The sequence below is a fragment of the Paenibacillus sp. FSL R7-0048 genome (assembly GCF_038004505.1).
In the GTDB taxonomy this organism is placed as follows: Bacteria; Bacillota; Bacilli; order Paenibacillales; family Paenibacillaceae; genus Paenibacillus_AQ; species Paenibacillus_AQ odorifer.
On sequence record NZ_JBBORF010000001.1, the window covers coordinates 4,202,861 to 4,318,203 of the forward strand.

Here is a 115,343-nt window from a genome sequence, read left to right on the forward strand (position 1 = left end):
AATATCGTACTTATACAGAACCGCAGCAGGATTCATATAAGTCAGACCGGAGGCTCCGGATACATTATCTACAATCACAGTTTCTATGCCCTTTTTTATTAGCCGATCAACCACATGGGATCCAATAAAGCCTAACCCCCCAGTTACCAATACCTTCAAAATAAAAAACTCCTTTCGCCCGCTAAGAGTGATCTTTGTACCGTGCATTCCCCGAAAAATTCACATAAAATACAAAATCAAAGGATAAAGGAGTGAAGTATATGGCTACTGCCCCTATTCCAGACAGCTCGGTGACTACGTCCATCCTTTCTGATGGTGCGGTCACATCTATTAAAATAGACCCTGAGACTAACGGTTATGTGAACGTCCGATCGTACGGCGCTGTAGGAAACGGTATCAAGGACGATACAGTAGCGATTCAAAATGCTATCAATGCGGGAAACGCCAAAAACAAAGTAGTAATCTTTCCTCCAGGTGTATATAAGGTATCTTCGGGACGCATGCGTAACCCCTCCATCCTCGACTGGTGGTGTCTTCGAATTCCGTCCAAAACGAATTTAAGCTTTGAAGCCGGCTCCAAACTTGTGCTTGCCCCGAACCCACCCTCAGACACTAGGGTTCTAGTAATCTTAAATGCCTCAAATATCACAATCGCGGGCACCCTTGAAATTGATGGAAGTGCATCGACTGTTAAAACAGCCGTCAACGATCAGCTTCACGGCTTGTTCATTTCTTCTTCGCAAAATATAACGATAGAGTCAGTGTACTCTCACGATTGCTATGGGGATAATATCTTCATTGGGGGGACAGAAGAAATCCCCTCCGTTAATGTGCACATCGGATATGCACGCTGTGAGACTGCTGGACGAAAGAACTTTGTGGTCCATTTTGTAGACCAGCTTCATGTCAACAGAGCGGTTCTGAATAATAGCCGCGGTGGCGCGCCTGGTTTTACTGGTGCTAACTCTCTCGATCTTGAACCCGATGTCTTTAAAGGAACGCGCAGCTTTTATCAGCGATTCGACTCCTTGACAACCATAGGTTTCGGTAACGACCTATCAGCAGGGCTTACAGATGCTATCGCTAGACTCTGGACACTCGACATCGGTTCACTAGATATGCGTGTAAGCGGATCGGTAAGTCCAGCCTTACTGTCCTATGGACTGACGCTCAAAATCAATCATTTGGCTATCCGTTCCACCGATCATAAAGCTAACTTCGGTCTACAGACGATCTATTCACAATTTATTGATATCGCTAGCGCCAAGTTCGATGGCATCGGGGGCCCTGCGATCTATGCAGCGTTTAATGCTGCCGGAGGTAAACCAAGGTTGCACATCGGTTCTTTAGGAATGTACGGTTCGGGTTCCACCTTAGCAAGTGGTGTCCGAATCGACGGAGGAGATCTTTATGTGGGGACGATAGATGCACAGGATTTAACGGGCAATACCTTGCATTTATTCACAACGGAGTCTGACGCGATGGCTACTGTCGACAATATGATCGTTCGCAATAGCGGAACCAATCAGGTAGTGCTAGTCTCTTCTTACGGTGCAGCTAAACCGTCTCTGCGCCTCAATAATGTAGCGGTGTTTGATACCCGAGCAGTGAAGGTAAAGCGAATTCTAGAATTCGAAACACTAATCGGCATGCAAGGCACATCACTAGGAACCTTGTATAATCCATATTCGCTCCCTGAATGGTTCTCGACCTACGGTAACTTCAAACGGGCCATTCGCCTCACTGGCGGGGCAGTGTTGCCCGCGGTGTTCATAGTAGAGGGTTCGCCCGAGGGAGTCGTAACCGCCCCAGTTGGCAGTCTGGCCATGCGAACGGATGGCACGGCACAAGCCACTTTGTATGTGAAGGAAAGCGGATCAGCTGCCAGCGGATGGAAGGCTAAATAAGATGAATCAACGGTATTGGTTACATGTCTCTATCGCATAAACGACACGTTCCAAATCCTCATCCGATAAAGAGCTTCCAGAAGGCAGGCAGACACCTGTTGAAAATAATTTATCCGATACACTGTATTCCTCACTGTAAGGATAGTAGTAATTGCTCTCGAACAAGGGTTGTAAATGCAGCGGTTTCCATACAGGTCTAGCTTCGATATTGTGCTGTTCCAGACATGACAGGAGTTGTTGTGAAGAGAACCCCGCCACTTCTTCATCGATGGTCAGCGCACTCAACCAGTGCGTGCTGCGACAATTGCGCGCTTCCGGCATAAAATGAAGACCCGGTATGGAACCTAAACGTTCCCTATATCGCCGGCCAATAGATCTGCGACGCTCTACTCGCTCTTCAAGCAGTTCTAATTGACCGCGTCCTATGGCTGCCAACAGGTTGCTTAACCGATAGTTGTATCCCATTTCGGAATGTTGATAATGAGGGGCAGTGTCTCGGGCTTGCGTAGACCAGAAGCGCGCTTGATCTAAGGCTTCGGTATCGTCGGATACGAGCATGCCCCCACCTGACGTCGTAATAATCTTATTTCCGTTGAAAGAATAGATTCCGAATTGGCCCCACGTTCCGCTGGCCTTGCCTTGGTAGAAAGCGCCCAGTGATTCGGCAGCATCCTCAATCAAGGTAATTCCATATCGGTTAGCTATTTCTACAATGGGCGCCATGTCTGCACTTTGTCCGTATAAATTGACGACAACAGCCGCTTTTGGCAGCAGCCCTTTGTCATTCAAAGCTTGGCAGGCCCGCTGAAAAGCTAGCGGACACATGTTCCAGGTCTCAGGCTCTGAATCGACAAATACGGGGGTGGCCCCCAAATATAAAATAGGATTGGCGCTAGCAACGAACGTGAGCGTAGAACAGATCACGTAATCTCCTTGTGTGACACCGGCTAGACGAAGTGAGAGATGAATCGCCGCCGTGCCAGAGCTTAACGCTAGTGCACCCTTTGATCCTGTGTAGGCGGCCATCTCCCGCTCGAACGCATCAACTTGCGGACCAATAGGAGCAATCCAACCAGAGTGTATCGCCTCCTCCATGTAGACCTGCTCACGTCCACTAATATGCGGCGGGGATAACAAGATTCGTGGCAGAATGCTCGTTTGACGAATGCTCATGCGAAGCTCCTTTCTCCATTTGGACCGATTTCTTCAGATGGAATACATATCATATCGAGATCTGGATGCCGATAGAGCGGAAAGTAATTTCCTGATATTCTGGTGTCACAAAAGGATATGATCCGCTCATACAACTCTGGGAAAAAAATTCGTTTACCTAAGTAATAGTCAAGGGGTTCCAGTTGTGTCGCGAATCTATGCTTGAATTGAAATAAGTCGTCATTCCCCTTATATCCCCCGCCAAGATGAAAACATTCAAAGCCATTTTCCATCCCCCACTTGGCTGCTGCGTGTATTAGCAATTTGGTAGGTGACCACTGCAGATAGGCGCGATCCCAACCACATAGGTGATAATGCATCCACGGTCGTTCATGTAACACGATGCTGGTCGCCACCGTTTTCTCCCCATCCATAGCTTCGAATAGCTCTACTCTCCCCTCAAGTAGATGACTAGTATCTTCTATAAATTTTTTGGGAAAATAATAAAAAGAATCCGCCTGTAAATCGTTTAGTGTTCCGTAATACAATTCACTGAAGGACTCAATACGATCCTTCAGATTCGAGTTTCGAATCGTAAAGGGTGCGGACTTTAATTTATGAATATTCCGTTTATGATTGCTGCCATAATGCCGGATGAGCTCTGACTCCGAACCCACAGTCAAATCAATATAAATTGTATTCCTATTCCATTCGGTGGTCAGACCACTTTGATATTCCGTAGCGTTGCCAATCAAGGGATGAAATCTTACAAACTCGGTCATGATCTTTTTCTCTCTACAGTAATCCGTGAACGTTTCACTGAATTGCCGGTACAGCTCACTTCGTTCGGCTCCCGGAGGGAGATTCGATATCGGTCCCCCGTATCCATAGGGTGTACTAATGTCGTACCAATCGCCTTCAAGCCCCAGTTGGATTACGGCAGGAAGATGGCTTATGGAGCGAAGTAAGTAAGGATAAACTATGAGCTGGTCTCCCTGCTTAAAAACAAACAGCTCTGCCTGCTGATGCTCTCCATCCTCAAACAGCCGAAAAAACGCTGAGGAGAAATAGATATCCTTCGTCTCTAACTGGTTCAAATAGGCATCCCATTCCTCTGAACTAGAGCTGCCTAACACGATGAAGTTACTCATACAACACCTCTTGATTCTCCAATATTTTGATCATACGTATACTTTCAGTGCTTAAGATTAGCCCGGGGTCTCGCTCACGCAAATAAGCATCTGAAGAAAGCAACAATAGCCTTTTCTCCCGGTCTAAATCCATTAATACGTCTGTCAAAAGATTGCAGCCACTCCACCCTCCACTTTGCAGTTGGATACGATAATACTGTTCACCTAACCGGCCCACAACTGAAGTCTCTTCCTTCGTTCTAATCTTAAGAGAAGAGAATCCATACTTTTGATGATGTGCCTCTGCCATCGGATAATCATCTATGATGTACGCCAATGCTTCTCTATCCCTATCAATCGATGGAGCCAAATCTCTTACATACCAGTAAGTCCGGCCTTCCTCTGCAAAACCAAGCCGCAAATACCAAGCATGAGCTTGCTCATTCCACGAAAATACATCAAGTGCCAGCTTCGAAATGCCATCCTTTTGGGCTAACGTCTCCCCGTACGCCATAAGCTTGCCGCCGATGCCATCTTTTCGATAAGCTGCGTCCACATTCAAGTTATTCAGAACCAGCATCTGCTCCATTCTTCGCCATTCAGCGAATCCAATAAGAAGCTCTTCAGAATAGGCACCAATCAGCAGTGTTGCTGAATGGCTTCCGCATTTACATGCTGCTTTCAAATATTCGGGATAACCGCCACAGGCGAATATGGTTTGATTGTAGACCGACTCTGGCAAGTTGCTCTGTAAGAGCCGGCATGCAAGGTGAATATCATCTTCCTGAAGCGGACTAAACCGCAAATTCATGCCGACCCCTCCTTTTGGTTCATTCTGTACTCATCGAGCGGCAGACTATGCTCACCCGGATTGGCCACAACGTCATCTTGGCGGATCACCTTCAGCACAGTTTTGCATAAGATCAACGCATCTAATCTAAAGCTCAGCTTCTCAACATAGGTAACGTCATAGGAGAGCCGCTGTTTCCACTCCGAAGTATTACGTCCAGATACCTGCGCCAATCCCGTTATTCCGGGTCTTACAGTAAATCGCAGCCGCTCCCGTTCAGAGTAATGCGGGCTGTAACGGATGAGCAAAGGTCTTGGTCCGATCAGACTCATTTCTCCCTTCACAACATTTACTAATTGCGGGAGCTCATCCAGACTCAGCTTTCGAATCAATCCGCCGAATTTGATATAACGCCGAGCATCCGATAACGGCTGGCCTTGCGCATCATACATTTCAGCCATGGTTCGGAACTTGTAGATGTAGAAGGGTCTTTCTCCCATTCCCGGCCGCTGCTGCTTGAACAAAATAGGACTTCCCAGCTTTATCCGAAGCAGCAACGCCACCACAGCCATGACCGGACTAAACACACCTAACATAATGATCGCTCCCACCAAATCGAAGCCCCGCTTCATATGGCGATACATGGTAGTCTTTCCCCCGCCTTTCTCTTATTCCGTAAAAAGACGTTCTGTAAGTGACTTTACCTCTTCCGGATTTGCACTCCAATAATACACTTTGGTTCGGACGAGCGGATCTAGAGCAGAGCTGTTATGGCCAGGAATCTGTTCGTAAGCAAAATCCGCGGAATCCATTCCCTTGAATAGCCAAGCTAAGCTCATCAAATCACTGTCACTAAAACTCGTATCAATAATGTCTTTCTTTTCACGCAGTAGCAGTCCAGCTAGATCAGGAATATGCTCCGGACTTAATAGCTTTTTGGCTACAGCCCGAACGATATTGAATTGCTCCCGTTGGCGGCTAAAGTCACCCTCCGGAGTCGAGTAGCGCTCCCTTGCTAAATAAAGCGTGTGGGCACCATCCAGATGCTGCTCACCTTTCTTGATGGTGATCTCCGGAGTGATGGTCACATCCTGATCAATTAGCATATCGATCCCGCCGATCGAATCGATGAAATCACGAACACCGGAGAAGTTCGTCTTGATGTAGTAATGAATAGGAATATTCATAAAATCACTAACGGCTTGAATCAGTGTCAGCGTACCCTGCTGATTCCCACCCTTTGTTTCACCAACGATATGTGCATGATTGATCTTGGTATAACCGACGTTCTGCACATAAACCCGCGTGTCCCGCGGCACAGATACGATATTCACCTTCCGTTGATCCGGCATCACATGGGCAACCATGATCGTATCTGCCCGCGAGCTTTCTCCGCCCCAAGTGTCTGTTCCAATTAGCACTACATTAAAGGATGAGCTTTTCTTGTCTGTTGGAGATGTCACCGCAGTTGGAGTCTGTGTAGACGTTGTAAGGGTAAGCTCATCCGTTTGAGCTTGTGGGGCTGGTGTGCTGAGCGATTGCACCATCGCTTCATTGTCCGTAACCACATTAGAGCTAGGGATCGTCAAGGGGTTAAGAATCGCCTTATTAAAACGATGCTCTGGATTCAATATCCCTCCAATCCAGATCCCCCCAACTACAACCACAACAAGAATAACAATCAGGCTGTATCGTCCCACCCGCCGCATGCGTGAATGTTTACCTGTAATTGCCTTGTCGCGATTGCACCATAATCTTGTCATCCATGAATGCTTAGTCGACTTCATAGGTCAGATTCCCGCATGAACTTCGGATTTAATGCGTTCAAGATCATGTGTGCCCACCTGCGGTTCTTCCTGAAAGCCCGAATAGCTTGGAATTAGCTGCTTTAGCAGTTTTTTGATCTGATGACTGCTTGGCATCAGTTCATACCGTTTGCACAAGTTCTCCAGAACCCCCAACACCAAATTCAGTTCAGATCTGGAGACACTTTGCGGGCGGCTAATCATAATACGGTAGTTGTTAGTGACCAATAACCCTTCTTCTTCAGTCAAAAGCTCCTCAAACAATTTTTCTCCAGGACGAATGCCAGTGACCACAATGGGAATATCTTTGTCAGGCTCGAGACCCGACAAGCGGATTAAATCCCTCGCTAGATCGTATATACGAACTGGCTTACCCATATCCAGCACAAACACTTCTCCCCCTTGTGCCAGCACACTTGCTTGAATAACCAACTGTACCGCTTCGGGTATCGTCATGAAGTAACGCACCATATCCATATGTGTAACCGTCACCGGGCCGCCGTTTTCGATTTGTCTTTTGAATAACGGAATGACACTGCCCCGACTACCCAGCACATTACCAAAACGTACAGCGGCAAAAACCGTCTTACTTAAGGAATTCTGATCATTAATGATCATTTCCGCGGCTCGTTTCGTGGCCCCCATAACACTGGTAGGATTAACCGCCTTATCCGATGAGATGAGGATGAACCGTTTAGCGCCATATTTAGCACTCGCTTCCGCTACATTCCTTGTGCCGATCACATTATTTTTAACTGCCTCTACTGGATTCATCTCCATAAGAGGAACATGCTTGTGAGCAGCGGCATGATACACAATGGAGGGGCGGAACTTTTGAAAAACGTTATCGATCCGCGATACATCCTGAATGTCCGCTATAATGGGATGAATGATCTGATCGGGATATAACTGTCGCAACTCTTGTTCAATAAGATAAATGCTATTTTCTCCATGCCCCAAAAGCAGCATTTCTTTCGGACGATACGCAGCCAATTGCCGGCATAATTCCGAACCAATTGAACCGCCTGCACCCGTGATGAGAATACACTCGCTTCCCAAATTCTCACGAATCTCTTCCGTATTAATTTCTACGGGACTTCTCCCCAGCAAATCATTTACGGATACTTCACGGATCATGTTAATGGCCATTTTCCCGTCCAAAATATCGGTCATACTAGGCATTAACTTGATCTGAGCTTTGGTAGATTTGCAGATTTCGATGATCTCCAGTAATTCCTTTTGAGGAGCCGTAGGCAAAGCGATGATAATGAACGAAATGTCCAGCTGCTCGACTGCCTGGGGAATGAAGTTACGGTTACCGACAATCGGCAACCCCATAAGCTCCAGCTTGCGCTTAGAGATATCATCATCTATGAAAGCGACTGGGTTCATGAATTTAAATCTTGAATGCTTGATATCTTTGGTAACGAGGATGCCTGCTTTTCCCGCCCCAACGATTAGCAGATTGCCTTCGGATGAACCCTTTGTTCCCAGTGTTTCGAATCTATCGTTGATGAGGCGGTTAACTAAACGTAAGCCGGCAATGCCGAGAAATACGTAACCCGCTGCAAAATAAATCGAAATCGGCAATCGATAGGAAGGGACGAATACATGCGCAGATACATTGACAGCGACCACTCCGCAGAGTGTTAAAGCACTCACTTTTAGCAGCTGCAATAACTCACCTATACCGGTGTATCGCCAGATATTGTTATACACCTTGAATCCAAATGAGAACGCTGCGTACACCATAATGTGAATGAGTATCGCCCACGGAAGCATCCACATGTACTGCTCAGGGATTTGAAAATCAAACCGAAGTAAAAACACAAGCCACACTGAAGCCGCTATAATTCCCGCATCCAACATGACTAAACGTACGATCCGCATTTTCATCACTTCTTTCTCCCTAATTAACTAATTATTCGTTTATTCGTTTATTCGTTAATTCGTTTATTCGTTTGTTGTCGTATATGTGAGAATGAATTATCTATCTGCTGTCAGACCCGGTTGTAATTCAGACGGAAAAGGCTTTATCCCTGGTTCTTTCAGCGCTTCTATATAAATCGAGTCCATTTCACGAAGCACCGCTGGCAATCCATAGCGAATAATCCTGTCCTTGTTCGCCTTACCCATTGCTGCGGTCAAAGCTGCGTCCGCTCGCAGTTGAACCAGTGCTTTTGCCGTAGCGGCAATATCATCCACTGGAACCAACATGCCCGTTGACTCATGCTCAATCAAATCGCGAATGCCCCGAATATGTGTGCCGATCACGGGTTTGCCTGCTGCCATCGCCTCCATAATCGCCCGGGGTAACCCCTCACGATAGGACACAAGTGCCGCAACATCACACGCTTGTAGCAAATCCGGTATATCTCTTCGGAACCCCAGAAAATGCACTTGATCCCTAACCTCTAACCGAGTAGCAAGTTCTATAAGGGTTTGCTCGAAAGGACCTGTACCTGCGAATGCTAGATGAATATCGCTTGCTTGATCACCCAAATGATGTAGTGCTTCGATCAACTGTTTTTGGTTCTTGTTAGCATTTAACTCAGCGACGCAGAGAACAACGAATGAAGGATTATCATTGTCACTCTTAGGTAAATCAAATAGCTGGTGACGACTTTCCCCCATCATTTTTGCAATTTCATTATCCCCCTCACCGCTACCGTATACCTGAAGATCAAGCCCGACTCCGCTCACATAAGTTACTTTTTTTCGCACAGGGAATTTCTGAGCACGCTCATAATCTTCACTATTAATGGTGATCAGTACATCCGTCCAACGTGCCATCAAATACTCCAACGGATAATAAAGCATCCAGTTCAGAAAAGGAGCACCTTTAAAAAAATGAAAACCATGAGCTGTATACAATACGCTAGGGACACCTGCTCTATGGGCTGCAATCCGTCCGAGAATCGAAGCCACTGGTGTATGTACATGGACGAACTGAAATTTTTCCGCTTGGAAGCTTTTCGTTAAGATCCGCAGAGCCGTCCAATTCTTCAACTGTAAAGGACTTCGTTGTATAGGTACGTCGTGACATACAATTCCCCGCTGTTCCAAGCGATGTCTGGCTTCGCCCGGCTGAGCGTAAGCATGGACTTCACACCCTTTTTGCAGCAATAACACCATGTAAGGTAAATGAAAACTCTCGAAATGCCCATATATGGAGGCTACAAAAGCAACCTTTGCTTGTAAGCCACCCTCAGCTGGAATACTCCCGATGTCCTTACTTGAGCTTTTATTGAGGTTGCTCTGCTCGTTGTCGAAGCTTGCGCCCAGTTGACCGTTCAACGTGTTGGGTTCGATAGGGCATCTCTCCTTTCAGGTTTTTGTCTGTTAACCGGATGCAAGCTCCGTTCATCGCCATCATGAACCACCAATACCGCTGGAATAACGCCTCAATACCCATCGATAAACCAATCATCGCCGCATGGGACAACAGCAATGCCATAATAATTGGTCTATGAATCGGATCTGCCGCACGATAAGAACGGATCCCCACAATGAAGAACCAAATCATAAATCCGCCATATACAATCAAGCCCAATAAGCCGAATTCAGTCAAAAACCATATAGGGGTGTTGTGGATAATAATGCGCAGTTCGTAATTATAGGAACCAAGCCCAATGCCTAATAACGGACTTTGTGCGATCCAATCCACCGCTTTGTCAATGATGTCAAGACGCGACTGAATCTGGGAAGGTCTGCTGGACATAGACTCCAGCACATTTAGATAAGCGGTGCCTTTATACAGCAGCAAAGCTATAAATGCCACACCAAACCCCATTCCGATCTTGATCAGTCTGGAAGGTTTGGTAATCAAAAGTGTAAGTAATACAAGGAAGAGACCAATCCATGACGAGCGCGAGAAAGTCATCATAATGCCCCCGGCTAAGCTTATCGTCGCTAGTATGCTGACCCATCCCCGCAGCAGCTTTATCTTCTCCCCACTCGTCATGATATGAATGGCAAAAGCCGTCACCAGCAATCCTCCGTATGCATTGGGATCAATTAACATGCCGGACAACCGCCCGTCTTGCACCATAAACGGAACCTTTACTCCGCTGAAAAAAGCGAATAGGGCAACACCATTTAAGAGCAGCACACTGGTCAGAAAAAATCGGAGCATCTTATATAACCGTTCCCAGCTATCTACGGCTTGCACAAGCATGATGTAGGTCAACAAAAGGAGTATGAATCCAATATCTTTTTGCAATAAGGCGTATTGGGTTATGAAGCCGTTGCGCCAAATGGATACAAAGGAAGCTAGAACAAAAATGAACAGCATGCCCCAATGCCATGAACTGAATATCCTCCGGTCCAATTTGAGATGGAATCCAGCGGCAAACAAACCTAACATTAAGAAGAGATCCGACGGGGCGATACGGAAGGCTCCACCAAAATCAATCTGTGCCGGAAGGCATATGATATACCCCATGACCGCAAACAGAAATAAATTGTGCATGGTATAGGGCTTCCCTACAACAGATACAGATGTCATACAAGTCCCTACTTTCCTACTTTCCTATAAAACAAAGAACTTATGCCGCCGCTTCGGACTGTTCCCGTTTTCTTACCTTTCCGATGACACGATACAGCACAACTACACTGCCAATCATTTGTACAAATAACGACGAACTAGCCCCCATCGCAGCACCTACTACCCCGTAATGAGGTACGAAGATCAGACAACATAAGCCATTAGTGAATGCTGTGCACAGAAACAATGGAATCTGGGCTTTGTACCTTCCGGTAGCCGTTATGGCGTACCACAGGTAGGATGAAATAAATACCAGCATGGTGGACGCCAGCAGCCAATGAAACAACCCTAACTCTCCTGCCACGTCTGAACTGAATAATAAGGTTAACAGCTTGTGTCCAAACAACCACCCAATCAAACAAGCGACCGCACTAAAACCCAAACCCATCGCTATCATTCGGCTGAGTAAAGTGACAAACTCCTTGTGTCTCCCGGCTGAATGCCACCTGGCAAGACGTGGTGTTATGGCTTCACCAAGTGCGGTGACGACAACATTACAGGCAACAATCATATATGAGAGTGAAGCATAAATACCTAAGTCATGCTCCCCTTTAAAATAGGAAATCGCGTATAATGGGATATTCGTATTTAACGACATCAACGCCAACACCACGCCTAGCGGTGAACTGACGATCAGTAAACTCCATAGGCTTCTTTTGTTGAAGAGTGGCCTGAGAGAAGTGTATATTCTTGCTTTACGAGCATCATATCCAATCGTTATCGCTAACCATCCGATAATCATGACTAACAAGGCAAGAACAAGGCTCTGTGTAGGGATAAATACGAGGATGAAGATTAGAATGGAGAATAACCCTTTTGCCATTCTGGAGATTGAGATTTGATCTAATCTCTCCTCCTTTTGAACGATGCCCAATAAAATATCACTGATTGATTCAACGATTCTATACAGACCGATGAAGAAAATAACCAATGCTGTATTCCAATCCAAACCACTCATAATGCAAAAGCCTGCGGTAATCGTAAACGCAAGGGCGGTTGTTATCAGCCGTAAGCCCAGAAAGTCTCCAAAACTGTATTTCCCCGATGAATCAACGATTAATACGGAACGAAGATGTAGATGCGACAGCATAAAGATCGGAGCAGTAACTGCAAGCCCTAGCGAATATTGCCCCACGATTGCCGATGACCCGAATTTATTCAGCAGGATCACAATCACAAACTGAGCACCAGCGTAAGTGATATTCCCGAGCAAATAACGAAGAGAAGCAAATGACATAGACGTCAGACCATTCCTGAAGAAGAGGCCCACTCGGCAAAATCTTCACCGCGAATCTTGGAACGCCTGCTCTTTTTCCGATAATTCAATACGGCTCCCAGCAAATGTGCTCCCTGCTGCTCTAACAAGTGCTTGGCAGAACTCGTGTGCTTTAAGAGTACTTTTCCGGATTTCACAACTAGCAATACCCCCTCAGTCATCGTTGCCAAAATAAGGGCATCCGAAAATGGCATTAATACAGAGGATGAGTCGATGACAATCGTATCAAAACGCACGCTCAGCTCTGTAAATAATCGCTTCATTCCTTCAGAGCCTAATAATTCAGCGGGATTTGGTGAAATCGGACCAGAGGTCAATACTGACAAACCTTCTGCATCCTCAATCGAAATAATGCAATCCTCTAAGCGGGTATGATCCACTAAGATACTGCTAAGTCCGATCCAATTAGGCAGATCAAATGCCTTATGCACCGTTGGCGTACGTAGATCCCCATCAATGAGAAGAACTGTCTTACCAGCTTCCGCCATGGCAATCGCCAGATTTATCGCTACCGTTGATTTTCCTTCATCCGGAAGCGAGCTTGTGACTAATAAAGAGCGGATCTCTCCACCAACGCGGGTATAACGAATATTGGAGCGTATGCTTCGGAATTGATCTCCGCTAGATGACTTCGGTTGTTCCAGGCAATATAATTTTGGCGTTCTCTTCTTCATAACTTGTGGCTCCTTCTGCTGATTTGGTTTTCGCTTTATTCCGCTGTTTACGTGGCTTCAATTTGCCCACGGTTCCCAGAAGCGGAAGCTGCAAATCAAGCTGAATATCTTTGGCACTTCTCACGGGTTTCTCCATCAATTCCCGGAGGATAGAGATTGCGATCCCGGTAATCAGCGCCAATCCGAAGGCAACAGCCATATTAAAGACCGGCTTAGGTGAGACAGGATCAGAAGGAACCTTGGCACGGTCGAGAAATACAACATTCTCCACTCCCATAATCGATTGAATATTCGCATTAAAGGCCTCTCCAAAGCCATTCGCAATATCTGTTGCCCGTTGAGCTTTTGAATTGGTCACAATTACCGTTGTTACGAGTGATTCACTATTGGTTCTTGTCTTCACATTTTTGAGCAACTCTTCCGCTGTCATTTTTAGCTGCAGCTTTCTGACAACCTCTTCCGCTATCCTGCTGCTTCGAATGATCTCCCCGTAAGTGGTTACCAGCTTTTGTCCGGCCATAATGTCATTAATTGCTTTCTGCTGCCTGTCCCCTTGAATAAGTATAGAAGCTGTCGCCTCGTATTTCGGCTGTAAAACGTAATAGCTAACACTACCAGCTAGCCCGACTGCAGCGATACATAATACAATAATGAACAGCAGCCTACGTTTTACTAGTTTCAAAATGCTGCCCAGTTCGAATTCCATCGATCATTTCTCCTAACTAGTTAATGTATTGTCGTCTCTTTAACAAGATTATTGTTGTATATTCATATTCTCTTTCTCTCAACATATGTCCAAGTCCGTACTTAAAATTTAAATGTCAAAATATTAAAGGGCTCATTTAGCTCACCTGTTAAAATCCAACAAAAAAAGGCATTCTTCCAGCTAAATCTACTGGTAGAATACCTTACATATAGTCTAACTAGTTCAGGAATGTACAAGTGCAGTCAACACCATCAGGAGATATCTTTACGTTTCAGAACATGATGAACATTGCTTAACATGCCGGATAGAACTCCAGCAATTGGGAATACTGCCCAATTGACGTCCCAGCGCCCATAGACAAAACCCGTGAACAGAAAAATCGCTGTCGCCAAAGGCCATAACACAGCCCCAACAATTCCAACAAATCGGTTCTCTTCCTGCTTCTCTGCAGTGATATTCGGCTCCTCCAGCAACTTCGTATAAGTACCCTGGATATTCCCGTAATAGATGAACAGAAACACCGCCACAGCCGCAATAAACAGAAAAGCAGCTACTCCATAGGGAGCATAGTCATCGTTGACATAGCTAGTGGTGAAGATAAAAGCCGGCGACAGCACACATAGGCAGACTCCTGTAATCAGAGAAAGACGGTAAGTCGGAGCATAAAGACTTTGGCTGCGTTGAAGCGCCATCTTTAGAGCATAAGGCAGCTGAAAGCCTTGCTCCAGACTCTTAAAGCGATCCAGCTTCATTCCGCTGTGTATAAACATCCCGACCGCGATAGCGACCAGCACGAACATTCCGACCAGCCCCAGCATCGAACCTTTATCACTCATAACAGCCTTATTTTCAAATATTGTATCCAGGGTGATCAAAAACGCCACTCCGCATGCGCAGAGGAAAACGCCGATACCCGTCCATAATCCAGCGCTTCGTCTGGCCGCCGCATAAGCGTAAACCTCTTCTTCCGTCAGCACCGGAATAGCCTGTTCCGGCACAACTGGATCGATGCCAAGCTCCGCTGTCAGCTCTTCAATATTGCCGAATTCCGATATGACGATACCAATCGCCTCATTCTCCGACTTGCCAGCAAGCTTCAGCTCCAGGTACTTCTCCTCCATCCCAGATAGCAGCTCTTGCTTCAGATGTTCCAGTTCCGGAGTCTTTGGCAGACCTGCAAACATATTATCCAGATATACTATGATCGTCTCCATGCTCTATCACCACTCCTTGATAAATTGGTTTACAACTTGCTGTGTAACCTTCCATTCCTCACATTTTTCTCGGTAATAGGCGAGACCCAAAGGGGTGATCCGGTAATACGTACGCCGCTTACCAAGACTCTCATCCAGATAAAAGGATTCTATATATCCGTTTTTCTCCAGTCGGGTGAAGGCAGAATATAACGTTGTCTCCTTCATGACATATTTCTCCTGCGTTAACTGCCTGATATTTTTGGAAATCTCGTACCCGTAAGATTCCCCGTCCAGCAGCATGTATAGGATCATCGTATCATTGTAGCCGCGTATAACATCACTGCTGATCAAAAATATCCCCCCATGATTACTCCATCTGTCGTAGTAGTTGCAGTATAACATAATTACTACGACAGATGAAGTAGTTAATGGAAAAATAGGCCAACATAATTTGAGGACCGAACCTTCCTTGATTAAATCACAATTGCTGTCTGCGCATGACGTAGCTTCCAATACGGGGTTAGGTATACGAAGGTGCAGGCCAGTAGTGCTTGCGGGGACGATGGTGTTTACTAGTAGGCTGTTTGCGAGGGCGGGGGTGTTTACTAGTAGGCTGTTTGCGAAGTCGATGGTGTTCACCAATTGGTTGTTTGCAGGACGATGGTGTTTACTAGTAGGCTGTTTGCGAAGTCGATGGTGTTCACCAGTTGGCTGTTTGCAGGACGATGGTGTTTACTAGTAGGCTGTGTGCATAGACGGTGACGTTTACCTACTCTTACTTTGGCGGACGAGATACTATCGGACTCAGTTGGCGTTATTCGAGGCATTTTACTACTTTTCAGGTTCTATCGGACTCCAACGCTCCTATTGGCGCACAAAACATCATATTTAGGGCCCTTTCTAGGGAATAGCTGCACTGGAGTCCGAAACTGCGCTGGAACTGCGAAAAACATACTAATAACGCCATTGGGGTCCGTTAGCCTTCCTTGCCCCATTATCTATTGAAGCAACAAACCAACGCTGGTTTGTTTTCCTTTTTATTGAACCTTAATACAATAAGGTTGACTGCAAGAACATAGGTGTTTACTTCCCCTTACTTTGGCGGACGAGCTACTATCGGACTCAGTTGACCTTATTCGCAGAAATTCCCCACTTTTCTGATCCTATCGGACTCCAATGCACCTATTGGCGCACAAATCACCATATTCGAGCCTACTTCTAGGGAATAGCTGCACTGGTGACCGAAACTACGCTGGAACTGCGAAAAACATACTAATAGCGTCATTGCGGTCCTTTAGCCTTGCTTGCCCCAATATCTATTGAAGCAACAAACCAACGCTGTTTTGTTTTCCTTTTTATTGAATCTTAATACATTAGTTAGTTAATTACCCTGGACGAGATACTATCGGACTCAGTTGACCTTATTCGCAGAAATTCCCCACTTTTCTGATCCTATCGGATCCTAATGCACCTATTGGCGTACAAATCACCATATTCGAGCCCACTTCTAGGGAATAGCTGCACTGGAGTCCGAAACTACGCTAGAACTGCGAAAAACATGCTAATAACATCATCTGGGTCCGTACCACAGTGGATGATTATGAGTCGGCGGTGTGATTGAGATTTAGATGTCGATTGTTGATGTTGATGTTGATTTTGTTGATGTAAATTCAAGCGAACGGAGTCAAAGTCAGCAAGTCAAAACACAAAACAGCGGTTCTCCCGTATTGGGGAGAACCGCTGTTTTGTTGTTTTTTTATAATCAATGAAATAGTTAATCATTGCTAACGAATACACCAACTTGAATACGTTGACCTATTAATGTCGTGTACGGAGCATACGTCCAACAAAATAAAGCATTTGTTTACGTGTAAAAAAACGTGACATTTGAGCAGAAATATAATTTGTAAATCCTGGGACAGCAAATACTTTTTTAGCCTGAAGCGACCGAAGAGCCACTTGAACGACATTTTCTGGAGTGTCTCGTTTGCCTACCGAAGCCTCATCGGCTCCCACGACATTAAAAAATTCTGTTTCCGTAGACCCCGGACATAACGCAAGAAATTGTACGCCCCGTTTCCGATTTTCCTCCCATAGCGCTTGAGTAAATGATAATACAAAAGCTTTTGTCGCTCCATATACAGCCATATTAGGGAGAGGTTGAAATGCAGCTGTTGATGCAACGTTTATGATCACTCCACTTTTTCTATTTAACATCTCTGGCAAAAACAAATGGGTCAGATCTACAACCGCCAAAACATTTAGCATCACTTCTTCATGTTGTCTCGAACCAGATAGTTGTTCAAAAAGCCCATGCGTAGCAAAACCTGCATTATTAATAAGAATATCAACGTTCAAGCCACGTTCTACACATTGTTGATAGAGCCTTTCAGGGGAACCTTCTTGAGATAAATCAGCAACTAGAACCTCCGCTTGAATTTGAAATTCTCGTTTTAATTTTTCCGCTAAAGCAATCAGTTTATCTTCAGAACGGGCGACTAAAATTAAGTGACTTCCTTTGGCTGCAAGTTCTCGAGCAAACGCTTCACCTATACCCGAAGAAGCTCCGGTAATCAACGTCCATTTATTTTGAATTGTAATCATTGTTATCCTCTCTCCCTTTAACGACCATTTAGAAACAGTGTTTCAATAAGAATCATTGTATCCAAGTGAGGTTGTGTTGTCAAATAAAGTTCTACACATTTAATTATTGGCTATTTCTCTTCTACATCAGTAAAATAAGGGTTAGAAATAACGGCTATCTAAAAAAAGCTAAAGTAAAGTTCTAAGGAAGTGAAACTACATGCAAAAATCGTCCAAAATATCTTCTATAAATGCACAATCTGTTACAACCTACCCAAAAGCAAAACAACAGCATGCGGAAACATTAAGACTCAACATTATCGAAGCCGCTGCGGCCATTATGCATGAATCTGGACCCGAAGGTGTAACCATCCGTAAGGTTGCTGAAAAAATGGAATGTCCCACAAAAATCATTTATAACTTGTTTGGAAACAAGGAAGGTTTAGCGAAGGAGCTTTTTCTGCAAGGGTGTAAATTGTTGGCTGCTGCCTTTCAAGCGGTTCCAAAACAAGACAATCTAAATTTATATCTTCGCGAGCTTGGACAAGCTTATTGGGATTTCTCACGGAATCATACTAGCTATTATATGGTTATGTTCGGAGGAGCCTTTAGCGAATTCAAACCGGAGGAGGAAAGCTTACATGCTATCTTTACGGCACTACAACAAGTGATAGCCCTTATTACAGAAGCCATCGAACAAGGATTTATTAACGAAAAAGACCCTCTGCTTGTTGTGAACCTGGTGTGGGCGTCATTGCATGGCGTCATTCATCTGCATTTAGGGGGACATATTCAAAACGAGGAAACGGCTAAAATATTGTATGATAGATCGGTTTCCAATTTAATTCATACTTTCTTTAAAAAAGATTATTAATTCTAAAAAGGCCTCTTTGCAAGTCCCTACTCAACAAATTCAAGCCGTAATCTTGGGATATCCTTAGATCACGGCTTTTTTAACATGCTAAAAAAACACAAAAAAAAACGGCATTTCTGCCGCTTCTTCATCTCTCTAATTATGTCCGGCGCATATATGCACGCACAGTGATAGGTGCAAAAACCGCAACAATCACAGCGGCTCCGATAAGTGAAATAGCGAAATCCCAGCCTACGGTTCCAGAGTTAGCAAGCTCACGGACAGCTGACACAAGATGCGAGATTGGATTGACTTTGACAAACCATTGCAGCCAGTTAGGCATCGTATCTACAGGCACGAAGGCGTTGGATAGAAACGTGAGTGGGAACAACACAATCATTGATATCCCTTGTACGCTGGAAGCGGTTCGGGCAATCACACCAAAGAAAGCGAAAATCCAGCTAATCGACCAGGAGCAGACAATAACCAAAAGCGCAGCAATTGCGACATGCTCCAGACCGCCATCAGGTCGGTAACCCATAATATAGCCCATGACAAAAGTAAGCACAGTAGCGATCGTATATCGAATCGTATCTGCCAACAAAGCTCCGGCTAATGGGGCTATACGGGCAATCGGCAATGACTTAAAGCGGTCAAACACCCCTTTATCCATGTCTTCCCGCAGTTGGACACCAGTGACGATGGAGGTCGTAATTACAGTCTGCACTAGAATACCAGGAATAATAACGGGCAAATAGCTCACTACATCTCCTGATATGGCTCCACCAAAAATATAAGTAAACATTAATGTGAAAATAATTGGCTGCAGCGTTACGTCGAACAATTGCTCGGGTGTGCGACGGATTTTCAATATCCCGCGATAAGCCATCGTTAACGAGTTACGAACAGATTGCTTGAAGCTCGTATGGTTTTTCAATTGTCGGGTCGCACCTGGACTAATAGTAGAAGTTCTCATACTCATGCTCTTGCTGCCTCCTTATTCATTGATTCTTGTGACGCTTGGGACGCCTCATCCGTAACTCCATGGCCAGTGATCGTCAAAAACACTTCATCAAGCGTCGGTTTCTGCACACTCATCTCTGCGAGTGGAATCCCCGCTTCGCGGAGTGCAATAAGCAAATCAGTGACTAAATCAGCATTCGCCATCGGTGCAGTAATTTTTCCAGCCTCATTCGGCACAATAGACTGGATATGCAGCACATGTTCCACAATCCGGCGCGCTTGAGCGATATCTTTAAGATTTTGGACTTTTAAGTGCAGCGAGGTGGTGCCCACTGAAGCTTTTAGCTCATCCACGGTGCCTTCTGCAACGACATGGCCATGATCAATAACTGCAATACGATCTGCAAGCTGATCGGCCTCTTCAAGATACTGTGTAGTTAACAGCACTGTTGATCCTGTGTTCACCAACCGACGAATGGTATCCCACATTTGCGAACGTGTCCGTGGGTCCAGACCTGTTGTTGGTTCATCCAAAAAGATAAGCGGGGGCTGGGCAATCAGACTCGCTGCAAGATCCAGACGTCGGCGCATACCGCCAGAGAAATTTCGAAGCGGCCGTTTCGCCGCCTCCGTCAGACCAAACTCTTCTAACAACTCCGCTGCCTTTCGCCGCGCCTCTGCCCGCCCTAACCCTAAAAGACGTGAAAAGATAATCAGATTCTCTGTAGCACTAAGTGACTCATCCACAGAAGCATATTGTCCCGTAACCCCTATCAATTGCCGGACAATCTGCGACTCCTTTACCACATCATGCCCGAAGATTCGCGCCGACCCCGCATCCGGACGAAGTAACGTAGCCAGCATCCGAATTACCGTCGTCTTTCCTGCCCCATTGGGACCGAGAACGCCGTAAATCGTGCCTGCCTTAACGTTCAGATTTACTCCATCAACTGCGCGATTGTCACCAAACGTTTTGACGAGCCCACGCGCTTCGACGGCCCAATCTCCAGGGTTGGGCTCAATTATTTTTTTGCGTTCATTTACCATTACAATTCCTCCAACGTTTTAGTTTGTATTGTGATGGTAACTCCCTTTTATAAACTGAATTTAAACAACACAAAAAACCGGGGAGCGCGATCTCACGCCACCCGGTTTATCACTTCTCATCTGAGTCAGCCTCAACATATTCTTTAAGCGCAAACAATTTATTAGCCCAGTAACCTTCAAAAAAGGCAAGCCAATCTTGCAGCTCCAGCAAAGGTTCTGGCTGAAGCTTATACCGGGTCTCCCGTCCGACTTTCTGACTGCTAACAAGCTGCGCATCGGACAATACCTGTAAATGCTTATTAACAGCGGTTCGGCTGATCGGGTAGCAATCCGTAATAGATGCTATAGACATTTCCTTATTAGCGAGCAGCTTTAGCAGACTGCGTCGGGTAGGATCTGCTATCGCTTGAAATACATCATGTCCTGCTTCAGCAACCGGCATATTAAGCCTCGATATAAGCAGGAAGTTTTTCTTGGACGATTTTTTCCCAGCCGCTATTCATAAAGCCGCGTACGATTGGATGTGGTTGTCCAAATTCAGTAACTTTTTCAGGGTCCCATCCAGAATGAATCAAGGTAAATTCCGTTTTCCCTTCGATTTCTTTCAGTTCAAAAGCAAGATGCCAATCCTTCCCCCAATTAAAACCAACACGATTCGGAGGATCAACTTCAGTTACTTTACAAGGAGAATCTCCGAATTGTCCAGCATGCAGGATGAATTCATGCCCAACAACAGGCTCAAATGTACTAGGCATCCACCAGGCTGCCATTCCTTCTGCCGTGGCAACAGCTTTCCAAACCTTTTCTATTGGCGCATTTAGTAAAATCGTTTGACGAATTTCTTGTAAGGGTTCTTGAGTTTGCATAATAAATAGCCTCCAGCATTCATTTAATATAACACCTTTTGGGTTCGCTTTTCATTATAACACCTATAGGTGTTATGTCAATTTACAGATTTCCCTAATTCTCCGTTCGTTATTCAACGTCTCAATCCCTCAATAGTATCCTTTAACTGCTATAAAAAAAACCCTCCCTCGTTCATCCCGAAGAAGGGGCCTTCTATTACATCAGCTCTATGGTCAGTTTCTTGGCTTGACAGTTACTGTGATTTTCTCGCTAGATGTCTCGCCTGATGCATTGACTAATACCGCGTAGTATTCATATACACCTGGTGTCTTATCTTTAAGTTTCGTAACTGTCATCTGAGCCGCAAGGGTAGCCGTGCTTAGTGTCTGTGTGTCGATTACTTCTCCATTCTCATACAAACGGTACTCAGTACCATTGGTTCCCCACCACATATTCATCACAACGTCGTAAGTTCCATCCCCACTCCAGTTGTCGTGGGATACTATAGGCTTGCCCGGCGCTGCATCTGTAACAGTAAGGATTAGCGGATCGCAGGCAGTCGAACCGAAGCTGTTGACTAGCTCGCACGTGTACGTGTAGGTTCCATTTGATTTGCCCACAATATCCGTACTCATGGCTTGTGCATTCGGTGAGCTGTCCGTCAGCATCTGGGTACTGATCAGTACATCGTTTTCATAGAGCTTAAACTCGGTACCGTTGTTCCCCCACCAAAGATTCATCGTGACGGCATAGCTGCCATCTCGAAGCCCGGTGTCGTGCCCATTATTGTCAGATAACACTGGCTTTCCAGGGGCTCCACCAGCAAGCGGAGTTGTACTCTGGAGCCATTGTGACCAACGGACTAGAACCTCTGCCTGCTCAGAAGTGAACACCTGATTGCTCTGGAGATTCACTTCACTATTAAAAGCTTCCAGCAAGCTGTGAACTTCTGCGCCAGCATGCTGCTGAGCTTTTTCTTTGGCGATCGCCAGCTGCTGCTTAAGTGAATTGGTTACGTTTTCTAAATCTGGAGCACCCGTCTCAGCTGCAAAATTTTCGGTTAATGCCGACAAGCTGTCAAATGTCGCATATACACTATACGAATGCTCTGCCAGCCCGACATTGCCCGCCGCATCCTCGGCTTTCGCAGTTACACTATGAGTTCCCGCTTCCAGCGTATACGCTTTAACATCTGCGAGCGTTGAATCACATGGCGAATAAGTGATGCCTGATACAGTATCAGCTGCACTACAGGTGATGTTTAATGTCTGCTCTATGGTATAGGAACTCTCTCCTTTAATTACTACCTGTGGTGCGGTCCGATCAATCTTCACCACAGCAGTCTTCTGCGGCTGTTCCACATTACCCTCTCTATCAACGCTCCAATAAACTAACTTATGTGTTCCTTCATTGGACAAAATAACTGAATTCCCGGTTTGCTGCTCGCCATCGTTTACTGTGAAATAGGTTGCCGCAACACCAGAGCCCGCATCTGTAGCTGTGAAGGTTACCAACGTATCCTTGTTGGTCCAACCTTGTGGCGCATCATCCGTTGTCACCGGAGCTGTTGGGTCCGCCCCTTTCACTACGCCATAAAAGCGTAATTCCGCCATGTTACCAAACCAATTACTACTATTATAGATCCGGATATAACGATAGGCTTCTGCGTTACTAATACTTAAGGTCTGCCAATCCATCGTTTTTCCTGCAGGAGAGGAGATTGTCGTCCAGCTTGTATGATCATTCGAACCCTGAACCACAGTCCCATTAATTCGTGTAAAATAATTATCTTGCCTGGAAAGCACCTCTGCCTTGGACAGCTGGACCCTATTCCCTTCTTTAAAATCAAACGTTATAAATCCTCCATATCCACTGCCATTTACCCGAAAATCCGTAATTGTGCCTGCATTTCCATCGAATAATGATCCCACAACATTCCTGAGATCGGTGGGTGTTCTCCCACTGGAATCACTAAAATTAGTAATCGCAAGCACATTACTAATCAACTCAGTCTCATCGGGAATGTACAGAGAGGAACCATCTGTAGTTGATGTTTTTTCCGGCCCCTCGATTCCCTCCTTTGACTTGTATTTAATACTAAAGTTCACAAGTCCAGGTTGTGCCTTATTGCCCATGACCGCTTCAGCCGTCCAATTGATCTTATCGACAGTAGCAACGGTTGCGACTTGATCCTGAATAATGACATTCACTTGGTTAATTGCATCGCTTGCTTTAAAAGACAATTTCACCGTGTCCCCAGTCACAATTCGTTTCTGGATACTTTGGTCGGAGCTAATGGACACCGCATCAAGCTTTGAATTGATTGTAACATCACCATACAAACGTAGTTCAGCCATGTTTCCATACCAGTTGTTTCCATTGGTGATGCGGATATAACGATAGGGTTCTGTGCTGTTAATCGTCAACGTCTGCCATTCCGGCGTATTTCCTGCTACATTAGAGATCGTAATCCACGTCACATTGTCGTTGGAGCCTTGCACCACTGTTCCATTAATTCTGCCCGTATAATTGTCTTGCCTTCCGATTACTTCTACCCTAGACAGCAATGCCTGACCGCCTTCTTTAAAGTCAAAGGTTAGATATGCACCATAACCACTGCCATTTAAACGAAAATCAGTGATGGAACCTAAATGATTATCAAATAAAACTTTTGCTGTTGCCAAAAGATCAGCCGGATTTCTTCCACTGGAATCGATTAGGTTTGCTATCTCAAGCACATTAGCGATAAGTCCCGTCTGATCTGCAATGAATAAAGTAGAACCATCTGTTGTAAAAATAGTCTCTACTGCATCCGCTCCAGCTGCCGTTTTATAATTGATCTTAAATTTCACAGTACCTGATGGAACATTTTCATTCACCACAAGCTTAGCTGTCCAGTTGATATTGTCCACAGAACTGACTGCAACAGGCTGACCCTGTATATGGGCCGTGGCATTATGGATCATTTCTGTAGACTTAAAGGATAATTGAATCGTATCCCCTGGTATAATTCGATTTCTTAAGCTTTGATCCGAGTGAATGGACACGGACTCTAATTGATTTACTGTCTCATACCGCTGGCCAAAGATTCTAAATTCAGCAATTTCCAGCATAGTACTCGAAGGCTTTATCATTTCCATTTTCAAAAATCGGAATTTTTCATGCTCCAGGCCTGCTTGAACCTCAAGTCTCTGCATCTCTTCAGTAACTGTTGTCAAGCCGGGGGTTAAGCGGGTCCAATTTTCTTTGTCATTCGATCCGAACATTGCAACGCCGCCAATTCTCTCCGGAAAACTAGCTCTTACCTGAAGCTCAAAGCTTTCTGCTGATATTTGAAAATCCGGTCCTAAATCCATGTAATGCGCCCGATCCTGCGCTGTATAATACCCCACAAAACTATCATTTGTGTTGTCCAGCAGGTTCGGGACAGCGTTACCAAAGGTTGAGCTAACAAACATATTCGTAAAATTAACACTTCCATCTTTCATTAATGGCGTCAATTCTTTAAGACTTTGCACTGCGAGATTCAGGTCAAATAACTTCTGATAGAAGACCTCGTCAGTGGCAGTAGTAATTACATCCATTACCTCAGCGTGCACTTGCTTATAGTGAGCTAACGTTGCCGAAATGTAAGGCACATCAACATGATAAGGAGAAATGACGGCGTTGACGGCAGATTGCCGATCATTCGCTACTACAACACTAACATCCTTGGCTGTAACCGAAGTTCCATCTGCGGCACTCACTACAAAGGAGTAGGTTCCCGCATGTGCTCCAGACCAAGAGAAAACACCTGAAGTCTCATTGAACACTGCACCCTCAGGTAACTGATCCGCTTGATAGGTAACAACATCCGTTGCACCTGCGTCTGTCGCAGAGAAATCAAATTGAATTGCAGCTGTAGATCCCTCATAGGTAAATAAAGATACTGGTGCCTTTCCTGATGTAAATACTGGAGGGGTAAGCTGTGCCCCAGCTTTTAAATTAATATGGTCAATATCGACTGTTGTTCCATTTCCTTTTACATTAAAATAGACAAGATCGCTGAAGCCTTGGAACTCATTGAACTCATACTGAATATACCTCCATTGCCCCTTTGTATCAGGCAGCGTAACGGTATCGCCAAACACCTCCATGGTTGCTATGCCATTAGTCCGAATCTTAAAAGCAATGATTCGTTCGCCACTGCTTGCACCCACAAAAGCAATTTTACTGCCCTCATCTGTTGCGGTAATTTCAACGTAAGTAGTGTCTCCTTCTTGTTTTGTGGTGGAGTGACCATCAAGCTTCGTGTACCGGTCTTCTAGTTCTCTCAAATCTGGATTCGTTATCACCTTCGGCAAATTGAGCGTACCCTCGTCCTCTGCTTCTTTAGGAATGTACAGCCAATAATCCCCGCCTCCATCCGGAGACTCCCAATAGAAAGGCAATCGCTTAGCAAACATCTCGCTAAAATAAGGAGCTTCAACCTCCATATTTATTCCAGCTGTATATTTATAATAATAATAAAGATCATAGACATTACCGCCAATTCTCCCCCTGTAACCGCCAGCCAAGTGTTTATAGATAATCGTTGGATTTCCATTTACATCTGTATGTGCCGCCACTGGAATCCATGGTGTATCATGGCCAATCATATACTGCGCAAAGTAGTCGGCAGCTTTTAAAATCCGTTGATCTAGAAATTCATACGGCCCCACCGCATTTGGCGCACTAGAAACAGTCCCCTCTACCGGATTTACCTTTGTTTCCTGAGCCAATAATAAACGTGATAAAATCTCTACATTCGTTATATCCCCAGCGCCATGCGCCTGATCTCTGCCCATTTCAACATGCTGAACTACGGGTGGATTAACTTTTTCCCCTGTTACAATATTTGTATCAACCCATCTGAATAAAGCTTTTATCGCGCCATTTTGCCCCTGATCGACAGCGGTTTTATTGACGGTAAACCATTCAACTCCCTCATTGTACCTCTCTTTATTTCCTGTAAAAATATAACCTGACATAGCTCCAAGCAGCGGATAAAGATGCTGGTTCATAAAACGATCATTTGTGTGTTGGAACGTTTCAATAACCGGATTAATAAGATTATTCGTAAAATCAGCGACATCTTTTTCCGTCCATTTCAGCTCTTCAGTTTGAGCACTTGTGTACCTTAAGATTTCCGCCGCAGTAACCATTCGATTAAGTGGAATTCCTGTATGAATATGTGCATCATTAAAATACACGTATTTCTCAGGGTCCATCTGTGACCAAATCCGGATAATATGCATGGCATTGGCTCTGTAAACCTCATCACCCGATATTACATACAATAGAGCTTGTGTATAAGCCTTCAAACCATCCGCTATAAATCTTGAATTAAAGCCCTGGCTATTAAAAGCATCGCTCGCTGGTTTCAACGGATCCGCACCACTTTGATTGTTGGAAGTGACCGTCCTTGAAGCTGCCGGAGAGAGAAGCATCTGATTATAATAAGTGATCCAGGGTTCTTTTTGCGCCCGTACCTGTGTCCTAATATTCTCAAGAATATCCTTGGTCAGGCCAACACCCGGATGTTTGAATCCGCTTTCATCTATAATCTCATTAATGGTAGGTTGGTAATCCGTAATTATCGACAGCTCTGTCGATTCTACTGCGGCTCCTTCTGCCGATATAGGCACTAGCGTTACCAACAAACTTAAGGAAACTGTGATCCTAACAATACGTTTAAGCGATTTTCCAAAGAGTAGCTCTTTAAATGAATTCATTGTTCTCCTCCATTCATTTACATCCTCTGATTTAATGCAAATAAATACCGCTGGCAAATTCATTCACTACAAAATGTTTGTTATTCAGGTCGACAATAACCTCTCCATTAATCTGAAGATTATAAAAATAAATATCCTTCACACCTCTTTCCTCGTCATAGCCGAATATCCGGGAAGGATTGATATTCTTCCCATTGTAGGTGATATCGCTAAACTCTATATTTTCGATACATCGTCCTGGCACCGGATTATAGGTTTTATTCCACACCACGCGGACATCAAACAGCTGCCCCAGTTCAAAATCCTCCACCCGGATATTTTTGAAAGTAACCTTACGAACGGTATTGTTGTCCCCTGCACAGATTGCCATAACCCCCCAATAATTTTCCTGCGGCTCGTGATGCTCAAGCACATCGATATTTTCAAACCAAATATTTTCTATAAAATCGCCATTATGTTGGTGATCACCATGAATACCGACATGCATGGCATGAGCAACGTCCGCCCAGAGTATGGAATCTTTAACCGTGATATGGCGTGAGTCTCCATAATACTCTCCACGGCTGCCGTAAATGGCAATGCAATCATCAGAAGTTCTCAAGAACACATCTTTAATATCCACATTTGAGCTAGCCATCATATCAATTCCATCACACCAGCCGCGTGTACTGAAAGCTTTGAAGTTATGAATGCGGATATGCTTAGACGCTCCGATATATATACTGTAATGCGGAGGATCAAGCGTGATGATCCCTTCGATCTCAATCTGTTCAGAATGCTGGATTTGAACGCCTCTTAAATAAGTGGTTTTCTCCATATCCGCTAAATACAGAACACCTCTGCCGCGAACAACAACATTCTCAGCATGGTCAATCATTATGGATCCGCAAAGGATCGCGCCTCCGGCAATATAAACTGTGGTCCCAGAAGGGATATGCAGCATTGGATTCTCGAATTGATGAAGCCCGGGCATAAAATATATCGTCTGACGCTCCCCATTAGCCCTTTCTGACAAATGCTGAACTTGTTCTGCGATAGCCGCAAATTGATGTATTCCTGGTTGGACAAGCACTACATTATCATCGTCAAGTTTAGGTGGGGCTGTCTCCAAGGGGTTGGCAAAAAGATGCAAGTTACTAAAACGTTCTCCATTGATTTCAATGGAAAGCTTACACGGGTGCTCCAATGTGAACAAAAGGGTATTCTCTTCGATTTGAAAGGGAATATGGGTTGCCAAAGGGCGAATAACCGCTTGTTCAATCTGCCGGTTATTACAATGAACAGAGACCTCCACCGTGCCTTCCATATCAAAATAAACCATCGATGTCGATCGAACCTGATGCATATCCACCTTTGCTTCAAAAACAAACAGTGCTTGCCATACCCCACCAGGCTCTCGTACACTCACTGTAAAATCGTCTTTCCTCAGGGCTTCATTCGGCTGCTCATAAATAATTAATTCGCTCATTTCTACCTCCGTTATCTTAGAATCAACTCACTTAAGGGTTTAATAAATAGGCTGGAGCAAGCTTTTGCTCCAGCCTATCATCCAGTACTAATCAGCGAACCCTGCTATTTACGATCTGCCAGCACTTTATTTACCTCATCCGTTACTTCCTGGCCTCCGGCCTTTAGCCAGCTATCCTTGAAATTATCAAAATCTTTACCCGTGTTCGCTTCTCCTGTAATTGCTTTGATAACAAACGTATCTTGCAACGTCTTCAGATTGCCCCAATACTTGGGTTTGCTTGTTAATACGGCTGGTCCCAGTACATCTAGCAATGGTGTAACACCTGGAGTGATCTTGTCTCTCAAATCTAGCAATTCTTGTTTTACCGTATGTTTTTCCATTGAAGTGTCTGTGGAGCTAAGTGGATTATAGAAATTGCCCGCTCCCATCTTCGGAGCACTAACCTCTTCATCCGCTTTTGGAATGGCAAGGTCCCCTTCCATATCATAGCTCACACCCAATTGACCGAAACCTGCCAGCAGAAAACCTTCGGAATCCGTAGACACATATTCGAGAATTTCCATAATCTTATGACGTTTCTTCTCATCCTTTTCGAGTTGAACACCGAACAATACTGGCGCCTGTCTTGCACCATACGCGAAAGAATAAGCAACGCCATCTGGAGCTGTAAATGGCTTGCCAGGCACGAATATTTGACCTTTCTCTAGACCAGGTTTTGCGACAAACCCAGATTCTTTATAAAAATTGCCCCACTTCCCGTTATCCACCATACCCACTTTTTGGTCAGCAAATTTAATATTGATTTCGTTATTATCACTAGTTATGAATTCAGGATCAATCAGACCTGCTTTGTACCATTTGCTCAATAACGCCAATGCTGATCGCGTCTCTTCTGTAATGCCTCCATAAACTACGTTCCCGGAAGCATCCTTCTTGAACTGATAAGGGGAAACAGCAAATGCTGAGAATACACTTGTGAACAATTGCTCTGGAAGCTTGCCGCGGCCGATTAAGCCGTAAGTATCCTTCTTCCCATTTTTGTCCGGATCTTCATTAACAAATTTGGTGAGTACATCCTCAAGCTCTTCCAGGGTCTTTGGAGGTTCTGAGTAGCCAATATTTTTCAGCCAGGCTTCATTATAGCCCGGAATAAATCCATCAAGACCACCTGGCCAAATTTTCGGGATCCCCCAGTTTTTTTCGTTGTATAAGCCTACGCCCCATGCCCCGGAATCAACAGAATCCAATGCTGCTGCATATTTCGGCATCAGGGATTCAATTTCAGCCTTATCAATCGTCGCAATAATCCCTTGATCTGCCCATTGCACCATATCCGTTTCGTTTGCATCGACCGGGAAGATATCAGGAATATCTCCAGAAGCTAGAAGCACTGAAAATTGTTCTTTCCAAGTTCCACGTTCCAATTTAATATTTTTGATTTTTACATTAAATTTCTTCTCGAGCTCGGTTTGCACATAGTTACCGTCTTCTTCTGGCGTATTAAAGTTGTTCGCCCAAATAATTTCAATCGGAGCTTCAGCTACTGATGCCCCCCCTTGACCTTGATTCGTCGCCTTCGCTTCGTTAGTGCTATTATTCGCCGCATTCCCGCCGCAACCACTCATGACAAGTGAAGCCGATAGGGCTATCGCAGCAATTTCCAGCCATTTCTTGGATGTATGCCTCATATTCTTTTATTTCCTCCCTTTTTTTGTTCATCTATATATTTAGACAGCCCGCGGATATAGCGGACTGTTTAAACCGTTCTAAGCCTTCTAACCCTTAAGTGATCCAACCATAATTCCTTTGACGAAGAAACGTTGCAGGAATGGATAGATCATTAATATAGGCAGCGCTGTAAACATAATAATAGCCGCTTTGACCATTTCAGGAGCCTGCTCATTGGTAGGAAGTGGTAACATCGGATCTCCTTCGGCTGAAATAACAAGCCGTCTTAAGAAAAGCTGCAGTACAATCTTTGATTGATCCTGCATATACAACATTGCATCAAACCAAGCGTTCCAGTGCCCTACTGCAGTCCAAAGGGCTAATGTTGCTAGAACAGGCTTCGACAGCGGAATAACAATCGTAAATAAGATCCGCATATCATTAGCCCCATCTATTTTAGCTGAATCCTCCAGTTCCTCCGGTATACCCATAAAGAAATTTCGCAGGAGCAGAAGATTAAACGTGCTGAGCAGGCCGGGGACAATATAAACCCATAACGAATTTATAAGTCCCAGACTTTTGATTAGCAGATAGGTAGGGATAAGCCCGCCGCCAAAAAACATCGTTACGACAATGAACATTGTATAAAATCCCCGGTGCGGCAAATATTTACGAGATAGCGGATATGCTCCCAGTGACAGAAACACGAGTGTCAGAACTGTTCCTACAACTGTGCGGAAAACCGTATTCCCCATCGTTTGCCAGACCGTATCTGTTGTCAGTACACGCTTCCAAGCAAAGAAGGAAACTTCTTTGGGATAGAAATGAATTCCCGGCCGTAGTGCTTCCGCAGGGGTGCTAAACGATATAGAGAGCACATGCAAGAAGGGATAAATCATCGTAATACAAAGAATGATTACAAATAGGATTAGAAAGACTTGGAATACTTTTTCACCAGTGGATAGCTTCAATTGTAGTTACTCCTTCCTTACATTCATTCATTAATAAAGACCTTCCTGCCCCATTTTTTTCGTTATGAAGTTAGCAAATAACACCAGGATAAGACCCACCACATTTTTAAATAATCCAACAGCCGTCGTTAGACTGAACTGAAAGTTTTGCAGACCTATCCGGTACACATAAGTATCTAACGTATCCGCCACCCCATATACAGCTGGTGAATAAAGTGTTAAGACTTGATCGAAGCCAGCATCCAGCACACTCCCTACCCGAAGAATAAGCAGAATAGCAATCACCGGCAGGATCGAAGGAATGGTGATAAATAACGTTTGTTTCCAGCGATTGGCTCCGTCCAGAACTGCAGCTTCATACATTTGGGAATCGATGCTTGCTAATGCAGCTAAGTATATAATCGTTCCCCAGCCGATTTCCTTCCATATTCCTGACATAACGAGCGTAAAGCGGAAATATTTCTCGCTGCCTAAAAAGTAAATGGGATCAAAGCCGAGCCACTGAATAATATAATTGACCACACCGGAATTCGGAGATAACAAAGTGATCAATATCCCCCCTATAACGATCCAGGATAAGAAATGGGGTAAATAGGATATCGTCTGTGCAACCTTCTTGAAGAAGGAAAACCTAAGTTCATTAAATAACAGCGCCAATATGATCGGTGCAGGAAAACCAAAAATAATATGGTAAAAACTGATAATAAGCGTGTTCTTAATGATTTTCCAAAAGTCGGGTGAAGCTGTGAACAAGTATTCGAAATGCTTTAAGCCGACCCAAGGACTTCCCCAAATTCCATCACGAATAAAATAATCTTTAAAGGCCAGTTGAATGCCATACATCGGGCCATAAGCAAATACGGTATACCAGATGATCACGGGAGCTAGTAATAAGAATAAATATTTGTTTTTTTTGTATTGGCGCCAAGTATGTGTCCACCTCGAGACTTTCGGCTTAAGATTCTCTCCCTGTTTTTGAATGCCAGCAGTGCTTGCCGGGTTCATAGTTGTTTTCTCCTTCCGAATACGATTTTGCGTTAAGACTGTGTCTGAACACCCCTTACGTTAGGGCATTGTAAGCGCTTTTTCTATTGTAAATTCATTAAAATCAGTAAATTATCTTCGTATTGGGGCTATAATTTTTCGAACAAAAGAAAAGACAATCGCGAGACGATTGCCTTTTCCACATGGATTGGAGAATTATGCACTTGAATGGTTCGAATGGTTTGCATTGCCTGCGTTCCTATACTGGACCGGTGTAACTCCGTAACGTGTTTTGAATTTGTTGTGAAAATATTGCGGGTTACGATAACCCACCTGAGCAGAAATCTCAGCCACGGACAGCTGCTTTTTTTCTCTTAATAAATCAGCCGCCTTCTCCAACCGCACTCGGGTTACATATTCAGTGAACGATTCATTCATAACGGTTCCGAACAAGGTAGAAATATACGATGGCGCCAACGAAGCAACCTCAGATAATTTATTTAGCGATAAATCCTCTTGAATATTATCATCGATAAAGATTTTTAATTTATGAATGATCTCTGTATGTGCGTGGTTTCCTGACTCTTGAATATAAGCTGTAATTTGTACCGATAAATCACGAATGGAATCAAGGGTTTCGGACAACGTCTCCTTTTTGAACTCATCGAACAGACTGGAAGGCGAAACGATTTGTTGCAGATCAAGCTCAATAATGGTCTGATACAGGACCGTAACCAACTGAAGCAGGCCTAACTCAACCGTCTCCAATTGGACATCACCTTTCTCCATGACCCTTTGGAAATCGTCCATAAACCTGTTCATCGTAACGTCATTGCCCGCCTTTAAGGCGTTTTTATAAAGATCAAAAGAGAATAAGTGTGGCGTAACATCGTTAAGCGGGATATGTGAATACCGCGCAATAGCTTCCGAACCATAGATAAACCGATATCGATAGGCATGTAAGGCATTTTGATACGAAAAGGGGATTTCTTCAGGTGCCTGAACCTTCGATCCAAGCGCTGCTCCAAAGTGTAGTTGCTCAGGCAACACATTTTTTATAAGCTCCAGTTCCTTCAATAATAAAAGCTCCAGCTCTTCGTGATCCTTATTCAACTCACTGAAATAGATAAGCGCCGCTTCCTGGGTATTTAAGCTGACGAATTTATAAAAGCTATAGGCAGCATGCTGTTCATAAAAAGCCCTGAATTCCTCGCAATCTCCCTTAGTTATACGAATATAGCTAGTCATGTAATGACATTGCAAAGGTAAATAATCGTAGTAATCCGAGCCAACGCCTGCACCTAATACCAGATTTTTTAGTTCATTCACTTTAGCTTTAGATTCTAAGGTTTCGATTTTTTGACCTAGCTTTGAGATTGTACTACCAATAATAGCGAATTCATTTTGCGAATAGTTTACGGTGCCTGGATGATAAAAGCTGCGAACATTGTTAACAAGCTTCTTCATCGGAACATATACACGTTTGGAAATCAAATAAGCGAATAGAAGCCCAATTAACAATACCAGGATACAGCTGACAAATATTTGGCTCTTCAGCTGCTTTGATGAGGATACAAATGAATTCATAGGCCGTATTAATACGTATTTCCATTGATTATTCGAGGTTTGGTCATTTTTAAAAGACAACACATATTTGTCGCGTTTATTATAATGAATTTCCTTATTATTCCCCGCTGACTTCATCCATTGCTTAGCAGTCTTAAGCCCCTCTTCGACGTTCGAGCCCGTATGGATAATAGGGCTGCCCTTTTCATCAAAAGCATATAGCTTTTCCATCGGCGAGCTCATCGTGCTGGAAATCATTTTATTGATGTATTCTAAGCTAACGTCAATGTACATGGTGCCTGTTGATGTTTTTGATAAAGCACCATAGGGAAGGGCGATTGCGTAAGTCAACACCTCTTCTTCATCCGATAACGTTCTGTATGTCCAGCGGTTTAAGGCTGGTGTCACTGAAGTTTTCAAGAAGGAAGCATCTGGAGAATTGTCCAGCTTCGAATAAAATTGGCTGTTATCGATGATATAATTTCCTTTCTCGAAGTATGTGGATATTTTGTAAACGCCTTCATTAGTAAGCTTGAAAATTTCGAGATCCTTGCGAAAAGCTAATATTCTGCTCGTATTGCCTTCCCATTCACTGTCCAGTAAATAATTCAGCATAGACTGATTTTCTAACGACAAGGTAGACACTGCTCGGTTGCGGATACTGTTTTCGTATTTTTGCAGCAGCGTATTCTCCACAAAATCACTTGAAGTCATCAGTCGTTGCTTACTGTCTCTGGCAATCTCATCCACCATTAAGCGATTAGCCTGAACATACAGATAACTGCCCACAAGTCCGATTAAAACAACGGCTAATAATGTGAATGAAAAAATCAGATGGGTAAACCATGTGCCTCCATTTCTTACTCTGCCGCCGATCTTCATCACAAGCCCCCCTTTAGTTCATAACCCTATCTCTGTAACTTTCTAAATTGAAAGCATTTATAATTAAAGATACTAAAATGCACCAACTTTAGCCATTATAAAATCTTCTGTTTAAAGATAACGCATCTTATAAAACCGAAAAAAACAGGCTTCCCCGAAATTAATCGCTGGAAACCTGTTTATTAACCTATACAAAACATCTATCGCGACAAAGAAAGTAACTTCAATGCCCCCGCTCCCTTTTTGAATATTCCTTCACCCATGCAATCCATTCTAACCTGTGCGTATACATAAGGATCACAAAGCTCCCAAACCATACCCACAGGATAGGAGCAGACCACTTACTGATGCACAAATAAACAAAAAGGAGCAGCATTCCGCTAACCACTTGCACACCATCCGAGACAGGTGAATTCCCTCTGCTTTTGTACCCGCTGCCGAGCACTTTCAACACTGCCAGGATAACTGCTAATCTAATGCTAAAGAGGCCTTGAATCCTGTCAACGCGCTCCATACCCCAAAGGTTACGGCGATCGCCTTCCCTCCTTTTCCTTTAAGAAATGGAGAGAAGGCATGACCGGCAATAGGAGCTAAGGCTAGCGGAATAATGAAATAACCCTGACTATAATGACTTTCCATTACCCATAAAAGAGGCAAATATCCTTTTAAAAAATCCAACAACACCCCAAAAATTCCGAATTTATAGCCAGATGACTTCCATAGATTCAAAGCCCCCGGATTACCGTCGCCAATGTCTTTCAAGTTCTTTTTACGCGCAAGACCAAGCCAATAGGAAAACATAAGAGATCCCGACAAAAATAAACCCGCGACCCACAATATGATCATTAGTCCCTAGGGCCTCCCACCTGGATCTGCCTTCCTTTCCAGCTTACATGCCTCAGAAAAACAACCTGATAAATCGAATACAGCATGATCAAGATAAAGAAAACAGTTGCCACCACGTGAAATACAGGAATAACGATGCCAAATACACCTACATATTTTATAAAATAAAAGAGCTGGAACATATAAAGGAGATAACCGATCAATAAAGGCATAAACCAGGTAGTATTCGCAAAAATAAACACAGTTTCTGAGATGATGAGTCCGATCACCCAAAGCGCGATTGGAATAATTGTCCGCGGACTTATCGTTGAGGTGCTTAAGACAGCCCCTTTACTGAAGCCTTCAATCTCACTTTTTATCCCCTTCGGATACATACGAAAAGATACTAAGCCATAACCGATAAAATTTCTAATGGGAACACCTGCAGCGATAAACTTCTCTCCTAAAGACAAATCATCCAGCACTTCAGATCTAATGCTTTGATGGCCATTAACTTTTTCATAATCCTGCCTTAAAGCTAGAATACACGAACCGTATAATCCTTTTTTAGCGTTATTCTTTTCAAAAACAGAGGTGAATGTGAAGATCCCCAGCATATTCATGATTAAGGCAAGTTTCTCAAACAGCTTTTCTGTATGATGAAAAGGAACTACCGAAATGACACCTTTCGATAGCTCCCTTGCTTTTAATAATGAGGCCAGAGCGTTAGGCTTTAACCGGATATCTGCATCCAGAAAAGCAAAAATATCGCCCGAAGCTTGTAAATACCCATTCCAGATTGCCCAGCTCTTGCCCGTCCATCCCTCAGGGAGACTGCTGTTGGCAATAACCTTAACTCCATAGCTTTCGGCAATTTTCTTGGTCCGATCCTCCGAGAAATCATCCACAACAATAATTTCATAGGGGGCAATGGTTTGGAGCTGGAGTGAGTCGAGCAGAAAACGCAAATTGTATTCTTCATTTCTTGCGGGGATGATGATGGACAATTTCTCCGGTCCTTGAAAATGTTCGGGATGGGCGGCCAATATATTCTTTCTAAACAATATAAAACCGGAGAGACATCCAACACCTATAATAATTAACAACCACATTTACAGCTCCCCCCTCCTATAGCTATATATATGAAGGGTTAGTCCGTAATATATTCAATTCAAATTTAACCGACATTTACTTTTGCTGAGTATTGATTAAGCTTTTCTGTACACAAGAGCATAACGATGGCGAAAAAAACGATCATCGCAGGAAAAATACCCAGCGTGAATTTCGAAGCTAATAAGCCGATAAAAGGCGGCATCAGCGTTGTGCCGGTATAAGCTGTTGCCATCTGGAAGCCCATAATCGACTGAGCATGTTTCTTCCCGAATCGTACAGGGGTTTCATGTAGCATACACGGAAAAATAGGAGCTAACCCTAAACCTATAATCATAAATCCTACAAGTGAAACTATAGTTGGAAGCGGCAATACTAACAGCACCGTACCGATTAAAGCAATGAGCTGGCCATATCGAATTAGCTGTTTATTACTCATTTTAAAAGTAATGAAACCCGTCACCATTCTACCAAAGGTAATCCCTAGATAAAAAAATGATACCCATGTCGCTGCAGTTGATGCAGGAATGTCTTTAATGTTTACAAGAAAGCTGCTCCCCCATAAGCCCATACTCGTTTCGATGGCAGAATAAAATAAAAAGGTTAACATTGCTAGCTTTACCCCTCTTAATTTCCATGGTTTTGTGTTCTCTGCGGCATACTCTAGCTCCGGATGATTGAACTCAGGATCACTTTCAGCATTCGGGTGGTTATTGCTCCCAGCCACTCTATCCCATAAAGGCAGTGTAACGAATAAAATAATGACTAAGCTCAATTGTATGTAAGCAACCGTAAGATAACCTTGCCGCCATAGACCTTCTCCAGAGATAAAAGAGCCCATAATAATAGGACCCAGCGTGGCGCCCACTCCCCAGAAACAGTGTAACCAACTCATATGATGGGCTTTATAATGCGTAGCCACATAACTATTTAATCCGGCATCTACAGATCCCGCACCTAAACCAAGTGGAATTGCAGCAATAATTAACCAGACTAACGAAGGTGACCCTGCAAAACCAAGCAACGCTACAGCAGTCATGATACAGCTAATAAGAGTTACTTTCCCTGTACCAAAACGTTTAAGGATAACACCACTCATTAAACTGGACACAATTGTCCCTACTGCAATAACCATCGAAAGAATTCCAGCAGTACCTAATGAAGCATTTAAGTCCATTCTCATCACTGGCCAAGCGGAGCCAAGCAATGAATCCGGCAAGCCTAAACTAATAAATGCTAAATAAATAATAATAAGAAAAAAAGTTGCCATAGTTATCTCCTTAATTGTTCTCATCTATTTGTTGTGAAACTAATAAGCCTAATCCAAGACTTTGTAATCCATTCAGATAATCACGTTTCAAGTTACTTACCGCTAACGCTGGAAGATGCTCCTTCGGAACGTATGTTGCACTCCGTTCATAGATTTGATTAAGCATGGCTGGAGCTAATTCATCCTCACAAAAAATAATATAATGCGGATTCAAAATAGAAGTCATAGTAGCCACTAATCGACTAATCGCATCCACACTATGATTCGATTGCATATTTGATCCACCAGGATCTCCAGTTAATGCCTCTATGAAATTTTTATGATCATACTGTGGCAAAAATTGAACTTCTCCTGAAAAAAACGTCTTTCCTCGCACGATTTCACCATTGACCGCGATCCCAGCCCCCGGACCATTTTTCCCTAAATACAGATACATTAGAGATATATTCTCTTTCAAATTTCGTTGCGTCATATAGCCGATTACAGCGGCATTCATATCATTTTCCACGATTGTCGGAATAGATAGTTGATCTTCTATGTGTCTTTTCAAATCTAAATTCTGATATTTCTCATAACCCGGAATCAGAAAAATCTGCCCATGATTCACCGCACCTGGAACTCCAATAGCCACAGATTGGATTTTAGGATTGGCCTTTTTTTCATCTTCAATAAGCATGACCAGTTTACTAACATCTTCCTCAAGAATACTGGGCAAACTCCCTTCTTTGATTACCTCACCAATGCAATTATAGATGGTATAATTGGTTTCATTTTTTTCCAAAAAAACAGCCATCCCTAACCGATAATTCGGATTATAGGTGTATCTTATTGCCCTTCTTCCCCCACTTGACTCATCCAGACCGCTGACCGTTATTTCCCCTGCCTCTTCCATCTGCATTAGAAATTTGCTTATCGTTGGGAAACTGTATTGCAATTTATGGCTTAACTCTGCCTTCGTTGCTTTTCCTAGTTCTAATAATGCTGTTCGAATATTTCGGATAATTTCAGATTTCATTTGCTGTGAAGGAAGTCGTTTCTCACTCGCCATGGCTCTCCCATCCTCTCACCTATAGTCATACTGACTTATTAAACGCGTTTAATAAGTCAGTATGACTATAGCAGCAATACGATCTAACGACAAGTTAATTATTGAATCAAGCTCCTTCAGTAGGTGCAGGAATGAAATAAGGAGGCGTATAGCCCCCCTAATCCCTCGCATTTATCATTATCAAAATCAAAGCCTTTGCAGGATTCGTTCCCACCTTCCAGGATGACTATCGTCTAAGTACACCGGCTGAAATCCTAATTTCAAATAAATACGGATGGCGGGCAATCTGAAATCATCGGTTTCTAAAGAGGTTGCCGCTCCACCTGATTCTCTTATTTTGTGCAAACCAGCAAGACTTACAGCATAACCGAGGCCTTTGCCAGAATATTCCGGAAGCACTCCAACCATATGCAAGTACCAACTCTTAGGGTCTCCACTGCCTAATTCCCAGGCCGTAGCTGTCGCTACAGGCTGATCCCCGCGGCAAATGAACAACAAGCGATCCGAATACAAGGGTACATGATCACTGATTTTATCTACGAATTTAACTTCTCTCGTAAAAGAATGACGGATAAGATCCTCCCAATTTCGTTCGTCCTCCGGCTGGAAGGACGTAAGCCGATACCCAGCGGGGCAATGAAAAGCAGGCAAGTCGGACAGCATTTCTTTTTTCATTACAAGTTTGGAAAGCGCCTGTTCCACCGTCAAATTCTCACCTTCGATCTAAAATCAGGAAAAGCTATAACTTTCCCACCCATCTCTACAGATTCCATAGATAATGTAAACACAGAGCTCCAAGTAACGGCATCATATACGTCCACCGAAGGGGTGCGATCCTCCTGAATCGCGGAAATGAATTCCTCAAGCACCATAAAATCACCTCCGCCATGTTTCGTCCCAGCAGCGTATTCGCCCCATTTTTTCCATGTTGGATGATCATAAAGTGGCTGATAGCTGCTTAACGGCTCCCACAATTCCTCTCCATCCGCTATATTTTTGGGCGAAAGATTCCTGAACCAGATCAAATCTTCCTCTTGCTGATGGCGGCCCGTAATATACGCCCCTTCAGTTCCTTGCAGCAAATAATGAGTTTTATTATGTGGTCGTACAGAGCTCCAATCTACACGCAGCTCAATCAGTACACCCTTTTCCGTTTGGATGACCGCAACCGCACTGTCGCCTTGCCGCCAGAAACCTTCACGCGCTGCCGGATGATCTTTTCCATAATGCTCTCCAAAATAATATTGTAAGGATCTTGATTTTGAAACAAAAGTCGAGATGCTTTTTAATCGATCTCCATCAGGCTTATTGAGATTAATCCATTGGGCAACTGGACCTATAGAATGCGTCGGATAATTGATCCCGTTATACTGCTGATGTAATTGCCCCCGCCAAGTCAGAGATCCATCCGGATGATGAGTCAAGTGACGCAAATCATGGATGTATCCGCCTTCCAGATAAGTAATTTCACCGAACATGCCTTGATCCGCCATATGTTTAATCGTCAGATTGGAGCGCGAGAAGCAGTAATTTTCAGACATCATATATTTAAGTCCAGTTTGTTCAACAGTTTCGATAAGCTCCCAAGCTTCCTCTAAAGATTGGATCGAAATCACTTCGCTTAGGACATGCTTACCCGCTTTTAAAGCATCAATAGATTGTCTGGCATGCAAATGCATGGGGCTTAAGATAAACACCGCATCAATTGCCGAATCTTTTAACATTTCATGATAATCCCGATAGGTTCGGATGTCCGGAAATTTCTCTTTCCATTGATTAAGAACCCACTCATTCAAGTCACAAGTAGCGGTCAGATGTATCCGATCCGATAGAGAGTATAGTGCATTCATAAAACTGGCCCCGCGATTCCCGCCTACTATGGCTAATCTTACTGGCTGGCGATTCATTGTTGGTCCACCTGCTTTCTGTCCCTTTGAAGTCGATTGATGATTAGTTCCTGATCTCTCGCCTTCCCTTCAGCCTGCGGATATTTTTCATAATCAAAAATGCTGAGGGTAAATAATGAAGACCATTTACTTAATTGCTCGCTCGCCAGACTCACCATCTCTAACCGAATCTCATCTTCAAGCACAGTGAGAATTCGAGCAGCAGGAATATCCAGAATGGAGGCCGTTTGAATGAAATGCCAGTTTTCTTGTCTAACGATAGAATGCACATGATTATGCCCGTTGAAATAGAAACCCACACCTTGCCATTGCTTCAATATCGGCCAAATATCCAAGCTGGGATCCAGTGACATCATTGGCTCAGTTGATCTAGCCGTCGTATTATACAAGGGATGATGGCCAAAGACGAATAGTGGCTTATCTGTAGTCCGCTTCATTTGTGCTTCGAGCCAGGCTAACTGTTCATCATCAAGCGTTCCGCTCCAATCGTCACGATTTTCCCGTGCGGTATCCAGCAATATAATGATCGCATGGGTCTCTTCAATCACACTGTATCGCTGCTGCCGGGTGACGGAAAGGATTTCTTGCTTAGGATAAGTGTACGTATCATGATTGCCAAGAACATGTAGAAAACGCCTGGAATGCTTGCTGTCCTTAATCTTACCCATGATATAATTAAATTCGCTAAATTCTCCTGCATGCACCATATCTCCCACAGAAATATGATAATCGGCTGGGATAGACAAAAATAGATTCATAAATTGCTCGTAAAAAGCATCTCGTGCCTCTTTAATCAAAACCTTGTTGTTTAACAATTCGTCCGGATAATGTAAGTCTCCGATAATCACCAGCCTCATAAATGCCTCCTCCTAACCTTTAATGCCAGAGCTCATAAAACTACCTATCACTTGCCGTTGGAACAATAAAAATCCAATCATTAAGGGTGCCGAGACAATCAGCGTAGCCGCACAGACATCAGACCACTGTGCGCCTGATTCCGTGGCTTTTGCGAACATCGCCAATCCTACAGTTAACAAGCGATTTTCCTTTGAATTGGTTACAATTAACGGCCACAAGAAATCATTCCAATGAAAGCTGACCGACACGATGGCAAAGGACACATAAATCGGGCGTGACAGTGGGACATAGATTCTGGAAAGAATATGCAGCCGTGAGGCGCCTTCCACCCGGGCAGCTTCATCGAGCTCATAGGGTAATTGCTTAAAGGATTGTCTTAAGAGAAACACTCCAAAGGAGGAGGCAAAGTAAGGCAGCATAATCCCCAGCTTGGTATCCAGCAGACCCATTTCGTTCAACACCTGATAGTTGGAAAAGATAAGAACATCCGGCGGCACCATAATTTGCACTAAAAATAACAGGAATAGCAGCTCTTTTCCGAAGAAACGTACCCGCGCGAACGCATAAGCAGCCATCGTCATCGTAACGAGTTGCACAGCTAGCACAACACTGCACACCAGCAATGTATTCATTAAAAATCGTCCAAAAGGCGCTCCATTCCAGACATGAATCAAATTCTCAAACGTAAAGCCCCAAGACCAGCCCGAATCGATAGCGACGTCTTTGGGTAAAAAAGCCGTTCTGACCACCCATAGGAAGGGAATGATCCAGACCGCGGCAAAAGTAAATCCAACCGCATGCCACAGTATCTGCTGGATTCGGCGCTTCGTTTTTTCTGAGTTCAACATACGCTCCTCTTCTAAAGCTTTACGTGTATTCTGCCTTAATACTAAGGGAAACTTTAATGGATTATCCTCCACGGATTCCACCTCCTATTCATAATGAATTTTCCGATCCCAGCCAAAAAACTGCAAAGAGGAAATCAGGAGCAGCAACACGATCATGACCACCGTCATTGATGCGGCCATTCCTTGATCGTAGAAATTAAAAGTGGACTCGTAGATATAATAAAGCAGCAGGTTGCTTGCATTGTTCGGGCCGCCTTTTGTCATGATCCAGAGATGGTCAACCAGCTTAAAGGAATTCGTTATCGCCACAACAACCACGAACAATGTTGTTGGCATCGTGAGTGGAATTGTAATTCTACGGATGGAGGTGAACGTACCAACTCCGCTAACTGCAGCTGCTTCATATAAATCCTTAGGAATCTGCTGCATTCCTGCTAAATAAAAAATCATAAAATATCCGGCTTCTTTCCAAATCATCATGATGACTAATGCGCCCATCACCGTATCAGGTGTTCCCAGCAAATTCACAGGCTGATCTGCGATCCAAAAAGCCAGTCTGGCGAAAAGCCCAAAATGAGGGGTATACAGAAACAACCAAATGTTCGCCACCGCGATCATTGGGATCATATTCGGATAGAAAAAGGAAAGACGTGCCAGTCCCCGCCCTTTTATCGCCTTGTCGGCAAATAGTGCCATCAAGAAAGCCAAAACTATTGAGGTTGGTACTGTGCCAAGAGCGAACCATATATTGTTACTGAACACCTTCAAAAAAACATGGTCATGCAATAGATTAGCGTAATTCTCAAATCCTATGAACAAAGGCTCAGGAGTTGCTAAGTTTTTCTCATAAAAGCTGAGCCAAAGCGATTTAAACATAGGATAATAAGTAAACAAGCAAAGAAAAAGCAGCGAAGGCAACACAAGTCCCCAGCCGAATCCGTTTCGTCTAAGCCTCTCACTCCATCCGGCATTCATACCATTCAATCCTTCCCTGTTAAAGGTTTCTACGATTATTGAATAATGGAATGACGCCAGAACATGCTACCAAGGCTGTCCTGGCGTACCCCATACCTTAATAATTACTTATTGAAGGGAGCTAGTGCCTGATCTGCTTCTGCTTGCGCTTTTTTGAGCGCACCTGCGGCATCAATCTCTCCTGCCAATGCCGCTTGAATCTGATTCGTTATTGCCGTCGATACTTTACCATGATTATGAGTGGATAATTCCCGGAACGCATATTCCAGCTGGTCTCTTGCAACCAATGCTTGCGGGAAATCCGCCGTATATTTCTTCATTGCATCTGTATCATAAGCGGATTTTCTTACGCCAACATAACCGGATGAGCTGCTGAAGAGGGCCGCCTGTTCCGAAGCCGTCATGTATTTGGCGAATTCCCAAGCTGCAGCTTGTTTTTCAGGAGAGCTGTCCTTGAAAATATACAGATTGCCGCCACCAGTGGGTGATCCAAATTGTTTTTGTGCAGGTGGGAACGCTACACCGAATTCGAATTTCGCATTATTTTTTACATTGGTTAAATTGCCACTTGTGTGCATCATCATGGCTGCTTTACCTTGAATGAAATCCGTTGGAACCGTAGCCCAATCAATAACACCTTCCGGCATCGCCTTATATTTATGGGACAAATCCAACCAGAACTGCAATGCCTCCACATTCTCCGGTGTATCAAACATCGCTTTTTTGCCATCAGAAGACATTATGTTTTGCTTCGGATCAGAAGCATTTTGCCGAGCAAGCATTTGAAACATCCAATATGAATCATCATTGCCCGGAATTTCCAGCCCAACGTGACCGTCTTTGTTCAGCTTCTCAGCATAAGTTACAAGCTCATCCCATGTAGTGGGTGGCTTCTCTGGATCAAGTCCTGCGGCTTTGAACATTTCTTTGTTGTAATACATAACAATCGTACTTCGCTGAAAGGGCAGGCTGTACGTTTTACCTTCAGACTGAGTATCCTCCACAAAGGCGGGATAAAAGTCTTCCATTTGAATGTCCTTGTCCTTCGCAATATAATCATCCAGCGGAACAATCGCATTCATATCGAGCATGCTGTATAGCTCTGTTGACATCATGACCGCGACATCCGGTGGCTGTTTGGCTTGTACACCCGCTTGGATTTTTACGGTATTATCACCGTAATTGCCTGTGTACACGGGATTAACCTTAATTTCCGGGTGCTGTTCCATGAATGCATTAGCCATCCCATCGATTACTTTAGTAAGAGGCCCCCCCACATTAACCGGATAATAAAAGGTAATCTCCACCGGCTTAGTAGCTGGAGTCTCTGTGGATTCAGGAGTTGCTGCGATTGCTGTAGGCTGAGCGTTATTAGTTTTCGCTTTGGCTTCAACTGTACTGTTATTGGCTTGACCGCAGCCCGCTACTGCTAGCATGGAAATGGATAATAGCGTTAAAATGGTTTTGGATTGCTTTAGCATTTCTGTTAGCCCCTTTTTTGGCTTGGATTTGAATTAGAATGCATAATGGCGAAAGTTCACACTAATACGATTTGAGCCTACATCAAGAATATGAAGCTGGGCACCATCAGCGGTGGGCAATACAGCAATTCCTTGAGCTTCTGTACCACTAGGCAGATTGCGATCAAAGGCCACAGATACGTTTCCAGTCTCCGGATCAATCTGGTAAACCGTTTGGGTCGCGTTATCCGTAGAGGCATATAGAATACCGTTGTACACTTCGGCACCTTGAATTCGATCAATGCTTTGGGAAAGTGGAACGGTTGTGATTACATGCATATCGTCGAGGCTAAGGACATTCAAGACGCTTGCATTACTCCACTGAGCTGTATAAACCTGACCGCGAGCGGCATCCACCGCTACCCATGGTACACCGCCAATATGCAAATTCAGCGGCAAAGCATAGGATGTGCCCGTATATTTCAAAGTGTTCACATCATAAAGGGCGATGTAAGGATGCTGATAGTTTTTGCCGTCTTCAATAGGAGCGTATATTTTACCGTTATAGTAGGAAATATCACCGATATGGTCTCCACCTTGGGAAGCAATCTCCAGAGGAATAGCCAATTCATTTCGTGCTTTTACGGATTTGCCATCAAGTCCAGTCCGCAAGAGTCCGTACGAGGAACTAAAGATCCAAGAATTCCCGTCTGTAGCCACTCCTTGTCCTCTTTCAAGAGCATCTAGTAACCAAAAGGTTTGCTTGGATACTTCATGCCATCCAGCAGTGATCATTGAAGCTGAAGTTGACTCTGCGCTGGACTCTACCTCGGTGTTTACTAGGTTATCCGGTCCGACAGGTGTGGCAGATGCTACTAAAGATAAAGAACTGGTCGTAAGTACCCCCGCGCAAATCAGACTGAATAATCTTTTTAATCTCATGTTTTCTCTCCTCCTAATAAGGTTGTAGTTCGGCATTTGTACGCCTTACTTCAACCTTATTATAGGAGCTGGCTGCAGCTCTCTAATTGAACAAAACACTTCATTCCTTGAATAAAACTCTCATTTACAAGAATAAAATTAATAAACCATATGATTAGGCTTGGAGGCGCTTTGATTCGCATACAGCTTTGGGGTTAGGCCGGTTTCTCGTTTGAACAATCTAGTAAAATGTCCTTGATCAGCGAAACCCACCTGAGACGCAATTTCCTTCAACCCAATTTTCCCGGAACGAATAAGAAATTTAGAACGTTCGATTCGCAGCCGGATTAAATAGTTATGGGGGGTATATCCTGTCTGTTGTTTAAAAATCCGAATAAAATGTGATTGGCTCATATTAGCCATGGTTGCGAGATCAGTCAGTTGAATCTCATCTTCCAACCGCTCACGCATAAATTGAATGACCTGAAATATCTCTTGGTTGGCGGGCGTTTTACTGTTTGAGTGCTGGGGGATCACAGAAGAATAGTGTTGTAACAAATGAATAATTAACATATTTGATAAAGAGTCGCTGTATATTTTCCCTTTGGCACCGCCATTCTGCAATTCCTCCAGCATCCAAAGCCCTAATTGCAGCAGCTTGGAATCCTTGACATGAAATTTGCGGTCCAATTGGATATGGCCTTCCTTCAGATAACCTGATTCACGAGCAATCTCTTCGATGACCGCTGGTGTAATTTCAATTTTCAAAAAATAGAGCGAGGTTCTGCCCCAAGGACAAAGAAGGCTCTCATTACAAGGGCTAATATGAATGGTGTAATAGTTTTCGTAGTAGGCTGTGCAGTGAATCCCAATTAAATATTTTGACTCCGAGGATGGGGTGAAAGCTTGCTGCGGGCTATACCATTGTGAAACCTGAAGCTTATCCCAACCATAAGTATCGCTTGCAAGAACAGGCTGGGTAGTGGTAAAGGACGATTCTTCCATTTCTCTCATATTTCATCCCCCTTTTCCCCTCAATATAACAAGCCTATATACGCTCCGCGTCAATGAGCTGTAAAAGCTATATTAATTTCCTCTCAGCTTCGAAAGGTGTATACTTCGAAACAGCAAAAAAGAGGGGTAGCCCCCTCTTAGTATTTTTGCATATTCCGTTTCTACTTATTGAAACTATCTACTCTTATTTCTCATCCAACCACAAAATCGCTGTAACGCCACGCGGATAATATTTACTGCCCGTGATCTCACCGGAAATAATCTGATCGCTCCAGCTCCAGATGGAAAGCTCCGGATGGGTGAGCCAAGCTACGTGAGCACGATCCGCTGCCGCTCCCCGTTCCTCCCATTCCAGTCCCAGAATGCTGCGGGCGATGAATTGGGAGAGATAGATTTTACTGAGCCAGCTATTATTGCTGGTTGAAGAGATTTTCCAGCCTCCGTCTTCGAATAAGCATACTCCCGGCTGTAACACCGCATGCAGATGCTTGTCGAGTGCGCCAATATAGGCGGCGAACCGTCCATTACGATCAAGAGCTTCTTTGCAGCCTGTAAAGTAAGGGAACACAAGGCCTTCGATAGCTGGAATGATCTTGGAGTCATTTCCTTCTCCAATGACAGCCGGAATATATCCGTCTGCTGTAACACTTGCCACCATTGTTGCGGCGCATTTTTCAGCCTGATCCCCTGCTGTTTTGGACTGTTCCGCACGCCCATGCTCTGCAAATATTTTCTCCATAGCCAAGTAAGCAGCCCAGCATTTTCCTGCCAGATAAATATTGTTACGAGCCTGACCTAAAGACACATCCAGACTGTCATACGTAGTAATTTCGGCTCCGCCCATCGTACGTGAGCTATCAAGCCCCATGACACCATTTCTTTGTTCAGGATCTGGATGATCGCGATTTACCATGCTATCCAGGCATTTCTCCATAATACTCAGATTACGTTCCATCCAGCCGCGGTCGCCTGTATGCTCTACATAAGTTGCTGCACTCAGCACCCAGTTAACCAATTGTTCATGTGTCATATGTGAGAAACAACCATCAATGCCATAGACCTCATAAGCAGAATATCCCGGACGTGAAACTACGTTGGCTACACCCATATCATGTGTGAAGCTAATTCCACCTGGATACTCTGTATCCTCACCCGGGAAACGCACCGTATCTTCGTAGCTGAATCTTTCCACGAACATATCTAGTTCATTACGTACAGTCCAAGGATTCAAACGCAGCTCATAAAATAACTGATCGACGGTAAGATCAAAGGTATTCATCATCCGGTATTCGCCTTCGTTGACGATCCAAAATGGCTTATTCTTGTAGTCCAGCAATTGCGTGGAGCCATAATAACTACGAATCGCATGCGCTAACATAAAGGTTTGATCTGCGGATAGGTCATCATGAGTAAATCTATCGTTAGCTTGCTCCGCTTCTTGCTTAAGGATATCAAATCTAGCTAATGCATATTCAGCCACTGCCTCTATATTGTTGAAATAATGATTGTAGTAATAAGAAGCATCAATTCCTGAGGTGACATAACCTGAACGGTGAAAACAAATAGCAAAGCGGTAAGTTTCTTTTACTCCGGCTGGAACATCCATGATCAAAGCGCCGACTCGTCCCAGTCCAAAGGTCCAATTCTCCTGCAGCTCCTCCGTTAGAATATCCTCCATCGTGAAATGCAGTGCGGATTTTGCAGTTCCTTTTTCCGAAGCAATCGCAATAAATCTTCCTTGGCCAACGCCTGTAATCTCCGATGATACATCATCCAGTCTTCTCATTCCGCTATACACATCTGTTCCCTGAAAACCAAAGAATGCACGGCGCGAGGTTGCGGATGAGGAGTTGTCCACTTCGAGTTCAACCAGCACAGCAGGCAGCAGCACATCCTTCATTTCTTCTATAGAGGCAGTTTCTGGATCCGGTACAGAACGAACGGGGGACAGAATCCGGAAGGTCAAATCACCCGCACTCCAGCTGTCTGTGGCTACATGAAAATCTCTGGAAATCTCACGCTCTTGAAAAGGGAACAGAATATTCTCCTTGTCAGGATTAGGATCCGGATTCTCAATATCATAACGTTTACTTTCGTCCTCTCCCCCGATTTCATGAAATGGCAGTGTATCATATCCCTTTCCGTCAGCACGTTCTAATCCTATGAATATATTTTGTCTAGGTGGTTTTCCAATCTCCAGATCGAAACCTCCACTAGCTCCTTTGAATCCTAAAGTGAAACTCGCAAATGCACCAATCGGTGAATGATGGGCATTAAAAAATTGATTATGCGCCATAAATAATAACACTCCTTCCAGCATGGTCCCGGATACCTCCGGGCTATATCTCCATGTTATCGATCTTTCCGGAAGTACAACAGGGTTAAAGCCTTCTTTTATTTGGGCAAATCAAACATCGATAAAAACCTATGTTATAATGAAGCCAAACTTTACAGTAAAAGAGGATTGAAATGATCTCGAATGATCCCGCTTTTCATAATTCTATTGATGGCCAGATGTCTCCAGACATCCAAGCGGCTTTCCATATCTTCGCCGCGCATTGGAGAAAAGTAAATCCGGATTGGCAATATCCCGTACACACTCATCCTATGTTTGAGATTAACGTTGTACTGCAGGGTGAGCAACATATGACGGTCGGCAATAAATCTTTTATCCAGCAAAGCGGTGATATTTTGTTCATTCGTCCCGGTGTAGAACATAGCAGCCTCGGTTCGAATGCTAGTCGTGACATGACTTATTACTGCCTACATTTTGATATTGATGATCTGATTTTACGGCGAGCTTTGCTAACAGCAGACGCTGTTAGTCTAAGTGGGAATACCCCGGAGCTGCGAGCCATTCGTTCCGCTCTAGATGTCATCATAAATTCTTCCATCCTGTCAGAGTCAAAGGACACACACAGAAATCGCCTGATTACATTGCATGCTTCGCTGCAACTTCTAACCGCGCTCAGCGGCTGGGTACTTTCGGAGATGCCCCTCCTGGCAGATACAGAAGCTACGGAAAATACCGTCGCCTTAGCTAACGCCATCGAAGGATTGCTGCAAGAATCTGTCTCCTCTGCTGCAAGCACAGGCGAAAGAGGCGGCGGTATTGAGCACATTGCGGCAAAACTCGGATACAGTACAACTCACTGCAATCGTGTTTTCCACCAAATTTATGGCATGTCGCCAAGACAATATTTATCCCGCTTGATCATTCGTCACGCCAAACTGCTGCTAATGGATAATAGTCTATCTGTCGAATCGGTTGCCCACCGGCTAGGATACCGGGATGTGTCCCATTTCAGCAAGCAATTCAAACGCTGGACAGGTCTCCCGCCAATGGGCTACCGCCGTTTAACCGCGAATCCAAATACGCTTTAGTGATTGTTTCCCATACAAAAAAAAGGGATGTACCCCGCAGCCCACTAAGTGGTCACAGGATATATCCCTTTTTATGAATTAACCCTTCGTTGCACCAGACGCAATCCCCTTAACAAAATACTTCTGCAAGGCGATAAACACAATCAGCACAGGCACAACCGACATTGCTGTTCCTGCAAAAATCATATCCCAACGTGAGGAGAATTCTCCGATATAACGGTAAATTTCCACGACCATAGTTTTAGCCTGTCCTGAAGGCAATACCAGCATCGGCATCAGGAAATCATTCCAGATTCCAAGTCCGTTTAAGACCACCATACTGGCTGTGACGGGTCCTAGCAGCGGGAAAACAATTTTCCAAAATATCGCATAACGAGAACATCCGTCGATCTCTGCCGCTTCTTCAATTTCTCTAGGAATGCCTTTGACAAAGCTTGTATACAGCAGGCACCCAAAGCCCACCGCACCGGCTACATAAATTAGAATTGGACCGGCAAGGCTGCCGTATAACCCCAGCATTCTAAGCTCTTTAAACAGAGGAATCATATACGCCTGAAAAGGGATCATCATTCCTGCTAAAAAGTAAACAAACATGAACCGGGTCCATCTGGCATTTCTGCGTTCAATTGCGTAGCCCGCCATCGGAATAATCAAGACCTGTGCCGCAATAGAAAATGCTGTCAAAATCAGACTATTCAGAATAGCCCGTGGAAACTCTGTTTCGGTTAACAGATATTTAAAGCTGTCCAGATAAAGGGTTTTCGGAAAAGCAATGGCATCCTTCATAATCTCTGCATTACTCTTGAAGGCTGACATCAAATTAAAGAAAATAGGAAAGAAAAAGATAATAGCCACTAATAATGTAACAATGAAAAGTGCGATTTGCCCAACTCTTTTGCGTGTTTGCATCGTCATCTTAGAGCTGCACCTCCCGCTTCTGGAGAACCTTCACTTGGAAGACTGTAATGATAAGTATGATTAAGAACAAGACCATCGCCAGCGCAGTACCAAAACCTTGTCTTAATTCACCAAACCCAACCTTATAAATAATATAAGTTAATGTCTCCGTCTCAAAGCCCGGACCACCATCAGTCATGACGGCAATCTGATCAAAAATCTTCAAGGCGCTGATCATCGATAATACCATACATACAGTCATTGACCCCGCAAGCAGCGGAAAGGTAATATGCCGGAACTGTTGCCAGCCCCCTGCTCCATCAATACTGGCCGCCTCATTCAATTCCTGCGGAATACCTTGCAATCCAGCGAGATAAATGATCATATAATACCCCGCGCCTTTCCAAACGGTAGACAAAATAATCGACAGCATCGCATATTTAGGATTGCCCAACCAATCCACAATCCAGGTTCCAAGCCCAACAGACTCCAGAATCTGATTAAATACACCAAAGTTGTAATTCAGGATCATCGCCCAGACGAAACCCATTACGATCCCACTAAGCAACGTAGGGAAATAAAATACACTTCTGAATAAATTCCGGAACCAGCGTACCTTATCGACCATCATAGCCATTGCAATTGCTGCAATATTCTCTAGAACAACAAGTGAAATAGTCATGATCATCGTATTTTTCAGTGCGTTATGCACCCTTGGACTATTCCAAATTTCCACAAAGTTAGCGAAGCCGATATACCTTACGTTGTCGCTAATGCCATCCCATGAGGTGAAGCTTAAATAGACACTGCCTACCGTAGGGACGATAACGAACAAGGTGTACAAAATAAATGATGGTAATATGAACAGCAGAGCGTAGGACTGCCATTTTTTCTTTTTCTTTTTGTGCTGCACAGTGCCTATCAATGACTTGTCAGCATTTACTGCGGATGTAGCCATGGCTACTCTCCCTCCCTTAAAGACCGCGCTTGTTAAAAAGAGAACCTCTGCAGCAGCAGAGGTTGCTCGATCAGGCGCTGCTCTTACATCTGATTAGCTTTCACTTGGTTGTCATACTCTGTATCCGCATCTTTCATGTACTTCGCTACATCTCCATCTTTTACCACGAGATCCTGCAACAGCTTGTAGTACCAGTTACGGAATTGTGGAGGGATTAGATTGTCTCCCCACCAGTTATTGATCGCCAACGATTTCACTACATTCGGGTCAGCAATAAGATCCAAAGCCACCTGCATTTGTTCACTTGTGTCATAGGTTACTTTCTCTTTTGTTGAAGGAATCGCATTTATCGTTGCTAAATAGTTCGAATACTGTTCTGGGGCGAAGAAGAAACGGATAAAGTCTTTGATGGCTTCTGTTTTGTCTGCATCCTTAGCGGCTTCAGCCGATAAAGACCAGCCTGCAGGTGACGGAAGACCTATGACATTGATTTTCCCTTCACGGTCAGGAAGAGCATAGAAGCCAAATTCAAAGTTCGGGTCTGCTTCAGCGATTTGTGTAAACATCCACGTACCGGAGTACAATTGTGCTGCTTTGCCAGAAACAAGAATCGAAGCGGTCTGATTGTCGCCCGTGCTGAGCCAACCTTTATCGACATAATTCTTGAACAATTCTTTGAAGTCCGTTATGCCTTGAACTACATTAGCATCAGTGAAGCTGACCGTTTTAGCGGTACGTTTGGAGTTCCAATCTGCATCTTTCGAGTAGACCTCATCAATCAGGAATTTGTTAACCCAGAAACCCATATGGAAAATATCTTTTCCGCCTACTACAATCGGAGTAATGCCCGATGTTTTCAATTTTTCTTGGATGGCGATGAATTCGTCATAGGTTTTTGGAAGCTCGGTGATCCCTGCATCCGCATAGGCTTTTTTGCTGTAGATAATCCCTTGGGGAGCGTTCACTTGCAGCGGTGCGTTCCACACCTTACCATCCACTTGTGGAGGGGCTTCGAATAAATCTAGCAGATCGGAAGGCAGCTCTACAATCTTACCCGCATCGGCAAAAACTTCTGTATCCCGCATTTCCACCAGGTCCGGGAATTCACCCACAGCATCCTTGGTTTTCAGCCAGTCAAGATAGGCAGCGGATGAAGTTTCGCTCAAATCTTTAATAGTGACATTTGGATTAGCTGCAGTAAACTTTTTGACCGTATCTGAGATAGCTTTTTTGGTGGCCGGATCTCCGGAGGCGTAACCTATCGTAAAGCTAACCTCTTTTTTGTTCTCTTGCGGTGTATTTGAAGGCGTCTCGGATGCTGGCGTATTAGTTGCCTTACTTCCTGCATTATTATTATTTCCACCGCAAGCAGTCAAAACTGTTGTTGTGGCAAGTAACAATACGGATAGTTTCATCATTGTTTTTTTGTACATATCATAATAGCCTCCCCTTTTAGTGAACCGTGGAAACTGAAGCAAGATGTGCGCATCATCTCTCGAAAGCGTTTCCGTTGCTAATAGAATAGCATTCCTTATAAATAGTTAGAATGAACTTTTTTAAGCGGGATATGCGGTGAATTTAAGAATAAGTAAAAAAAGAACGAAAGACCGCAGTCTTCCGTTCATCGTCTATCCTTTACGCATTCTCCGAATCCGAGATTTTATACGGATCCTCTACAATCGGAAGCAACAATAGAATTGATGTCCCAATATGCTCCCGGCTGCTGATAGATACCCCGTATTCTGCTCCGTACACTGTACGAATTCGTTCATGTACATTTTTAAGTCCAACATTTTTGCTAGGCGAACTAGGCTCTTCCAAGGTTTCAGCCAACTGCTGTACCTTTTCCTTGCTCATACCGATTCCATCATCATAGATCGTAACCAACAGCATTTCATCTTTCTTTTCGATCGTCAATCCAACTGTCCCTCTGCCTTGACTGCGCAAGCCATGCTGGATAGCATTTTCAACTAACGGCTGAAGTGACAATTTCAGAATGTACCAGTTCAGATCCACTTCGGGTGAGAGATCGACTACAAGCTCAAACTTATTCTCATACCGCACAGAGATAATATAGAAATAATCCCGTAGATGCTCCAGCTCCTGTCGTATGCTTACCCTATCCTCTCCATAGTCGATTACATATTTCAACTGGTTAGAGAGTGATAAAATCATATCTGCGACCTCATCATTATCTTTATCCACCGCATTCATTCGAATGACTTCCAGGGTGTTGTATAAATAATGCGGACGAATCTGACTCTTCAGAGCATTTAACTCCGTTTGCTTCTGCTTGATCTGGGCAACGTAAGCTTCATCGATATAGGCTTGTAAACGCTCGACCATTCGGTTAAAACCATGGCTAAGTCTACCCATTTCATCATTGCTGTTCACGACCATCTGGGTATCCAAATTACCGGATTCTACGATAGCCATTTGCTTAATTAAGTTCCGAATCGGAGCAGCCAGCCGCCTAGAGAACCAGACACCCATGATGATCATTGCAATCGCACAAATAAACATCGCTATAAACACCGTCGTACGGGCTGAAAAAAGCTGATCGAATAAATTCGCTCGATGAATTCTGGCAGTCACCGTGCCTTTAAGAAAAGGAATCTCTTCACTGAGAACGATCATCTCCTCGTCCTTTTTAGCCCGAAAAGCCTCTCCATTCGCCGACCTTGTCTCATTCGTGAAATATACATTTCCGTCGCCATCCAGCAGAAATAATTCATCCTGTCCCCCCAGATTTAATTCTCTGAAGAACTGATTAAATAACGAAACATCCACATCCATAAACAAGGTCCCTACTATCTTGGGATCTTTGGTGACACGCCCGGAAATATCAATTAAAGTACGGCCGATGGTGAACACACTGCGCTTTGAACCTGTATAATATTCTTCGGAATGGGTAGGGAAAATTGCCACTTGTGAAGGATTTGGAGCCATTTTAGTTAACCAATCTTGATAAGGCAGCAAATCAAAATTGACCCCTCTGTTTTCTTTTTCCTGATAGTAGAGCTTATCGTCTGACTCCCTATGAAAATAAACACTGGTGATGTAGGAATCACTGTAGAGAACTGTTTTTAGAAAGGTTTCAATAGGAATCGTATTGATCTGCTCCAGCTCATTTACATTATAGGTTTGATTCTGCGAATAACTCTCGATAAAACCTTCATATCGTCCCGTATACATCAGCTTAGAGACCTCATTGTACTGATTAAAGGCTGAATTCAGGTTATAGCTCATATATAGCACCATTTGCTGCAAATTGCTTGTTGTGTAACGCTCGACATATCCGGAAAACGTCTGCACAGAAATGTAGCTAAGTGCAAAAAGCGGAATTAGGCCGACTAATAAAAAGGAAGCGGAGAATTTAACAAATATACTTTTGGATCTTCGGCCCCAGATAAACATGAATGAAGGCATCCCCTTTGCTATCCATCTGACTATTGGCTTTTGAAGGATTGCTTATATTCTTGTGGCAGCTTGCCATATTTCTTCTTAAACATATCGCTAAAATGCCGGGCATTGTTGTAGCCTACACTATCGGCAATCTCATAAACCATCATATCGCTTTGCAGCAATAAACGAAGGGCATGATTCATCCTCACCTCAGTGACATAATTCTTAAAGTTCTGTCCGGTATGTTTTTTGAAAAAGCTGCTGAAATAATAGGAATTCATAAACATCATCCCTGCCATAGATTCCAGTGTAATATTTTCTGGATAATGCTCCTCAATATAAGTCTTCACCTGGGAAAGCTGCTTCAGTTCCTTACTGCCCATGCGACTGCCAATTTGCCCGGACATTTTGTTCAAAAGCACACGGAAATCTTCCTCCACCTCTTGGAAGGTAGAATAATTAGCCAATCGTTCAAGAATCGGATTTGTATCCTGAAGTGATGGACCTGCCTCCACACCGAATTGAATAAGCTCCTGTTCAAGCTGCAAGAATGTATTGTATACGGTAGAAACGGCTTGGTTTCTATTCCCGCCTGCCGTCTGCCGGATCGTCTGAAATAATCGCAGGCACTCTTGCTCAATTTGTTCTTTGTGTTGTGATTTCATGGCAATCCCAAGGGCGGACTGGATTTCATGCAGCGGAGCTTGAATCAATGATTCACTCTCATACCTGCTCTCTTTAACAGGAATCACACGATTAGGCCCTGTAAAATATTTATAATTTAGCGCTTTCAAAGCTTGGCGATAAGATTCATCAGCATCATCCATACCGTCAACAGGATTGCCTACCCCAAGGGTCACCTTTAATTTCAGAAAACTTGTAATTTTGTCATGGAGGTCTAAGGCAATTCTCTCTGGTTCCTCAGCATATTCATGCTGGAGCAGGATACAAAAACGTTCCCCTTTACGGAACATATAGCTATTATCGCTTTGCTCCACGGTTTCTTTAATAATGTTAGACAGTGCAAAATCAATTAGCTTACGTTCGCGTTCTTCCCATCTGGAAGGCTGCCCCGACGACTCGTCCGTCTCTACCAAACAAATACTGACGTAGCGACTTAACGCTATAATTCCCATATCAAGCAAGGTGTCTGCTGTTCCCTTATTGCCGTCCGTCAGCTTGTCGAGCAATTCTTCGATCGTTAATCTGCGGTTTCTCTGTTCATAATGGTTCAGCTTCTCTTTGTTGCGCTCGCCTTCTGTTTCTTGACGAATAAGGGAAACGGCTTTGCTCACAACCTGTTCCAGCTGATTTTTGTTCACGGGCTTCACCAAATAATCCAGCGCACCATATTGCAGTGCTTGACGGGCATACGTAAACTCCTGATAAGCGCTTATAAAAATAACCTTCACCGCTCTGCCAGCTTCATGAATTTCGCGGATGATATCAATCCCTGTATATCCTGGCATGCTTATATCACTAATAATCAGATCAGGATCACAATCCTCGATCTGTTGTTTCAGCTCAATTCCATCACTGGCCTCTCCAACAATGGTGAGTCCAAGCTTCTCCCATGAAATCAGTTTTTTTAGGCCTCGCAAAATCACCGGTTCATCATCTGCGAGCAGTACCCGAATACTCTTCATTATGCAGTCCTCCTACCTTAGAGAAATCATCCCACAGCTGTCCAATCATCTTAATCTTATGATAACAGACAAACAATCTTTGGTGCAGCTTCAAGCGGATGAACTTTCTTAAGAAGAAACCGCAGTTTCTTAAGAATATTATATCTACGCTTGTTACTACTCACCTGTTATTTTTATCTAAAGTTCAATGAAACAAACTATCCTCAACTTTAATATTGTTGAAATAGAATCAAAAAATCAATATAATTTGTTAATGTAAGAGCGCTGGGAGGACAGGCCATGAACAAAGAAGATCAGGTCATGATGGGTTTCAGGGACGTATATAACAAGATGGTTTGGCTTAATAAGGATAAGATGGAAGACAGTCTTAAGGGTTATAAACCTTCTGAAGTACATTGCATCGAATACATTGAAAAAAATGCAGATTCCAACGTCACAAAACTTGCAGAGTCCTTTTATATGACTCGCGGTGCCATAAGTAAATTAACTAAGAAGCTCATCCAAAAGGGCCTCATCGAAAGCTACCAAAAATCGGATAACAAAAAAGAAATCTATTTTAAGCTTACTGAGCAAGGGAAAGTAATTTATAAAATCCATGAGGACCTGCACAAAGAGTTCCAAGAGCGGGATAAAGCCGTATTTGAGCAGGTAACTGAGGAGCAATTTGACAGTATGCTTAGCTTCGTAGAAAAGTATAGTAGGCATTTGGATGCAGAAATAAAGAAACAGGGTATAGATTTTAATCCGAATAAATTCGAATAATGAAAATGAAACTCCATGCAGCCGGGCTCTTATGAGAAAGGCTGCATTTTTATGGTCATTATTTTGTTGACACGGAAACAAAACCGTGATAAAAATGGTGATGTACCAGATTTGTTTCCAAGGAATCAAAAAATCAACTTTTGAGGAGAGAATTTAATGTTCAAATTCAGATCACATAATGAACAGAACACAGAGCAAACCGTAGATAAACACGCTCTAATCTTCGGTTTGATCTCTGTGTTTCTGTGCGGAATAGGCTTCAGTATCATCGTGCCCGTTGTCCCATTTTTAGTGCAGCCTTATATAAGCAATCCGAGAGAACAGGCTATAGTTGTCACGCTGCTGACGTCTGTTTATGCAGTCTGCGTATTTTTTGCAGCCCCTGCACTTGGAGCTTTGAGTGACAAATACGGGCGTCGTCCATTACTTTTGGTATGCCTTTTGGGTTCCGCGATTGGATACTTAGTTTTTGGGATAGGAGGAGCGTTATGGGTACTTTTTGTTGGACGTATAATAGAAGGTATAACTGGCGGAAGCATAGGTACTATCTTCGCCTATTTTGCTGACATCATTCCTCCAGAACAGAGAACCAAATACTTTGGCTGGGTGAGTGCGGTTGTAGGAGTAGGCACCGTCATTGGTCCAACGCTAGGCGGTTTACTTGCCAAGTTTGGTTATTCTGTACCTATGTATTTCGGAGCAATAATAACCTTATTAAATGTTGTTTACGGATTCTTTTTTATGCCTGAGAGCCTTGACAAGAACAATAGACTAAAAGAAATTACCTTGGTAAGACTGAATCCATTTACACAGCTTGCAAGCATATTGTCCATAAAAAACTTAAAAAGGCTACTGGTCTCAGCATTCTTACTCTGGATACCCAACGGATCTTTACAGGCTGTTTTTTCACAATTCACAATGGATACTTTCAGCTGGAAGCCTGCACTAATCGGACTGATGTTTTCAATTATGGGCTTCCAAGACATCATTTCACAGGGTTTCATCATGCCTAAGCTTTTGCTGAAATTTAGGGATAAACAGATCGCAATTCTTGGAATGGTTTCAGAGATTATAGGCTACAGTCTTATTGCACTATCTGCTTTGTTCTCATACTATCCGCTTTTTATCGCTGGAATGTTTATATTTGGTTTTGGGGATTCGATCTTTGGGCCTTCATTCAATGGGATGCTTTCCAAGTCTGTCGATTCTAGTGAACAAGGGAGGATTCAAGGCGGTAGCCAATCTATTCAGGCTTTAGCAAGAATGATCGGGCCTGTCATTGGAGGTCAAATATATGTATCACTTGGCCATGCTGCACCCGCTTTTATGGGGATGATCCTGATAGCTGCGGCAATATCCGTTTTGTATAAGGATACGCATGTAAATATGTAATCTTGCAATCTCATGTTACAATACAACCTGAACTTATATTTTTAGAAGGCGGTTGATACTGTTGATTTACATCATCAAAATTGTATACAGCTTTGTGCTTCCTCCCGGCCTGTTTATCGTGCTTCTGCTAGGTTTAGTCATTTGGTTATGGAAAAAAAACCGCCGGCCAGCACTAGTTCTACTCGGGGTTACACTATTAATGTATTTCTCCATGACACCCTTAGTCAGCGATGCGCTGATCGGCAGTCTAGAACGGAAATATCCGCAGCCGGAAACTTTGCAAGGAGATGTCATCGTCGTACTCGGCGGGGGCGCCAGCTCTGGCACACCGGATATAGACGGCGAGGGCAATTTATACGGATCAGCGGCAAATCGCCTGCTTACTGCTGTTCGCCTCCATCGGCAGACAGGTCTGCCAATCTTATTTTCTGGCGGACAAGTATTCTCCGACAGTGGTAATGAAGCGGATATCGCGCAAAGACAACTACTGGGTCTCGGCATACCCGAAGAGGACATCCTGATCGAAAATCAATCCCTCAACACGGAGCAAAACGCTGTAAATACCGCAGCCATCCTGCAACAAACCGGACTTATAAAACCTATACTAGTTACTTCAGGTTTTCATATGTCCCGAGCGATGTTGCACTTTAAGAATGCAGGGCTAACAGCGCAAGCCTATCCTACGGATTATATCGCCAGCGCTGATATTGCACTGCAGCCCGCCAAGTTCAGTCCATCCCCGGGAGCGATCTCCACAACAGGGTTAGCATTGAAGGAATATTTAGGCCAGCTTGCTGCTCGGCTATTTGATTAGTTCTGTAAATTTCGCATGTACAACCTCAGCGAGTAACTGTGGGGCTACATCCATTTGCTGGCCAATCTTCCCAGCGCTGACAGCCATCGTTTCCAGCCCTTCTGCGCTGCTCTCAATGAACGTGGGGTACAGCTTTTTCATTCCAACAGGTGAACAACCACCGCGGATATACCCTGTCCATTTCTGCAGATCCTTCACTGGCAGCATCTCAATTTTTTTCTCTCCGGCGGCTTTGGCCGCCTTTTTGAGATCCAGCTCTTCGTCAACTGGGATAACAAATACATAAAGATTTGCACCGCTATGAGCGACCAACGTTTTAAAAACCGTCTCTGCCGCCTTTCCAATCTTCTCAGCCACAGCCGTGCCATGGATTAGTCCATCTTCATTGTCATAGGCGAACACTTCATAGCCGATTTTTTTGGCATCCAGCATTCGCATCGCATTGGTTTTGGTTACTTGCATTGTTGACCTCCCTTTCTATATCCTCTATTCCTTACCTTTATGATCAAAGAGGCCCCAAAGCTATGATAGCTTTCAGGACCTCCTGTTGCTGCCGTGCCCATTAATCTCTGGGATAATTAACCTGCATGATATCCATAAAAGGAACTTTTATGATTTCTTCATGGTTACTGAGGTGTACTTTCCCGGTTCGCGAATCCATTTCCACGATCATGCCGCGTACCTCTTCTTCTTTTCCCCATACGGTCAATAAAATCTCAGAACCTTCTTGCTTAGCTTCAACTAACTGATTACCTAACTCCTCAAGCACAAATTCATCTCTTGTGGGCCGCTTGGCCACCTTTGCTTTTGCCACACTAATCCTCCAATAAGCTATTACGGATATTAAGTATATTAAATACTAAGTATGAATGCTCTCATTTATTATACCATGTTTCAGATTAAGGCTCGAACCCCTTCTGGCTCAAGAATAGCTCCTCTTCGGAAAAAACTTGCTGAAGTCCTTCATACACTCTGCGATATGCTGCAGGATCATACCAATCTTCCAGTTGCAGCTCTTCATATAGGGAATAAATCCCTAATCTCCGTGTGCGTTTGCCGCCGCTGCCGTCGCCCATAAAATAGTCATCCACACAGACTCTATCCACCAAAGCCCTTAAGGTTGCTGGAAAAGTTGGACTGCTTGGCAGTACTGGCGCTATAGTAGCTTGAATGGGGATGCCAGCTTCACGTAAAAGCTGTAACGTCTTCAGTCTTGCAGCAATGGGAGGAGCGCTTGGTGTGAATTTTTGGCGAATATCTTCTCGGTCTGTTTCTACAGTTATACTTACACGAACCTTATCCTGTAAACGTAATAATAAATCTATATCTCTGCGAACCAGCGGACTACGCGTCTGCACGAATAGGAAATCGGGCGGATCTTGAACCATAACCTCCAGTAAAGATCTCGTCACCTCTTCCTTATGCTCTACCGGTTGATAGGGATCTGTGCTTGACGACATAAAAATAGAGACGGGACCTTTCGCCTTCGCTTTGTGCAGTTCTTTTTGTAAAATTGCAGCCGCTTCTTGTTTAACATCTACCCACGTCCCCCACTCCTCTTTGCGGAACAGCGAGACAGGCATCTGACGTACATAACAATAGGAACAGCCATAAGTGCAGCCCGTATATGGATTTAAGGAATGACTGTAGCCTGACAGATAACCTGTTCCTTTATTCAGCAAGGTTTTTGGGGAGGTGTAATTGGACTCTATTTTCATATATCTGCTGTATACTCTCCTCTCTCCAACTGAAGTAGCTTGGTCTTCATATCCAAACCACCCCGGTATCCTGTTAATGTCCCATTCTTACCAATAACCCGGTGGCAGGGCACCGTAATCAGAATCGGATTCGCGCCAATGGCAGTCCCTACCGCGCGCACCGCAGCTGGTCTTTGAATATGTGTGGCAATATCCGAATAGGACCAGGTTTGTCCATATGGAATTTCACATAACGCCTTCCACACTGCAAGCTGAAATGGAGTTCCCTGATAATCAAAAGGAATGCCGAAGCTCTGCCGGTTCCCTTGCAAATATTCACTAAGCTCCCTCACATAAGGCGCCATCTTCTCATCGTTCTGCACCAGTTCACTCCCCGGAAAACGACGTCTAACCCATTCGCTTAATTCCTCAAAGGGTTGCTGCTGCGAACCCACATAACTTAACCCCTTCTCAGTGGCTGCAATATAAAAACTCCAATCCTTATCGGTTAATAATGTCCAGTATAGAATAGCATTTTTTTTATTCTCCATGATTCGGTCCCTCCAAAATAAAATCAGAAGCCAACGTTACTTTCTGTTTGTTAAGCTGACGAAACTGTGTGGGTGTATACCCCGTTTTTTTCTTATATAAAGTAATAAAATATGATGTATTGGGCAGACCCACACGTAATGCAATCTCAGCAACTGCCTGCTCTGTAGTAAGCAAATACTCAGAGGCCTTAGCGATTCTCTTTTGCTGTATATAATCCACGGGAGTGATTCCTGTTACTTTCTTAAAGGTTCGATGTAAATGATAAGGACTGCCATGACATACCTCAGCTAACGTTTCAAGGGTGAGGGGGACCATATAATTATGATCAATGTACTCCGTCATCACAGCTACCCATTCCTTATCAGGAAGACGCTCACCTGTCGGTTTACATCTTTTGCAAGGACGAAATCCGGCTGCCAGCGCTTGTTCAGCATTCTGAAAAACACACGCATTCTCCCGATTGGGTGCTTTGGATTTGCAGGAGGGTCGACAAAAAATTCCTGTAGTCTTCACCGCATAAAAAAATATGTCGTTATAAGCAACATTGTTTTGCAAAATAGCCTGCCATTGCTCCTCAGTCATTTGTTCCTCATCTTCAATCCTGTTCATCGCCTTCACCTCTAATGCAATTATACCCCTGAGCAGGCTCATCTGTACTCAATTTGGAATGGAAAAGCAAGATAGTGAAATCCAAAAGGGTGAGATTGCTCGTAATTACACTTTGTTTAGCGAATACGCACTACCTTTGTCAACCGTGCAGGGAGCCGCTGCTGGACAACGAATATTACTCATAACATGACTACGTGAACTGGAGGAATCGAAATGGATATTCTAAAAACAAAAGATGCCGCAGAGCTGCTGTCAGTTAGTCTAACCACAATTAAACGTTGGGCTGCCATGTTCCCTGATTTTTTTCCAAAAGACCGATTTGGCCATTATGTTTTCTCGGAGCAGCAAATCGACCTGCTCAATCATATTAAAGACCGTATTAATCACGGAGAGGCCTTGGAATGTATACAACTCACACTCACGAATGAGCAGCAAATTTCCACATCACAACAGGAAAATCCACTACAGCACACAGATGCTGAGCCTATGAAGGATATCTTGTCTCGCATCAACAATGTTGAACGTGCACTCGATCAAAAAGCCGATGAAGTAGTATTGATCCAACTGCTCCAGCAGCGTGAGGAGCTTGAGGACCTACGAATAATGATCAAGCAAATCGCGGCATCCATAGAACCGTTGCAAGTGTCTAACGGCAAACCGCTCACCTCTTATGAAAATTCCCAGTCCACTGCCACTACCAGACTAACGGCTCCGCCAAGAAAACGCGGCCTGTTACGTTCTTTATTTTTCTTTTAAGCCTGAAATGTAAAAAAAGAACCTACTTCAGACAATCGCGAAGTAGATTCATATAAATTAAAAACATATTTAAGCTCTCCCCCTGTCACCCTAAACGGTGGCGGGGGTTTGCTTTTTCCAAACAAAAAGCTCGATCCTCCGGAACATTCTACTCTTTATGCAATAAAGCTGCTCCTGCAATTCCCGGGTGTGTCATTTCGTATGGGTCCAGAATCAGATTAAGCTCTTCTTCGGTCAGCACATTATATTTAATGCACAATTCCCGTACAGATTCCCCAGTCAAAATCGCCTCTCTAGCGATCCGCGATACCACTTCATACCCCAGATGCGGGTTCACAGCCGTAATGATTCCGACACTCCGCTCCACATCCCGCTCAAGCTTTTCCTTATTGGCTTCAATCCCAGCCAGACAGAAGTCTGTGAAGACTTGGAAGGAATTGTTCATGATGCTGATGGACTGAATGAGATTGAACACAAGCACTGGCTCCATAACATTCAGCTCCAGTTGACCCGCTTGGGAAGCCAGACAGATCGTATGATCGTTCCCTATGACTTGAAAAGCCACCTGATTAATGACCTCTGCCATAACCGGATTAACTTTGCCCGGCATAATTGAAGATCCAGGCTGGCGTGCAGGCAATGAAATCTCATTAAACCCAGTCCGCGGACCGGAGGCCATCAACCGCAGATCATTAGCGATCTTGGACATGTTCATCATGCACACTTTTAGAGCAGCAGACACTTCTGTATAGGCATCCGTATTTTGGGTGGCATCGACGAGATGATCTGCCGTTACGAGCGGCAATTCACTGATCTCAGCTAAGTGCTCTACCACCAATTCAATATAACGAGGATCAGCATTTAATCCTGTACCCACTGCTGTTGCTCCCATATTGACTTCATACAAATGATGGCGTGTATGCTCAATACGTTTGATATCTCTTTCAAGCACTCTGCGATAAGCCTCGAATTCTTGACCCAGACGAATCGGCACTGCATCTTGAAGATGTGTCCGCCCCATTTTTATCACAGGATCGAATTCATCCGCTTTTACCGCAAACACATCATGCATTCTGTGCATCGTTACAAGTAGCTGCTCCAGCAGTGAAAGTGTGGCAATATGAATTGCCGTCGGAAACGCATCATTTGTAGACTGCGCCATATTTACATGTGAATTGGGACTTAAGTGACGATAGTCTCCCTTTTCATGGCCAAGCAGTTCTAAGGCACGGTTAGCAATAACCTCATTCGCATTCATATTTAACGAGGTACCCGCACCACCCTGAATAGGATCTACAATAAATTGCTCATGCCACTGACCCTCGATGATTTCTTCTGCTGCTTTCACTACAACTTCTCCAAGCCCTCGATAGAGACGGCCAACTTCCATATTTGCAAGCGCAGCGGCTTTTTTTACAATTCCCATCGCTTTGATTAACTCTTTGTGAACCCGATAGCCCGTAATAGGAAAGTTCTCGACTGCGCGTAGTGTCTGAATCCCATAATAAGCGTTCTTATCTACCTGTTTACTGCCTAGAAAGTCATTTTCTACACGAAATTCAGTTTCAATCACTGTTATATCCCTCGCATTCATTATGATTAGGTTTATTAGAAAATAAGTAAGCGCAATCATTTCTATCTCACTTAGATATTAACCTTTATTGTGACAAATGTCTCTCAGAAAAATAGGGTTTAATGTAATTAATTACTATTTAGTAACCTAACACCGCTATTCTAAAGGGAAATGTGCTTAGGGAGGATTGAATTACCAAATCGTTAGGTCTAGTTTATCCAGATAAATCGTCGTTCACCCCAATTATAAGTATTTTGGACAAAATCACGTTTACGGATACTTAGGTATCTATTGCGGGCTGTGCAATGGGGCATCACATCCTTTCATGTACCTCCTTATTAAAGAAGCCGGCCAAAAAAGGCCGACTCGGATTACTATTTATCACAGCAATTGTGTTTTTTTATACTGAATAATGATCTAATGAGATCTGGATTCCATTAAGCTGAGCTTGCGGTAATTCTGACTCCCTACTAATACTCAGAACTAAGCTTTCACCATCTATGTTGGTATAATTCGCTGCTAATACCTCTCCCACTTCGAAATTCCTTTCTTTATGAGCCATAGCTGCGGCAAAAGCCTCTAAACCAATAATACCACATTCGGCAGCTTTCTTAATGCCCAATGCTTCAACGATTACACCGCCCGGCATCCCTGCGACGGATACCTCTATGAATCTGGACCGTTCCTGCAGCTGATAAGGGTGAGATAAATAAATAATAAAATACGTCTCACCAACCTGCCCGTACAATGTATTAGGCTCTTGTTTCCATTCCCCTTGGGGAAGTACACCGATGATCGTATTCTTCTCACCCTGAGGGATTGGGAATAAAGAAATGATGACATTCTTGTGATAGAGAACCTCCATATAACGGCTTTGATGACGGGGATCTCCCTCATTGTAGCCTTGTCCCGGATGGAAGAAATACAGCTGATTTGCGCTTCCCTCTCCACTCACAGGTAACGAAAAAGCCCAGCGAAGCTGCTCATTATCGAATTCCTCAACCCGCTCCCACATCCCGCCTGCTGCAAACTCCTCTGTAATATAAGCATAGGAATGAAGCAAAGGCTGCGGCTGTGGATCCGTTGGGACAACCTTCTGAGTAATCTTCCCTACTTCCATTGGTATCTGGCGATTCATAGCTGCGGCTAATATTTCATCGGATGCTTGATAGAATAATAAACCGGCATACTCAGTGCGCGGCATCCTCTCAGGCAGCTGGAAATCTCCAAACTGAACATAATCATGAAGTACATTAGCATCGCCGGGAACATCATGCGGCCAGCCTCTAGAATGCGCACCAACCCAAGCGCCACGCAGATAGAATTCAGCTCGTACATTCCATAAATGGTCAAGCATTTCTTTAAGGCTCGTAGTAAGCTCCGTATCCTCAGGCGGGACAAGTTCCAACGCGCAGGTGAATGCCTGCACCCAATGCCAAAACCACGGTAGACTGCCGTATTCCGGCATCCCTTTAGTACGAATATAAGCCAGCGTATCCTTCAGACTCTGCCGGCCATCCTCAAGCAATATTTCATCCGCAAACAGGGTGCCAAAAATCAGCTTAGCAGCTGTATATTTAGCTTCATGATGCCCAAAAGTAACCACCGGCTTACGGTAGAAATCACTGCGATAAATATGTCCAAACGCTGTATTCAGAACTATGCGAAGTTGAGCATTTAATGCTCCTCCGTATCTTTTGCAAAAATACGCCAGCAGGTTGCCCATAAGCTCCACTGGTAACTCATGCGGTGACGCATCTCGCGGAACCGGATTCAAACCGAGCGGCCAATGACCATATAACTCCGTGCCGGGCTGCCGGTTCTGAAGCATTAAGATCTCCAGCAGCACATCCTGTGCTTTCTGTTTCGCTTGCTCACGATCAAAAGGCAGCTCAAAAGAATCATCAACAGCCGCTGCAAAAAGATACGAAGCATAATAAAAGTTATTTCGCACATCATCATGGAACCAGAGTCCACTTTCCAATAAAGGGCGTTGCTCTGCTTCCAGTGCTATATTAAAAATAATTTCTTGCTGACGTTCCTTATAAGTACTCTGGATATTTTTCAACCCCGGCATTACTTTTCAACCTCCATCATTTCAGTTTTATATCATCTTCCGGCATTCATGAAAATCGAGCATAATAGCTCTATTGTGCACACTTTCCGTTCATTTTGCAATTGGAAAAACCAATAAATAAACATAAATAAACGAAATAAAAAAGATTAGTACTTGTAAAATGAACATAAACGGACTAAAGTGTACCTATACGAACGATAATATGTACACAAAGGAGATTGAACATTCAATGGAAAGACGTTTCGCATCCCATCCTAATGAAGTAAAACAATTTGACACTGAGCGCCTCCGTAAGGAATTCCACATTCCCGTTATTTTTGCTCCTGATGAGCTAAAGCTTGTCCTAACCCATGAAGATCGTATGATCGTTGGTGGAGCTAATCCTGTAAAAGAAGAGGTTGCGCTAACTACTGACCTTAAAGAACTTGGGGTTACTTATTTCTTGGAACGCCGTGAACTGGGCATCATCAATGTCGGTGGTAAAGGCTCCGTGGTTGTAGATGGCACAGAATATGAAGTGGATTTCAAAGAATGTCTTTATGTAGGTCAAGGCTCTAAAGATGTAGTCTTCAAAAGTGCAGACGCTTCCAAGCCTGCTAAATTCTATTTGAATTCTGCTCCTGCCCATCAGTCCTACCCTACTACCAAAACCACACTGGCCGATTCTGAATCCGGTGCGATGGGTGGTCTGGAGAACTCTAACGAGCGGACAATCCACCGCTTCATTCACACAAATGGTGTGCAAAGTGCCCAACTGGTTATGGGTATGACCCAACTGAAACCAGGCAGCATGTGGAACACCATGCCAGCACATACCCATCCACGCCGGATGGAAGCCTATTTCTATTTTGATCTTCCGGACGATTCCGTTGTGTTCCACCTAATGGGAGAACCTGACGAAACCCGCCATATCGTAATGCATAACGAACAAGCTGTTATTTCTCCAAGCTGGTCCATCCACAGTGGTGTCGGCACTCATAACTATACTTTTATCTGGAGTATGGCTGGCGATAATAAAAGATATGATGATATGGACCCCGTATCCATGAAAGAATTACAATAGAGATAAATCAACTACGGAAAGATGAGGCAGGCGGATGAACCCGATACGACGACACGAGATGATTATGGAAGTTATGCTGAACCAAAAAGATGTAACGGTGAATGAACTGAGCGATAAGCTTCAGGTTACTGGAAAAACAATACGCGAGGATTTAAGCAGGCTGGAGGAACAAGGGCTGATCGTACGTGTACATGGCGGAGCTGTGCTGGCACAAAGCGACCAGTTTGGTATTTTGCCCTCCAAGGATCCGCTGGATAAATACTCTGACGAGAAGACGGAGATTGCCTTGCGTGCGCTTGCTCATATTGAACCGGACGATATTATCGCTCTTGATGGCGGTAGCACTACGCTTGAAATTGCTCGGCGTCTGGACAATATGCCACTAACGGTAGTCACCAATGATGTATACATCATCAGCGAACTGGTTCCCAAAGATAACATCCGTCTGGTCGTTCCCGGTGGTTATCGTGTCCGTAATATGTTGGCTGGTCCTGAAGCCGTCTCCTATGTACAAAAGCTTAATATTCAAAAAGCATTCCTTTCATCGACTGCTATTCATATAGAGCATGGGCTCTCCATTTATACCGGAGATTTAATTGAGTTCAAGCAAGCCCTTGTATCTACAGCCCGTAAGGTATTCGCGGTTGTAGATCATCATAAATTCGGCCATACTGCACTGCGTACCTTTGCTTCCCTACAAGAAGTTGACGTGATTCTGACGGACAAAGGGCTCTCCCCCGAAACGGCAGATCAGTTCCGCAGTGCAGGCGTTACCATTGAATGCGGGTAAACCCGGAATAACAATCCATTTACAATAAAGGGGCGTAATTTATATGTCATCATTATTTAGCTTGGCAGGTAAAACAGCTATTGTAACAGGCGCAGCTCAAGGTCTTGGACAAGGAATCGCGCTTGCATTTGCAGAAGCCGGTGCAGACGTTGCATCTGTCTCCCTTAATTCGAGTGAAGAAACTGTAAATGCAGCAAAAGCTTTTGGAGTAAAAGCAGTTAGTATCGAATCTGACTTAAGTGATCACAGCAAGCTGCAAAGCACTTTTGACCAAGCGCTAGAGCTGACCGGACATGTTGACATTCTCGTAAACTGCGCAGGAATGATCCGCCGTGCACCGGCAAAAGATCATAGTGAAAAAGACTGGTTTGATGTCATCAATTTGAACCTGAACACAGTTTTCCTTCTGTCGCAAATCGCAGGCCGCCACTTCCTGGAAAGAGGATCCGGCAAAATCATTAACATCGCCTCCATGCTCTCCTATCAAGGCGGAATCAATGTCCCTGGTTACACTGCGAGTAAACACGGGGTTGCGGGTCTTACTAAAGCTTTTGCCAATGAATGGGCAGGCTCCGGTCTGAACATCAATGCAATTGCACCAGGCTATATGGCTACTGAAAATACCGCTCCAATCCGTGCCGACCAAAGTCGTTCGGACTCTATCTTAGACCGTATCCCTGCAGCACGTTGGGGAACGCCTGATGACGTTAAAGGCCCTGCTGTATTCTTGGCTTCCGCAGCATCTGACTACTTGAACGGTCACGTTCTTAATGTGGATGGCGGATGGATGGCTAGATAATCCAAAAAAATGGGTGTCCCATAGGGGCACCCATTTTTTGTGTGGATATGAAGCACTATCGGACTCAGCTGAACAATCTGCACATGCAGCACCTAAAGGACTCAGCTGAACAATCTGCACACGCAGCAGCTAAAGGACTCAACTGAACAATCTGCACACGCAGTAGCTAAAGGACTCAGCTGACCGATCTGCACACGCAGCAGCTATCAGACTCAGCTGACCGATCTGCACTCGCAGCAGCTAAAGGACTCAGCTGACCTTATGCACCGTTTTATCCGCTATTTGGATAGCTATCGGACCTCATAGCCGCTATTGGTGCAAAAAACACCAATTATAAGCTCTTTCATGAGCAATAGCGACGCTGGAGTCCGAAAACCTGCTCAAAAGACGATAAATTCGCAAATAGGGGCATCTGGGTCCGAAAATCTCAGTATCAGTGGTTGTGGATCGTTCTACATCATTTAAATAAGCTTGCAATGGAATTCACATCAAAATCACTAGTCATTCTAAAGTTTCCCGAACTGTATTTGTCCTTCTTATCAAGATCTGTCACATACAGGAAGTTAGTATCCGTAAGATTCATGCCAAACCTCAAGCTGTTATTTACAATAATACTTATCCAGTAGGTCTCCGTAGATTTGTCCAAAGCACTACTTCTTCTCAATTTTACATCTGAAAAAGCATAAATGATCTTTTCAATTTCCTTCGGATCTTCAATCACTACCTTTTCATCCACTAAAGATTTCTCAATCTCGATTGAGGTGATTTCAGTTTCATCGATTTGATCCAACACTAAATTCTCAAATGAATTATAACTATGGTAGAGATTAATGATTACAGGGATTTCGATTAATAAAAAAATGAGTACGAGAAATACATAACGTTTCTTCATATTCATAATTATGAACACCCTATTTCTACAAACTCCTCTGGATGAGTGCGAATATAATTGCCGATAATTCTATGCGTATTTGGTGTCAGGTTCTTATATCGTTCGAATAACTCACTAATTACTTCTAACAGCTGAGGGTCTCGATCCAAATCCGTGATGGCCGCATCCGTCCACTCTTTACCCAGTCGATGATTTCTTTCCTCGAGAAATGTCTTTGTTTCCTGAAGCAAAAGAATCATGGGTGAATCGTCAAAAAATCGTATGCCTCCTATCACCCCTGTCCAATACCCTGGCAGGTCTTGCATGTAGGAAATCCAAGCATAATATTCCCCTTCGGAATTACAGCTGTGACCATATAGCACTCTGAACATACATAAGGCTTGTTGCCCCTCTGTGAGCTTCGAGATCACTTCTGATTTGGTCGATGGAGATTTTCCGCGAATCAGCTGAAAGGTAGGCTCCATACAGGCCCATCCTAACCTTTCATCACTTAAAGTGTCCAAGTCATCCTGCTTCATGGCTACTAAATTCATTTAACTCCTCCTTTGATTAACATCCAAAAATATACATATATTTCTTAACGATGTCAATAAAAATCACTTGGGGACATTAAGCAATTCGATCGTTTTTATGATAGGCTTTAAGCAGTAGATATTTTCACAAAGGAGCTTTTCTATGCATAATGAGATACTTACTATATTTGATGAAGCGGGTCACCGAATCGGTACAGCTCCACGGGCAGAAGTACATCGGTTAGGACATTGGCACGAGACCTTCCACTGCTGGTTTATAAGCAAAACCCAAGAAATCCCCTATATTTATTTACAGCTTCGTAGTGAGCAGAAACAAGATTATGCAGGATTGCTGGACATCACGGCCGCTGGACATTTGCTGACACACGAAACGGTAGAGGACGGGATTCGCGAGGTTCAAGAAGAACTCGGTTTGGAGCTAGCTTTTGATGAACTGATTCCCTTAGGTACGATTCCTTACAGTATGATCAAAGAAAATCTTATCGATAAAGAACGAGCGCATGTTTTTGTTTATAACAATCCTTATCCTCTGGACGATTTTAAGCTGCAAAAAGAAGAGGTCGCAGGAATAGTTATCACAAAGTTTGCCGACTTCCGAAGCTTTTGGCTGGGAGAAATACATAGTCTACAAATCAATGGTTTCAAAGTGGATTCAAACGGACAAAAAATCAACATTCAACAAAGTGTGGATCGGACTCATTTTGTGCCTCATGAAGCAGCCTATTTCACTCGGATCATTGAGGGCATCGAAGCAATAATTCTAACATCACCCATCGTCACGGAGGACATATGATCATTAATCCTCAAACATTTACAGTGAATGGAATCCAATACAGCATTAGATCTGCGGCCTCTCATGATGCTAAAGTGTTATCTGAATTAAGGGTGCGGATCGATGGAGAAACCGAGAATTTAGATCGGGAACCAGGCGAAGCCTTTATTGACGAAAAAGGGTTTGAACAGCTTATTCAAGCCGATTCTGAGAAAAATAATAACCTTTTTCTAGTCGCAGTAGTTGATAATCAAATCGTTGCGTTCTCCAGATGCGAAGGTTATCCCTTAAAAAGATTTGCTCATAAAGTAGAATTTGGAGTATGTGTGCTGCAGGATTATTGGGGATATGGTATTGGAAAAAATCTTCTCGCCGAATCGATTGCCTGGGCTGACACTAATGGTATTCAAAAGATCACCCTAAATGTGCTGGAAACGAACACCAACGCTATTAAGCTATATCAAAAGCTTGGCTTTGAAATTGAAGGGATTTTAAAGAAAGATAAACTTCTATCGGACGGCAAATTGTATAACACCATTATGATGGGAAGAGTTAAGAACTGATTCTATTCAAAAAAAAAGGCAGAACCTGAAACTCAGGTCCTGCCTTTTTATTATACTAATGCTTTACGCTTCAACATCGCAAGTCCATTCACCGCTAGATTCAATAGGGCCGGAGCTGAAAGACCTGTTTCCAAGTCTGTGTATTCCGCTCCATCCAGCTCTACCGTTTGCGGACTGCCGCTGAAATTTTGCACAAAAACATAATCACTTTCGCCATCTGTGCGAAGTTGTGCAGTCACACCTGCTGGAAGCTCACTATCCATCGCACGGGTAATTCCTGCCTTAGATGTGATCGCTGCGTATAGCTCAACATAGAACGAAGTGTCTTTCACACGGGTAGCAAGATGGTACGCATTTCCTTCACCAAAACGATTGACTGTAAGCGCTGGACGGCCCGCATAGAAATCGTTGCGATAATGCCCCAAAGCCTCTGCACCTTCCAAATGAATCAGCTCGGCTATCTCATGCGCATCGTAGTCACCGCTTAGCTTAAGTTTATTACCTACCTCCATTACTAACCCGTTCAGATCACGGCTGTGCAGCCCTTCTGTCTCCTCTGCCCAAATCCCCAGTGTTCTGCGCAGTGGACCAGGGAATCCTCCCAGATGACATAAATCCGTTTCGTTAACTACTCCTGACCAATAGGTTGCGAGGAAAGTGCCGCCTTGCTCCACATATTTCTCAATGCGCTTTCCATTCTCTTCACTAATCAGATATAACATAGGGGCAACAACCAGCTTGTAGGCAGACAGATCATCTCCAGAGCCTATAATATCAACTGGAATGCCCAGCTCCCAAAGTGCACGATAATGCTGTAGCACCGTCTCCTCATAACGTAATCCGGAATTACGGATGCCTTGCGCATCCTTTATCGCCCAGCGGTTGTCCCAATCGAAAATAATCGCCGTCTGCGCCGGAGTGGACGTACCCACTACTTCCGTCATTCCCGCCAGCGTCTTTCCTACTTCCGCTACATCTTGGAATACTCGAGTCTCGGAGTGGCCACTGTGGTCTACAACTGCGCCGTGGAACTTCTCACTTGATCCGCGGCTTTTGCGCCATTGGAAATACTGCACAGAATCCGAACCATGCGCTACCGCTTGCAAGGAAGACAGCTTGTGCATTCCGGGACGTTTCAGCTTACTGACCGATTGCCAGTTCGTAAGGGATGGCGTGCTTTCCATCAGCAGGAACGGTTTCTTTTTAAAAGAGCGCATTAAGTCGTAGTGCATCGCCGTCCATGCTGCCAATCTAGTATCGTCACCGTCTTCGGTATAATGCCAGTCTGGATAAGCGTCCCATGAGACCACATCCAGGATTTTGGCCAGCTCGCGGTAATCAATGCCATCGATCATATGCATATTCGTCGTGATTGGCAGCTCTGGATTATAAGGACGAACGGTATTGATCTCGTGCTGGCAGAAATCAATCGTCCGTTCACTAACAAAACGCCGCCAGTCAAGATTCAAGCCGTGTACTTGTGTCTCACCATGTGGAGCTGGGGATTCAATCTGTGACCATGAAGTGTAGGTATGGCTCCAAAAAGTAGCCCACCAAGCATGATTCACCTCATCCAAACTGTTATTATATTTCACTTTCAGCCATTCTCTAAAAGCATCCTGGCAGAGCTCGCAGTGACACTCCCCACCGAACTCATTCGAAATATGCCAACCGATAATGGCTGGATGCTGGCTGTACCGTTCCGCTAACTTTGCATTCAGAATTGCAGTTTTCTCACGGTACACTGGTGAGGTAAAGCAATGGTTGTGACGGAAGCCATGCAAATTGTGAACACGGTTACGCTCCACTCTTAAGACTTCTGGATATTTTTGCGACATCCATGCTGGGCGGGCACCACTTGGTGTTGCCAAGATAGCGTAAATCCCATTCTCTGCAAAAGAATCAAGTACACCATCCAACCATTCGAAAGTGAACACACCCTCTTCAGGTTCAAGAGATACCCACGAAAAAATGCCTACGGACATGACATTGCAGCCCGCCAGCTTCATTAATCGGATATCCTCACGCAATACTTCCGGATATTTCAGCCATTGTTCAGGATTATAATCAGCACCGTGCAGCATGACACCAGCTTTACTGCTTATCGGGGAATGTTTTTTATTCATTGTGTACGATCATCCTCTCAATTCTGCCCATTTATAGAATGGGACTATTCTCTGATGATAGGCTAGAAGCGTAAGCTATCTTATTCAGTAATCATCATTTATACTATTTATAATATAAGAAAATTCATTTCAATCAGTAGGAATATAGTCTCGAAGTGATAGCACAAAATGAAGATGAGGTGATAAACCTGCTACCTTTTTCTCTGATTGAATTACCGCGCGACTCTGGAACGTTGCCCCTATCCCCCTACTCTGTAGGTCGCCATATCCAATTCCATCATGTGCGCCCAGCAGGATTTCCTGTGTATCAAATCTTTTTAATCCGGACCGGAACCGGGTTATTTCGTGATCTGGAAAGTGGCACAGAAATCATACTGGAACCGGGGATGGCTTTTGCCTTCCCGCCCGATCGTGGTCATGAATATTATCCTACCTCTCATGAACCGTGGCATGTTGGCTTTATCGGCTTTCAAGGCAGTCAAGCTCATGGATTGCTGGAAGCGCTTGAACTGCTCCCTTCTGTTCCTTATCGAACGGATCGTTTTGAACAATGCTGGGAAGAAATCGGCCAAATCTGGCATACGGTGAATTCTCCTGCCCCCAATCGGCAGGACGAGATGTGGATGCAAGAGTTGTCTATCACACTCTATAGACTGCTCTTGATGCTGCGCCCTGCCAAGAGTTCAGAAGTCTCCGGTAATCGTCTAGCCTTTGAGTCGGTCCGAAATGAAGCCCTAACTACAGCCGTCGGGCTGATCAACGAACATTACACAGAACCGCTTCTGATCTCCAATCTTGCAGCAGCAGTCGGGTACTCCGTGCAGCATTTCCAGCGTTTATTCGTGCAGGAATATGGGGTCACTCCGCATAAGTATTTGCAGAATCTGCGGCTGGAGCGGGCGCTGCAATTAATGACGGAGGATGTGGAGATTCCCGTTCAAGATATAGCGCTTCAGCTGGGCATGGAGACTAATTATTTTATACGTGTCTTCCGAAAAAACTACGGCTGTACACCCGGAGTAATGAAAATACGTTTGCTACAAGACGAGCAAATGAAGTAACGCTTCCAAGCCTAAAGAAGATATTGTAAAATTAAGCAGATGATAGCTTGTAAATTGGGGGCACCTTAATGAAAACATTATCTGATATTAACTTTAGAGATCCCTATATCCTATCTGTGCCTGAACTTGAACAATACTATTTATTTGGCACAGATGGCCTAACAGCTTGGAGTGGCGCACCTCACGGCTTCGATGTATATATCAGCTCAGATCTTCAGGAATGGTCCGGGCCCATTGCTGCTTTTCGTCCAGATGCTGATTTTTGGGCTGATCATCATTTCTGGGCACCAGAGGTTCACCGCTACAACGGAAAATATTATATGTTCGCTTCTTTTAAAGGACATAGCGTTCCACGGGGGACACAAATATTAAGCGCGGAAACACCTGAGGGTCCTTATCTCCCTATCAGTAATCATCCGATTACCCCTGCTTCTTGGGAGTGCCTTGACGGAACGTTATATGTAGATAAAGAAGACAAACCTTGGATGATCTTTTGCCGTGAATGGATTGAAGTGACGGATGGAGAAATGTATGCCGTTCGGCTGAAGGAGGATTTAAGTGCTACTATTGGCGAACCCATGCTGCTTTTCCAGGCTTCACAAGCTCCTTGGACGGTAGGCGGCAAAGAAGGGCAATACGTAACTGACGGTCCTTTTATGCATCAGACTAGCAGTGGTGAGCTGCTTATGTTGTGGTCTAGCAGTGGAGCTAGTGGTTATGCCATGGGTTTAGCCCGATCCGTCAGCGGTGACATTAGCGGACCTTGGCAACATGATCCTGAGCCTCTTTATGCCAAAGATGGCGGACATGGAATGTTGTTTCGTGATTTGACGGGCAGACTTATGCTGGCCATTCATGCCCCAAATCTCAACCCACAAGAACGACCGCTGCTTATTGAGGTCCAGGAAAGCTCCAGAACGATTTCGATAAAATCATTGTAATGTAGAACGGAGTAGAACCCTTGGAACAAAAGATTAAGTCCTTATTTAATGACCAGATTGTAAGTGCTGCCTGCACGAAATACGGTATCCCCATAGATGAGCTAAGCTTCATTGGCGGATTTCAAAATTTCGTTTATGAATATCAACTTAGCAATCATCAATATATTCTAAGATTTACTCATAGCTCGCTGCGCAATATAGAATTGTTAACGGCTGAACTTGAATGGATTCTATACCTGGCAGATCATGGCGTTTCCGTATCAAGACCCGTAGGTTCTCTTCTGGGTAATCTAGTTGAGCAAATAGAGATTGGTGATTCATGCTTTATGGTATCTTCCTTTGAAAAAGCACAAGGGAAACGAATAGGTTACCCAGACTGCCTGAAGGATCTAGACCTCTATGAGCAGTGTGGCATGATCACTGGACAAATGCACAGATTAGCAAAATCTTATAAACCACAGTCCAAAAGACATGCGTGGCATCAGAACTACTACCTGCAGAATGTAACCAGGTTTATTCCTCCATCCCAAAGTGGTGTTTTGGAAAGCTGTAAGGCGCTTATGGATCAACTAAAGCATCTCGACGCTAATATAAATACCTATGGTCTCATCCATGGGGATATCAATGTAGGCAACTTTTTGGTCGACAATGGCAAGCTGACCTTGTTTGATTTTGATGAAGCTCAGTACAGCTGGTTTGTAGAAGATATCGCCATTCAACTGTATTATCTAGTCTACGTTTACGGGGATGATAGTATGGAGGACAGGCAGCTTCAATGTCAGCGTTTTATGGAGCATTTTCTAAAAGGCTACGTTAAAGAGAACAGTATTTCAGAAAATGAGCTGAAGCTAATTCCTCTTTTTCTTCGATTAAGAGAGATTATTGTTTATACAGGGATGTACCGGAGTTTTGATATGTCTAACCTAGATGATTGGACCAAAGATTATTTAACGCAGAGTAAGGCGAGAATCGAGAATAGCGTATCCATCATTGAATCTTATTTCTGAACAAACATCCAAAGCGTTTCATATGAATTGTCTCTCTTACAAAACCCACAGCTATCACTGTGGGTTTTGTGTTCTTTAAACAAGTCCATTTTTGCTTTTAAGAGGTTGATATGCCGTTACTCTATCCTAACTTGGACATATCGTATTATGAGACTTTTCCCAAAAATGCATATGAGGGGTTGGTTAAATGAGTGCTGTACCTCACAACAAAGCGAAGCAACAAGGTGTTTCCATTATTACCTGTACCAATCGCCATAATTATTTAAACAACCTACTCCAAAATTTCAGCAGACAAAGATATGCAAATAAAGAACTTATCATTATTATCAATAATAATAAAATTCCACTATCCCCCTACCAAACCTTAGCTAAAAAATACAAAAATATTAAGATATATCGTAAACCTGAACAGCAATCTCTCGGTTCATGCTTAAACTATGCCGTAACAAAATGCAAATATCATACCATCGCCAAATTTGATGACGACGATTACTATGCCCCTCATTATTTGACGGAAAGTATTCTGACCTTAAAAAGAACTAAAGCTGATATCCTTGGAAAACGGGCTCACTATATGTATTTACTAGGTTCAAAGACTTTGATTCTTCGTTTCGCAAATGATGAACACCGAATGGTTACCCATCTCCCTGGCGCTACGCTCGTCTTCAACCGAAAAGTATTCGATCATGTAAAATTTCCTAATAAAAACGTAGGTGAGGATGATCTCTTTTGCAGCAGAAGCAAAAAGAAAGGTTATAAGGTTTATTCTGCAAGTAAAAATAACTTCGTTGCCATACGTAGAAAAAACTCTTCAAAACATACATGGATCATCAGTGATAGTACACTAATAGCTAACCATAAGATCATCCGGAATATTAAAAACTACAGGAATTTTGTTGGACGCCGTCCAAAGATTTCGTTATGAAATTAACTGCTGAATCTACTTCATCTGCTGTGTCTATACTAACTTGTACAAAACGAATGGATTGTATTAAAACAATATTTGATAACTATCAACGACAGAATTTCAAATCTAAAGAGCTTATCGTGATCATTAATAATGATAGCTTGAAAATAGAAGACTATATACATGCTGCCAAAAAACATAAAAATGTACGGATCTATCAACTACCTGAATATCGTTCACTGGGGTTTTGTCTGAATTTTGGTGTGCACTTAGCGAATTATAGTTGTATCGCTAAATTTGATGACGACGATTATTACTCTGCCAACTATTTAACGGATAGTATGAACATCCTCCATAAAACTAAAGCTGATATCGTTGGAAAACGAGCTCACTATATGTATTTAACTGATAAGAAGCTACTTTTGCTTCGTTATCTTCATATGGAAAATAAACAGGTAACCAATGTTCAGGGTGCGACCCTACTCGTAAAACGAAATGTCTTCCAGCAGATTTCCTTTCCAGATTGGAATAAAGGTGAATGCGTTAAGTTTTGTGCGGATTGTGCTGCACAGGGCTTTAAGATCTATGCAGGAAATAAGTATAACTTCGCTGCGATTCGTAGAAAAAACTCCAAAGATCACACTTGGGTCGTTAGCGACAAGAAACTTCTAGCTCAAAATGTTAAAGTTCTAAACGTGAAAAACTTCAAAAAATACGTAACGCGAGGCTGATTTAATCAATCTAATCCTACCAGCTATGCCTTAGTAACCCAATAAAAAGACTGGACAGCAATATAGCTAAGCGGCTATTCGCATCCAGTCTTTCATATTTTTAAAAAGTATAATCGTAAAATTTCTCTGCATTCCTTAAGCTGGACCATACATCAGAACTTTCTCCGCCTATATACCAATAAGCTACTCCAGCTAGTTTTTTAGTAACCGCTAAGTTGTATTTTGTTATTAATGAACGCCCATCCTCAATCCAGATCGTATGTTTTATAGCTTGTTTCGAGTAGCCCGCGACATATTGTCCCAGCGAAGGATTCCACACGGGTCTCGATGCATAGCTGCTGATAATCTGATTTTGCTCCGGAAGCGTAATATATTGAGAGGATAAAACCGTCCCCTTCTGGTTCAATGTCCAATCCCGATTATATAAGGGCAATGCCAATATAACTTTTTGACTAGGTACAACTTTTAGGATTGTATTCACAGCCTTTTGATCATAAGAAAGCGAGGCATTGGACCCCGGAACTTGACTCCCGTCATAATGCTCATCATAACCCATCATCACCATATAATTCACTTGCTTGCCTAGGGCAGCATAGTCAAAAGCTTCTGTCCAATCCGTTCCAAGATCAGGGGATACATCCATCGACAGGATAACATCGAGCGAACGCATTTTCTCGACTAATAAAGTAATAAACGAAGTCAAATACACACGATCTTCGGCCGCTACATTTTCAAAATCTATATTTAGTCCATCTAATCCATATTTACTCACTAAAGCAGCTAACTGATTGACTGCCGTATTCCTTGCGGTTGTACTCAACAGCATCTGATGCGTCGCTTCTTGATCCGATCGATTGCCAACCATCGCCCAGACTTGCTTTTTATTCTTTTTTGCCCAAGTTACCAGCGAGGCATCTGTCGAATCCGTTACTGCCCCTGTTTTTCCAACATAATACCAACGTGGTGATAATGTATTGACGTTCGATTGCAGAACATGATTCTCAAATTGTGCCGTCGTGAGACCATACTGCCAGCCTATAACAATACGTTTGTCCAGACTACTTTCCAGCTCTGCCGCCCAGCTTGTATGTTGCAGCACCCGATCCATCAGCACTGCCGTCTCTTGCCTGGTTATCGGGTCCGTGGGCCGAAAATTTCCGCTATTATCGCCCTTCATTAATCCGCGATCATTAACCTTAGCAACAGCAGCACTTGCCCAGCTAGCAATTTGTTGCCGATCCTTAAAATTAGTTTGTGCGGCAGTTGCAGTGTTTGTTTGCTTTAGAGCTTTGGCTATCCACACAGCCGCTTCCTGCCGAGTGACTGCTTTTGCGGGTGCAAAAGTAGTTGCCGAAGTGCCGTTCGCCAGTTCAAGCTGAACCGCAGCCTGGATCCAGCCGTAATACCAAGCGCTTTTGGCTACGTCGGTATAAGGAGATACCGGACTCAACGCTGGATCAAGCTTCAACAGTCGATCAAGAACTGTTATAAATTCAGCTCTAGTAATCGATTGAGTAGGTGAAAATTTAGTATTCGAGGTGCCAGTTAATATATTCCGGTTATATAAATCTAAGATTTCTTTTTTTGCATAACTAGTGTTTATATCCTCAAAAGGAACCCCGTTATCGGCCGATATATGCTGAATAAATACTCCGGCGGCTAGCACGACAGCGAGGGTTATTATAGTAAATCTAGCAAATATATTTTTCACGGGTTAAGAGATTCCCCCTTGGTTATCAATCTTTGAATTATACCAAGGATACAATCAATAAACATCGCTAAAATATTGGTAGAGTACGATAGGATCAGCTCTTCGGATTACGCAAAAAGAGACTAAGAACCACACCACACAGCGCCAAGCCCAATGAAACTAGGAACGTGTCGTGGAATCCTGCAACCATAGCCGCTGAGGGTAGTTTCTGATTCCCTTGACTCATATGTGTAGCTATATTGGAAGTCAATAAGCCCGACATTATAGCGACAGCAAAGGAACCCACAATTTGTTGCGCAGAGGCAGTAAGTGGGGTAACACGGCTGATCAGATCCTTCGGAGCGGCCTTAAGCACATGTGTACCGAGCTGCATAGTAGTTAATCCTTGGCCAAGTCCCATAATGGCAAAATAACTGATCATAACGTATACACTTGTATCATTTTGTAAACGTGACAAGAGAAAGAGTCCGGTGGACAGCAGCACAAGTCCAGAGAACACAACGGGCCGAGCTCCATACTTATCAAATAACTTTCCTCCAATAATCATGCCAGCAAAGGATATTAATGCTTGGGGAATAACTAAAAGCCCCGATTCAAAGGAAGAAAAACCTCTGACCTGCTGCAAAAAAATTGGAATTAACAGAATCGAACCAAATAAGGCGAACTGATTAATCCAGGTCAAAATCATACCTTTACTAAATTCTAGAGATCGAAAAGAGCGAAGTTCCAATAACGGTTCTTTTTGGCGCAATTCCACGAAAATAAACAAGGCTAAAGCAATGAAGCTGAACGCAAGAGATATAATCGTTATACGATCCCCCCAGCCATCTACTCCCCCTCTATGCACCCCAAATACCAAGCTGGAGAAGGCGAGCGGTGATAAAATCACACCCCAAATATCCAATTCAGCTTTATTCCCCTTCTCTATTACCGGAAGAAATTTCACTCCAACAATCATTGCAATAATGCCAATGGGAACATTAATCAGAAAAATCCAATGCCAGCTGGCATATTCCAACAGCCATCCTGACAGTACAGGACCAAGAACAGGCGCAATTAACATCGGTAGTCCAAGCAATCCCATGATTGAACCTCTTTTATCGGGAGGTGCGATTTTGAATGACATAGCCATACCAATTGGAGCAATCATCCCTCCGCCTAATCCCTGCAAAATACGAAAGATTATCAGCTCTGTTGTGGATTGTGCCATAGAGCATAATAAAGAACCTATGGTAAACAATACGATCGAAGCTAAAAAAACACGTTTGGCAGTGAACTTATCCGAGAACCAACCGGCCAATGGGATAATTACGGATAAAGCCAGCGTATAACCCGTAATGGCCCACTGTATTGTTTTTAGGCTGGCATCAAAGGTTTTTTCAAGCTGCGGGATCGCTACATTCATAATTGTACTGTCGAGCATAACCAGCAGCATTCCTGTTATAAGTGCCAGTATTACGGGAAGTATTGCTTTTATAGAAAATTCTTTGGTGACTGGTTGGGATTGTTCCACTTGAAGATTACTCATGGGTCTATACACATCCTTTTTAATTATTACTAATAAAATTGCTAACTGCTGCCTCCTTTTTTTAAAAATCGCACCTTTAAACTAACAGTGTAAGATTAATATAGCACCCGTTTATTCACTTGTAAATATAAATATCTAACAGTGTAAGATAAAGCAGTAATCTAACGATGGTAGACCAGCCATTCATCTTCGCTTATGATAAAGAAAGACAGTAACAGGAGGTCGTTTCGATGAGAATCAAAAATCTGCAAATCACTGAACAAGATATAATAAAAGCTTCTTGGGTGCTGTTGGATGATATCGGCATAGAGGCATTTAGTATGCGTAAATTAGCAGAACTACTAAAAATACAAGCCGCCTCTCTGTATTGGCATTTTAAGAGTAAACAGAGCATTTTCCAGACGCTTGCTAATGAGGTCGCCAAAGAAGCCCTCGAAACTGCGAATCTCGAAGGTACTTGGCAAGAACAGTTATTTAATTTTGTGGACCGAATTCGTGGGGTTTTACATAAGTATCCTTGCTCGGCTCAGCTGATGATGAGAACCTTGCCTTCTGAACCTAATTATCTATCTTTGCTGAATACTTTGCTTCAGATCGTGGATCATCTTCCTTTAAGCGATAGTGATAAATTCTCCTTGATTGCATGCGTGTTAAACTATGTAATCTCATTCGAATTGGACAAATATGAGCAGGATCGAATAGACTTAGCCATGAAAAATGAACCTAATGGAGATGCTAGAGTGGTTTTTAAACAATCGCTTGAGCACTTATCCGGGGATGGACCTAATGTTATAAAACGAATGTACGAAAACAATATTTTTAATGAAATTGGCTCCGATAAGATGTTCTATACAGGTCTAAAAATAATGGTGGGCGGAATTGAACAGTTAGCTAATGAGCGACAAGAACAACAAGAACAACAAGTGCGACGGTAGAACTTAGGGATTTTTCACGAAAATAAATCTTGCACATAAAAAGGGCATCCCAGCAGCCAATTTCGGCTTTTGGAATGCCCTATTTTTTTAAAGAGCCCGAAATAAAAATTCTCCTGTGGACTGGATGTATCTATACATCACTCCACACGCTACTAATATCACCACACCAATCCCTAACATAACGAGATTACCATTTAGATCAGATAAAAGAAAACTCAAACCAAATGGAATCAGCAAGCTGATAAATCCTATAATCATCGCTACAAGGACTGAAGCACTTTGTTTAATTACAGAGACTTCATTGGTCCACTCCAGTTTAGGAAGCTTCAAGTTTACGATCACACCTACCATTGCGGTAAGACAAGCGTATAGGACGGGGATTATTAGCAATAACAAGCTCTCCATCCAGCCAGTGCCCAGAGAAATCATAAGAAGCACACTACTAACAATCACAATCGGCACAGTAATGGTGAGATTCACTGCGATTTTACTTAATAATATAGTTTTTGTCGGAACGGGAGCGCTTTTTAAAATCCAAATATGGTTACCTTCAAGCGAAATCGAACTCGAGGTCGTACAGCTTAATGCTACAAAGAAGGAAACAAATAGTGGCGCCAATCTGCTTAGATAATTAGAGAGTTCTGGTATCTCAATAATCTTTCCTAATTGCTCTGAGCTAACAAACAGTAAGGTGATCGCCATGACAAGTAGCATTACCATACCAATACTTGTATTTAGCACATATATAGAAGAACTGAAATAGCGGCGCAGCTCTTTTTTATACAATGTGTAAAGCGGTGAAGAGACTGCAAGTGACCTCATTTGATACTTATTCTTTGAGTAAGAAGTCGTAAGGCCTGTGTGTATTGCTTTATATTTGCTGCCAAGAATAAGGGTAAACAGCATAAAAGAAAGTAATGAAATTCCTATAAATAATAGTAAAGGAGCTACCTGATACGAGCAGACAGCATCTACATACATGACCGTCAAAGGATATAAGTTAAAGATTTGATCGGCAATTTGTGTGCTCATATCTGCAATTAACTGCGGGTCATTCCCATTCATTTGGCTTGAACCCAAAATAATAACAATGATTACGGCAAAAGTCAGAATGAGACTTATTAAACGACTTCCTTTAAACCGTGAGGAAATCCAACTAATCAATGCCCCAATAATCGTTGCAGCAATGATCGGCACTAATGGGATAAATAGCAGCGTTATCATGAAAAATAAATAATACACTACTGCCGGATTTACCTTTATAGCATAAACTACACCTGCTGGCACCATCACCATCAATGAGAACAGTATATTCAGCACGTAGAGCTGAACTACACGGCTTGCTACGATATGGCTCGTTTTGATAGGCAGCGACATTACGAGATCGTAATCTTTGGAGCCAAATAATACCCCACTCGCCTTATAGATCGTTGTAAAAAATCCAATCAAGCAAGTAACAGCCATCATAATCGCAAGCAGCAGCTCTGGCCGGCCTATCTGTTCAAGGGTCTCTGCTATCATGAAGCTATATCCAAACGAAACCACTGCCATCATGACAATCCCTATTAAGATACCGATGCTCAGCAAAAGCATTTTTCGTCTTTCTTTCATATCTCGTGTATGCAAAGCTTTATTTAACCCAAAGGATGAGATTAGCTGGATTTTCGTCAATCTCCAGATATTAATCATGTTTTATCAACTCCAAAAACACATCTTCGAGGCTGCTGTCACCCTTCACCTCTTCTGTTTTCCCATGAGTGATCAATTCACCCGCTTTGATAATGGCGATCTTATTGCAGAGCTTCTCGGCCACGTCCAGTACATGCGTCGAAAAAAAGATCGCACTGCCCTGGCTGCAAATCTCCGCCATAATTCTCTTGAGCGTGTGTGCCGCTTTTGGATCAAGTCCCACAAAGGGTTCATCCAGAACCAGCAGCTTCGGTTTATGAATAAGCGCAGAGATAATCGCGAGTTTCTGTTTCATACCATGAGAATACGCGGAGATCAAATCCCCCAGATTAGAGGTAATCTCAAATTCATCGCTATATTTCTTTATCAGTAACTCCCGATCCGCTTTCGATACGCTAAAAAGATCACCAATAAAATTCAAGTACTGAATGCCCGTCAGATGATCGTATAAATCCGGATTATCTGGAATATACGCAGTAATCGCTTTGCAGGCTAAGGGATCTTTTTTAATGGAGTACCCACCAATCTCGATATCCCCCTCCTCAAAATCTAATACTCCGACCACTGCTCGGATAGTCGTTGTTTTCCCTGCACCGTTATGACCGATAAAACCGTAGATGTCACCTTTTTCGACCACCAAATTCAGATCATTTACCGCCTTCTTGCCACCCTTATAGCTTTTGGTAAAATGTTTGATTGTCAACATCTTGCCACTCCCCTTCCAATCTCATAACACTCTCAATATGCCATATTTACTGTAGCTTCGTCGTCTCCAATATACGTTTCTTATAATACGTTTAGCCCGTCCAGATAGTTCATTCGTTTGCAAATATTTTATTTTGAGATTTTCACCTCTAACGGGTGGGATAAAATTACGATTAAGTGCAACACGGTCCGTAAGGGCAAACAAACTACTTTCTAAGCATTCTACTCCGGAACAGTAGCAATCTACCATTGATAGTGGTAGCCATTCCTACGTATCGGACCGAGGCGCCCTTATTTCGCAAATTCACGCTCTTTTCCACCCCGTTCGGACTCAGATGCAGCTATTGTGCCACATCCGCTCCTTTTTGCTGCAAAATCAGGCGAATAAGTGCTATGCAGTCCGTTACTTTGAAAAAAGGCGTCAAAAACACCATTTAGCTGCAATACGGTCCGTAAGGGGAAACAAACTATTTTGGAGCGGTAAGCAAATTACTTTGGTGACGATGAGCTAACTACATTGGAACACTGAGCAAACTACATTGGAACACTGAGCAAACTACTTTCTAAGCATTCTACTCTAGAACAGTAGCAATCTACCTTTGGTCGTGGCTGCCATTGCTACGTAACGGACCGAGGCGCCCTTATTTCGCAAAATCATGCCTTTTTCCACTCCGTTCGGACTCATATGCAGCTATTGTGCCACATCCGCTCCTTTTTGCTGCAAAATCAGCCGAATAAGTGCTATGCAGTCCGTTACTTTGGGAAAAGGCGCCAAAAACACCATTTAGCTGCAATACGGTCCGTAACGGTAAACAAATTACTTGGGTGACGATGAGCTAACTAACTTTGGAACGCTAAACAAACTACTTTAGGGACGATGATTTAACTACTTGGAACGCTAAACAAACTGACGATGAGCCAGCTACATTGGAACGCTGAGCAAACTGACGATGAGCCAACTACATTGGAACGCTGAGCAAACTACTTTCTAAGCGTTCTACTCCGAATCAGAAGCAATCTACCTTTGGTGGTGGCAGCCATTGCTACGTATCGGACCGAGGCGCCCTTATTTCGCAAATTCATGCCTTTTTTCGCACCGTTCGGACTCAGATGCAGCTATTGTGCCATATCCGCTCCTTTTTGGTGCAAAATCAGCCGAATAAGCGCTATTCAGTCCGTTACTTTGGGAAAAGGCGCCAAAAACACCATTTAGCTGCAATACGGTCCGTATGGGTAAAGTAAGCCAAGCTAAGCTAAGCCAAGCTAACTCAACCAAAAAAAAGCATTCACCCCCAAATTAGGGATTGAATGCTCTTTTTCTTAATGCAAAGTCTAAGCTGATGCGAACTGACTGTTATATAATCTGGCGTAATATCCACCGCTGGCTAGGAGTTGGTCATGCGTGCCACTTTCGACAATGTCTCCGTCCTTCATGAAAAGAATGAGATCCGATTCTCGAATCGTTGACAAACGGTGAGCAATTACAAAGCTGGTCCGACCAGCGATCATTTTTAGAAAAGCCTTCTGAATCCGTACCTCAGTTAGCGTATCAATACTGCTGGTGGCTTCATCCAAAATGAGCATAGGCGGATCTACGAGCATCACTCGTGCTATGGTAAGCAGCTGCTTTTGTCCTTGCGACAAATTATCTCCTGAGCCACTGATCTTTGTATCATATCCCTCAGGCAGGCGTTTAATGAAGCTATGAGCATTTGCAGCCTTAGCAGCAGCGATGACCTCTTCTTCGGTAGCCTCAGGTTTGCCGTAGGCAATATTTTCTCTAATCGTGCCGCCAAACAGCCAGGTGTCCTGCAACACCATCCCGAAATTACGCCGCAGACTGTCACGGGTAATCGTCTTGATATCCACACCGTCAATCTTGATGGAACCCTTATCCACATCATAAAAACGCATAAGCAGATTAACCAGTGTGGTCTTCCCCGCTCCCGTCTGCCCTACAATTGCAACCCGGGTACCTGGTTTCACTTCCAGACTGAAATCATTAATCAGAGGACGTTCAGGATTATAAGCAAAGGATACTTTTTCAAAGATAATCGTCCCTTGGCTTGTATTCATAATTTTGGCGTCTGTTGCATCCGCTGGTTCAGGCGAGAGGTCTAGAATGTCGAAGATCCGCTGCGCTGATGCCGTTGCCGATTGAAGCTGCGTAATCACACCTGTAATTTCATTAAACGGCTTAGCGAACAAGTTGGAGAAGATCAAAAAGCTGGACAAATCCCCTACCGTCACAAGCCCGCGAATTACCATAACACTACCGATCATCGCGATAACAGAGAAGGTAATATTATTTACTAACCGTGTTGTCGGATTGGACAAGGAACCGTAAAATTGTGATTTCACGCCAGTCTGGTACAAAGTCTCGTTTCGTTCTTCAAACTGGGTCAGTGCACGGTCTTCATAATGATAAGCTGTGACCACTTTTTGTCCGCCAATCATTTCCTCCACGTATCCGTTGAGACCGCCCAGAATTTTAGCCTGCTCCTTAAACATCTTCTGGGAGCGCATCGTAATGAATCTTGCCACAAAAAATGTAACGGGTGCTGACAGAAGAACAACTAGGGTCATTAAAGGACTAATGTACAACATAAGTACAATTGCCCCCACGATAGTGATGATCCCCGTGAGCAGTGTTGAGAAGCCTTGCAGCAGTCCATCAGAGACCGCATCCATGTCATTAACAAACCGGCTGATGCTGTCCCCTTGCGGGTGGTTATCGTGAAATTTTAACGGCAAAACATTTAATTTATCAAAAAGCTCCCGCCGTAAGTCATATACAGTCCGATAGGCAATTCGATTAGTCAGGTAGGTAAGAAGCCATCCGAAAAAGCTGCCGACAATATACACCCCTGCCAGAATCAAAAGCAGTCTAAGTACGGCGTCAAAATCAACCTCTCCCGGCCCGATCATAAAATCGATGGCGCTGCCGATGAGCAGCGGGCCAATTAGACTGGCAATCACACTGAGTATTGCGCAGATTACTGCACCTATAGCTATTTTTTTATAATGCCCTGTGTATACAATAAGTCTTTTCCAAATGTTGTTTTTGTTCATTGGCCCGACTCCTCACTTGATAGCTGGGACAGGCAGATTTCTTTATACTCTTCACAACCACGCATCAGTTCCTCATGGGTTCCGACACCGGCGATCCGCCCTTCCTCAAATACCATTATTTTATCCGCTTGTCTTACAGTGCTTACCCTCTGCGAGACAAGGAGTACGGTCATTTCCTGACTGCTCTCTTTGAGAGCCTTTCGAAGTGCCGCATCTGTGGAGAAATCCAGCGCACTGGAGGAGTCATCCAAAATAAGAATCGATGGCTTTCCTACTACTGCACGAGCTATGGTTAAGCGCTGCTTTTGTCCACCGGATAAATTTAATCCCCCACGAGATACTTGCGTATTCAACCCTTCGGGTAATTTACGTATAAACTCCTCCGCTTGAGCAATAGAGGCTGCCTGCATGATTTCTTCCTCAGTTGCATCTTCCTTGCCCCAACGTATATTCTCAGCGATCGTTCCTGTAAACAGCACAGCTTTCTGCGGTACAATCCCGATCTTCTCACGAAGCTGATGCAGCTTATAATCTCGGACATTCACACCATCCACTTTTACTTCACCTTGCACCGCATCATAAAAACGAGGGATCAAATTCACAAAAGTTGACTTACCTGAACCCGTACTGCCAATCAGGCCCACGGTCTCTCCGCGATTAATTACTAGAGATATATCCTCTAATGCCGATTCACCTGTCGTATTATACCCAAAGGATACGTGATCGAATTGTATAGCAGGGGCAGCAGGGGCAGGTTCAGCAATCACTGCATTTCCTTCCTCAGACACGGAGATCTTAACACCCAGCACTTCATTTACACGATTAGCTGAGGATGAGGCTTTGGTAAAAATAATGACCAAGTTGGAGACCACTATCAGCGCCAGCAATATTTGAGTGATGTAATTGATGAAGGCAATGATCTCCCCTTGAGACAATCGGCCCCCATCGATATGAATTCCGCCTACCCACAAAATAGCAATGATCGCCGCATTTACTACAAGTGTAGTCATCGGCCCAAGCAAAGCAGAAATCCGCGAAACCCGGATCGCTGTAGTAGTCAAATCATCGGACGAAGCATCAAAACGTTCTTTTTCTGTACGTCTTTTGGCAAAAGCACGAATTACTCGAATCCCCGACAAATTCTCACTTAGTACGAGCGCAAGGGCATCCAGCTTCTGCTGGTATTTTCGGTACAAAGGAGCACTGCGGGTGATAATAAAATATAAAATAATGCCAAAAACCGGTGTTGCCGCTATTAGAATCAGCGATAATCTAAAATCCAAAATCATGGACATTAGGATAGCCCCGATGCAGATAAACGGCGCACGAATAACTAGACGAATTAGCATAGCCACAGCAATTTGCAGCTGGTTTACATCATTGGTAATCCGATTAATAAGTGTAGGCGTACCTAAGGTATCCAGCTCAGCATACGACAAAGAGGTGATATGTCTAAACATCTTATTGCGTAGTGTCGTACCGAATCCCTGTGAAGCCCGGGCTGCATAGTATTGGCATACCATGGAGCAGCCGAAGCCAAGCAGTGACATCAGCACCATTAGGCCACCCATGCGGTAAACATAGGCGCTGTCATGATTACCAACCCCGTTGTTGATGATCAATGCGACAATGGTAGGCAAAATCAGCTCCAGAATCGCTTCCATCAGTTTGAAGATCGGTCCAATGATCGCTTCTTTTTTGTACGGCTTTAAATATACTGCAATTTTGAACAAATTCATCCACACCCAACATAAGAAGTATTTAACCACTTGAAATATGTATAAGAACAGTTATGATTATGGCATATCTACTCACATATTAATAATATTGGATTCGTATCGCTCCCATACGATTAGCATATCTCAAGTTCGGAGGATTTTTATATGGATATTAGACAACTTAAATATTTTATGGCGATAGCTGAGGAAGGACAGATTACATCTGCAGCCAAAAAACTGCAAATGGCCCAGCCTCCGCTGAGCCAGCAGCTAAAGCTCCTAGAGGAAGAACTCGGTGTAAAGCTAGTGGAACGGGGTCCACGCAGCGTGCAGCTCACTGAAGCTGGAGCCATATTGCGGGACCGTGCCCAACAAATCCTGGAGCTGGCAGATTCCACTGCCCGTGAGCTCACTGATTTTGTCAAAGGTTTAAAAGGAAACCTAGCCATTGGTACAGTTTCCTCCTCTGGAGCTACGTTGCTTCAAGATCGGCTATGTGAGTTCCACAAAACGTATAAAGGTGTGAAATTTGAGATTCATGAAGGAAATACCTTTAGAATCATTGACCTCCTGAATAAAGGTATTGTCGAAGTCGGAATTGTTAGGACACCCTTTAATGGTACAAATTTAGAATGTCTTTACACACAAGCTGAACCTATGATTGCCGTAATGACACCTGAGTATGACTGGAAAACGGATGAAACCTTTATTGAGATCGGTGAGCTAAAGGATAAGCCACTTATTATCTACCGCCGTTTTGAGCAGCTTATCCGGGAAACATGTCTTGAGAACGGCTTTGATCCGCTGATTTTCTGTATGAATGATGATGCTAGAACAACATTGCTCTGGGCAAACGCTGGTCTTGGCATCGGAATCATCCCCAAATCCGCTTTCGAATTAACGAGTAACCGTAATTTGATCTATAAAGAAATCAGTAGTGAATCACTACGCACGCGGGTCGCCGCCGTCTGGATTAAGGATAAATACTTATCATCATTGGCTTCCAAGTTTATTGAAAGCTTCAGGAATGGATAAATACCAGCTCTATTTATTCACTTGCTGTTGATCTAGCCTATCCTCTTCTTCTTTAATACGGCTAATATCAATTCGTTCAAACAATAATTGTAAATCAGTAACCTGTTGGTAAGGGGGCACCGAGCAAGGCTGCCAATTCGGTAGTTCTAACGACAGGAACCCCCTGATCTTGTCACAAGAGAACGGTAGAAACGGATGCAACAAATTCGCTAAGTTCGCAATAATCTGCACACATGTGTATATTGCAGAATCACAAGAAACCTGATCCTCTTTTATCTGTATCCATGGTTTTTGCAGATCGAAATACTGGTTTGCCTTGCGCACATAAGAAAAAATAAACTCCAGCGCATCTTTTAGATTCCCAGCCTCAATAAGCCGTCCTGATTCCAGATACAAGAGGTCAATATTGTCCTTCCACCCCTTATCTAATTGCCCATTTGGCACTTTCCCTTCATAAAACTTATCTATAAAAGCCAATGAACGGTTCACAAAGTTACCAAATGCTCCAAGCAGCTCTCCATTATGGCTATAAATAAACTCTCTCCAGGAAAAATCCGTGTCCCGCTTCTCAGGTCCATTGGCAATTAAGAAATAACGAATAGAATCTGGCTGATACCGCTCTAAAATATCAGGTACCCAGACCGCCCAATTTCGGCTAGTGGAGAATTTCTGCCCTTCAAGGGTTAAATATTCGCTAGATATAATCCTGTCCGGTAAATGCAGACCTCCTGCTCCTAATAACACAGCCGGCCATATTAAAGTGTGAAAAGGAATATTGTCTTTACCATGCACATAATAAGCGGTAATCGCCCCTTTTTCCTCTAACCAAAAATCCTCCCAGTTTCCTCCGGACTGTGCAGCCCACTGCTTACTGGCTGATAAATAACCACTTACCGCCTCAATCCAAACATAAATTTTTTTATCTTCAAATCCAGCCACAGGAACATCTACACCCCAAGACAAGTCTCTTGTTACCGCGCGGTCCTGCAGCTCTTCTTGTAAATAACGTTTGGTCAGTTTTATAGCGTTTTCTCTCCAAAATTGTGCTTCCTCTACATATTCCGTTAATTCAGACTGAAAATTAGATAAGCTAAGATAATAATGTTCTGTCGGCCTTTCTGTTGGTGTATTCCCACATAATTTGCAGACTCTGTCTAACAAATCGGCAGGATCTAGAATCGTAGAACAATAATCACATTGATCCCCTCGCGCCCGCTCACCACATACCGGACAAGTCCCTTCCACATATCTGTCTGGCAAAAAGCGCTGATCCACCTCGCAGTAACATTGAGCAATGGTTTTTTTATATAAATGACCATTCTCTAGCAGCTTTGTAAACAACGCTTGCACAACCTTATGATGCTGCTGTTGATCCGTTCGAGTATATAGATCATAACTAAATCCCAGCTGTTCAAAACACTTCAGAAACTCTTCATGATATCTGCTTGCAAAAGCTCCCGGCGTAATCCCTTCATTCGCAGCCTGAACTGCTACGGGTGTGCCATGGCAATCACTGCCTGATACATATAATACGTTATCCCCTTTGGAGCGAAAATATCGTGCCAGCACATCCCCAGGCAACACACTTGATAATCTCCCCAGATGTAAAGATCCATTCGCATACGGCCAAGCGCCACCTATAAACACATTACTCATTAACCTTCTCCTCCTTTTTTTAGACAACAAAAAACTCCCATCCACAAAGGACGAGAGTTCTACTCACGTGTTACCACCTAATTTTATAAATGCCTCATGACATTTACCTCTTCAGGTACGACGTTAATTAACGTTTATACCCTAGCACTGTAACGGATGCAGGTTCCGGCGCAGCCTACAACCCATAAGGTTTCGATGCGCAGCTCTGAGACCATATTCCCAAGGGTTTTCTTTACTCCTTTTCAGCGACCGGAGCTCTCTGTTGAAAGAATTGCCGTGGTACTCTTTCTCTTCTTTGCTTTTACATATTCAAGTTAGAGAAAATAATACTCAATTTGTTGTTTATTGTCAATGTGAAACATCAAGCTCTCTGTAACTTTTCCAGTTAATCTCCGTCTTTTATATAAATACGTTACAAGGAGGTCCCTCAGTGAAAAAAGTAAATTTGCTTACACTCTCTGTTCTTTTACTAGCAGGAGTATGGGGTTGTTCCGATCATAAAGTTAATTCTGTTCCCAAAAGTGAACCCTATACTTCCAAAGAAGCCATCAGTAGAGGGGATATTGTTTCTTTTGAAAAAGTGTACAACCTCGATAAATTCGAGAAATTTATAACTAATCTCTCCAGCAAAAAAGCAGACAATATACGCGTTACAAGTTACACAGATGAAGGCGATCCCATATTTAAGGATTTAAAATTTGACGGTAACGTGATTAATTACAGCTATGATACTTCTAATGATGCATTTGGTGGAAGCAACACAGGAGTCAGAACCGATACCTGCTCCGAAGTGACGAGTAAAAAAAGCACACAAGGTGAAATTATCTATTCGATCAGCGGTTGCAAAAATAATGACTCTGAAATTGATTACTACCTTTTTCGCACAACAAAATGAAATACTGAAATAAAAAAGACCACCCAATCATAATACAATTGGATGGTCTCTGTTCTTCATATTATTTCATGATTTTGCAAATATCATTGGTGAATTGAACAGGATCACTAACCTGTAGACCTTCGATCAACAGGGCTTGGTTGTACAGCAGGTTCGTGTATAAACCGAGCTTTTCTTTGTCGTTCTCTGCTGCCGCCTTCAAGGACTGGAACACTTCGTGATGGATGTTGATTTCGAGTACCTTATCCGCTTGCACCTCTTGGCCATTCGGCATCGATTTCAGGATTTTTTCCATCTCGATTGTCAGTTCACCTTCAGCAGAGAGACATACCGGATGAGTCTTTAAACGTTTGGAAGCTTTGACATTTTTCACTTTGCCGGACAGGATGTCCTTCATCGCTTCAAAAAGCTCCTTGTTTTCGTTCTCTTCCGCTTCCGTTGGCTTGTCCGCTTCGTCGGCTTCGATCCCCAGATCTCCGCTGGATACGGATTTAAATTCTTTTTCCTTATAAGACTGAATCATCTTGATCGCAAATTCATCAATATCATCAGTGAAGTAGAGAATTTCATACCCTTTATCCGATACAAGCTCGGTTTGCGGGAGCTTCTCGATTCTGTCGATCGACTCTCCGGAAGCATAGTAGATATATTTCTGATCTTCTGGCATTCTTGAGACGTATTCGTCCAGCGTAACCAGCTTCTTCTCCTTAGAGGAGTAGAACATCAACAAATCTTGAAGGGTGTCTTTGTGCATCCCATAATCGTTATAGACACCAAACTTAAGCTGTCTGCCAAAAGCATTATAGAACTGCTCATATTTCTCTCTTTCATCCTTCAGCAGGCTTTGCAGTTGGCTTTTCACTTTATTCTTAATGTTCTTAGCGATCAGAGTCAGCTGACGGTCATGCTGGAGCATCTCTCTGGAAATGTTCAAGGAAAGATCCTCTGAGTCCACCATACCTTTTACAAAGCTGAAGTAATCAGGCAGCAGATCCGCACATTTGTTCATGATCAGCACACCGTTGGAATAGAGCTCAAGACCTTTTTCATATTCCTTTGTGTAATAGTCAAACGGCGTATTTTCTGGAATGAACAGGATTGCATTGTACACTACAGCACCATCAGCACTGATATGAATATGTTTAAGCGGCTTATCGAAGCCGTAACGTTTCTCTGCATAGAAGTTATCATAATCTTCTGTAGTCAGCTCGCTTTTGTTCTTGCGCCAGATAGGCACCATGCTGTTTACGGTTTGTTCTTGAATAACTTCTTCGAACTCGTTCTCCGTGCCTTCTTTTGGCTTTTGCTCCTTCACGTCCATTTTAATTGGGAAACGAATGAAGTCGGAGTATTTTTTAATGATGGATTTCAGGCGGTATTCTTCCAAATATTCATCATATTGATCTTCTTCCGTATTCTCTTTAATCTTCAAAATCACATCAGTGCCGACAGAATCCTTCTCGACAGTCTCGATGGTATAGCCGTCAGCGCCCTTAGACTCCCATTTAAAGGCCTCGTCACTGCCTAATGCCTTACTGATCACTATAACGTCATCAGCCACCATAAACGCAGCGTAGAAGCCCACCCCGAACTGCCCGATGATGTTGTGGCCATCTTTAGCTTCGTTCTCTTTCTTAAAAGCAAGAGATCCACTCTTCGCGATTGTACCTAAGTTATTCTCCAGCTCCTCTTGTGTCATCCCGATACCTGTATCGGAAATCGTCAAGGTTCTGTTCGCCTTATCGGCGGTCACTTTAATATAATAATCCTCTTTATTGAAGACCAGGCCTTCATCAGCTAATGCTTTGTAATAGATCTTATCAATCGCATCACTTGCATTGGAAATCAGCTCACGCAGGAATATTTCCCGTTGTGTATAAATGGAGTTAATCATCATTTCCAGCAATCTTTTCGATTCGGCTTTAAACTCTTTTTTGGCCATGAATAAATAAATCTCCTTTCAAAATATCCTTCTTATCCAGCACATCGTGATTAGCACTCTTCTTAGATGAGTGCTAATTCTTCTTTTTATATAACATAAACTCATTTTCAATGTCAATATTTACAGCGACTTTCATTAAATAAAGCTGTATTTTGCATACAAATTTAGGATTTGATCGATAAATAACATTCAACTTGCATATAGGATGATTCTATGTTTTAAATAAATTAGATACATAAATTACAAATAAAGGTCTAGCATCTTCTCTGGAGGGATTCAAATGCATGAACAAGCACAGTCCATTGTAAATTCTTCAGCAACAAGTCCCATTAAGAATTTGATTGGCAGTGTATTTATCCCCGTACACGATATTGAAAAAGCCCGTAACTGGTATTGCCAAGTCCTAGGACTCCAAGAAGCAGATCATTCGATTATAAACGGTCATTTATGTCCGTTAACTATGCAAGGAAGCACTGGGATCATTCTGGACACCATGCCCATGTGGGGAGGTTTAGAGCCTGAAGGGGCTCCTCCAATTACAACACCTGCTCTTATGCTTATAACCGATGATCTGCAAGCCTCTTTCAACTATATAAAGGAGCTCGGTGTAAATATAGTAACCGAAATTCAAGATCAAAAATGGTTTGTAGTAAAAGACCCTGATGGAAATAAACTAATGATTTGCAAACAGCATTTGGATTAGAAATTGCAGTGGTTGTGATTTCCACTTCTTAGGGTGCATCAGAAGCTGCAGATCAAAATGAATTTCGGGATGAACAAAGGACAGCTCAGCCAAGCTTCCCCGTTCAATTTCTTCCTCTGCCACGATTTTGGGTAACAAAGCAATTCCAAGACCATTCATTACACAACGTTTAATGGCCTCCAGATTCGAAAGCTCAAAACCTATGCGGAATATGATCCCGTGCTCTTTTAACAAATTCTCGAACAAACTCCGGTAAATACAGCTTTCCTCCGAGACTATTAGCTCACAGTTATTCAGATCCTGTAGGGTTACCGTATCCATCTGGGCAAGCGGATGATGAATGGGAGCTATCAAAACAAGCGGCTCATCTCTGACGATCGTACGCTCAAGGATGGAATCCGCAGTGGTGCGATCCAACATTAAGCCTAGATCTACTTCGCCATCTTTTATTTTGGCAAGAAGATTAGCTTCCTGCATCGTTTGCAGATGAATATCCAGCTTTGGAAATTTAGTCCTTAGCTGCTGCAGGTAAGGAGGTAAATAAAAGGCCGCTAAAGAATCTATCGTCCCAATAGTTAACGTACCTCCGATTTGCTGGGCGATGGTTTCTTTTGAACGATCATATAAATCCAAAATCTCCACGAACAGCTTCAATAACTCTTCTCCTGGCGGGGTAAGCCGCAGCTGACGGCCATGCCTCTCTATTAAAGGTACTCCATATTCCTTCTCTATCTTCTGTATCTGCATCGTCACACTTGATTGTGCATATCCCAATTCTTCAGCAGCTCGCGTAAAGCTCTGACGTTTAGCCACCTCGCGGAAGGTTCGTAAATAGGTTAAATCCATTACCTCACCCTAACATCAATATTTTTGATGATCCATATCATTTATTATAGCTAACGACGATGCTACTTTCCATGGTAAAGTGTATGTAGAGGAATTAAAATATTTTGGAGGCCGATAATTTATGCTTACAGAACAACAGATTTATGGAGTTTATGTCCCCGTGGTCACCCCGTTCAATGCTGCTGGTGAAGTTGATTTGGATTCGTATCAGCGTTATGTAAAGAACATTATTAACAACAGCATACAAGGTCTGGTCGTTAATGGAACCACCGGAGAATCGCCCACTGTAACCGTAAATGAAATGCAGCTTCTAGTAAACACTTCCCGTGAGCTTCTACAATCCACATCAATCCCCTTAGTAGTTGGTACAGGTACCAATGATACAACCTCTACGGTTGCACGCACGGAAATTGCTGCAAACCTTGGTGCTGATTGTGCACTAGTAGTCGTACCTTATTATAGTCGTCCTTCACAAGAGGGTATCATTGCCCATTTCCGCAAAGCTGCAGAAGTAGGCATACCAATCATGGCTTATGATATTCCAAGTCGTACAGGTACGGCCATGACGGTAGATACTGCACGTACAATCCTAGAAATGAATAATGTTGTCGGTTTAAAAGACTGCTCAGGCAGTACAAAAATGGTTACAGAGTTAGTCCGTACAGGTGCTAAACCTGTGCTTGGCGGCGATGATTCCCTCTTTTATGAAATGCTTAGCTGCGGAGCAGCTGGGGGTATGCTTGCTACTGCCAACGTTTTCCCGGCAGAATGCCTTCGTATCTTTGAAGCCTTTACATCTGGTCAAGTGGACTTCGCTAAAGAAAGCTTTGAACAACTACTGCCGATCATCCGCCTATTATTCAAGGAATCGAATCCCGCTCCAATTAAATGGATGCTTAGCCAAAACGGCCTACTGTCCTCGGATACGCTTCGCCTCCCTATGACTTCCATCAGCGCAGGACTTCAGCAAGAACTGAGCCCCTATGTTCAGGAGAATACAATTGAAGCAACCGCATAAATGAAATAACAACAGCCGTTGTACAGTGAGGAACTGTTTAGCGGCTGTTTTTTGTTGTAAATTATCAGGAAATAAAACATAAAAAACCATCAGATTTACTCTGACGGTTTTTTTATTTTGCTATAGAAACGATACGCATTCAAACTAACTTATCTGCTGCTCGTTTTTTGTCTTCCTTTTGTGAACCACTCGGACTTTGGCTTCAATGGAGGGTTAGACTTAGGTTTTGCTTTAGCTGGTTTAGATGCCGCTGATTTTGTTGCTGCCGGTTTTGTTGCCGCAGGTTTAGCAGTTGCTGGTTTGGAATTCGACGGTCTGGAAGACGATGGTCTCGAAGCTGCTGCTTTCGAACCTGACGGTTTCGCCGAACGATCTGTCTTCATTTGCGTTTTACGAGACATCGGATAAGGATGGTCCTTAACTTCCGGAATCGATTTTCCAATCAATTTTTCAATATCTTTAAGGAAAGGAAGCTCTTCAGCTTCGCAAAAAGAAATTGCCGTTCCGCTCAATCCCGCTCTGCCTGTACGACCGATCCGGTGCACATAGGTTTCCGGAATGTTCGGTAAGTTGAAGTTGATTACGTGAGACAGCTCATCAATATCAATTCCCCGGGCAGCTATATCCGTAGCTACGAGAACACGAGTCGCACCGCTTTTAAAATTCCGCAAAGCGTTCTGGCGATCATTTTGAGATTTATTGCCGTGTATGGCTTGAGCAGCAATGTTCACTTTAGCCAGATCGCGGGTAACACGGTCTGCACCACGTTTGGTACGAGTAAACACCAATGCTGAGACGATGGATTTATCCTGTAACAGCAGGTTCAATTGGTTTTGCTTATTTCCGTTCTCTAATAAATAGATCGATTGATTGATTCTATCCGCAGTAGATGACACGGGTGTGATTTCTACCTTCACTGGATTCACAAGCAATGTTTTGATCAATTTAGAAATCTCAGTTGGCATCGTTGCCGAGAAAAACAGAGTTTGCTTCTTCGTAGGCATTTTGGCGATGATTCGTTTCACATCATGAATAAAGCCCATATCCAGCATCCGGTCAGCTTCATCCAGAACTAAAATTTGTACATATTGCAGATCTACACGTTTCTGATTGATCAGGTCGATAAGTCTACCAGGGGTAGCAATAAGAATATCGGCACCTTGATTCAGTGCGCGCTCTTGCACTTTCTGTGACACACCGCCAACAATGGCAGCAGAGCGGATATCTGTATATTGGCTATACGCTTTTATGTTATCAGCAATTTGAATCGCTAGTTCTCTTGTCGGTGTTAAAATCAACGAGCGAATGCGTCGCACATTATTGGATTTGTTTGGGCTCGATTGTTCGCTTAGCAATTGAATAATAGGCACGGAAAATGCAGCTGTTTTTCCTGTTCCCGTTTGCGCGCATCCAAGTAAATCTCTACCCGCTAATACAGCTGGAATCGACTGCTCCTGTATTGGTGTAGGTGATGTATAGTTTTCTTTGCTTAAAGCCTTCAAAATTGCAGGCACAATATTCAGTTCATTAAATGTCATTGGGTCTCCTTAATTTCTAATACATATATTCTTAACAATAAATCCTTTTGTCACGTCATAAACCATAATCATAACACAATAAGTTACATAATAATAGATTTTCTTTATCATCACACCAATTTTCATTAAAAATCCATTTCAGGATACTATCCGTTCTGCTCTTACAAAAATATTTTTACTAAAAAAATACTCCTTCTCAATTTATCCTGCGGCGTATCTTTTGTTGAGCCTGTTGAGACTGCTGAGTCTGCTGAGTCTGCTGAGCCTGTTGAGCCTGTTGAGCCTGTTGAGCCTGTTGAGCCTGTTGAGACTGTTGAGACTGCTGAGACTGTTGAGACTGCTGAGTCTGCTGAGCCTGTTGAGCCTGTTGAGCCTGGAGACTGCTGAGCCATCGGACTCAGACGCCCTTATTTTGAAAATTCGTGGATTTTGGACAAGCTATCGGACTCAGATGCAGTTATTCACACCTTCGAAGCCCAATTCAGTACAAATATAAGGCAATAAGAGCTATGCAGTCCGAAACCTTGGCAAAATAGATCAAAATGCTGAAATAGCTGCAATACAGTCCGATAAGTACAAGCCGTCGGGTAAACCACACAATCCTTACAGCACGCCGATCAGACACGCAATCCTTACAGCACGCCGATCAGACACGCAATCCTTATAGCACGCAGATCAGACACGCATTCCTTAAAGCACACAGATCAGCCACACAATCCTTACAGCACGCCGATCAGCCACGCAATCCTTACAGCACGCCGATCAACCACACAATCCTTACAGCACGCAGATCAGACACGCAATCCTTACAGCACGTAGATCAGACACGCAATCCTTACAGCACGCAGATCAGACACGCAAAAAAAGCGGAGGATTTCTCCCCCGCTTCTTATCTTTGCTATAACTATGATGACTATTCTACGATTTCAGCAGTATCGCCGTTGTTGGCACCTGCAGCGTTAGCTTCGTCAGTGTCAATATGCATATCCAGTTTAAAGCTGTCTGATACGCGTGCAATTACGTTCTCCAATACGAGACCACGGTCGCCTCCGAGGCGAACTTTAAGCAATTGCTTATCAGCAATGCCCCAAGCTTCAGCTTCAGAAGTATGGAAGTGAATGTGACGAGCGGCGATGATAACGCCCTGTTCCAATTCTACTTCGCCAGCAGGTCCTTTAAGCGTAATGCCAGGTGTTCCATCAATATTTCCAGATTCGCGAACTGGAGCTTTCACGCCAAGTGCGAAGGAGTCAGTACGGGAAATTTCTAATTGGGAAGCCGTACGAGCAGGTCCCAAAATTCTTACTTTGTCAAATTTACCTTTGCTGCCGATAACTGCTACTTGCTCATTTGCTGCAAACTGTCCTGGTTGAGAGAGGGGTTTGAACTCCGTTAGTTGATATCCTGGGCCAAACAAAGCCTCCACATGCTCTTGCGTAAGGTGAATATGTCTAGCCGACACACCTACGGGTACAGTCTTACTCATAGTAAAGTCACTCCTTGTATTTTCTCTAGTATCTGTACAAGCCATTAACCATTATACATCTTCTTAACCAAAAATAAAAAGCCCCACATCATAACGAGGGCCTTTTTTTCGACAATTCATACTTTTAGAGCAGGATTGTCATGATTTAGACACCTGAGAAGGTAAGTTTGTGCGCAGGTAGGAGACCGCATTCTCATATAACCAACCTTTTACGGAAGCTTCTGGATAGTAACGAAGCAGGTGCTCCGCGAGCTCAGGGTATTTTCCCGGATGCTCCATGTTCTCTACCCAAGTGTCAATGCCGTCAAAATCCGAACCAAACATCATATGTTTCTCGCCACCTAGACTACATACATGATCAATATGCTTTAATAAATCATCCATACGAGCTTTTCCATCATCACATACAAACCACGGATAAAAGGTCAGGCCCATTCTTCCGTCCATTGCAATCAAAGCTTTAATCTGTTCATCATTTAAATTTCTAACATGCCCACAGATTGCTGCGGCGTTCGAATGGGAAGCTATAAACGGACGTGTGCTTAAGTCGGCTAGCTCCCAAAAACCTGCCTGAGACAAGTGCGACACATCAAGCAGCATTCCACTGTCGTTGCACCATTCGATCAGCATTCGCCCTTTTTCCGTAAATCCGCCGTTGCGCTGCTCCAGTACACCATCCGCTGCCCAATTAGCATAATTCCAAGTGATTCCCAAAAACCGCACGCCAAGCTCAAAACAGAGCTGTGCATAAAACAAGTTCCCTTCTAGACCGTCTACACCCTCCAGAGAGAGCATTCCCCATGCAGATGCTCCAGTTGTTCGTTTTCCTACCTCCTCCTTCCAACGCAGCCACTGAAGGCTCTCTGCGCCTATTATTTTTTGCCGGAACAAATCAATTTGTCCTAAAACATTCTCAAAGCTAGGTCTTCCTCTACTTGCCGAAAGGTATATTGCAAAAATCTGCAATTCCACACCGCCCGCTACCAGCCGCTCTCCGGTAACATCCAGCCGAGGATCATCCTTAAAATCCATATCTGGTGATGCTTGCATTTTACTCAGCACATCACAATGAAAATCCGCAACCTGTAGCTTATCGGTTCTCATCCCAAGCCCTCGCTTTCATGCAGCCCTATTCCAGATTCTATGCTTAAAAACGCCAGACTATATACGAAAAGCAAAAAACCTGTTTACATAAGTAAACAGGTTCATCCGTTCTATGCTTCTATTATCTGGGTTCTACAATCAATTTAATCGCGGTTCGATCCTCTCCATCAATCACAATGTCTGTAAATGCCGGAATGCAGATCAAATCTACTCCGCTTGGTGCAACAAATCCCCGGGCAATGGCAACTGCTTTGACTGCTTGATTCAGTGCTCCAGCTCCAATAGCTTGTAATTCGGCCGATCCACGTTCACGAAGAACACCTGCTAAAGCGCCGGCGACGGAATTTGGATTGGATTTAGCTGATACTTTTAATACATCCATAGTAAGTACCTCCCCTGGGAAAATAATGGTGTTCTTCCACTACTTTAGATGTTATTCGCGAGAGAAGAAATAATTCCTTCTTTTTGCGGACTACTCTGGAGAAAATGGTACAATAGATACTCTTTTTCGATATAATAAATATCACACTTTACCCTTATTCGGCGAAATTACCCGGAAAATCACTTATCTTATCCTACTACTAGCTCATTACCCATTCATCTTCACGTAGCCGTATTTTCTCCAGACGGATAGCCGCGCCAGTATTCTCATCTAACTCTGCAAATAAACCGTGAAGCTGCCATTTGCCTTCATCAACAACAAATCGTGCTGGAAGCTGTGTAGTGAACTTATAAAGTACTGCATCTCTTTCCATACCCAGAATCCCTTCGCTTGAACCAACCATGCCCGCATCGGTCAAGTAAGCCGTTCCACCCGGCAAAATCACATCATCATTCGTCTGAACGTGAGTATGGGTCCCTACTACAATTGATGCGCGACCATCCATGAAATAGCCCATGGCGATTTTCTCAGAGGTAACCTCTGCATGGAAATCAACGAGAATGCATTTATGATCTCTACGTAGCTCTTCCACAATTTCTTCACCCACACGGAAAGGACAATCAATCGCAGGCAAAAATGTACGACCTTGCAGGTTAACTATAGCTAGCTCTTTGCCGTTACCTTTAACAACTGTATATCCTCTTCCCGGTGTTCCTGGAGGAAAATTAGCAGGACGGATAATCCGGGCCTCATCGTCGATAAACTCGAAGATGTCCTTGTTGTCCCATGTGTGATTGCCCATGGTGATTCCGTGAACGCCCCAGTTAAAAAATTCATTTGCGATCGCTTTAGTAATACCTCTACCGGCAGCAGAATTTTCACCGTTAACTATGATTATATGTGGTTGATATTTGCTTTTTAATGAGGGCAACATCTCCCGAAGTGCCTTCCTGCCTACACTACCTACGATATCTCCAATGAATAGTACTTTAATGTTTCTCTCCTCCTAATCTTAACCTCTGCATCTAGCGGAAAAGTCTTCATATTTAAAAGAAAAAAGGCCCCGCTTAGGGGCCAATTTTCATCAAATATAAGAAAGTATAAGTTATATCTTATCCTTTAACCTTATATTCCTAGCAGAAACATATACCAGGAAACGATCATAAATATCGTTATTTCCGAAGCGTATGTTATCTACTTATTGCCTATTTAGCGTATTCGACAGCCCGTGTCTCACGAATAACGGTAACCTTGATATGTCCTGGATAATCCAGTTCACTTTCAATCATCTTCGTAATATCGCGAGCAAGACGGAATGCCTCTGCATCGTCAATCTTCTCTGGCTGTACCATCACGCGCACCTCACGGCCCGCTTGAATAGCAAATGATTTCTCAACGCCTTCGAATGACTCTGAGATTTCTTCCAGTTTCTCTAGACGTTTAATATACGTTTCCAGTGTTTCACGGCGAGCACCAGGTCTAGCAGCCGACAATGCGTCAGCGGCACCAACCAACATAGCAATAACCGAGGTAGCTTCGCAGTCTCCATGATGAGATGCGATACTGTTGATAACAACCGGATGTTCTTTATATTTCTTCGCTAGTTCAACGCCGATCTCAACATGCGAACCTTCCACTTCATGATCCAGCGCTTTGCCGATATCATGGAGTAATCCTGCACGTTTTGCAAGCACGATGTCTTCCCCAAGCTCACCGGCCATCAGTCCTGTTAAATAAGCAACCTCCATGGAGTGCTTCAATACATTTTGACCATAGCTTGTACGGAATTTCAGACGCCCCAGAATCTTGATCAAATCTGGATGCAAACCGTGAACGCCCACTTCGAAAGTAGCTTGTTCACCATATTCCCGAATCCGTTCGTCCACTTCTTTGCGGGATTTCTCCACCATCTCTTCAATACGAGCGGGGTGAATACGTCCATCAGCCACCAATTTCTCAAGTGCCGTACGGGCCACTTCACGGCGGATTGGATCAAATCCTGACAAAATAACTGCTTCCGGCGTATCATCAATAATGAGGTCGATACCTGTAAGAGTTTCCAAAGCACGAATATTACGGCCTTCACGACCGATAATCCGACCTTTCATCTCTTCATTCGGCAACGTAACAACTGAAACCGTTGTTTCCGCTACGTGATCAGCTGCACAGCGTTGGATAGCGAGTGTGATGATTTCACGGGATTTCTTATCCGCTTCTTCTTTCGCCTGCTGTTCAATTTCTTTGATCATTTGTGCCGTTTCATGGCGAACTTCTTGCTCAACATTGCTAAGAATGATACTTCTTGCATCTTCGATGCTTAAATTGGAGATACGTTCCAATTCAGTGACTTGGTTTTTGTAAATAACATCAATTTGCTGTTGGGTTTCATCAATTCGTTTCTCTTTGTTAGCTACTTGTTCTTCTTTTCTTTCAAGCGATTCCATTTTTTTATCCAGAGATTCTTCCTTTTGCAGCAAACGTCTCTCTTGCCGTTGGATTTCATTCCGACGTTCACGAGTTTCTTTCTCAGCTTCAGTACGGATTCTATGGACTTCGTCCTTAGCTTCCAATACTGTTTCTTTCTTCAGCGCCTCAGCGTCCTTCTTCGCATTCTCAACGATGACAACGGCTTCTCTTTCTGCGCTTTGGATTTTAGCTTCTGCAAGGGATTTACGAATAAAATAACCGAACCCAAAGAATATTGCAGCTACAACGAGAACGATAATGACCCAGATCCATGATTCCAGCATCTGTTCACCTCCTCGTTGGTTCCTCTCCAAGGTATATCCCTGGGAATTGTGCAGTTGTTTAACTATCCGTTCATCACCATACAAAAAACCGGTAAACAACCGATTGCCATACTGCACATGCTGCACATGCACACTGCCCGCCTTATCCGGCGATTACATTTCATATGAGTTGTACGTGAACCGTTTAAAACAGTCTCCTTTTTGGGAAGGAAAAAGGATTCTAATTTTATGCCGATTCATGTTATATTTTATTATTTATAAAAAGACATTGTCAAGAGAGTCGATATACGCATTAATGTCAAGAGAATCAGTGATTCTAGTAAAACTCCTCATCTTCACCTTCATAATTGTCTTCCGCAAGTAAAGTATTGATCACTTGGCGAACCATATCGCCCGAAAATCCACGGCGCATAAGGAAGGCTCCAGTCTTTCTTCGCTTATCTGAAGCTTCTCCACGGATGAGATTCCATTTCTTGCGCCCAGTTTCGAGTGCGCTCTCCAGCTCTTGTTCAGGAGTAATATTCTCCAAAGCTTCCGATATAAGGGTTTTGTCAATCCCTTTCTCACGTAGCTCTTGTCGAATCCACATCTTCCCTTTCCGCTGGTTCGCTATTCGTTGCTCTGCCCATTGCTTAGCATATAAAGGGTCATCAAGAAGTCTTTCCTCCTGCAGCCGCTGCACCACTTCCGCAATAATAGTCTCTCCTATTTCCTTCTGGCGTAAACGGCGAGTCATTTCCATAGCGGTGCGTGGTTTACGTTCTAGATAACGGAGGCCTTCTACATAAGCTCGTTGACGCTCATCAGCTACAACAATTTCAACCAAATCAGCCTTCATAAAAGAATTACCAGTAATCATTCGATATTTAATCATGACGTCCTCGTGCACAGTCATGTTATATGCTCCGAAATGTATGATATAACGGTGGTCAGATTTCTTTTGACGTTCTACTTTAGTGATCTCTAAGAGTTCTCCTTCAGGAAAATCCGATAACACCTGCTCATCTTGTTCTTCTGCTTCAAAATCCAGTTGTATTACCATAGTTGTTTGTCACCTCGTAGCAATAGATCGGTTATCGTCTTACTTTCATTACTTGTTAAGAAAAGACACCCTGCAACAATCAATCACAGGGCGTCCTATTGCTTAATATACTATTCGATTTCGAGAAGCAATTTCTCTTCTTCTTCTTGCTCTGCAATAATATCTTCATTCTTCGGCGCAGCAACAATAGTGGATAAATTACTTGCTTCACGGATCTTATTCTCAATAATAAGGGCAATATCCTGATGTTCCTTCAAAAACTGTTTAGCATTCTCACGGCCTTGACCGAGACGCTCGCCTTCGTAGGAATACCATGCACCACTCTTATTCACGATATCCATTTCAGTACCGATATCTACAAGACTTCCCTCTTTAGAAATCCCTTCACCGTACATGATATCAACATCAGCCTGTTTAAATGGAGGAGCTACTTTATTCTTCACAATCTTGATCTTAGTACGGTTACCAACCACATCGTTCCCCATCTTGATGCTCTCTACGCGACGTACATCTAAACGTACAGAAGAGTAGAATTTCAATGCACGACCACCCGGAGTTGTCTCAGGGTTACCGAACATAACACCGATCTTCTCACGAAGCTGGTTGATAAAGATAGCGATCGTATTGGATTTGCTAATGGCACCAGAAAGCTTACGAAGCGCTTGAGACATCAAGCGAGCCTGCAATCCGACGTGGGAATCACCCATATCGCCTTCAATTTCAGCCTTAGGTACCAAAGCAGCAACGGAGTCAACGACAATAATATCAACGGCTCCACTACGAACAAGTGCTTCGGCGATTTCCAGCGCTTGTTCACCCGTGTCTGGCTGAGAAAGCAGCAATTCATCGATATTTACGCCCAAGTTACGTGCATATTTCGGATCAAGCGCATGCTCGGCATCGATAAATGCAGCTTGTCCGCCTTGTCTTTGCACTTCTGCAATAGCATGAAGAGCAACTGTTGTTTTACCTGAAGATTCCGGTCCATATACTTCAATAATACGTCCCTTTGGAAGTCCGCCTATACCTAACGCAATATCAAGTGCCAAAGATCCGCTAGGTACAACTTCCACTTGCATATGCGTGGATTCTCCCAGTTTCATTACCGAACCTTTACCAAATTGTTTTTCTATTTGACGAAGCGCCATATCAAGCGCTGCACGACGATCTGACAATCAGACCACTTCCTTCACTGTTTATAGTAATATAATAACGTGTTTTTAAGGTCTTGCCAAGCTTTTTTTCGAACATACATTCGTTTTTTTTGTCTTGGGCGTTATTTATCCCTTTTATTGTAAGCCTCCCTCCGGAGATAGAAGTTAATTAAATTCCCCACTTCACCGGACATCAACGACTTATGATCATGAGTAGCCATCGTGATCAAAATCTCTGCAAATATACAAAAAACCGCAGCAAAGAAATCTCAGTGCCACGGTTCTTCCGTATGTGTTTATTATAACTGGGCTAATCTCCCATTACAAGTCTGAACCCTCAAGAGGTGTCTCCACCTTGCGTTCCTCAAGTCTCCGCCACAGACGATACAGCAGAGCCTTTACAGTACGCAACCGGATATTTTCCCGTGTACCTTTAAGATTAAGCTCATAGACCTCTGTCTTACGTCCCCGTTCAGCCAAGCCGATAAATACAAGTCCAACAGGCTTGCGTTCAGAATAACCCGGTCCGGCTACACCTGTAACAGATAAGCCGAAATCACTGTCTGCAATCATTCTCACTTGGTCAGCCAACACCTCGGCAACTTCTCGACTTACGGCTCCAGGAGCATTGGGTCCCTCCAAATAAGCACTTGGCACATTCAGTAGCTTTTTCTTTAGGTCATTCGAATAGCAGACGATTCCGCCGGCAAACATCGATGCACTGCCTGGAATATTTGTTATGCTCTCCATCAGCAAACCTCCGGTGCAGCTCTCTGCCGCACTTAAGGTCAGGCCGGCATCCGCCATCCAATCCACAATCAATTGCTCCAGCGGCACATCAATGTTCGCATACAAATGTTCCGGCAAAATCTCCTTGATTTGTTGTTCCAGTATCTCCAGCTTTTTTGTAGCTTCATGCTCAGAAGGGGCCTTTGTCGAAATACGAACAGTTACCTCTCCCTCTTTGGCATACGGAGCAATCGTTGGATCAGTCTGACTGCGAATCAGTTCGATGAGCTTGTCCTCCAGCAGTGATTCTCCGATGCCGGCAAATTTGAGCATTTTTGAATAAAGCGGTGTTTCGTTCGTCAAGGCGTGCTGCTGTAGCCACGGTACTGCTTTATCTACGAACATCGGTTTCATCTCACGAGGTGGACCTGGAAGCACAATATAATATTTCTTCTCATGCTCAAAAGCAATCCCAACCGCAAGACCGATTTCATTCGGCAACGGTGTAGTTCCTTCAATTATAAGTGCCTGTTTGCGGTTATTTTCGGTCATAACGATCTTACGATCATCAAAGAAGCGTTGTACATGATCCATCGCCAAACGATCAATATGGAGCGTTCTACCTAGCGATGCAGCCAGTGCGTCTTTAGTCAGATCATCCTCAGTGGGGCCAATTCCGCCCGTAAAGATAATAACGTCGGCCCGACTCTGAGCGATCTCGATGGCTTGCTGCAGGCGGCTGCTGTTATCACCGACAACGGTTTGAAAGTATACATCGATCCCGATGGCAGCTAGCTCTATAGACAAAAACTGGGCATTACTATTCACGATTTGACCGAGCAAAAGCTCTGTCCCTACTGCAATAATCTCCGCTTTCATACCTGGCTTTCGCCTCCTCGTTATAATGTAGGTACACTGCTTTTGGATTTCAAAAAAGGTAATAGGTGCTTCACCTATTACCTTTCCTTGTATATCCAGCTTACATGCTTACGCATTATGCAGCTGTAGCAGATCCTTATTCTTCACAAAATAATCAATTCCAGAATAAATAGTGATCAGCGCTGCGGCCCAAATAGCAATATCGTCTACAGGAATACTGACAAATTGAAATGGGAAATTATTCAACAACAGCAGTGAGATCGCAACAATTTGTACAACCGTCTTTATCTTGCCCCATTTGCTGGCGGCAACCACTTTTCCCTCTAGCAATGCAATCTGGCGAAGTCCGGTGACTGCAAACTCACGACTGATGATTACAATAGCAATCCATGAATCGCATCTGCCCAGCTCCACAAGTGAAATCAGAACTGCAGATACCAGCAGTTTGTCCGCAAGTGGATCAAGGAGTTTACCGAGATTGGTGACCATATTATATTTCCTAGCAATGTAGCCGTCTATTCCATCCGTGCTGGCCGCAAGCAAAAAGATTACAGCTGCTACCAAATGATTAACAGATAGCTGAAACGAGCCCCAATGTATCGGTTCTGGATAAAAACTGAAATCCACCAGTAAAAAAAACATCATAATCGGGATCAGGCAAATACGAGCTAGCGTGATGCGGTTGGGCAAATTCACTGAAGTTTTCCTCCCCTAAATCGTTCATACAAATTGCCTAAATCAGGCTAATCCATTTCTACTTAAGCAAGTATATTATAGCAATAAATAGGTGTCAAAAAAACAGAAAGCACCCCGCGTTGTTAGTGCTAATAAGCACTGCGGGGCACAAAATTCTATTTCATGTTCATGAATTGTAGATCCAGCGGCAAATCAGCTTTACGCAAGATCTGAATAATCTGCTGCAAATCGTCGCGGCTCTTACCGGTCACACGAATTTGATCCCCTTGGATTTGGCTCTTCACCTTTAATTTTGAATCACGGATCAGAATATTAATTTTTTTCGCATTCTCCTGATCAATGCCTTGCTTAAGCCCTAAACGTTGACGTACAGATCCCAGGGAAGCCGGTTCTACTTTACCGAAATCCAGATTTTTTAGGGTAATGCCTCTTTTCACCATCTTTGATTGTAAAATATCAATAACAGCGTTGAGCTTATATTCGTCTTCAGAGGCGATTATAAGTGCGTCTTTCTCCAGCTTCAGACTGCTTTTGCTGTTCTTAAAATCAAAGCGGTTGTCGATCTCTTTCTCTGTTTGGTGAATAGCATTCGTTAACTCCTGCATATCCATTTTGGATACAATATCAAATGAACATTCTGAACTCATTAAACTCCACGTCCTTTATACAATTAGTCTGCTACTATTATAAGAGAATGGTACTATTAAGTCTAATTTTGGATAAATCATTATGTAGCTCACCCGACATAGAAAACAGCCCCACTAAGTGGAGCTTTTCCTTCGAGTGAGTTTGGTTCAAAGGGTAGAAACACGTCTCCACCGGAAGTACGCCGTTGGAGACGTTCATTTCTACAGCTTCTATCTGCTTCGGACCGGATTACGAAACATATCCAGAATTCCTAGCACAATATGTGCAATACCGAATCCGAGAATTCCGTATCCCCAAGCACCTGGTGTCAAATAGTATCCGATGAGACTGACAACAACCCCAAGGCCAGCTACAATCCAGCTAACTGTCATAAGATGTACACCTCACTTTGGCTAAAACTGAAAACAGTCTTATGTTCTCCCTAAAGCCAAAGTCTATACATCCTATTTGTTATTCGCCTGTCCCGTCACTTTGGGTACCTTCACTTCCAGAACCGTCGTCAAGATTAAGCAGGAGACGTGAGGACGTCTTCTCATCCGTGATTACTTGACCATTTACGGTAATTTCAGTTGCTGGGGAATACCCAGACTTAATATACATGCCCTCACTACCAAGAACGAAGCTCATAGTTTCTCCTGCTGCAGTATTTCCGAAGGAGAGTTTTTCACCTTTAGAGTTTTCGCCTTTGTAAACTTCAAGCCAGCTTACTCCGGATGCAACAATCTCAACCTTAACTTCGCTTCCGGCAGGAGCTGTAACCTTAAATTTCGTTGTTTTGCCTGACTTCCCATCTGGTGTAACTGTGATCGATTGAGGAGACGGCGTTGGTGTCGGTGTTGGCGTAGGCTCCGTAGTTGGCTCAGTAGTTGCTTCTGCCGAGGAAGTAGGCGCTACTACACCGCCTCCTGATGCGGGTGGAGATGTTTGTGCTGTATTAGGATCCTGCACATTATTGGTGATATTTGTTTGATCAACTTGATCCGGGTCTGCTTTGTTTAAACTAGAAGCATAAATGTAAATCACCACAATAATCAATATAGGGAATGTCCACATCAGCACCGTTGGCAGCCATTTTGCATTCCGTTCGGTTTCGGGTCTACGGCTGCGCTTTTGAATCACCGTCTCCATGGTCGTGTCTGCGGGTGGTGCAGGTACGTTCCCATGCTCCTCGAGCAGTTCGTCAGGACTCATGCCTACTGCTTCTGCATACGTTTTGATAAACGCCCTCACATAAAAACTTCCTGGAAGCACCTTGTAGTCTCCAGACTCGATGGCTTCCAAATACTTTTTGCGAATTTTTGTTACTTCCTGGACATCGTCAAGACTCATCCCTTTTTGCAGACGTGCCTCTTTCAATTGCCGGCCCAGTTCCGACATACCATCACCTCCTGTAAGTTCTATGAATGTAAACTTCCTTAACCAGCTTTATAAAAAAACATGCTCGGAAGTGTATTCTTCATCGTTTGTGTTCTATAAATCATCACTGTAGCTCGTCGTAAATGACTCGTACAAGATTTCTTCCGTTGGATTATTCCGCAGCTCAATAATAATATCAAAGTCATCATAACTATACTCAGATTCGCGTACGAAAATATCTGGATGCTCAATAACCTTTGTGCTTGGCATGCTCATAACATTTTGCAATAAATTATAATGTTTCTCATTAGAGCGGATCGTACTAACTATACCATCAATTATAAATACATTATGTGGGTTCATCTCATCTTCAGCCAATTGACTGCGCACCGTCTGCCGCAATAATGTGGAGGAGACAAATGTCCAGCGTTTCATAGCACAGACACTGCCAGCTATAATGGATTCCGTCTTTCCTACACGGGGCATACCACGAAGTCCTATAACCTGATTCCCATCTTTTTTAAACAGTTCACCGAGAAAATCAACCAATAGACCTAGCTCATCGCGGGTGAAACGAAACGTCTTCCGATCATCCGAATCCCGTTCAATATATCGCCCATGGCGCACAGCCAGCTTGTCCACGAGCCTTGGAGACCGCAGAGCTGAAACTGTAATATTATCAACTTTTTTGAGCATTTCGCCCATCAGCATAATTTTCTCATCATCATTGGTCTCCAGCAACATTCCGCGAGTTTTTCCTTCAACTCCATTAATCGTCAGAATGTTAACTTCCAGCATCCCTAACATTGAAGCGATATCACCAAGCAGACCGGGTCTGTTCTTGTGAATCTTGTATTCCATATACCACTGTTTATATTCCACTTGTACACCTCATAGATTCCTTTTCCCTACCCTTTGCCAATACAGCAAAAAAAGCTGCCCCGGCAAAGCGGTCTTTTACACGGGTCATGTTAATGATATATAAAATAAAAATGAAAGGCAAGGTCAGTCCTGTAATAATTGCAGAAAAGCTCCCACAGGGGGAGCTTTTCCGCAAGCTTAGGCGTTGTCTTTCGCCAACTTGACCATGAGTTTAGCAATCGTTTGCTTTTCTTCATCGTTGCCGACATCCCATAGCTCTTTGATCGCACGGTTTTGAGTGTTTGCTGGATCCACTTTTTCATCAAGGAATTCCCCGATTTCAAAAGCCAGCTTTGAGATTGTGTCTTGACTCATCCCAAGTTTCTCCGCCTGTACAACCCGTTTACCTAGGAATTTCTTCCAGGTGTCAAAATTTTTGATTACGCTATCGTCTTGTGTCATCTTAAATCCTCCTTCATGTTTACGGTCAAACACCTGCATACAGGCTGTAAGCCGCCTTACGAGAGATTAAAAAACAACACTTATAATATGTCTCAGACGATAGATTCTTATGCTGGAGCTTTTCTCCAAGTTAAGCATTACGTAATCCAGCCACCGTTAGGACTAATGATCTGCCCAGTAATATACCCGGATTCAGGCAATGCTAAAAAGTAAATCAGTGAGGAGATCTCGTTCGGTGTAGCCAAACGTCCCGCCGGAATCTCATCCTCCAGCATCCGGACCTCATCCTCCTGTAGGTTAGACAACATATTCGTATTAACCGCTCCTGGAGCTACCGCGTTCACAGTTACGCCAGAAGGTGCTAGTTCCTTAGCTAACGCCTTAGTAAAAGCATTTACTCCGCCTTTACTGGCTGAATAAGCGACCTCGCAAGAGGCTCCCGATATTCCCCACACGGAAGAAACGTTGATGATTCGACCATAACGCTGGGATACCATGTACGGCATAAAAATCTGGCTGCACATAAAGGTACCTTTCAAGTTAATGGCCATAATATCGTCCCATTCCTCTTCACTCACATCAGCCAGCATCCCATAATGAGATTTACCGGCATTGTTGACAAGAATATCCGGCTGCATTCCATTACTTTCAAGCTTCTCCGCCATTCGTACAATCTGACTGCGATCCTTCATATCCGCATTTACAGTCATTACCTTTGCTCCAAGGGCCATACAACGCCGAGCGACATCATTAGCAGCTTCATGTGAGTGCTTGTAGTGAATAACAATATTCATGCCTACAGAGGCAAACCGTTCTGCAATGGCGCCACCGATTCCCCCGCTGCCCCCTGTCACCAGAACTGTCATTTCTCCTAATGGTTTGTTGCTCTCTCCCAAAAGCGCCATTTAAGGACTCACCACTAGTGAAACAACGAGCTGCTCCCAATTTACATGGGCATGTAAACGCTCATTCACTTCAGCTAAAGTAATCGATTCGTAAATAGGCAGAACTTCAAACAGGTCACCACCACGGAATTGGTAACGTGTAAATTCATGTGCGATACTTTCAGGGGAGTTCAGCATGCGCAAATA

Annotated in this window: 101 protein-coding genes and 1 other annotated feature (2 of these 102 running past the window's edge); of the genes, 22 read left to right on the top strand and 79 right to left on the bottom strand. The window is 43.6% G+C overall.

The features are described from left to right. Positions 1-159, bottom strand: the start of a protein-coding gene (locus tag NSQ91_RS18705) for an NAD-dependent epimerase/dehydratase family protein (RefSeq protein WP_076305400.1). Its footprint begins 786 nt before the window's first position; 159 of the gene's 945 nt are visible here — the first part of the coding sequence; its start codon is at positions 157-159; its stop codon lies beyond the left edge, outside the window. A 101-nt stretch (positions 160-260) separates the two neighbouring features. Here NSQ91_RS18705 and NSQ91_RS18710 point away from each other — a divergent pair, with 101 nt between their 5' ends. Next, on the top strand, positions 261-1,907 hold the full coding sequence (locus NSQ91_RS18710; RefSeq protein WP_340919327.1) for a glycosyl hydrolase family 28-related protein: 1,647 nt from the start codon (positions 261-263) through the stop codon (positions 1,905-1,907). Between the two features lie 6 nt (positions 1,908-1,913). Here NSQ91_RS18710 and NSQ91_RS18715 read toward each other — a convergent pair whose 3' ends face one another. The 14 genes from NSQ91_RS18715 to NSQ91_RS18780 form a co-directional block, all read right to left on the bottom strand. Then, positions 1,914-3,080: a DegT/DnrJ/EryC1/StrS family aminotransferase gene (locus NSQ91_RS18715; RefSeq protein WP_076305402.1), complete on the bottom strand. Its 1,167-nt coding sequence runs from the start codon at positions 3,078-3,080 to the stop codon at positions 1,914-1,916. Then, entirely contained in the window at positions 3,077-4,210 is a 1,134-nt protein-coding gene (locus NSQ91_RS18720) for a GNAT family N-acetyltransferase (RefSeq protein WP_076194880.1), read from the bottom strand. The genes NSQ91_RS18715 and NSQ91_RS18720 overlap by 4 nt, the downstream gene beginning before the upstream one ends. Further along, positions 4,203-5,000 (bottom strand): GNAT family N-acetyltransferase, encoded by a 798-nt coding sequence (locus NSQ91_RS18725; RefSeq protein WP_076182396.1) that lies wholly within the window; start codon positions 4,998-5,000, stop codon positions 4,203-4,205. The genes NSQ91_RS18720 and NSQ91_RS18725 overlap by 8 nt, the downstream gene beginning before the upstream one ends. Next, positions 4,997-5,623, bottom strand: a complete 627-nt coding sequence (locus tag NSQ91_RS18730; protein ID WP_076194878.1) for a sugar transferase — start codon at positions 5,621-5,623, stop codon at positions 4,997-4,999. The genes NSQ91_RS18725 and NSQ91_RS18730 overlap by 4 nt, the downstream gene beginning before the upstream one ends. A 24-nt stretch (positions 5,624-5,647) precedes the next feature. Beyond that, positions 5,648-6,766: an LCP family protein gene (locus tag NSQ91_RS18735; protein ID WP_340919336.1), complete on the bottom strand. Its 1,119-nt coding sequence runs from the start codon at positions 6,764-6,766 to the stop codon at positions 5,648-5,650. A gap of 3 nt (positions 6,767-6,769) precedes the next feature. Continuing rightward, positions 6,770-8,680 (bottom strand): polysaccharide biosynthesis protein, encoded by a 1,911-nt coding sequence (locus tag NSQ91_RS18740; protein WP_076194875.1) that lies wholly within the window; start codon positions 8,678-8,680, stop codon positions 6,770-6,772. A 90-nt stretch (positions 8,681-8,770) separates the two neighbouring features. Further along, a complete protein-coding gene (locus tag NSQ91_RS18745; protein ID WP_340919339.1) occupies positions 8,771-10,081 on the bottom strand; it encodes a glycosyltransferase family 4 protein in 1,311 nt (436 codons plus the stop codon). Beyond that, positions 10,029-11,291, bottom strand: coding sequence for an O-antigen ligase family protein (locus NSQ91_RS18750; protein ID WP_340919342.1), 1,263 nt, complete (start codon positions 11,289-11,291; stop codon positions 10,029-10,031). The genes NSQ91_RS18745 and NSQ91_RS18750 overlap by 53 nt, the downstream gene beginning before the upstream one ends. Before the next feature lie 40 nt (positions 11,292-11,331). Next, positions 11,332-12,567: an oligosaccharide flippase family protein gene (locus NSQ91_RS18755; RefSeq protein ID WP_340919344.1), complete on the bottom strand. Its 1,236-nt coding sequence runs from the start codon at positions 12,565-12,567 to the stop codon at positions 11,332-11,334. A 5-nt stretch (positions 12,568-12,572) separates the two neighbouring features. Then, a complete protein-coding gene (locus NSQ91_RS18760; protein WP_340919346.1) occupies positions 12,573-13,280 on the bottom strand; it encodes a CpsD/CapB family tyrosine-protein kinase in 708 nt (235 codons plus the stop codon). Continuing rightward, the gene (locus tag NSQ91_RS18765) at positions 13,228-13,986 is read right to left on the bottom strand and encodes a YveK family protein (RefSeq protein ID WP_339168319.1); all 759 of its coding nucleotides are present in this window, start codon (positions 13,984-13,986) and stop codon (positions 13,228-13,230) included. The genes NSQ91_RS18760 and NSQ91_RS18765 overlap by 53 nt, the downstream gene beginning before the upstream one ends. Before the next feature lie 251 nt (positions 13,987-14,237). Further along, positions 14,238-15,200, bottom strand: coding sequence for a permease prefix domain 1-containing protein (locus NSQ91_RS18770; RefSeq protein WP_076182428.1), 963 nt, complete (start codon positions 15,198-15,200; stop codon positions 14,238-14,240). Between the two features lie 6 nt (positions 15,201-15,206). After that, complete coding sequence (locus NSQ91_RS18775; RefSeq protein WP_076129753.1) at positions 15,207-15,533, bottom strand: PadR family transcriptional regulator; 327 nt, start codon at positions 15,531-15,533, stop codon at positions 15,207-15,209. Between the two features lie 1,467 nt (positions 15,534-17,000). Beyond that, a complete protein-coding gene (locus NSQ91_RS18780; protein WP_076304439.1) occupies positions 17,001-17,786 on the bottom strand; it encodes an SDR family NAD(P)-dependent oxidoreductase in 786 nt (261 codons plus the stop codon). Positions 17,787-17,985: 199 nt separating this feature from the next. On the opposite strand from NSQ91_RS18780, the gene NSQ91_RS18785 reads away from it, so the two are divergent. Then, positions 17,986-18,639, top strand: a complete 654-nt coding sequence (locus NSQ91_RS18785; RefSeq protein WP_340919352.1) for a TetR/AcrR family transcriptional regulator — start codon at positions 17,986-17,988, stop codon at positions 18,637-18,639. A gap of 139 nt (positions 18,640-18,778) precedes the next feature. On the opposite strand, the gene NSQ91_RS18790 is transcribed toward NSQ91_RS18785, so the two are convergent. From NSQ91_RS18790 to NSQ91_RS18900, 23 genes are all read right to left on the bottom strand, one after another. Beyond that, positions 18,779-19,594, bottom strand: coding sequence for an ABC transporter permease (locus tag NSQ91_RS18790; RefSeq protein WP_076129863.1), 816 nt, complete (start codon positions 19,592-19,594; stop codon positions 18,779-18,781). A gap of 2 nt (positions 19,595-19,596) precedes the next feature. After that, on the bottom strand, positions 19,597-20,628 hold the full coding sequence (locus tag NSQ91_RS18795) for an ATP-binding cassette domain-containing protein (RefSeq protein WP_340919354.1): 1,032 nt from the start codon (positions 20,626-20,628) through the stop codon (positions 19,597-19,599). A 109-nt stretch (positions 20,629-20,737) separates the two neighbouring features. Continuing rightward, positions 20,738-21,070: an ArsR/SmtB family transcription factor gene (locus NSQ91_RS18800; RefSeq protein ID WP_038571799.1), complete on the bottom strand. Its 333-nt coding sequence runs from the start codon at positions 21,068-21,070 to the stop codon at positions 20,738-20,740. A gap of 1 nt (position 21,071) precedes the next feature. Further along, positions 21,072-21,494 (bottom strand): SRPBCC family protein, encoded by a 423-nt coding sequence (locus tag NSQ91_RS18805; RefSeq protein WP_076129854.1) that lies wholly within the window; start codon positions 21,492-21,494, stop codon positions 21,072-21,074. Between the two features lie 213 nt (positions 21,495-21,707). Next, positions 21,708-27,227, bottom strand: a complete 5,520-nt coding sequence (locus NSQ91_RS18810; RefSeq protein ID WP_340919359.1) for a discoidin domain-containing protein — start codon at positions 27,225-27,227, stop codon at positions 21,708-21,710. Between the two features lie 31 nt (positions 27,228-27,258). Further along, complete coding sequence (locus tag NSQ91_RS18815; RefSeq protein WP_340919362.1) at positions 27,259-28,695, bottom strand: glycosyl hydrolase family 28 protein; 1,437 nt, start codon at positions 28,693-28,695, stop codon at positions 27,259-27,261. A 104-nt stretch (positions 28,696-28,799) separates the two neighbouring features. Beyond that, complete coding sequence (locus tag NSQ91_RS18820; protein ID WP_340919365.1) at positions 28,800-30,386, bottom strand: extracellular solute-binding protein; 1,587 nt, start codon at positions 30,384-30,386, stop codon at positions 28,800-28,802. A gap of 87 nt (positions 30,387-30,473) precedes the next feature. Beyond that, positions 30,474-31,337: a carbohydrate ABC transporter permease gene (locus tag NSQ91_RS18825; RefSeq protein ID WP_076129850.1), complete on the bottom strand. Its 864-nt coding sequence runs from the start codon at positions 31,335-31,337 to the stop codon at positions 30,474-30,476. A gap of 30 nt (positions 31,338-31,367) precedes the next feature. Beyond that, complete coding sequence (locus NSQ91_RS18830) at positions 31,368-32,342, bottom strand: ABC transporter permease (RefSeq protein WP_076129849.1); 975 nt, start codon at positions 32,340-32,342, stop codon at positions 31,368-31,370. A gap of 195 nt (positions 32,343-32,537) precedes the next feature. After that, positions 32,538-34,769, bottom strand: a complete 2,232-nt coding sequence (locus NSQ91_RS18835; protein WP_340919374.1) for an AraC family transcriptional regulator — start codon at positions 34,767-34,769, stop codon at positions 32,538-32,540. A gap of 468 nt (positions 34,770-35,237) precedes the next feature. Further along, on the bottom strand, positions 35,238-35,615 hold the full coding sequence (locus tag NSQ91_RS18840; protein WP_256716520.1) for a glycerol-3-phosphate acyltransferase: 378 nt from the start codon (positions 35,613-35,615) through the stop codon (positions 35,238-35,240). Then, on the bottom strand, positions 35,615-36,706 hold the full coding sequence (locus NSQ91_RS18845) for a glycosyltransferase (RefSeq protein WP_076304444.1): 1,092 nt from the start codon (positions 36,704-36,706) through the stop codon (positions 35,615-35,617). Before NSQ91_RS18845 ends, NSQ91_RS18840 begins: the two co-directional genes overlap by 1 nt. A gap of 65 nt (positions 36,707-36,771) precedes the next feature. Continuing rightward, positions 36,772-37,974, bottom strand: a complete 1,203-nt coding sequence (locus tag NSQ91_RS18850) for an MFS transporter (protein WP_076190985.1) — start codon at positions 37,972-37,974, stop codon at positions 36,772-36,774. A gap of 10 nt (positions 37,975-37,984) precedes the next feature. Further along, positions 37,985-39,022: an ROK family transcriptional regulator gene (locus NSQ91_RS18855; RefSeq protein WP_076190984.1), complete on the bottom strand. Its 1,038-nt coding sequence runs from the start codon at positions 39,020-39,022 to the stop codon at positions 37,985-37,987. A 186-nt stretch (positions 39,023-39,208) separates the two neighbouring features. Beyond that, positions 39,209-39,724: a GNAT family N-acetyltransferase gene (locus NSQ91_RS18860; protein WP_256716521.1), complete on the bottom strand. Its 516-nt coding sequence runs from the start codon at positions 39,722-39,724 to the stop codon at positions 39,209-39,211. Positions 39,725-39,726: 2 nt separating this feature from the next. After that, positions 39,727-40,929: a Gfo/Idh/MocA family protein gene (locus NSQ91_RS18865; RefSeq protein ID WP_076190982.1), complete on the bottom strand. Its 1,203-nt coding sequence runs from the start codon at positions 40,927-40,929 to the stop codon at positions 39,727-39,729. After that, entirely contained in the window at positions 40,926-41,786 is an 861-nt protein-coding gene (locus NSQ91_RS18870; RefSeq protein WP_076304445.1) for a metallophosphoesterase family protein, read from the bottom strand. Before NSQ91_RS18870 ends, NSQ91_RS18865 begins: the two co-directional genes overlap by 4 nt. Before the next feature lie 12 nt (positions 41,787-41,798). Further along, positions 41,799-42,635, bottom strand: coding sequence for a carbohydrate ABC transporter permease (locus tag NSQ91_RS18875; protein WP_076304483.1), 837 nt, complete (start codon positions 42,633-42,635; stop codon positions 41,799-41,801). Positions 42,636-42,719: 84 nt separating this feature from the next. After that, positions 42,720-43,610 carry a carbohydrate ABC transporter permease gene (locus NSQ91_RS18880; protein ID WP_076304446.1) on the bottom strand — a complete coding sequence of 297 codons (891 nt, stop codon included), beginning with the start codon at positions 43,608-43,610 and terminating at the stop codon, positions 42,720-42,722. A gap of 104 nt (positions 43,611-43,714) precedes the next feature. Continuing rightward, positions 43,715-45,091, bottom strand: coding sequence for an ABC transporter substrate-binding protein (locus NSQ91_RS18885; RefSeq protein ID WP_076304447.1), 1,377 nt, complete (start codon positions 45,089-45,091; stop codon positions 43,715-43,717). A 33-nt stretch (positions 45,092-45,124) separates the two neighbouring features. Next, entirely contained in the window at positions 45,125-46,012 is an 888-nt protein-coding gene (locus NSQ91_RS18890; RefSeq protein ID WP_076304448.1) for a DUF6923 family protein, read from the bottom strand. Positions 46,013-46,150: 138 nt separating this feature from the next. Then, the gene (locus NSQ91_RS18895; protein ID WP_076304449.1) at positions 46,151-47,005 is read right to left on the bottom strand and encodes an AraC family transcriptional regulator; all 855 of its coding nucleotides are present in this window, start codon (positions 47,003-47,005) and stop codon (positions 46,151-46,153) included. 184 nt (positions 47,006-47,189) lie between these two features. Then, positions 47,190-49,301 carry a glycoside hydrolase family 52 protein gene (locus NSQ91_RS18900; RefSeq protein ID WP_076304484.1) on the bottom strand — a complete coding sequence of 704 codons (2,112 nt, stop codon included), beginning with the start codon at positions 49,299-49,301 and terminating at the stop codon, positions 47,190-47,192. A 173-nt stretch (positions 49,302-49,474) separates the two neighbouring features. Here NSQ91_RS18900 and NSQ91_RS18905 point away from each other — a divergent pair, with 173 nt between their 5' ends. Continuing rightward, positions 49,475-50,389 carry a helix-turn-helix domain-containing protein gene (locus NSQ91_RS18905; protein WP_076217819.1) on the top strand — a complete coding sequence of 305 codons (915 nt, stop codon included), beginning with the start codon at positions 49,475-49,477 and terminating at the stop codon, positions 50,387-50,389. Between the two features lie 78 nt (positions 50,390-50,467). Here the strand turns inward: NSQ91_RS18905 and NSQ91_RS18910 are convergent, their stop codons facing one another. From NSQ91_RS18910 to NSQ91_RS18930, 5 genes are all read right to left on the bottom strand, one after another. After that, entirely contained in the window at positions 50,468-51,304 is an 837-nt protein-coding gene (locus NSQ91_RS18910) for a carbohydrate ABC transporter permease (protein WP_175619013.1), read from the bottom strand. A 1-nt stretch (position 51,305) separates the two neighbouring features. Next, entirely contained in the window at positions 51,306-52,244 is a 939-nt protein-coding gene (locus tag NSQ91_RS18915; RefSeq protein ID WP_076129834.1) for a carbohydrate ABC transporter permease, read from the bottom strand. A gap of 83 nt (positions 52,245-52,327) precedes the next feature. Beyond that, on the bottom strand, positions 52,328-53,677 hold the full coding sequence (locus NSQ91_RS18920; protein WP_076129833.1) for an ABC transporter substrate-binding protein: 1,350 nt from the start codon (positions 53,675-53,677) through the stop codon (positions 52,328-52,330). A gap of 202 nt (positions 53,678-53,879) precedes the next feature. Beyond that, positions 53,880-55,661 (bottom strand): cache domain-containing sensor histidine kinase, encoded by a 1,782-nt coding sequence (locus NSQ91_RS18925; RefSeq protein WP_076304450.1) that lies wholly within the window; start codon positions 55,659-55,661, stop codon positions 53,880-53,882. A gap of 32 nt (positions 55,662-55,693) precedes the next feature. Beyond that, positions 55,694-57,295, bottom strand: a complete 1,602-nt coding sequence (locus tag NSQ91_RS18930; protein WP_076217822.1) for a response regulator — start codon at positions 57,293-57,295, stop codon at positions 55,694-55,696. Positions 57,296-57,574: 279 nt separating this feature from the next. Here NSQ91_RS18930 and NSQ91_RS18935 point away from each other — a divergent pair, with 279 nt between their 5' ends. The 3 genes from NSQ91_RS18935 (at position 57,575) to NSQ91_RS18945 (ending at position 60,263) form a co-directional block, all read left to right on the top strand. After that, the gene (locus NSQ91_RS18935; protein WP_076304451.1) at positions 57,575-58,057 is read left to right on the top strand and encodes a MarR family transcriptional regulator; all 483 of its coding nucleotides are present in this window, start codon (positions 57,575-57,577) and stop codon (positions 58,055-58,057) included. 156 nt (positions 58,058-58,213) lie between these two features. Further along, positions 58,214-59,449 (top strand): MFS transporter, encoded by a 1,236-nt coding sequence (locus NSQ91_RS18940; protein WP_076304452.1) that lies wholly within the window; start codon positions 58,214-58,216, stop codon positions 59,447-59,449. A gap of 61 nt (positions 59,450-59,510) precedes the next feature. Next, positions 59,511-60,263 carry a YdcF family protein gene (locus tag NSQ91_RS18945; protein WP_076304453.1) on the top strand — a complete coding sequence of 251 codons (753 nt, stop codon included), beginning with the start codon at positions 59,511-59,513 and terminating at the stop codon, positions 60,261-60,263. On the opposite strand, the gene ybaK is transcribed toward NSQ91_RS18945, so the two are convergent. From ybaK to NSQ91_RS18970, 5 genes are all read right to left on the bottom strand, one after another. After that, positions 60,252-60,725 (bottom strand): Cys-tRNA(Pro) deacylase, encoded by a 474-nt coding sequence (ybaK, locus tag NSQ91_RS18950; protein WP_076304454.1) that lies wholly within the window; start codon positions 60,723-60,725, stop codon positions 60,252-60,254. The genes NSQ91_RS18945 and ybaK overlap by 12 nt on opposite strands. Before the next feature lie 100 nt (positions 60,726-60,825). Next, positions 60,826-61,077: a YolD-like family protein gene (locus NSQ91_RS18955; RefSeq protein ID WP_036688306.1), complete on the bottom strand. Its 252-nt coding sequence runs from the start codon at positions 61,075-61,077 to the stop codon at positions 60,826-60,828. A gap of 85 nt (positions 61,078-61,162) precedes the next feature. Then, a complete protein-coding gene (locus NSQ91_RS18960; RefSeq protein WP_076304455.1) occupies positions 61,163-61,981 on the bottom strand; it encodes an SPL family radical SAM protein in 819 nt (272 codons plus the stop codon). Beyond that, positions 61,978-62,511, bottom strand: a complete 534-nt coding sequence (locus tag NSQ91_RS18965) for a methylated-DNA--[protein]-cysteine S-methyltransferase (RefSeq protein WP_076129825.1) — start codon at positions 62,509-62,511, stop codon at positions 61,978-61,980. The genes NSQ91_RS18960 and NSQ91_RS18965 overlap by 4 nt, the downstream gene beginning before the upstream one ends. Further along, positions 62,501-63,121 carry a bifunctional transcriptional activator/DNA repair enzyme AdaA gene (locus tag NSQ91_RS18970; protein ID WP_076304456.1) on the bottom strand — a complete coding sequence of 207 codons (621 nt, stop codon included), beginning with the start codon at positions 63,119-63,121 and terminating at the stop codon, positions 62,501-62,503. The genes NSQ91_RS18965 and NSQ91_RS18970 overlap by 11 nt, the downstream gene beginning before the upstream one ends. Positions 63,122-63,334: 213 nt before the next feature. On the opposite strand from NSQ91_RS18970, the gene NSQ91_RS18975 reads away from it, so the two are divergent. Beyond that, entirely contained in the window at positions 63,335-63,877 is a 543-nt protein-coding gene (locus NSQ91_RS18975) for a MerR family transcriptional regulator (RefSeq protein WP_076182537.1), read from the top strand. Between the two features lie 148 nt (positions 63,878-64,025). Here NSQ91_RS18975 and aspA read toward each other — a convergent pair whose 3' ends face one another. Next, positions 64,026-65,450: an aspartate ammonia-lyase gene (gene aspA, locus NSQ91_RS18980; RefSeq protein WP_036689072.1), complete on the bottom strand. Its 1,425-nt coding sequence runs from the start codon at positions 65,448-65,450 to the stop codon at positions 64,026-64,028. 400 nt (positions 65,451-65,850) lie between these two features. Next, the gene (locus NSQ91_RS18985; protein WP_076304457.1) at positions 65,851-67,527 is read right to left on the bottom strand and encodes a hypothetical protein; all 1,677 of its coding nucleotides are present in this window, start codon (positions 67,525-67,527) and stop codon (positions 65,851-65,853) included. Between the two features lie 229 nt (positions 67,528-67,756). On the opposite strand from NSQ91_RS18985, the gene kduI reads away from it, so the two are divergent. Genes kduI through kduD form a run of 3 tightly spaced genes read left to right on the top strand, consistent with a single transcriptional unit; the run spans position 67,757 to position 70,179 of the window. After that, a complete protein-coding gene (kduI, locus tag NSQ91_RS18990; RefSeq protein WP_036688322.1) occupies positions 67,757-68,590 on the top strand; it encodes a 5-dehydro-4-deoxy-D-glucuronate isomerase in 834 nt (277 codons plus the stop codon). Between the two features lie 34 nt (positions 68,591-68,624). Then, the gene (locus NSQ91_RS18995; RefSeq protein ID WP_076129821.1) at positions 68,625-69,380 is read left to right on the top strand and encodes a DeoR/GlpR family DNA-binding transcription regulator; all 756 of its coding nucleotides are present in this window, start codon (positions 68,625-68,627) and stop codon (positions 69,378-69,380) included. Positions 69,381-69,423: 43 nt separating this feature from the next. Next, positions 69,424-70,179, top strand: a complete 756-nt coding sequence (gene kduD, locus NSQ91_RS19000) for a 2-dehydro-3-deoxy-D-gluconate 5-dehydrogenase KduD (RefSeq protein WP_036688326.1) — start codon at positions 69,424-69,426, stop codon at positions 70,177-70,179. Positions 70,180-70,636: 457 nt separating this feature from the next. Here the strand turns inward: kduD and NSQ91_RS19005 are convergent, their stop codons facing one another. Both NSQ91_RS19005 and NSQ91_RS19010 read right to left on the bottom strand, forming a co-directional pair. After that, positions 70,637-71,077 (bottom strand): hypothetical protein, encoded by a 441-nt coding sequence (locus NSQ91_RS19005; RefSeq protein WP_036688330.1) that lies wholly within the window; start codon positions 71,075-71,077, stop codon positions 70,637-70,639. Positions 71,078-71,079: 2 nt separating this feature from the next. After that, on the bottom strand, positions 71,080-71,604 hold the full coding sequence (locus NSQ91_RS19010; RefSeq protein ID WP_076301599.1) for a hypothetical protein: 525 nt from the start codon (positions 71,602-71,604) through the stop codon (positions 71,080-71,082). Positions 71,605-71,746: 142 nt separating this feature from the next. Here NSQ91_RS19010 and NSQ91_RS19015 point away from each other — a divergent pair, with 142 nt between their 5' ends. Together NSQ91_RS19015 and NSQ91_RS19020 are read left to right on the top strand one after the other, a co-directional pair. Next, positions 71,747-72,397, top strand: a complete 651-nt coding sequence (locus tag NSQ91_RS19015; protein WP_076304458.1) for an NUDIX hydrolase — start codon at positions 71,747-71,749, stop codon at positions 72,395-72,397. Continuing rightward, positions 72,394-72,939, top strand: coding sequence for a GNAT family N-acetyltransferase (locus NSQ91_RS19020; RefSeq protein ID WP_076129818.1), 546 nt, complete (start codon positions 72,394-72,396; stop codon positions 72,937-72,939). The genes NSQ91_RS19015 and NSQ91_RS19020 overlap by 4 nt, the downstream gene beginning before the upstream one ends. Positions 72,940-72,989: 50 nt before the next feature. Here the strand turns inward: NSQ91_RS19020 and NSQ91_RS19025 are convergent, their stop codons facing one another. Then, positions 72,990-75,065 carry a beta-galactosidase gene (locus tag NSQ91_RS19025; protein ID WP_076277801.1) on the bottom strand — a complete coding sequence of 692 codons (2,076 nt, stop codon included), beginning with the start codon at positions 75,063-75,065 and terminating at the stop codon, positions 72,990-72,992. Positions 75,066-75,220: 155 nt separating this feature from the next. Here NSQ91_RS19025 and NSQ91_RS19030 point away from each other — a divergent pair, with 155 nt between their 5' ends. The 5 genes from NSQ91_RS19030 (at position 75,221) to NSQ91_RS19050 (ending at position 79,712) form a co-directional block, all read left to right on the top strand. Beyond that, positions 75,221-76,126: a helix-turn-helix transcriptional regulator gene (locus NSQ91_RS19030; RefSeq protein WP_254847677.1), complete on the top strand. Its 906-nt coding sequence runs from the start codon at positions 75,221-75,223 to the stop codon at positions 76,124-76,126. Positions 76,127-76,194: 68 nt separating this feature from the next. Beyond that, positions 76,195-77,067, top strand: a complete 873-nt coding sequence (locus NSQ91_RS19035) for a glycoside hydrolase family 43 protein (protein WP_076280095.1) — start codon at positions 76,195-76,197, stop codon at positions 77,065-77,067. 20 nt (positions 77,068-77,087) lie between these two features. Next, on the top strand, positions 77,088-78,074 hold the full coding sequence (locus NSQ91_RS19040; protein WP_076304459.1) for a phosphotransferase enzyme family protein: 987 nt from the start codon (positions 77,088-77,090) through the stop codon (positions 78,072-78,074). A gap of 187 nt (positions 78,075-78,261) precedes the next feature. After that, entirely contained in the window at positions 78,262-78,999 is a 738-nt protein-coding gene (locus NSQ91_RS19045) for a glycosyltransferase (RefSeq protein WP_076280093.1), read from the top strand. After that, on the top strand, positions 78,996-79,712 hold the full coding sequence (locus NSQ91_RS19050) for a glycosyltransferase family 2 protein (RefSeq protein ID WP_076217837.1): 717 nt from the start codon (positions 78,996-78,998) through the stop codon (positions 79,710-79,712). Before NSQ91_RS19045 ends, NSQ91_RS19050 begins: the two co-directional genes overlap by 4 nt. 100 nt (positions 79,713-79,812) lie before the next feature. Here the strand turns inward: NSQ91_RS19050 and NSQ91_RS19055 are convergent, their stop codons facing one another. Continuing rightward, positions 79,813-81,423: an S-layer homology domain-containing protein gene (locus tag NSQ91_RS19055; protein WP_081391865.1), complete on the bottom strand. Its 1,611-nt coding sequence runs from the start codon at positions 81,421-81,423 to the stop codon at positions 79,813-79,815. 94 nt (positions 81,424-81,517) lie between these two features. After that, positions 81,518-82,951 (bottom strand): MDR family MFS transporter, encoded by a 1,434-nt coding sequence (locus NSQ91_RS19060; protein WP_076304460.1) that lies wholly within the window; start codon positions 82,949-82,951, stop codon positions 81,518-81,520. Between the two features lie 230 nt (positions 82,952-83,181). Here NSQ91_RS19060 and NSQ91_RS19065 point away from each other — a divergent pair, with 230 nt between their 5' ends. Next, complete coding sequence (locus NSQ91_RS19065) at positions 83,182-83,886, top strand: TetR/AcrR family transcriptional regulator (protein ID WP_076304461.1); 705 nt, start codon at positions 83,182-83,184, stop codon at positions 83,884-83,886. An 87-nt stretch (positions 83,887-83,973) separates the two neighbouring features. Here the strand turns inward: NSQ91_RS19065 and NSQ91_RS19070 are convergent, their stop codons facing one another. The 4 genes from NSQ91_RS19070 to NSQ91_RS19085 form a co-directional block, all read right to left on the bottom strand. Then, complete coding sequence (locus tag NSQ91_RS19070; protein ID WP_076304462.1) at positions 83,974-85,575, bottom strand: hypothetical protein; 1,602 nt, start codon at positions 85,573-85,575, stop codon at positions 83,974-83,976. Further along, entirely contained in the window at positions 85,568-86,281 is a 714-nt protein-coding gene (locus tag NSQ91_RS19075) for an ABC transporter ATP-binding protein (protein WP_036688363.1), read from the bottom strand. The genes NSQ91_RS19070 and NSQ91_RS19075 overlap by 8 nt, the downstream gene beginning before the upstream one ends. Positions 86,282-87,612: 1,331 nt before the next feature. After that, positions 87,613-89,352, bottom strand: a complete 1,740-nt coding sequence (locus NSQ91_RS19080) for an ABC transporter ATP-binding protein (RefSeq protein WP_076304463.1) — start codon at positions 89,350-89,352, stop codon at positions 87,613-87,615. Further along, positions 89,349-91,085: an ABC transporter ATP-binding protein gene (locus NSQ91_RS19085; protein WP_076304464.1), complete on the bottom strand. Its 1,737-nt coding sequence runs from the start codon at positions 91,083-91,085 to the stop codon at positions 89,349-89,351. The genes NSQ91_RS19080 and NSQ91_RS19085 overlap by 4 nt, the downstream gene beginning before the upstream one ends. Positions 91,086-91,235: 150 nt before the next feature. Here NSQ91_RS19085 and NSQ91_RS19090 point away from each other — a divergent pair, with 150 nt between their 5' ends. Beyond that, positions 91,236-92,105, top strand: coding sequence for a LysR family transcriptional regulator (locus NSQ91_RS19090; protein WP_076304465.1), 870 nt, complete (start codon positions 91,236-91,238; stop codon positions 92,103-92,105). A 9-nt stretch (positions 92,106-92,114) separates the two neighbouring features. Here NSQ91_RS19090 and metG read toward each other — a convergent pair whose 3' ends face one another. Beyond that, on the bottom strand, positions 92,115-93,761 hold the full coding sequence (metG, locus tag NSQ91_RS19095; RefSeq protein ID WP_076304466.1) for a methionine--tRNA ligase: 1,647 nt from the start codon (positions 93,759-93,761) through the stop codon (positions 92,115-92,117). 43 nt (positions 93,762-93,804) lie between these two features. After that, positions 93,805-94,066: a binding site (T-box leader), on the bottom strand. Between the two features lie 125 nt (positions 94,067-94,191). Here metG and NSQ91_RS19100 point away from each other — a divergent pair. Further along, positions 94,192-94,656 (top strand): DUF4362 domain-containing protein, encoded by a 465-nt coding sequence (locus NSQ91_RS19100; RefSeq protein WP_076304467.1) that lies wholly within the window; start codon positions 94,192-94,194, stop codon positions 94,654-94,656. A 61-nt stretch (positions 94,657-94,717) separates the two neighbouring features. On the opposite strand, the gene htpG is transcribed toward NSQ91_RS19100, so the two are convergent. Continuing rightward, positions 94,718-96,598, bottom strand: a complete 1,881-nt coding sequence (gene htpG / locus NSQ91_RS19105; RefSeq protein ID WP_076127889.1) for a molecular chaperone HtpG — start codon at positions 96,596-96,598, stop codon at positions 94,718-94,720. A gap of 280 nt (positions 96,599-96,878) precedes the next feature. Here htpG and NSQ91_RS19110 point away from each other — a divergent pair, with 280 nt between their 5' ends. Further along, complete coding sequence (locus tag NSQ91_RS19110; RefSeq protein WP_076179899.1) at positions 96,879-97,301, top strand: VOC family protein; 423 nt, start codon at positions 96,879-96,881, stop codon at positions 97,299-97,301. Here NSQ91_RS19110 and NSQ91_RS19115 read toward each other — a convergent pair. Beyond that, positions 97,272-98,147 (bottom strand): LysR family transcriptional regulator, encoded by an 876-nt coding sequence (locus NSQ91_RS19115; protein ID WP_076127886.1) that lies wholly within the window; start codon positions 98,145-98,147, stop codon positions 97,272-97,274. The two genes, NSQ91_RS19110 and NSQ91_RS19115, sit on opposite strands and share 30 nt — an antisense overlap. 121 nt (positions 98,148-98,268) lie before the next feature. Here NSQ91_RS19115 and dapA point away from each other — a divergent pair, with 121 nt between their 5' ends. Beyond that, positions 98,269-99,165, top strand: coding sequence for a 4-hydroxy-tetrahydrodipicolinate synthase (gene dapA, locus NSQ91_RS19120; RefSeq protein ID WP_076304468.1), 897 nt, complete (start codon positions 98,269-98,271; stop codon positions 99,163-99,165). A gap of 149 nt (positions 99,166-99,314) precedes the next feature. Here dapA and NSQ91_RS19125 read toward each other — a convergent pair whose 3' ends face one another. The 17 genes from NSQ91_RS19125 to yfmH form a co-directional block, all read right to left on the bottom strand. Continuing rightward, positions 99,315-100,703 carry a DEAD/DEAH box helicase gene (locus NSQ91_RS19125; RefSeq protein WP_081383205.1) on the bottom strand — a complete coding sequence of 463 codons (1,389 nt, stop codon included), beginning with the start codon at positions 100,701-100,703 and terminating at the stop codon, positions 99,315-99,317. Positions 100,704-101,616: 913 nt separating this feature from the next. Continuing rightward, on the bottom strand, positions 101,617-102,189 hold the full coding sequence (gene pduL, locus NSQ91_RS19130) for a phosphate propanoyltransferase (RefSeq protein ID WP_076279620.1): 573 nt from the start codon (positions 102,187-102,189) through the stop codon (positions 101,617-101,619). A 138-nt stretch (positions 102,190-102,327) separates the two neighbouring features. Continuing rightward, positions 102,328-103,293, bottom strand: a complete 966-nt coding sequence (locus tag NSQ91_RS19135) for a dipeptidase (RefSeq protein ID WP_076127882.1) — start codon at positions 103,291-103,293, stop codon at positions 102,328-102,330. Between the two features lie 121 nt (positions 103,294-103,414). Then, positions 103,415-103,675 carry a stage V sporulation protein S gene (locus tag NSQ91_RS19140; protein WP_019910496.1) on the bottom strand — a complete coding sequence of 87 codons (261 nt, stop codon included), beginning with the start codon at positions 103,673-103,675 and terminating at the stop codon, positions 103,415-103,417. A gap of 199 nt (positions 103,676-103,874) precedes the next feature. After that, complete coding sequence (locus tag NSQ91_RS19145) at positions 103,875-104,669, bottom strand: TIGR00282 family metallophosphoesterase (RefSeq protein ID WP_076218617.1); 795 nt, start codon at positions 104,667-104,669, stop codon at positions 103,875-103,877. Between the two features lie 211 nt (positions 104,670-104,880). Next, positions 104,881-106,425, bottom strand: coding sequence for a ribonuclease Y (rny, locus tag NSQ91_RS19150; protein WP_370510565.1), 1,545 nt, complete (start codon positions 106,423-106,425; stop codon positions 104,881-104,883). Between the two features lie 316 nt (positions 106,426-106,741). Continuing rightward, positions 106,742-107,467, bottom strand: a complete 726-nt coding sequence (locus NSQ91_RS19155) for a regulatory protein RecX (protein ID WP_076127881.1) — start codon at positions 107,465-107,467, stop codon at positions 106,742-106,744. Between the two features lie 110 nt (positions 107,468-107,577). After that, positions 107,578-108,642, bottom strand: coding sequence for a recombinase RecA (gene recA, locus NSQ91_RS19160; protein ID WP_076127879.1), 1,065 nt, complete (start codon positions 108,640-108,642; stop codon positions 107,578-107,580). A 300-nt stretch (positions 108,643-108,942) separates the two neighbouring features. Then, the gene (locus NSQ91_RS19165) at positions 108,943-110,229 is read right to left on the bottom strand and encodes a competence/damage-inducible protein A (RefSeq protein ID WP_036688393.1); all 1,287 of its coding nucleotides are present in this window, start codon (positions 110,227-110,229) and stop codon (positions 108,943-108,945) included. 108 nt (positions 110,230-110,337) lie between these two features. Next, entirely contained in the window at positions 110,338-110,925 is a 588-nt protein-coding gene (gene pgsA / locus NSQ91_RS19170) for a CDP-diacylglycerol--glycerol-3-phosphate 3-phosphatidyltransferase (RefSeq protein ID WP_036688397.1), read from the bottom strand. 155 nt (positions 110,926-111,080) lie between these two features. Continuing rightward, positions 111,081-111,572, bottom strand: coding sequence for a YajQ family cyclic di-GMP-binding protein (locus NSQ91_RS19175; RefSeq protein ID WP_076127877.1), 492 nt, complete (start codon positions 111,570-111,572; stop codon positions 111,081-111,083). Positions 111,573-111,782: 210 nt separating this feature from the next. After that, complete coding sequence (locus NSQ91_RS19180) at positions 111,783-111,944, bottom strand: hypothetical protein (RefSeq protein ID WP_169744781.1); 162 nt, start codon at positions 111,942-111,944, stop codon at positions 111,783-111,785. Positions 111,945-112,023: 79 nt separating this feature from the next. Then, positions 112,024-112,950 (bottom strand): helix-turn-helix domain-containing protein, encoded by a 927-nt coding sequence (locus NSQ91_RS19185; protein ID WP_076127875.1) that lies wholly within the window; start codon positions 112,948-112,950, stop codon positions 112,024-112,026. 93 nt (positions 112,951-113,043) lie between these two features. Then, complete coding sequence (locus NSQ91_RS19190; RefSeq protein WP_036688406.1) at positions 113,044-113,811, bottom strand: DUF3388 domain-containing protein; 768 nt, start codon at positions 113,809-113,811, stop codon at positions 113,044-113,046. Between the two features lie 177 nt (positions 113,812-113,988). After that, positions 113,989-114,252, bottom strand: a complete 264-nt coding sequence (locus tag NSQ91_RS19195; RefSeq protein WP_036688409.1) for a DUF3243 domain-containing protein — start codon at positions 114,250-114,252, stop codon at positions 113,989-113,991. A 137-nt stretch (positions 114,253-114,389) separates the two neighbouring features. Then, complete coding sequence (ymfI, locus tag NSQ91_RS19200) at positions 114,390-115,157, bottom strand: elongation factor P 5-aminopentanone reductase (protein ID WP_036688412.1); 768 nt, start codon at positions 115,155-115,157, stop codon at positions 114,390-114,392. Then, a protein-coding gene (gene yfmH, locus NSQ91_RS19205; protein ID WP_340919426.1) for an EF-P 5-aminopentanol modification-associated protein YfmH crosses the window boundary here: on the bottom strand, positions 115,158-115,343 show its 3' end. 1,095 nt of this gene lie beyond the right edge of the window; only the last 186 of its 1,281 coding nucleotides appear in the window; the start codon falls outside the window, past its right edge; the stop codon is at positions 115,158-115,160.

Coding starts and splice junctions, on each gene's coding strand:
- NSQ91_RS18970 (WP_076304456.1), bottom strand. CDS start 63,121: ATGAACAGGATTGAAGATGAGGAACAAATGACTGAGGAGCAATGGCAG.
- dapA (WP_076304468.1), top strand. CDS start 98,269: ATGCTTACAGAACAACAGATTTATGGAGTTTATGTCCCCGTGGTCACC.
- NSQ91_RS19065 (WP_076304461.1), top strand. CDS start 83,182: ATGAGAATCAAAAATCTGCAAATCACTGAACAAGATATAATAAAAGCT.
- NSQ91_RS18845 (WP_076304444.1), bottom strand. CDS start 36,706: ATGTGGTTGTTAATTATTATAGGTGTTGGATGTCTCTCCGGTTTTATA.
- NSQ91_RS19050 (WP_076217837.1), top strand. CDS start 78,996: ATGAAATTAACTGCTGAATCTACTTCATCTGCTGTGTCTATACTAACT.
- NSQ91_RS18880 (WP_076304446.1), bottom strand. CDS start 43,610: ATGAATGCCGGATGGAGTGAGAGGCTTAGACGAAACGGATTCGGCTGG.
- pduL (WP_076279620.1), bottom strand. CDS start 102,189: ATGAGTAAGACTGTACCCGTAGGTGTGTCGGCTAGACATATTCACCTT.
- NSQ91_RS18875 (WP_076304483.1), bottom strand. CDS start 42,635: ATGTTGAACTCAGAAAAAACGAAGCGCCGAATCCAGCAGATACTGTGG.
- kduI (WP_036688322.1), top strand. CDS start 67,757: ATGGAAAGACGTTTCGCATCCCATCCTAATGAAGTAAAACAATTTGAC.
- NSQ91_RS18905 (WP_076217819.1), top strand. CDS start 49,475: ATGATCTCGAATGATCCCGCTTTTCATAATTCTATTGATGGCCAGATG.
- NSQ91_RS18815 (WP_340919362.1), bottom strand. CDS start 28,695: ATGAGCGAATTAATTATTTATGAGCAGCCGAATGAAGCCCTGAGGAAA.
- NSQ91_RS19180 (WP_169744781.1), bottom strand. CDS start 111,944: ATGACAGTTAGCTGGATTGTAGCTGGCCTTGGGGTTGTTGTCAGTCTC.
- NSQ91_RS18760 (WP_340919346.1), bottom strand. CDS start 13,280: ATGAAGAAGAGAACGCCAAAATTATATTGCCTGGAACAACCGAAGTCA.
- NSQ91_RS18895 (WP_076304449.1), bottom strand. CDS start 47,005: ATGAGAGAAATGGAAGAATCGTCCTTTACCACTACCCAGCCTGTTCTT.
- NSQ91_RS18930 (WP_076217822.1), bottom strand. CDS start 57,295: ATGAAGAGTATTCGGGTACTGCTCGCAGATGATGAACCGGTGATTTTG.
- NSQ91_RS19020 (WP_076129818.1), top strand. CDS start 72,394: ATGATCATTAATCCTCAAACATTTACAGTGAATGGAATCCAATACAGC.
- NSQ91_RS19125 (WP_081383205.1), bottom strand. CDS start 100,703: ATGACATTTAATGAACTGAATATTGTGCCTGCAATTTTGAAGGCTTTA.
- NSQ91_RS18840 (WP_256716520.1), bottom strand. CDS start 35,615: ATGATCATATTGTGGGTCGCGGGTTTATTTTTGTCGGGATCTCTTATG.
- NSQ91_RS18725 (WP_076182396.1), bottom strand. CDS start 5,000: ATGAATTTGCGGTTTAGTCCGCTTCAGGAAGATGATATTCACCTTGCA.
- NSQ91_RS18810 (WP_340919359.1), bottom strand. CDS start 27,227: ATGAATTCATTTAAAGAGCTACTCTTTGGAAAATCGCTTAAACGTATT.
- kduD (WP_036688326.1), top strand. CDS start 69,424: ATGTCATCATTATTTAGCTTGGCAGGTAAAACAGCTATTGTAACAGGC.
- NSQ91_RS18935 (WP_076304451.1), top strand. CDS start 57,575: ATGAACAAAGAAGATCAGGTCATGATGGGTTTCAGGGACGTATATAAC.
- NSQ91_RS19025 (WP_076277801.1), bottom strand. CDS start 75,065: ATGAATAAAAAACATTCCCCGATAAGCAGTAAAGCTGGTGTCATGCTG.
- NSQ91_RS19080 (WP_076304463.1), bottom strand. CDS start 89,352: ATGAACAAAAACAACATTTGGAAAAGACTTATTGTATACACAGGGCAT.
- NSQ91_RS18900 (WP_076304484.1), bottom strand. CDS start 49,301: ATGGCGCATAATCAATTTTTTAATGCCCATCATTCACCGATTGGTGCA.
- NSQ91_RS19045 (WP_076280093.1), top strand. CDS start 78,262: ATGAGTGCTGTACCTCACAACAAAGCGAAGCAACAAGGTGTTTCCATT.
- NSQ91_RS18710 (WP_340919327.1), top strand. CDS start 261: ATGGCTACTGCCCCTATTCCAGACAGCTCGGTGACTACGTCCATCCTT.
- NSQ91_RS19005 (WP_036688330.1), bottom strand. CDS start 71,077: ATGAATATGAAGAAACGTTATGTATTTCTCGTACTCATTTTTTTATTA.
- NSQ91_RS18870 (WP_076304445.1), bottom strand. CDS start 41,786: ATGAGGCTGGTGATTATCGGAGACTTACATTATCCGGACGAATTGTTA.
- NSQ91_RS19110 (WP_076179899.1), top strand. CDS start 96,879: ATGCATGAACAAGCACAGTCCATTGTAAATTCTTCAGCAACAAGTCCC.
- NSQ91_RS19070 (WP_076304462.1), bottom strand. CDS start 85,575: ATGATTAATATCTGGAGATTGACGAAAATCCAGCTAATCTCATCCTTT.
- NSQ91_RS19135 (WP_076127882.1), bottom strand. CDS start 103,293: ATGAGAACCGATAAGCTACAGGTTGCGGATTTTCATTGTGATGTGCTG.
- NSQ91_RS18920 (WP_076129833.1), bottom strand. CDS start 53,677: ATGTACAAAAAAACAATGATGAAACTATCCGTATTGTTACTTGCCACA.
- NSQ91_RS18795 (WP_340919354.1), bottom strand. CDS start 20,628: ATGGTAAATGAACGCAAAAAAATAATTGAGCCCAACCCTGGAGATTGG.
- NSQ91_RS18890 (WP_076304448.1), bottom strand. CDS start 46,012: ATGAGATTAAAAAGATTATTCAGTCTGATTTGCGCGGGGGTACTTACG.
- NSQ91_RS18755 (WP_340919344.1), bottom strand. CDS start 12,567: ATGTCATTTGCTTCTCTTCGTTATTTGCTCGGGAATATCACTTACGCT.
- NSQ91_RS18805 (WP_076129854.1), bottom strand. CDS start 21,494: ATGCAAACTCAAGAACCCTTACAAGAAATTCGTCAAACGATTTTACTA.
- NSQ91_RS18740 (WP_076194875.1), bottom strand. CDS start 8,680: ATGAAAATGCGGATCGTACGTTTAGTCATGTTGGATGCGGGAATTATA.
- NSQ91_RS18910 (WP_175619013.1), bottom strand. CDS start 51,304: ATGACGATGCAAACACGCAAAAGAGTTGGGCAAATCGCACTTTTCATT.
- NSQ91_RS18925 (WP_076304450.1), bottom strand. CDS start 55,661: ATGTTTATCTGGGGCCGAAGATCCAAAAGTATATTTGTTAAATTCTCC.
- NSQ91_RS18735 (WP_340919336.1), bottom strand. CDS start 6,766: ATGAAGTCGACTAAGCATTCATGGATGACAAGATTATGGTGCAATCGC.
- NSQ91_RS18790 (WP_076129863.1), bottom strand. CDS start 19,594: ATGAGAACTTCTACTATTAGTCCAGGTGCGACCCGACAATTGAAAAAC.
- NSQ91_RS18975 (WP_076182537.1), top strand. CDS start 63,335: ATGGATATTCTAAAAACAAAAGATGCCGCAGAGCTGCTGTCAGTTAGT.
- NSQ91_RS19035 (WP_076280095.1), top strand. CDS start 76,195: ATGAAAACATTATCTGATATTAACTTTAGAGATCCCTATATCCTATCT.
- NSQ91_RS18765 (WP_339168319.1), bottom strand. CDS start 13,986: ATGGAATTCGAACTGGGCAGCATTTTGAAACTAGTAAAACGTAGGCTG.
- NSQ91_RS19140 (WP_019910496.1), bottom strand. CDS start 103,675: ATGGATGTATTAAAAGTATCAGCTAAATCCAATCCAAATTCCGTCGCC.
- NSQ91_RS18750 (WP_340919342.1), bottom strand. CDS start 11,291: ATGACATCTGTATCTGTTGTAGGGAAGCCCTATACCATGCACAATTTA.
- NSQ91_RS18780 (WP_076304439.1), bottom strand. CDS start 17,786: ATGATTACAATTCAAAATAAATGGACGTTGATTACCGGAGCTTCTTCG.
- NSQ91_RS19015 (WP_076304458.1), top strand. CDS start 71,747: ATGCATAATGAGATACTTACTATATTTGATGAAGCGGGTCACCGAATC.
- NSQ91_RS18835 (WP_340919374.1), bottom strand. CDS start 34,769: ATGAAGATCGGCGGCAGAGTAAGAAATGGAGGCACATGGTTTACCCAT.
- NSQ91_RS19175 (WP_076127877.1), bottom strand. CDS start 111,572: ATGAGTTCAGAATGTTCATTTGATATTGTATCCAAAATGGATATGCAG.
- htpG (WP_076127889.1), bottom strand. CDS start 96,598: ATGGCCAAAAAAGAGTTTAAAGCCGAATCGAAAAGATTGCTGGAAATG.
- NSQ91_RS18965 (WP_076129825.1), bottom strand. CDS start 62,511: ATGGAGAATAAAAAAAATGCTATTCTATACTGGACATTATTAACCGAT.
- NSQ91_RS18785 (WP_340919352.1), top strand. CDS start 17,986: ATGCAAAAATCGTCCAAAATATCTTCTATAAATGCACAATCTGTTACA.
- NSQ91_RS19195 (WP_036688409.1), bottom strand. CDS start 114,252: ATGACACAAGACGATAGCGTAATCAAAAATTTTGACACCTGGAAGAAA.
- NSQ91_RS19010 (WP_076301599.1), bottom strand. CDS start 71,604: ATGAATTTAGTAGCCATGAAGCAGGATGACTTGGACACTTTAAGTGAT.
- NSQ91_RS18865 (WP_076190982.1), bottom strand. CDS start 40,929: ATGAATCGCCAGCCAGTAAGATTAGCCATAGTAGGCGGGAATCGCGGG.
- NSQ91_RS18995 (WP_076129821.1), top strand. CDS start 68,625: ATGAACCCGATACGACGACACGAGATGATTATGGAAGTTATGCTGAAC.
- NSQ91_RS19185 (WP_076127875.1), bottom strand. CDS start 112,950: ATGTCGGAACTGGGCCGGCAATTGAAAGAGGCACGTCTGCAAAAAGGG.
- NSQ91_RS19090 (WP_076304465.1), top strand. CDS start 91,236: ATGGATATTAGACAACTTAAATATTTTATGGCGATAGCTGAGGAAGGA.
- NSQ91_RS18830 (WP_076129849.1), bottom strand. CDS start 32,342: ATGAACCCGGCAAGCACTGCTGGCATTCAAAAACAGGGAGAGAATCTT.
- NSQ91_RS18730 (WP_076194878.1), bottom strand. CDS start 5,623: ATGTATCGCCATATGAAGCGGGGCTTCGATTTGGTGGGAGCGATCATT.
- NSQ91_RS18915 (WP_076129834.1), bottom strand. CDS start 52,244: ATGGCTACATCCGCAGTAAATGCTGACAAGTCATTGATAGGCACTGTG.
- NSQ91_RS19060 (WP_076304460.1), bottom strand. CDS start 82,951: ATGAGTAATCTTCAAGTGGAACAATCCCAACCAGTCACCAAAGAATTT.
- ybaK (WP_076304454.1), bottom strand. CDS start 60,725: ATGCAAGTAACCAAAACCAATGCGATGCGAATGCTGGATGCCAAAAAA.
- NSQ91_RS18885 (WP_076304447.1), bottom strand. CDS start 45,091: ATGCTAAAGCAATCCAAAACCATTTTAACGCTATTATCCATTTCCATG.
- NSQ91_RS18715 (WP_076305402.1), bottom strand. CDS start 3,080: ATGAGCATTCGTCAAACGAGCATTCTGCCACGAATCTTGTTATCCCCG.
- NSQ91_RS19165 (WP_036688393.1), bottom strand. CDS start 110,229: ATGAAAGCGGAGATTATTGCAGTAGGGACAGAGCTTTTGCTCGGTCAA.
- NSQ91_RS18720 (WP_076194880.1), bottom strand. CDS start 4,210: ATGAGTAACTTCATCGTGTTAGGCAGCTCTAGTTCAGAGGAATGGGAT.
- NSQ91_RS19075 (WP_036688363.1), bottom strand. CDS start 86,281: ATGTTGACAATCAAACATTTTACCAAAAGCTATAAGGGTGGCAAGAAG.
- ymfI (WP_036688412.1), bottom strand. CDS start 115,157: ATGGCGCTTTTGGGAGAGAGCAACAAACCATTAGGAGAAATGACAGTT.
- NSQ91_RS19155 (WP_076127881.1), bottom strand. CDS start 107,467: ATGGTAATACAACTGGATTTTGAAGCAGAAGAACAAGATGAGCAGGTG.
- NSQ91_RS18800 (WP_038571799.1), bottom strand. CDS start 21,070: ATGCCGGTTGCTGAAGCAGGACATGATGTATTTCAAGCGATAGCAGAT.
- NSQ91_RS18855 (WP_076190984.1), bottom strand. CDS start 39,022: ATGGCGAGTGAGAAACGACTTCCTTCACAGCAAATGAAATCTGAAATT.
- NSQ91_RS18940 (WP_076304452.1), top strand. CDS start 58,214: ATGTTCAAATTCAGATCACATAATGAACAGAACACAGAGCAAACCGTA.
- NSQ91_RS18850 (WP_076190985.1), bottom strand. CDS start 37,974: ATGGCAACTTTTTTTCTTATTATTATTTATTTAGCATTTATTAGTTTA.
- metG (WP_076304466.1), bottom strand. CDS start 93,761: ATGAGTAATGTGTTTATAGGTGGCGCTTGGCCGTATGCGAATGGATCT.
- NSQ91_RS19115 (WP_076127886.1), bottom strand. CDS start 98,147: ATGGATTTAACCTATTTACGAACCTTCCGCGAGGTGGCTAAACGTCAG.
- rny (WP_370510565.1), bottom strand. CDS start 106,425: ATGCTGGAATCATGGATCTGGGTCATTATCGTTCTCGTTGTAGCTGCA.
- NSQ91_RS18820 (WP_340919365.1), bottom strand. CDS start 30,386: ATGAGGCATACATCCAAGAAATGGCTGGAAATTGCTGCGATAGCCCTA.
- NSQ91_RS18770 (WP_076182428.1), bottom strand. CDS start 15,200: ATGGAGACGATCATAGTATATCTGGATAATATGTTTGCAGGTCTGCCA.
- NSQ91_RS18985 (WP_076304457.1), bottom strand. CDS start 67,527: ATGCCGGGGTTGAAAAATATCCAGAGTACTTATAAGGAACGTCAGCAA.
- NSQ91_RS18960 (WP_076304455.1), bottom strand. CDS start 61,981: ATGAAAATAGAGTCCAATTACACCTCCCCAAAAACCTTGCTGAATAAA.